Consider the following 112334-nt stretch of genomic DNA (forward strand, 5'->3'; position numbering starts at 1 on the left):
GATGGGATCGCACAACCCGCTGAACGGACATTTCGGAGGAAACCGCCATGCGGGCAGCATTCATCTACGGTGCCGGCGACGTCCGGGTCGAGGACGCACCGGACCCGATCCTGCGGGAGCCGACCGACGCGACCGTCCGGGTCGTGCGATCCTGCATCTGCGGCAGCGACCTGTGGCCGTACGGGTCCCGCGAGGCTACCCGGCAGAGGGACAGGATCGGCCACGAGTTCCTCGGTGTCGTCGAGGAGACCGGCCGGGACGTGTCCGGCCTCGCCCCCGGAGATCCCGTGGTGGCGCCGTTCGTGTGGGCGGACAACACCTGCGACCTCTGCCGCGAAGGGCTGCAGGCGTCCTGCCGGCACGGCGGCATGTGGGCCCGCGACGGCGCCGACGCCGTCCCGGTCACCGTCCGGCTCGTCCCGGCCTCCTGAAAGGACATTTGGCTGTGGCACCCAACGAGCAGGCTCGCCAGCATCACGACGAACTGTTCCCCGGGCACGTGTCGACCCTCGCGGTCACCGACCCGGAGCTGATCGAGTACTTCGACAACTTCGCCTTCGACGAGGTCCTGCGCTACGGCACCCTCGACACCCGCACCCGCCTCATGGTGCAGCTCGCCGCGCTCATCGCCGTGCAGGGTCTCAGCGAGTACCGGATCATGCTCGGCGCCGCCCTCACCGTCGGCGTCACGCCGGTCGAAGCGAAGGAGATCGTGTATCAGGCCGTGCCGTACGCCGGCATGGGCAGGGTCTTCGACTTCCTGCACGCCACCAACGACATCCTGACCGCCCACGGCGTCGAACTGCCACTCGAAGGCCAATCGACCACCACGCCCGAAACCCGCATGGAGGACGGTCTCGCGGTGCAAAAGGAAATCGTCGGTGCCGGCACTGTCGAGGCCATGTACGCCGCCGCGCCGGCCGACACCACGCACATCCAGCGGTACCTTTCCGGCAACTGCTTCGGGGACCACTACACCCGCGGCGGCCTCGACCTGCGCACCCGCGAACTGCTCACCTTCGCCATGCTCATCGCGATGGGCGGCTGCGAACCGCAGGCGAAAGGTCACGTGGCCGCGAATGGCAATGTCGGCAACGACCGCCGGGTCCTGCTCAGCGTCGCCACGCAACTGCTGCCGTTCATCGGCTACCCGCGCACGCTCAACGCGATCCGGCTCATCGACGAGGTCGTCCCGGCTGCAACCAACGACTCGGGCAACGACTCGGGCAAGGAGTAGATCATGCAGTACCGCCCGCTCGGGCGCACCGGCGTCCAGGTCAGCAACCTGTGCCTCGGCACCATGATGTTCGGCGCGTGGGGCACCAAGGACCACGACGAGAGCATCCGCATCATCCACCGTGCCCTCGACGCCGGGATCAACTTCGTCGACACCGCCGACGTGTACTCCCAGGGCGAGAGCGAGGCGATCGTCGGTAAGGCCCTCAAGGGCCGCCGCGACGACGTGGTCCTGGCGACGAAGTTCTTCATGCCGTTCGACGACGACCCCAATCACCGCGGCGGGTCCCGCCGGTGGATCATGACCGAGGTCGAGCACTCGCTGCGGCGGCTCGGCACCGACCACATCGACCTGTACCAGATGCACCGCTACGACCCGGCCGTGGACCTCGACGAGACCCTCGGCGCCCTCACCGATCTCGTCCGCGCGGGCAAGGTCCGCTACATCGGCCACTCCACCTTCCCCGCCTCCGCGCTCGTCGACGCGCAGTACATCGCCCGGGACCGGGGCCGGGAGCGGTTCGTCACCGAGCAGCCCACCTACTCGATCCTGACCCGGCAGATCGAGCACGAGATCCTGCCCCTGACGCAGCGGTACGGCATGGGCGTGCTCTCCTACAGCCCCCTCGCCGGCGGATGGCTGTCCGGCCGCTACCGCAAGGCCGAGCACTCCGGGCCGATGTCCGAGGCCCGCAAGCGGCTGGCCAACCGGTTCGACCTGTCCCGGCCGGAGAACCAGCGCAAGCTCGACGCCGCCGACGCCCTCGCCACGCTCGCCGAGCAGACCGGCGTCAGCCTGATCGACCTGGCGATCGCATTCGTGCTGCGCCACCCGGGCGTCACGTCGGCGATCATCGGCCCGCGCACCATGGAGCACCTCGAGTCCCAGCTCACCGCCGCCGACCTCGAACTCACCGACGACGTCCTCGACCGGATCGACGAGATCGTGCCGCCCGGCATCACCCTGAATCCGGCCGACAACGGCTGGGTCAGCCCCTACTTGAACCAGGAGGCCCGCCGCCGATGATCACCAGCAGCGGCTCGCAGCCGTCCACGCCCGGCCCGGCCGAGAACTTCACCGGCGACGTCCGTGTGCAGCCGCTCTCCGGCGCCGAGGACACCGCGGCGTACGAGGAGTACGACCCACAAGGAGCCCGGCAGTGACCGCACCTTCGCAACTGACCCTGAACAACGGCGTCGTAATGCCCGCCCTCGGGTTCGGTGTCTTCCAGACCCCGCCGGACGAGACCCGCACAACCGTCACCGCGGCGCTCGAGGCCGGCTACCGGCACATCGACACCGCCGCCGCCTACGGCAACGAACGCCAGGTCGGCGAGGCCATCGCCGCCTCCGGTATCGACCGGTCCGACATCGTCGTGGAGACGAAGATCTGGATCAGCGACTACGGCTACGACCAGACGCTGCACGGCTTCGACAAAAGCGCCCGGAAACTGGGGGTGGAGCAGATCGACCTGCTGATCCTGCACCAGGCGCTGCCGTCGGAGTTCGGCAAGACCCTTGACGCGTACCGGGCCCTGGAGACCCTGCTCGCCGACGGCAGGGTCCGCGCCATCGGCGTCAGTAACTTCATGGTCGAGCACCTCACCCGGCTCCTCGACACCGCGACGGTGGTGCCCGCGGTCAACCAGATCGAGGTCCACCCGTACTTCCAGCAACGCGACGTGCAGGCGTTCGGCGCCGGGCACGGCATCCTCACCCAGGCGTGGGCGCCGATCGGCGGGATCACCTTCTACCGTGACAGCGGTCACCGCAGCACACTCGAGGACCCGGTGATCGCGGAGATCGCGAAGGCGCACGGCAAGACGCCGGCACAGGTGATGCTGCGCTGGCACCTGCAGCAGGGCCGCTCGGCCATCCCCAAATCCGTGCGCCCGCAGCGCATCACGGAAAACATCGACGTCTTCGACTTCGACCTCACCGGCGAGCAGCTCGCCGCGATCGACGGCCTGGACACCGGCAAGCGCGGCGGCCCGGAACCCACCGACGTCACCCTGGCCGCGTTCGGCCGACCGATCCCGGAGAACTGAGGGGTCCCGGTGGCGGGTACGAACCGCCGCGCCGCGCCGTGCTGGGTGGCTCCCCCCTCGCCGCTGGAGGTGCCGGCGGCCGCCGCCGGTGACCCGCCGACGTCGCTTCCCCGGGCTCCGATGTTCTCCGTAGGATTCGCGGGTGGAGCAGGGTCGTGTGCAGGGTCGGGAGCGGTCGTACCGGAAGGCGTCGCAGCGGCGCGCGGAGATCCTGTCCCGGGCGATCGAGCTGTTCGCTGAGCGTGGGGTGGGGGCGTCGCTGCGGGCGATCGGTGACGCGATCGGTGTCACGCACGCGGCGCTGCGCTACTACTTTGCCTCTCGGGACGAGTTGCTGGTCGAGGTGTACCGGAGGCACGAGCGGCTGGAGCACGAAGCTCCCGAGCCCGATGCGGTCTCGGCGATCGCGGTGATCGAACGCAGCGCTGAGCGCAACCGGTCGATTCCTGGCCTGGTCGAGCTGTACGCCACACTCACCACCGACGCCCTGCACGGCACTGAGCATCCGCTGACCCGACAGTTCGTCCAGGACCGCTTCCGGCAGCTGCGCGCCCAGCTCGCCGAACGGATCAGGTCGGGTCAGCGATCCGGCACGATCGCGGCGGACATCGATCCCGACGATGCCGCCGCCCTGGTGATCGCCGCGTCCGACGGTCTGCAACTGCAGTGGCTGCTCGACCCCGACACGGTGGACGTTCGGCGCGCGCTGACCCTGCTGGAGCGGCTGCTGCCATCGGCGCCGCCGCCGGGAGCCGGGGAGCACTGAGACGGCCCTTGTCGCGGGATTCTTCCACTGGAAGAATCCCGCCGGGGTCGTTGCCCCGACCCGGATGGAAGCGAGCGGCGGATGACCCTTCCCGAGCACGTCGAACGCGTGGACGTGACCGTGGACGAGCCGCCGGCGCGCACGTCGGCGCTGCGGCTGACGCTCGCCTCGCCGCTCTATCGGGGGGCCACGATCGCGGTGTTCCTGTCGGCGCTCGGGTTCTCCGCCGCCGCCCCGCAGATCGCACTGTTCCTGGTCGACGACCTGCACGCGTCGCTCACCGCGGCCGGCCTGTTCTACCTGACCAACCTGACGGCGCCGCTGGCCGGGTATCTGGTCGGCCGGCGCTCCGACCGTACCGGCCGCCGCCTGGGACTGTTCCGCATCTGCGCAGTCGCCGGGTTCCTGGGCTGGCTGGCCATCGCGTACTCCACCCAACTGTGGATGCCCTACGTCGTCAGCGCGGTCATCGGCGGGTTCGGCGGCGCCGCCACGTCGCAGCTCTTCGCCGCCGTCCACGACGAGCAGCAGGCCCACCCGGACGCGGGCAACGACGGGGTGGTCGCCGTCGTGCGGATGGCCCTGACCGGCGGCTGGGTGATCGGCCCGGTCGCCGGATCGTTCCTGGCCGCCCAGACGTCACTGCGCACCATGCTCGTCGCGACGGCGATCTGCACCCTCGCCCAGGTGGTGCCGCTCGGCACGCTGCGGACCGGGGCCGGCGCACCCCCGGCCGGCGACGCTGCGGGCCCGGCCGGCCGCAGCCCGGGCCTGCGGGCGATGCTGCCGCTGCTGACCTTCACGACCATGTACGTGCTCGTGTACACCGGTGAGCCGATCAAGTACGCGTACCTGCCGATCTACATGCACGACCGGCTGCACCTCGCCGCCGGGCTGAGCGGGGCGGTCATCGGCATCCAGCCGCTCGTCGAGATCGTGCTCATGCCGCTCGCCGTCCTGATCGCCCGCCGGACCGGCATGATGCGGCTGATGGTCCTCGGCGCGGGCTTCGGGGTCGCGGCCAACATCTGCTTCGCCGTCACCGGTACCGCGGCCGGGCTCTTCGCCGGGCAGATCCTCATGGGCGCCGTGTGGGGCATCTTCGCCGCCCTCGGCGTCATCGTCGCCCAACGCCTCCTGCCGACCGCGGTCGCGACGGCCTCCGCCATCTTCCTCAGCTGTACCGCGCTCGCATCAGCCCTCGGCGGCGCCGCCGGAGGCATCGGCGCCGCCGTCATCGGCCTGCCGCACGTCTTCGCAATCCCGGCCGCCTTCGGCCTGCTCGCCGTCGTCGGCCTGACGCTCATGACCCGCTCGCCGGAAACCAATGATCGCGAGACCGCCTACCTACCCCGGACCGTTCCCAAGCAGTGATCGTCGAACTGGCCATGAATGCGGTCAGGAAAACATGAGGCCGGGGCGGTCATGACGGTCGGCGGGAGACCGTCAGCCACGCCCAGGCGTAGCGGTGGTCTCCTTTGGAGCCCGGGCCGCAGGAGGCGATCTGCCAGGCCCGCGCGGGGATCATGCTCACCGTGGCGTCGGCGCGGACAACGGTCTTCGATGGCAGCCGGATCCGAACCGAGCAGGGTACGCCCAGGCTGTAGCCGATACCTCGTTCCTCGCACTCCTCGCGCAGGCCACGGTCGCGGCCGTAGACCGCATCGGCGGTACACCAGTCCACCCGGACGCCGGCGTCGACGGCGTCGGTGAGCAGCTCGCAGCCCAACGCGGCCTGGACTTGCACTCGTGACCGGCGTCGATACCCATGGCCTGGCGTCTGGCCTGGTCGTGGAAGTGTTCGGCGGGAATGTACAACCTGGAGCCGATCAGGGCGTGGCCGCGCGGTGTGCTGTAGGTGGCGTTGACGAAGTTGACCGCGTTGGACACCTTGCCGGCACAGCCGACGTACTGCCTTTTGACCCCGGCGGTGGGGCCGTGCCCGACTTCTCCTGCCCGCCTTCATCCAGCACCAGTACCGCTGGTGCGTGCGGGTCGGCCAGGTGCTGCACGACGAAGTCCCGCACCGCGCGCATCACGGCGAAGGTGTTCCGCGACGCGCGTTCCAGCAGACGTTGCATCCGGTCTGGGGTGGCGTCTCCGGCGTATTCGGCCAGGGTCCAGCAGTTCTTGCGGGGCAGGTCGCTCATCAACCCGCGGATGTACTTGCCGACCTGCCGTACCGGCTCCACCCGGGAGAAATGCGCGCCGATCCGGCCGATCAGCGCGCCCAGCTTCTCCTCGACCTGGCCGGCCTCTACCCTGGCCGCAGCGGCCACCTCACGATCTTCGGTTGTCCACACAGCAGCTGATGATCACGCGGTGGCCGCGCCATGCCGGGCTGCGACACGCCGCCCGATCGCTTACCCGGCAACGGTTCCGTCGAAGAGCCCGTTTCCAACCTGGTGGCTGGGGTGGGTTCAGTCGCGAGCGCCGATCGTACGGCCGGCGGCGTGGAACAGGCCCATCGGCAGCGCACCGACGGCCAGGCCAAGCAGCGCCCCGCCGGGATGCCGCACTGGGTGCGCGCCCAACAGGCATAGCCCGGCAAGTGTCAGGCCTGACCAGCCCGCGAGCACGTTGACTACTGGGGAGGACCCGAACACGGTCGGGAACCGTTGCGCCGTGATGCCCTTGGTGAAATGCGGGTACGCGTTGGCGGCCAGCACGCCGGCCAGGAACGCGAGCAGTATCGCTTGCCACATGCCGGTCTCCATCCCGTTGCGGTAGAACCTGTTGACTCTAGAATCGGACTTGTGACTCCGCTTAGACCATACGGACTGATCACTCCGGATACAAGGGGTGGCCGATGACCATCGCCCGGCCCTTGCGTGCCGACGCCCAGCGGAACCGCGCACGGGTACTGGCCGCGGCAGAGCGGGTCTTCGCCGAGCGCGGTACCGCCGCCTCGACCGAGGAGATCGCCCGCGCAGCCGGCGTCGGTGTCGGTACCGTCTTCCGGCATTTCCCGAGCAAGGAGGCCCTACTTCAGGCACTTGTCCTGGAGCGCCTCGTCCGGGTCGCCGCCGACGCTCGCGAACACGCCAGATCCTCCGACGCCGGGGCGGCCTTCTTCGACTTCTTCACCACTGTCGTGCGTGGCTCGGCAACCAAACTCGAACTCGTGGATGCATTGGCCGAACTGGGCATCCACCCGAACGAGACGGGCGCGCCAATCGCCGAGGAGGTGACCGAAGCCGTGGCCACACTCCTGCGGCAGGCGCAGCAGGCAGGGGCGGTGCGCAGCGACATCGGAGTCAGCGACGTCATCGCACTGCTCGCCGGCGCCTCTCAAGCCCGCCGGTACGCTCCCGACGACCGGCCGCTACAGCCCGTCAGCCTCATGATGAAATTGCGGCAGGAACTGACGCTGCTGTACCGGGCTCGCGGCCCGCTCCTTGCAGTGGACATGCGGGAGTCATTGTCCGGCCGATTCGGATGCTGACTCATGCCGTGGATGCGTGGCGGCAGGCCAGATCTCATCACCGACGGTGGCCGTCCTCGCCGAGGGTGCGGCTGCCTGTCCTGCCGAGCTGAGTGTGCGGTGATGGAGGCAGGATCGAGTGGTCGGCGATCGCCGGCCGGGTCGTTCTGACATTTCGAGGCGATGCGCTCAGGTCAGAGGTCCCACGCGATCGAGGTACCATCTCAATGTGACCTCCGCGTCAGCGAAGACGAGTCGCGAACGTCCTTTTTACTCGCTGCACGCTGATGCTTATGACCTGCTGATCGATGATCCGGTGGATTCCTGGGTCGATGCGGTGCATGCTCGTTTGAGCAGCGCAGGCCGATGGCCGGCTTCAGTCCTCGATGCGGGATGTGGCACCGGCCGGCATGCCGCCGCTCTCATCGCCCGAGGCCATCGCGTCGACCTTGTCGATGCGTCGGCGGAACTGCTGTCGCTGGCCGCCCGGCGTTGTCCGTCAGCGCGAGCATTGCTGGCCGACCTGTGCACGTTGCAGATTCCGTCCGCGTACGACGCGGTGACCTGTCGTGGTGTCCTGAACGACATGATCACCGACCAGGATCGAATGTCCGCGGTGCAACACCTCGCCGAGAGCCTGAGGCCGGGCGGGCTGCTCTTCCTCGACGTTCGCGAAGTGCAGGCGTCCCGGAAGCGGGCTGACGGTGTGACTCGTACCCGGCGGGTCGACCTCGGTGACGGGGCGTCGCTCACCTTCCACGCCCGCAGCACCTGGAGACACGGAACGCTTCACGTGGAGGAGCGCTATGACCTGGCCCGGCCCGGCGCGGCGGGGCAGCGGTCCAGCTACGCTTTCGCCATGCGGCCGTGGACCGAGTCGGAACTGTGCGCGATGCTGCACGCCAGCGGGCTGAGCAGCATCGAGATCAGTGCGAGCGTGGGCCGCCGCACGACCGACCGGCTCTTCGTCGTCGCCTGCTGAGTCGCCGACTGGGGGAAGTACATGGCCGATTTCGACGCCGTCGTGACGGATCTCGACGGCACGGTGATCCGGCGGGACGGCACGATCAGTGATGCGACTCTGCGCGCCGCGCGTGCTCTGCAGCATGATGGCGTGCCGTTGATCGCAGCGACCGCCCGCACGCCCGCCGGAGTTGACGCGCTGCACACGCTGGCGCCTTTTCTGACACTCGCGGTGTGCTGCAGCGGAGCCGTCGGGTACATCCCAGCGACAGCGGCGCTCGCCTGGTACGAGCCCATACCCCGCGACGTCGTGACCGATCTGGCGGCTTTCCTCGAGCAGCGATGGCCCTCAGCCGGCCTTGCGGCATACGACGGGCGGCAATGGTGGATGACGTCGACGTATCAGATGCTGTATCCGTCCCGGCACAAGGGGCGCACGGCCGTCGTTCCGGCAGCGACGATCGTTGCCGTGGACCCCTGCGCCATGGCCGTCTGTCACCCGGAGCGGAACTCCCCGCAGCTCATCGCGGCTCTGCACGAGGCCGGATTCGGCGCCACCCGACTCGTCCTGCATCACGCCGGTCCGGCAGTCGTGGACGTGACCGCACCGGCGGTCGACAAGGCGAGCGGAGTGCTACGTGCGCTGGCAAGGCTCGGCGTCGCGCCGCAACGCGTCATCGGGTTCGGTGACATGCCGATCGACATCGCCATGTTCTCGGCCGTCGGGCACTCCGTCGCCATGAGCAACGCACCGGACGAAGTCCGGCGCGCAGCCACCTCGCAGACCGCGAGCGTCGAAGACGACGGCTTCGCTCGTACTCTCTGCGACGTCGGTCTCATCCCGTGCGGCGCCCGCCTGGGGTCCACCCGGTGATCGTGCGGCGAGCCGCAGCGACGGACGCGGCGGTTCTTGCCGAGCTGCAGGGCCTCGAACCGGGCAAACTTGCGGCGTACGCCGAGTGGATAGCGACCCACGCGGAGACGCACCTGCCGTTCGTCGGCGAAGTCGACGGGCACGTGGTCGCTGCCGCCTGGCTGCACATCGCCGAACGGGTGCCCCGCAACGACGCATTTGACCGGCGCTGCGGCGACGTCCAATCGGTCATGGTGCGCGAGGACTACCGTAACCAGGGCGTCGGTGCCGCGCTCATCACCGCGATCCTGGCCGAGGCTGAGACGAGAAATCTGACGCATGTGACAGTCCACTCCAGCCGTCGCGCCGTCGACTTCTATCTGCGTCACGGATTCAGTCACCACCGGCAGCTCCTGATCTGGCAGCAGAACGACCATTGATGCCGCGGCGGCTCGCAGGCACCCGAAAGGGGCGAGCGATGTACGCGCCTGGTCGTCAGCCGGCCAGCAGGACGGCCAGCACCTCGGCGACCAGGGCGGTGACCAGCAGGCTGACGGCGGTGTGCAGGTATCGCGCCCTGCGCTGGCCGACCTCGTGCGCGGCCGCCCACAGCGCCAGGCGGGTCGCGGTGGTCTTCGCGATGGGGTCGTCGCCGGGGTGGCCCCACCGCGCCCAGATCTCGTCCGGCAGCGTGGCCGGGTCGATGGTGCGGGTCCGCCACGCGGCGCCGGTCTGCGCGGCGACGGCGGCCGCGGCCAGCAGGAGGACGACGGCCAGAACGGCCAGGGCGACGGCGATGGCCGAGACGTCCGGCGAGTTCGACCCCCGCAGCAGCAGTGCCCAGCCGACCTGGCTCAGCAGCAGCACGGCGGAGACGGTGACGACGGCCAGGGCCCGGACCTCGAGACTGCGGTCGTACCGCTCCGCGGTCTCGAGGAGATCCCGGACCAGCAGGGCGTATTCGGCGCCGGCGGCCGGGGCGGCGGGCGGCGCCGGGGCCAGCACCGCCGGGTGGCCGAACGACGTGTGGTTGGTGCCGGCGATCGCGGCATCGGTCGGGGTCGACATGGCTGCATTGTGGGGCATCGAGGCGAGCGTGTGTGCGACCAATGATGTAGACGGACCCGCACTCCTGCGGCCGTCAGGGGCGCCGGTTGCGGGTGGCGCGGAGGCGGCGGTGCATGCCGCCCATGACGTCGACGCCGGGCAGCAGCGCCTTCGGGAACTTCGCCACGACCGTGTAGTTGGTGTCCACCACGTTGGCGACCGGGGTCAGGGCGGCCTGCGACACGAGCTGGTAGGCGTCCAATGTGGACAGCCCGATGAGCTCGGCGACCCAGCGGACCAGCTCGGTGTGGGCGATGCGGAACGCGTCCTCGAGCGGGCGGGCCGAGCCCGTCGTCATGATGAACGAGTCGTCCTCCAGGCGCGGCCACGGCGTCGGCACCGCCTTGAGCAGTTCGACGACCAGCACGGTGTCCATCGCGCACTCCACCGCGACGCCGCAGGTCTCCCCCTCGCCCTGGCGGGCGTGGCCGTCGCCGAGGCTCAGCAGCGCGCCCTCCACGTTGACGCCGAGGTAGCAGGTGGTGCCGGCGCGCATCTCCGGGGTGTCCATGTTGCCGCCCCAACTGCCGGGCGTGAGCGAGGAGCGCACCTCGCCCAGCGGCGGTGCGACGCCGACCGTGCCGTGCATCGGGTCCAGCGGCAGCTCGGCCTGGAAGGCGGAGTCCAGCGCGCTGTAGCGCACCAGCCGCTCGGTCAGGTCCAGCTCGTAGAACCAGGTGCGCTCGGCCAGCGGCTCGTGCAGCATCGCGGTCAGGCCCGTCGCGGTCAGCGAGCCGAAGAACGGCACGGTGGTGCTCACGCCCCAGTCGTGGCGTGGCTCGATGCTCAGGAAGTGCACGACAAGCGTGTCGCCCGGCTCCGCGCCCTCGACGTAGAACGGGCCGGTCTGCGGGTTGAGGTACCGCGGGTCGCACACCTGGCTGGCGAGGTCCGCGGTGGAGCGGACCCGCCCGCCGAAGCAGTCCCGGGTCCAGGTCGACAGCACGGTGCCCGGGGCCAGCGAGGCCACGGGCGCCGCGCCGCCGAACGTGTACACCAGCGTCGCCGGGTCCGCTTCGGCGTCGGGGTTCCAGTGCATGTGTGGTGCTACTCCCGTTCCTTGGCCTCGTCGAAGACGTGCCGGCCGATCGCGGCGTACGTGGCCGGGCTGCGCATCCTCAGCGCGAACACGACCACGAGGCCGACGGCGAAGGTGCCGAAGACAAGGTACGGGATGGCGTGGAAGAACGGCGATCCCGCCGCGCCGCCGCCGGCGAACTCGAGGTTGCTGAACAGCAGGTAGACGACGTAGAGCATGCCGATGCCGCCGAGGGCCGGGATGACCGCGGTCGTCAGCAGGTTGCCCGGATGGGTTTTCTTGACGTGGAAGTACCAGATGACGGCGACCGAGGTGATCGACTGCACGATCAGGATGGCCATCGTGCCGACGAGCGCCAGCAGGCCGTACTCGTAGATGTAGGCGCCGCGGGTCGGGTCGTCGCCGCCGACGGTCAGGAAGTAGAACCCGACGGTGATGACGAGCGTGATGATGCTCTGCGTGAAGGAGGCGATGTGCGGCGAGTGGTGCTTGGCGTGGGTCGCGCCGAGGCTGCGCTGCAGCAGCGGCAGATCGCGGGCGATGGCGAACATGTACCGCGCCGCGGCGTTGTGGAAGGCCAGCGCGCAGGCGAACGAGCCGGAGACGATGAGGAACAGGTAGACGTAGGTGATCCAGGACCCGCCGAGGTTGCGCTCCGCGAGCTTCGTGAACATGCCGATGGAGTCGTTGGCGGCGAGGTCGACGCTGTCCTTGCGGCCATTGCCGGCGATCACCATCCAGGACACGAACGTGTAGAACAGGCCGAGGCCGACGACCGCGATCAGGGTGGCCCGCGGCACGATCCGCTTCGGGTTGCGCGACTCCTCGCCGTAGACCGCGGTGGTCTCGTAGCCGACCCAGGACCAGAATGCGAAGAACAGACCCAGCGCGGCGGTACCGGCGGCGAGCGGCGCCCCGGCCGCCTGCAGGTCGAAGCCGCCACCGGCGGGCAGGTTCTCGAACGCCGACAGCGGGTTGACCGCGGTGCCGAGCCAGCCGTCGGGGCCGCCGCCGCGGAAGAGCACCGACCCGGCGAGGGCGGTCAGCAGGATCACCTCGGCGACGAGCATCACGCCGAGGAACAGCGCGGCGATGTTGATGTCGAAGTACCCGAGCAGGCCGATGACGACGATGCCGATGAAGCCGAGCAGCAGCCAGTTGACGTCCCAGCCGAACCACTTGTCGAGGGCGTCGTGGGCGAAGTACGAGAAGATGCCGATCAGTGAGCCCTCGAACACGACGTAGGCGACGGTGGCGAGCAGGCCGGTGGCCATGCCCCACACCTGGCCGAGGCCGTGGGTGACGAAGCCGTAGAACGCGCCGGCGGTGGTGATGTGCCGGGCCATCGCGACGAAGCCGACGGTGAACAGGGTCAGTACGACGGTGGCGACCAGGAAGCCGGCCGGGGCGCCGATGCCGTTGCCGTAGGCGACCGCGATCGGCACGTTGCCGGTCATGGCGGTGATCGGCGCGGCGTTCGCGACGGCCATGAAGAGCACGCCGGCCAGCCCGACCGCGCCCGCTTTGAGGGTGTTGCCCGCACGGGGCACCGGGGCGTCCTTGATCGCCTCGGTGCCGAGATTCTCCTGAGTGGTCACGGCAGTGCCCTTCGCCTTCACGAAAAGGTCTGGTGAAACGGTGGATGGAACCAGACCATTCCGCTGCGCACGGGCCCGCTACGGGCAGGTAAAAACCGTGTGACGCCGATTGACCCGCCGCGGCGGGCGCTGCTAAACCTCCGTACCAATACGCCGATTCGGTCCGGGGGAGGCGCACGATTTTCCACTTCGCCGACAAGTCCGAGGTACTGGAGAAGGCCCGCCGATACTGGAACCCGGGCAAGACGAGCTTCTGGTCGGATGCGGGCGTGCCCCTGGTGATCGACCGGCGGGAGGGCTACTTCCTGCACGACCTGGACGGCGGCCGCCTCATCGACGTGCACCTCAACGGCGGCACGTACAACCTCGGCCACCGCAACCCGGAGGTCGTCGCCGCCGTCCGGGACGGGCTGGATCACTTCGACATCGGCAACCATCACTTCCCGTCGATCGCCCGCACCGCGCTGGCCGAGGCGCTCGTCGCCTCGGCCCCGCCCGGGATCGGCAAGGTGGTCTACGGCAGCGGCGGCGGCGAGGCCGTCGACATCGCGCTGAAGACCGCGCGGCACGCGACCGGGCGGCGGCGCATCGTGTCGGTCGTCAAGGCGTACCACGGCCACACCGGGCTGGCCGTGGCCGCCGGCGACGACCGGTTCACCCGGATGTTCCTCGCCGACCGGCTCGACGAGTTCACCCAGGTCCCGTTCAACGACCTCGACGCGATGGCCAAGGTGCTGCGCGACGGCGACGTCGCCGCGGTCATCATGGAGACCATCCCGGCGACCTACGGCTTCCCGCTGCCGGCCCCCGGCTATCTGGAGGGCGTCAAGGAGCTGTGCGAGCGCCACGGCACCCTCTACATCGCCGACGAGGTGCAGACCGGGCTGATGCGCACAGGCGAGCTGTGGGGCATCACCAAGCACGGCATCGCCCCCGACCTGCTGGTCACCGGCAAGGGGCTGTCCGGCGGCATCTACCCGATCACCGCGGTGCTGGTCGCCGAGCACGCGGCCGGCTGGCTGCGCGAGGACGGGTTCGGGCACATCTCCTCGTTCGGCGGGGCGGAGCTGGGGTGCATCGCGGCGCTCAAGACGCTCGAGATCACCCTGCGACCCTCCACGAGGGAGCGGGTCGCCGCGCTGACCGAGCGCTTCGCGCACGGCCTGGCCGAGATCCGCGAGCGGTACCCCGACTGGCTGGTCGGCATCCGCCAGAACGGGCTCGTCATCGGCCTGGAGTTCGACCACCCGGAGGGCGCGAAGCTGGTCATGCGGCAGCTCTACGAGCACGGCATCTGGGCGATCTTCTCCACACTGGACCCGCGGGTGCTGCAGTTCAAGCCGGGCATCCTGCTCAGCGACGAGCTCGCCGACGAGATCCTGCAGCGCACCGCCACGGCGATCGGCAAGTCCCGGTGACACCGCTGGCGGTGGCCCAGGCCGCGCTGCGCCACTACCCGGTCGACCCGTCCGCCACCCTGACCCTGCTCAACATCAGCGAGAACGCCACCTACGCCGTCGACGACCCGGTCGCCCGGCGGCGCACGGTGCTGCGCGTGCACCGCACCGGCTACCACTCGCTGGAGTCGATCGAGTCGGAGCTGGCCTGGCTCGACGCGCTGCGCACCGACGCCGGCGTTCGCACGCCACAGGTCCTGCCCAGCGTGTACGGCAAACGCGTGGTCTCCATCGCCGACGGCGCCGCCGAGCCGCGCCGGGTCGTGCTGTTCGAGCACCTGCCCGGGACCGAGCCGCCCGACGACGACCTGGAGCGCGCGTTCGGCGTGCTCGGCGTGCTCACCGCCCGCATGCACGAGCACGCCCTGCGCTGGCGGCGACCGCCGCGGTTCACCCGGTTCGCCTGGGACTACGACGGCGCGTTCGGCGTCGAGGCCCGGTGGGGGTGCTGGCAGGACGGCATGGGGATCGGCCCGGCCGAGCGGCGGCTGCTGGGCCGGCTGGACGCGACGCTGCGCCACCGGCTGGAGGCCTTCGGCACCGGCCCCGACCGTTACGGCCTCATCCACGCCGACCTGCGGCTGGCCAACCTGCTCGTCGACGACTCCGGCACGTTCGTGATCGACTTCGACGACTGCGGCCTGGGCTGGTTCCTCTACGACCTCGGCGCCGCGCTGTCGTTCATCGAGGACGATCCGCGCGTGCCGGCCCTGATCGCCGCATGGGTCGACGGGTACCGGTCCGAGCGGCCGCTGTCCGCGGCGGAGGAGGCCGAGATCCCGACGTTCGTGCTCATGCGCCGGCTGCTGCTGGTCGCCTGGATCGGCTCGCACGCCGACACCGACCTCGCCCGCGGCATGGGCGAGCAGTTCACCGCCGGCACCTGCACCCTGGCCGAGCGGTACCTGTCCGACTGCCCGTTGTAGAGAAGGGGTTCCTCCGTGTTCACATCCGTCGCCGGGCGCTCGGTGGTCGTCACCGGCGGCAGCCGCGGCATCGGCCGGGGCATCGCCGCCGTCTTCGCCGCCGCCGGGGCCAACGTCACCATCGTCGGTCGGGACAAGGCCGCCCTGGACGAGGCCGCCGCCGGGTTCGGCGCGGCGGTCTGCGTCGCCGACGTGTCCAAGGTGGACGACTGCCACGCCATGGCGGCCGCCGCCGTCGAGCGCTTCGGCGGCATCGACGTGCTCTGCGCCAACGCCGGTGTCTTCCCCGAGTCCCGGCTGGACGCCATGACCGAGGCCGAGTTCGACGGGGTGTTCGGCGTCAACGTCAAGGGCACCGTGTTCGCCGTGCAGGCGTGCGCCCCCGCGCTGACCGCGAGCGGGCGTGGCCGGGTGATCGTCACATCGTCGATCACCGGCCCGATCACCGGCTTCCCGGGCTGGTCGCACTACGGCGCGAGCAAGGCCGCACAGCTGGGATTCGTGCGTACCGCTGCCATCGAGCTGGCCCCCGGGCGGGTCACCGTCAACGCCGTGCTGCCCGGCAACGTCCTGACCGAGGGCCTCGCCGCGCTCGGCGAGGAATACATCGCCGGCATGACCGCCTCCATCCCGCTCGGCCGGCTCGGCGACGTGGCCGACATCGGCCATGCCTGCCTGTTCCTGGCCAGCGACGAGGCCGGTTTCATCACCGGCCAGACGCTCGTCGTCGACGGCGGCCAGGTCCTGCCGGAGTCGCTGGCGGCCGTGCGTTGAGCGAGGCCGACACCACCGCCCAGGGCGCCGTCGCCGCCGAGGTGCAGCGGCGCATCCTCGACCAGATCCGCGACAGCGCGCTCGGCCCCGGCCAGCGCCTGGGAGGCGAGCGTGACCTGGCCACGGCGTTCGGGGTGAGCCGGTCATCGGTGCGCCTGGCGCTGGCCGCGCTCGAGCGCACGGGCGCCGTGCGCCGCGTCGCCGGCCGCGGCGGCGGCACGTTCGTCGGCAGTCCCAAGGTCGACCGTGACCTGTCCCGCATTGTCGGCGTGCCCCAGCTGCTGCGCCGTCAGGGCATGCAGGCGGGCACCCGGGTGCTCGGCACCGGGCTGGTCGTCGCCGACACCCCGACCGCCGCGGCGCTCGGCCTGCCCGACGGCGCGCACGTGCTCGACATCGTGCGCATCCGCCTCGCCGACGGCACGCCGATCTCCCTGGAACACGCCCGGCTGCCGGCCGCGCTCTTCCCGGGCCTGCTCGAGCTGCCGCTCGGCGGCTCCCTGTACGAACTGCTGGAGGAGCACTTCGACACCCGGCCACATGATGCGGTCGAGCACATCGAGGTCGTCACGGCCGACGAGCACGAGGCGGCCGTGCTCGCCGTGCCGAGGGACGCCCCGCTGCTGTCGATCACGCGCACGACCCGTAACCATGACGGGACCGCCTTCGAACACTCCCACGACCTGTTCCGCGCCGACCGCACCAGCATCACGGTGCGCAGCTTCGCCGAGGTCGCCATGGCGGCGGTCACCGCCGGATGAGCGCACCACCCGCCGGCGGCGCGGCGGGTGGCCTCAGATCGGCCAGCATCGCACCAGGCCGAAGGCGACACAATGGCGATGGCCGAGGCTTCCCGCGACGTTGCCGCGGGCGACGATCGTGCCCGCGGGCAGGACCTGGGACAGCGTTCCCAGAATCTCGTCGTCACCGGCCGGCCCGCCCACAACGATGACGGCCCGTCCGCCGGCGGGGTCCGGATCGGTGGCGTCCGGGTCCGGCGTGAGCAGGCCGGCCCGGGCCAGGTTGCCGCCGAGGATCGCGGCCTTCAGCCGCAGCCGCAGCGCCCGCCACTCAGCCGGGGCCAGCACCCGGTTGAACGGCAGCCAGCCCGCCGGACCGGCCACGACCAGCGCGCCGACGGCGTCGCCGCGCACGGGGCGGTCGGTGAATGTCCGCGAACCGTCCTCGGCCGCAAGGACCTGGGGTGCGTCTACCCGGAACGACGGTCCGCGCTTCGCCCACTCCGCGGCGGTACGCCCGGTGCCGAGCAACGCGGCCACCGCCTCGGTCAGCAGCTCACCGGCCCCGGCGAGGGTCACCGTGCGGTGCGCGGTGACCACGTCGAGCGTGCCCGCCCCCAGGTCGACGACCACGGCGTCGGCGGGCGCACCGGGCGTGGACAGCGCCCCGAGCCGGGCCGCGGACGCTTCGCCGGACGCGGTGCGCACCGGCACACCGAGCAGCTCGGCGAGGACCGCGGCCGGATCGGCGACGGGCGCCTGCGCGCGCAGCGCCGCCACCACGGTCGTGCGCGAGGCGAGCGCGGAGCGGCGGGCGAGCTGCGCATCGGCCACCGCGGCGAGGTCCACCTCGAACACGTCGTCGACGTCGATCGGCGCACCGCTCGGCGGCGCGGCCGCAAACGTCACCGACGAGGGTGCCGTGGGCGGCGGCATGAGCGCGACTACCGCGGCGAAACGGTCGAACAGCGCCAGCCCGGCCGCGTCGCCGCGCACCTCGGGCGAGCCGAACGCGTCCGCCAGGCGCAGCGGATCGGTCACGTCCCGCAGCGGCTGCCCGGGCGGGCGGACCTCGACCGCCAGCAGCAGGGACCCGGCAACGGAAGCGATCGGCACCTCGTCCGCGACGGGCACGTCATGGCCGGCCGCCCGCAGCCGGTTGCCGATCAGCACGCCCTCGTCAAGGGCCGTGACGACCGCGGCCAGGCGGCCCCCGGCGGCGAGTTCCAGCAACTGCGGCAGCGCCTCGCGGAACCCGCGGGCGACGACGGCCACCAACGGTCCGGGACCGAATGAGCCCGCGTCGCCCGGCACGGTGACCGGGGTGCCGACGGCGAAGCCACCGGACGAGCCGTGGGCGGTGCCGCCGACGGTAATCGCTTGCACGCGGCCGGTCGGCCGCGGCGGCTCCGGCCGCACCACGGTCGAGGTCGTCACCGGGCGCAGCGGGGCGATCACCACCGCGTCGAGGGCGTGCCCAGCACCGAGCCGGCGGACCAGCCGGGCCGCCGCCTCCAGGCTCGCCCGCCCACCCTTCGGCCCACGGGTCGGCACCCGGTCGGCGGCCAGCACCTGCGGGCCGCCCGGACCGAGGCGGGCCAGCACCGCCTCGGTCGTCGCGTTGCCGATGTCCAGCCCGACGACGTTCACGACCGGCCCCGGCTCACGGCTTGAGCAGGCCACGACGCGCGTAGACCGCGGCGGCCTCGCGCACGAGGGCAGCGCACCGCGGGGCGGCGCGGGACTCCAGGGACGTGGCCAGGCCGGACAGCTGCGCTGCCGTGGAGCGGTGCGGGCACAGCGCCTCGTACAGGGCCAGGATCTCGTCCTCGGCGAAGGCGGTCAGCTCCGCGGCGCGCAGCAGATTATCCGCCAGCTGGGGGTTGCCGTGCGCGGCCGCGACCGAGGCCTGGTGGCGCAGGGTGTCGGGGTGGATGCGTACATCGTCGGGCGTCAGCTCACCGCGGTGCAGCGACCCCACGGTCAGCTCGCCAAGGCTCCGGCCGCTGAAGGCTCTCATGTCAGGACCAGTTCCTCGGGGCCGGCGAGCGGGTCGACGCATTCGCGCTCCAGGGCCACCAGCGCGATGACACTGGTGTGGTAGCGGGCCTCGATCGCCTCGTCGGTGTACGGGTTGCGCGCCGGCACCGGCGTGGCGCCCTTCGCGTGCCGGCCGGCATTGACGCCCAGCAGGCGGTACAGCTCGGGGGTCAGGACCGGGGCGATGGAGTACAGCTCCAGGTTCGCCAGCGGCGGCAGGTCCCGGCGGTGAATGAGTGCGGTGCCCTTGCCCTGCAGGCCGATGCCGATGCCGGACCCGGCCAGGCGGGCCGCCGTCAGGCCGACCATCCCGACGTCGATGGTGCCGTTGACACGCACGATCCGGGGCACACAGCCCTCCTCCTCGAGACCGTCGAGCAGCTCCTGCAGCACGTCGGTGACGAGCAGACCGCTCAGCGTCCGCCACACGCGCCGCCCGACACCCGGCGAGACGCCGATGACCACCTCGCGCGGATCGGTGCCGAATGCAGCGGCGCCCCGGGCGGTGAGCCGGTCGTCGCCGGCACCCGCCTGGTCGCGACGCAGGTCGGCGACGCCGCGCTGCTGGCGGATCGCGTCGATCTCGGCCTGCCGGGCCGGATCGGGGGTGTAGCCGGTACCCGGGCCGGCGTAGTCGTTCGGGTCCGTCACCAGCGACAGCACGCGCATCCGCTCGTCGAAGATGGCCGCGGTCTGCAGGTGGTCGCCGCGGACCCGCTCGGCGAGCATGGCCAGGACGCGCTCGGCCTCCTCGTCGTAGCCGGTGTCGCGCAGCGCGGCGGCGACGTCGAGAGCGGTCAGACCGGCGGCTCGGATCGCGCGGGCGGCCTGCGGTACCACCAACGGATCCCCGGCGGCGAGATCCTTCGACCCGGCGGCGTCCACGGCCGCCTCGACCTGCTCATCGGTGAAGTCGGCCAGGCCGAGATGCCGGTAGACGTCCCGAACGGCCTCGGCCGCCCGGCGGCGCAGCGCCTCCAGGCCGGCCGGGTCGGCGGTGCGCAGACCACCGTCGACGCCCCAGTCCCGCTGCAGCGCGAGCCAGTCGTCGAGATCCTCGGCGTTCCAGTTCGACGGTCCGAACATGTTGTCGTATCGCTGGATCGACCCGAAGCCGCTGCAGATGTAGTCGCTGCCGGCGAGCAGGATCGGCAAAGTCCGCGCGGTGCGCCGGACGTGCGACTCGGACATGAGCGCATCGTTGCCGGAGCACGACTCCAGATTGCGGGCCATCACCATCACGTTCTCGGCCATCAGCTCACGCACCCCGTTCGGGACCGAGCCGGCCACGCTCGCCCCGTCGATGCCGCCGTTCTGCACCCCCTGGCTGCCGATCGCGCGGGCCAGCGCGACGCAGCGCGACTCGAGGTACAACATGGAACGGCCTTCGGCCCCGCCCATGAGCACCTCGGCCCCGGCGCCCGAGGAGACCCGCATCTTGATGCCGCGGCTCGCGTACGCCGAGGTCAGCAGGGCCTTGGACCAGGGCGTGTCGTCGCCGTCGACGAACACCCCCTCGGTGCCGTACAGGCTGACCGTCTCGGCGTAGGAGACCAGCCCACGCAGCCCGAGTTCAAGCTCCAGGGCCTCCTCGACGGCGCACTGCACGAGCACACCGGGCGAGGCCACGGCCGCGCCGACGGTCACCGCGACCGCGTTGGACGGCGCATCGGCCAGGACCGGCACGGTCGTCTCGAGCTCACGGAAGCCGTACGCGGCCGCGGTGGCGGCGTCGGCGGCCAGCAGCAGCGGATCGTCGAGCAGGTTCGTCACGTGGGCCTGGTTGCTCGGCGTGCGCCGCGCGCGCAGCTTCGTCATCGCCAGCATCAGCTCGGCCGGGCGCAGCAGCGCCACGACCCTGGCCAGCTTGGCCGGGGTCATCCCGGCGACCAGGCGGACCACCTCGACGCGCGGCACGGCCGGATCGACGAACAGCCGCGCGGCGGCCACGTCCGGCAACGCCATCGCCTCCTCGGCCACCGCCAGGTCCAGGCCGTGCGCGGCGATGTAGGCGTCGATGGCGTCGAAGTCGGCCTCAGCACGGCCGTCGAGCTCCACGACCCGGCCGTCGTCCACACGCAGCGACGGCTCCGGGTCATCGGGGCTGTGCAGCGCGACGAGGCCGAGCGCCGGGTCCTCGCGGGCGAACCCGTCGAGATTGACCCGCTGCTCGTTCATGAACCGGATCCGGCCGATCATCGCCATACGATAGGCCGCCTCCTGTTTCAGCAGTGTGAACGCCCGTGCCGCGTCCTGTGCGCCATGTCCCCATCGCGCAGCCGGCCGCGTCGGCAGCATGTTCCGCACGCCGTCGCCGTGGGGTCAGGCCGCTGTTCGAGCGGCCCGACCCCAGTACTACCGGGACGTTGCCGGCTATTGCGCGAGCAGCATCGGGGTCTGCGTCGACCGTGGCCGCAGGGCGTGTCCTGGTGGACGCCGGTGGGGCTCGGGGTGGTGGTTAGTTGCGGCCGGCCATGACGCCGCCGTCGACGTCCACGATGGTGCCGGTGATCCAGCTGGCCTCCTCGGACAGCAGGAAGGTGACGGCGTTGGAGATGTCCTCGGCGGTACCGACGCGGTTGAGGGGGTGGAAGGCGGCGAATCCGGCCAGAACGGTGTCGACCTCGGCCGGGGGGATGAAGCCCTCGTAAATCGGGGTGGCGACCACGGCCGGGGAGACCGCATTGACCCGGATCTTGTGTGCGGCCAGTTCCAGAGCGAGGTGCTGGGTCAGGGCGTGCAGGCCGGCCTTGGCCATGGAGTAGGCCGAGGACGGCGTGGCGCCGACGGCCTGCTTGGCCCACATGCTGCCGATGGTGACGATGGCGCCGCCGCGGCCGCCGTTCACGATGTTCTGCGCGACGGTCTGGGTGATCAGGAATGTGGCCTTGTTCAGGTCGGCGTAGCTGTCGTAGTCCGCGGCGGTGTGCTCGAGGAACGGCTTGGGCACGAACACGCCGGCTGCGTTCACCAACAACGTCGCGTCGGCGTGATCGCGGGTCAGTCCCTGCCGTACCCGTTCGGTGGCGGCCGGGTCACGCAGATCGGCGGTGATGCCCCACGCCTGTCCTCGTGCGGCGAGGTCGGTGACGGTCTTGTCGACCCGCTCGGCGCGCGAGCCGATGACGACCGCGCTGCCGCCACCGGCGACGACGTCCGCGGCGATCTGCCGGCCCATGCCGCTGCTACCGCCGACGACGACGAGCTTGCGTCCGGTGAAGTCCTGTGCCATGTTCGTGCTCCTCACGTGACTACCTACTAGTTGGAAGGTTGTTGGGTCATGCGGTAGTGCGCCGCGCGTATGCCACGCGCGGCAGCCTTGAGCGCTGCGTCTTTCAGGCCAGGGCGTCGACCAATGTGGCCGCCACCGAGCGGATCACATCCCGCTCGGGTCCTCCGGCGTCCCGCGGCTGCTGCCCGTGAGCGCGGGCCAGCAGCAGAGCCCCCTCCAGGGCGGCCAGATAGGCCTCCGCCGCCGCGCCGGTCCGAGCCGCCGGCACGCCGGCCTCGGCCAGCACGCCGGCCACCCAGCGCCGCTGATCGTCGAAGAAGCCGTCCGTTGCCTGCCGCACCTCGGCGGGCAGGCTCTCCGCATCCACGGCGAACACGCCACACAGGCAGATGCGGCCACCCTGGGCGAACGTCGCGGCGTACAACCCCGCGTAGTCCACCAGACGCTGCCGCGCACTGCCGGCGCTGTCGTCGACCTCCTGCAGTGCTGCGGCGAACTGCTGCCGATACCGCGCGATCAGCGCCTCGGCCAGCGCGGCCTTCGTCGGGAAGTGGTGGTGGATGCTCGGTTTGGTGATCGCCAGCTCGGCACTGATGTCGGCGTACGAGAAGCCGTTGTAGCCGCGAACCTGCACCAGCGCCTGAGCGCAGTCCAGGATTCGTTCCGCCGTCGTGGTCACGCCAATGTTTCTACCTTCTAGTTGGTAGGCGGTCAAGGTTTGTGGTCGCCATCACCGGCCGGCCGTGTCGTCGTGCGGTTCACCGCCTCGACGGCGATCTCGCGGAACCGCGGCAACGGCGCGACAGCCGGCCTCGGCTGGGCGTGCGGTGGCTGCACGGTCCCGGCGGACAGGGCAAGTCCCGGATCGCTGCGCGGCTCGCCGCCGGCACCGTGGCCGCCGGTTGGAGGGTGATCGCCGCGTTCCACGGCCCCGACGCCGGGACATCCCAGAATGCCACCGAGGCCATCCGCGGACACTGACGCCGCGCAGGTCACCAACGAGGGGAGCCGGGCAGTCACAGCACGCCACCGGCGTCTCATTTGGGGCTGACAGCGGATCAAGATTGATGTTCGACCCTCGACGTGTCCGATGTGGATCGTTGGTGTCCTGGTGGAGCGCGATACCGGACCGGCGAGAGCCGCACCGGCCGAACCGATGCTGTGGCCGGCCCAAGCGCGATCGGTGTCGCCGCCTACCCGGCGAGCTGGATGTGACCGCCAGCGTGTCCATCGTGGGAGGCTGGCAGGGCCACGTCGTGATCCGCACCCGCTACCGCGCGGCCTGTGACCCGACGGCGGCGATGATCGGCGTGAACGCGGCCGCCGTGAAACCCGACGATGTGCTGGACGGGATGGGCGAGATCGCCAACATCGTGACCGGCAACGTCAAGAGCCTGCTGGCGCAGCCGAGCTGGGTCGCACTTCCGCACGTGGTCATCTCACCGACCGGCATCGGCTGGCCGCAGGCGGTGCCGGTCATGATCCTGCCGGTGCTGTTCGGTGACCATCAGGTGCTCATTGAGGTGATCGAGTCGACCGCGACCGCGCAACCGTCATGACTGGCCGGGCTTCCTCCGGTGGCGGACCACCTATCACAGCTACGCGTCTCGACTCCCGACCGCCGTCCACAGTGGATGCTTGATGCGGCCGCCCGGCACGCCTCCCGCTTCGCAGCGCCGCGCCGGCGCACTCTGCCCGGCGTCGGGAACGGGTGGACCTTTCGGGTTTCCGGCCCTTTCCGCCCGGGCCGTGCCCGGGCGGAAAGGGCACCGTGGTGACCACGACACTGTCGGCCGAACGTTCGTGGCGCACCTCGGAGGCATGCTCACGCCAGCGAAGTCTCGAGGTCAGCCCGCGCGGGTCGCTGTGGAGGCGCAAGTGGTCGGCGAGGTCCACCGGTGTGTGATCGAGTCGCTCGCGCCGATACGATCCTCGATGAGGACCACGACGGAACGATTCCGGCCGCGTCCGACAGCACTCGTAGCATGCCACGGCTGCTGATGCGGGCCGACGGCGACGCGCTCGCCGTTGACGTCGAACACGAGATCGGACGCGTAGGGGTTCGGCAGCTGGACACTGCTGCTTGCGGCGCAGCCGTCACGGAACAGCGCCGCAACGATACTGTCCCCGTCCGCCACACCGTTGTCCTGGACGGAGAGCCTCGACTGGCCGGGCACCTTGGCGCCGTCGGAGCCGTCGCAGGAGCTTGGCGGCGACCACCGGTGAATCAAGCCATCCACGACCCGATCAGTCGCCGGGTCGAAGATCTGCAGCTCAACCGTACGGTCGCGTCCACCGGCGGTGGCGGTGTGCCACGGACGCTGCTGCGGATCGACCACGATCGGCTCGCCGTTCACCTCGACAACCATCGCCGCCTGGTACGGGTTGAACAGTTGCACCTCGCTGCCGCCGTCGCAGCGGTCACGGAACCTGGCGGCGACGACTCGATCGCCGCTCTGCATGCCGGCCGTTTCGCCATGTGCCGGCACCACACCGGTCGTCGCCCCAAGCACGGCCGACACGAGGAACGCGGACCCGGTTGCCGCGATGTGTAGCGGTCGCCGGCGAAGGAAGAATCGCATCGTTGCAGCCTGCGCGATCCGACGGCGCTGCACATCATCGCTCACGACAGGCAACCGAAGCGAACAGTCAGTCCGCCTGCTCAGAACCGCACATCGCGAGTTCAAACAGTATTACCCCGAACGTGTCTACAGGCGGTCGTCGAGCCCGGCGCTACGCAGTTCAGGCAGCCGAGCGGGATCAGCGAGCAGCGTCGATGCGGTGCGCGTACCGGATGGATCGATGCCATGGTCCGAGCCTTCCTCGCGTAATCCGTTCGCGGATTCACAACGGGGCGTCGGCCACCCGGATTCCGGCCGCTCGGAGCCTGTCAGTGATCGCGAACCACCGCGGGTTAGACCGGGCGCATGGCGTAGCGATGGATGACCACGCCGCAGTCGTACGCCCGGCTGTCGAGGTGGATCAGCGGACAGTGGCCGGCGAAGATGGCCTCACCCGCGCCGACGGCGGCGGGATTGATGTAGAGCTGCAGTTCGTCGACGAGATGCTCCGCGATCAGCGCTCCGGCGAAGCCGGCCCCACCGAAGCAGATCATGTCCCGGCCGTCCTCGTGCTTGAGCGCGTGGACCGTGTCGGGCAGAGCACCGGGCCGCACGGTGGTGCGGGGCCACCGTGGCTCGATCGGCCGGTTGGTCGCGACGACCTTGCGGACCTCGCCGATGCGGGCGGCGAACGCCCAGTCCGGGTCGTCGCGGTGCTGGTCGGCGGTGCGGGCCCAGTGCTCGAGGTAGCCTTCCTCGGCCATCTTGCGGCTGAGCAGGATGGTGTCGATCGCCTGGAACGTGGCGTTGAAGTCCTGCCGCAGTCGGGCGTCCCAGGTCCAGTCCGGGCCCCAGTTCCACACCTGCCACGGCGTGTCGGCCGCGTGCGCGGACACGAATCCGTCCACGGACATTTGCATCTGCAGGATCAGTCGGCGCATGTCACTCCTGGATGTATTCGGCACTGTGGCGATCGGTGGCGCCGGACGGGGCTGCCTCGGGCAGCGCGAAGCTGTGCAGGAACTTCTCGACGGCGGCGAGGTCGCCGGTGAGGTGCAGATCGCCGGCCAGCACGTTCCCCCGCACCGGCGAGCGGACCAGCCTGATCGCCACGCTCGAGAACGCTCTACGACAGCAACACCACCGGCCGGGGACCCTCGTCGACCTGGCCGACTATCTGCACCACCGTACCGCCGGCATGGCCGGCGGTCTGTCCCACCTAATCGCTGCGCCGCCTGGACGCCATCCTCACCGGCGCCGAGAAATCACCAAGAAGCTCCTCGACGCCGTCGACCTCGACCACGCCGCCCAACCCACACCCGCCGCCCCAACACCACACACCAGACATGGCCGATGACCGGCTCCCGCCTCTGCCCCGCCGGGTCCGGCCGTTAGCCGTCGAGACGGCAGAACGCTATGCCCACCGGCCCGTCGAGGCCAACCACCTGCGTCCCAGCTACCTTCGCCAGCTGCTCACCGCACCGTTGAACTCGCTCGGATCGATCCGACTGGACAAACTCGCCGCGATCAGCGGTCGCGCGACCCCGCCGCCCTCCCGGGAGCCCTTCCCGAACGGCGGCAGCTCCGCCTCGTCGCCGGTCGCGTCGTGACCGGCCGGGTCGTCACCGGTGGGGTTCGTGCTCGTCCGCGTCGTCGGTCGTGCCGGCCTGGCCGGCGGGCGCCGGCTCGGCGAGCTCGGCGCCGTTGTCCGGGCCGGTGACGTCGGGCGGGACCTGGATCGAGGACCAGCAACCGCAGCCGGCCGCCCGCCGCCGTTGGCGGCCACGTCACGCCGTTCGTGCTGCCGGGCGGTCGGGCCAGGTTCGGCTCCGCGCGTGGTGAGTGCGCCGCGATCTGAGAATCCTTCGGCAAAATGCAGCAACAGCGCAGTAAAGAAATCGCGCTACTCGAAGCACTTACCTGATGTACCGCGGAAATGCCGTGGCAGAAACAGGGAGTGGGCATGAGCGACGGTATCGCGATAGCGGTGATCACCCTAGTTGTGAAGTTAGTCGAAGTGTTGATCCGGGCCTGGCCCGAAGGGCATCGAGGCAAGTCGGTTAAGCGACAGTGGTCACGCGGACGAGTGCACTGCGGCTTCTCGCGCCGGGCGCGGTCGGCACAATTGCAGGTCTCGCGTCGAAGCCCCGGAGGCCGAAAGTGAATGAATTTAGCAGCGCCGAATTCGACGACTTCGTGCGGACCTATCGTGCGCGTGTTCTCGCGGATCTCCTCATGTTCTGCGGCAACCAGCAGAACGCCGAGGACGCGGCGCAGGAGGCATTTGTGGCGGCCTACCGCGACGAGGCATGGCGGAGCCTGACCCACCCGCGGGCATGGCTGCGGAAGGTCGCCGTGCGATCCCATCGGGCGGCCACGGAGAAGTGGTGGCACCGGTGGCACCAGCCGGCGTGGCAGCTCGCCGACCTGCCCGCGCCGGCCGGTGTCGACGACGAGGCGGCGGCGGTGCTGGTGCTGCGCACCGTCGGCGTGCTGCCACTGCGCCAGCGGCAGGTGCTGATCATGCACTGCCTGTGGGAGATGCCGTACACGGCCATCGCCGCCGAACTGGGCATCAGCGTCAACACGGTCGGAGTCAACCTCAACAAAGCGCGGGCGCGGCTACGTGACCTGCTCGGGCTCGGCATTACGACCGGGAACCGCGATGACGCGCTCGTCGCCGTGCGCGCGCTCGGCGCCGGGGCGCCGCCGGAGCCGGTACTGGCCGAGCTGGTCGTCGCGGACGCGTGGCTGGCGGCCGCAGTCGAGCAGGACACCGAGACGCTGGAACGGCTGCGAGCCGGCGTGCTGGCCATCGTGGAGCTCCGGTGATCATGGCCGCGCGAGCGCTGCTCGCGCTGGTGCTGCTCGCCGGTGTCTACCTGCTCGCGGCGGTGTCCGCGGTGCTGTGGGTGATCCTTGCGGTGCTGTCGGTGGAGTTGCTGGCGCACAACGAGCAGTTCAACACCCAGCCGGCATTCTTCGCGGCCGCGCTGCTGGTGCCGGTGGGCTTACTGCTCCTGGCAACGATCCGGGCGAGCCGGCCCGCCGGGCGCCGCAAGGACTCCGTTGCCGTGTCCCAGGCCGACGCGCCGCGCCTGTGGGCCGAGGTCGCGGCGCTGGCCGCGGCCGTCGACACCGCACCACCGGATGAGATCCTCCTCGTGCCCGAGGTGAACGCGCTGGTTTCCGACGACAGGTGGCTGCTCGGCCTGCGCCGCGGCCGGCGTCGGCTCTACATCGGCGCGCCGCTGCTGGTGGGACTGCGCCCAGATGAGCTGCAGGCGGTGGTCGCGCACGAACTGGGCCACTTCGCCGGTCGGCACGCCCGGTTCTCGGTGCCGGCGGCGCGCGGCGCCGACGCGTTGCTGGAGGCCCGGGAGGCAATCGCCCGGGCGCGGCGGGACAACGGCCTGATCCGCGGGTACGGCATCTACGTCCAGGGCCCGGTCGCCTGCTACTCCTGGATCGTCAACCGGCTGGTGCTGCCGATCCGCCGCCGGCAGGAGCGAGAGGCCGACCGGGTTGCGGCGTCGGTCGTCGGGCCGGACGCGCTGGCCGACGGGCTGTGCTCACTGTTCGCGCTGGCCGGGTTGTGGGCGTCGTTCCGCGCACGCTTCGTCGAGCCCTACTGCAAGGCGGCCGGCACCATTCCCGACGACCCGTTTCACGCGTTCGCCAGCATGCTTCACGATCCGGACTGCGGCCAGCTGCTCCAGGAGGCACGCGCGCTCGCGGTGGACCAGCCGGCGCTGCCCAACGACACGCATCCGCCGCTGGGTGAACGGGTCGCGGGGCTGCGGCGCCGTCGGCGGTCCGGCGCCGCCAGGGTGCTGTGGGATGCGTCGGTCCCGGCCCTCAGCGAGTCGCTCTTCAGGGCATTAGGTGACGCCATGCGCACGGTCACCGAGCCCCGCCCTGCACCGGGTTGGTTGGGAGCTGTGCCCAGTTTCGACGCTGCCGGGCTATTCGGCCCGGGCCGTGACACGTTCGGCAGCAGTACCGACGGCCCGGACATCGGCCTGTTGCAGTACCGGCGGGTCCCATGGCGGGACTGGCTCGGTGACCTCGCCGCCCACCGGGCCGAGCGGAGCCTCCGCGCGCTGGCCAGGGCCGTCCGCACGCTGGATCCGGGGCCGGTCCGGGCGGCCGGGCTGAACCAAGCGATCGGCTCGAACACGGCCACGACAAACGACGCAGCCGCGCCGTCGCTGCGGACGATCCTCGGCCTGTTCGACGCCGGCAAGGCCGACGACTTGGCCCGGGCCCTCGCCCGCGAGGAATCGGTCCGGGTGAGCACCGTGCAGGCCCGCGCCGGGCTCGCCGCGGCCGTGTCGACGCTCATCGGGCACGCGCTCGTCGCCCGCGGTACCGGCGCCTGTTGGGTGATGGGATGGACGGGGCCAAGCCGGTTCATCGCGGCCGACGTCACCGCCGAGGACATCGCGCACTGGGTGTCGACCGCCGTCGAGAACCCGATCGAGGTCGACCGGCTCCGGTTGCAGATACACAGCCTCGGCATCGACGAGACGACTGTGATGCTGTCCGAGCCACCACGCCGCAAGGGCCGGAAGGTCGACCTGAGCGCGGCGGTGCCGTCGGAAGCCCGCTCGCGCCGCCTTGGGGTGGCGTCGGTAAGTGCCGCGGTCGCTGTCGTCATCGTCGGTGTGGGTGCGTGGCTGCACTTCACCGCAGAGAAGCCGAGCCCGTTCCCGCCCGGCACCCGCTACACAGTGCCGGACCCGCTGAACCCGTGGCCGACCGACCCGCCGTACCGGTGGCCGGTCTCGCCCGCATACCCGGCGCCCGGCGCGCCAGTTCAGCTGTGGCCGACCGGCCTGACCGAGCCCTTGCCGACCGCGCCGTTCGTGCCCGCGCCAACCCGATGACCAGCTCAGCGCTGTGCGGACGTCGCCGTCATCGGCACAGCCGAGGAAGACCCTGCGTCTGTTTCGAACGATCGGTGTCGAGCCGGCGGCGGACAGCAATGAACGACCTGGTGCACGGTGGCGAGGCATGCAGGAATGGCCGCGCTGCCCGCCGGGTCGGCAGGCAGCGCGGCTGCGGTGACGGCTCCGGCCCGGCGGCGTGGCGGACGACGATGTGCTGCTGATCAGACGCGCGGCCACCGGCGACGACGGGCCCTGCGAGCAGCGGCCGCGGGCAAACGGTAGGCGTGGCCCGTGGGCCTGCCGCTCCGCATGTCGAGCCGCTAGTGCGGCGGCCCGAGCGGCAAGGCCCATGAACGCTCTTGTTTCGGATGTTCTTGACTCGGATGTTCTTGGGTCGTACGGTTTTGTCATGGTCATCGCACCCTCCTCGTACTGGACAGGCCGGCTGCCCGAGGCGACCCCACCGGCAGACATGGCGCTGTACCGGGTGCCCACCGGCACATATACGACGCGAGCGGTGTTCGCCGTGACCGGAGGGTCCGTACGGGACAAGCGAGAATTCGCGGCCACCGCGGTGCTCATCGCCCACCCGAAGGGCGACCTGCTCCTCGACGCCGGGTTCGGCGAGCACGTGGCGGAGCACATCAAGATGCTGGCGCGCGTGGAGCGTGCTCCCTACCGGCTCGGCCGGACCGCGGCGCAGCAACTCGATGCGGCCGGCTATGACCGATCTCGGCTTCTGGGCGTGCTCGTCACGCACGTCCATTGGGATCACGTCAGCGGTCTGGACTCCCTGCGGGTGCCGGTGTGGATTAACGAGGCTGAGATCCGCTATGGCGCCGACGACTCGCACGGCGCGGTGTTCCGCGCGGTGTCGCAAGGTTTGGAAATCCGGGAGTACGCCTTCGACGGCCCGGAGTATCTCGGCTTTCCCGCGAGCTTCGACTTCTACGGGGACGGCTCAGTGATCGTGGCCCTCGCCGCGGGACACACCCCGGGTTCCGTCGTCGTGTTCGTCACGCCACCCACCGGGAAGCGGTATGCGTTCATCGGCGACCTCACCTGGCAGATGGACGGCATCTCCCGTGGCGCGCAGCGCCCGTGGTTCATGCGCCGCGTCGCCGATGTCGACGCCAAGACCGTCCGGGCCGGCCTGCAGCAAAGCATCGCCCTCAGCCGCGTGTTGCAGGTCGTTCCGGCCCACGATGTCGCCGCCTACGACAGCATCCCGCTCCTGCCGTCCCGGTTCCCGGGTGTGACACCGTGACCATGCCGGCCTCACCCGCCTCGAGTCGTCCCGATCCGACGATCGACGACGAGGCACCGCAGCGCCCCACTCTGGGACCGGGGCCCGACTCTGAGCTGACGTGGCTGCTCCACCGGGCGGCCCAGCGGATGCATGCACTCGTCGGCGCGGAGGCAGAACGCCAGGGCCTGTCGCTGCGCGACCACATCGTCCTCAGCGCACTGCACAAGACCGCCGATCTCACGCAGGTCGAACTCGGCCAAGCCCTCGGCATGGACAAGACGACGCTTACCGCGGAGATCGACCGGCTCGAGCGCATGGAGCTAGTCACACGGCGCGTCGACCACCGAGACCGGCGGGCCCGCATCGTCGCCATCACCCCGAAGGGCGACGCGGTGCGGGCGGTGATCGCCGCCCGCACCGAAGCTCGTGAGGCCGAGGCGGTCCGGCCCATCCCGGCGGCCGAGGTCGCACAGCTGCGACGGGCTCTCTACCTCATCATCGGCTCGGCCGAAGACCCGGGATCGTGCATATGAGCGCTGCCGAAACGTGGCCGACCGCATCGCCGCCGGCCGCGATCCACACCGCGTTCCGGATGCTGCCCCGCTCCAGGCCGGCCGCGTCGAGGTCTGGCCGTTCGGACGGAGGTGATACGTCGGCTTGCCGACGTATCACCTCCGCGCCGCCGGCCGTCTTCCCCGGCGACGCTGTACCGCATGCCGAGGAGGACGCCATGGACCCGACCCCGCCGCTGACCCCGGAACTTGCGAAACGTATGGGCCGGGAGGCCGACGCCACGTTCGCCACCTGGCCGGAGTTCGAGCAGTTGGTCGCGCTGCTGGCAGCCACCGGCGACGACTACAAACTGCTCCGGATGCTGCACGTCCTGCGTCCGACCGGGCGTCCCGACGACGCCGAGGGGGTTGCCGCCGGCACCGTCAGCCACGGGCTGCGCACCATGCAGCGGCCCCAGGACGACCGCGCGCCGTTCGACGCACCCGCGCCGGCGGCGCCCGATCCGTCGGCCGCCGACGTGCTGCACCGTGCCGGCTTCCAGCCGCCCACCTGGACCGGCCTGCGCGCCGGGGTGCTCGCCGCCGGCCGGGACGAGCTGGAGCGCCTCCGGGCCGCCCTGCGCGGCGGGCTGCCGTCGGCGGCGGCGGACGAGGTGCTGGAGCTCATCGCGGCACGGCTGGACGAGCTCGACTCGCCCGAGGGCAGCCGCATGCTGCACGGCTGCGCCGCGCTGGGCGTGGAGATCCAGGACCTCGGCTCCCTGGCCGTGGAGCTGCTCCCGCCGGACCGGATGGAGCCGCTGCTGCCGGGCCCGATCCGGGCGGTGCCGACGCTGTGCTGCGGCGACAACGACTGGTGGAAGTGCGTCAGCGACAGCCGGAACCTCGAGCTCGTGCTGCGCCACACCGGCCTGCGCGTCGAGCTGCTCGGGGTGTTCGGCGAGATCCTGCCGGTGTACACCGCACTGTTGAAGGCCCCCGCCGGCCAGTACCGCATCGGCGACCGCATCGTGGTGCTGCGCGACGCGGACCGCCGGCAGGCCAAGCCCGCTCTGAGCGGCTGCGCTCAGCTGCAGCTCAACGTGGAGATGCCGCTCGACCTCATCTGCGGCTTCATCGGCGACCTGGACCTGGACGGCCCATGGTTCAAGCAGTACTTCGGCATCAACGAGGCCTTCTGGACGTTCGAGCGCACAAAGCACGAGATGCGCATGTGCCAGGAGGTCGTCGGCCGGATCGACACCCTCACGGCCGACAGCTTCACAAAGATCATCCGCCCCAAGTACCTCACCGACGCCGGCGTGCTGCGCACCGTCAAGGGCTACCTCGCCCTGCTGGCCATGTGCGGGGTGCACATCAGCCGGTTCCCGACCGAGCACCCGGTGAAGGACATGCCCCTGCTGTGCAAGGCCAACCTCGGCGCCCTGGCCGCACAGCTCTCGTCGGCCGAGCTCATCTGGAGCAGCCCCGGCGCGGCGACGGCGATGCTGGGCATCATCCGTGACGCGCTGCCGTCCGACAAAGCCACCTTCGACCGGGAGGCGGCGACGAAGGCCGTCAAGCTCTGCCTGGCCGACCGGGTGCACCCCCTCAGCGGCGTCGCCTACGCGCCGCCGTCGCTGTGCACCGCCGCGAGCCGGCGCTGGCCGGACCCCGCCTGTCCGCGCTTCCAGGTGGTGCTGGAGCTGCGCCGGATGCCGAACCTGCCGTACGACAAGTGGCTGCCGGCAACACTTGCCGCGTTCGACTACTTCGTCGTCGACACGGCCCGCCGCTTCATCTAAATCGGCAGCGACTCAATGACCGAGACCGCCGACGCCCTTGGCGATGACCAGTACCGAGATCACCAGCGCCGACGTGGACTCCACACCCATGAGGATCTTGGCGCGGGGTGAGAGCGGCATGGTGTCGGTCGGGCTGAAGGCCGACGAGTTGCTCAGCGACACGTACAGATAGTCGACGATCGCCGGGACCCAGTCACTGACCTTGCTGGACCCGGCCTGGACCTCATCGACCGTGTCGTGGTCCTCGTCCTGCGGGAACCGGAAGTCCGCGCGCGGGAGCTGCTTGCGGGGCAGCCGGGTGCGGGCGACAGGTCCGCCACGGTCGAGCTCCCAAAACGCGAGTCCGTAGACGATCACGTTGGTGAGCCACACTTGACCGGCGGCGAGGAGCAGCTCGACGGCCCGGTCGTCGCCGGTGGTGACCAGTTGCCGCAGCAGGAGCACCAGCGCGACCGCGTTGGTGGCGGCGATCAGCCCGACCAGGCCCAGCGCGGCGGCGCGTTCCCATCTGTTGTCGCGGGTCATCCGCCGCGGGTTGACCGCGATGAGCACGATCAGCAGGATCATCTCCAGAATTGGGATGATCAGCCGCGGCCCGAGGATCAGCTGTTCGGGCAACAGGGCGTACAGGGCGATCGCGACGCACACCACGATTGCCGATGGGAGCCGCGCTTCACCGCGACGAGCCGTGCCTTGTGCATCCACGGAAGCGGTGTGCCCGGCCGGCCGATCGAGCAAACGTCGGAGACGGTCACGCGGGCGGACGTCAGGACGGGTCACCCGGCGTGGCTCTCCCCGCCCGCATGTGTGCTGCGTTTGGCCGGCCCGCGGGGCGCGGCAGCGCGGGCCGGCCGCACAATCGGCCCGTCGAGCCGCTGGTGTGCGGCGTCGACGAGCCGGATGTGGTCCTGTTCGGAGCAACTGCGCGCCTGCCTCGAGGGGACGCGGTCAGGCCGGGGGTCGCCGCCGGGCCGGGCCGGAAACCTATCGTGGCAGTACCGCCAGGAGCAGGTTTGGGTCGTCGGCCGTGGTGTAGGCCGCGTCGGGAACATAGACGATGTCGCCGCGAACGGCGATGGAGGTGGGGTTGAGATCTGCTTGCGGTTTCATCAGTAACTCTCAGGACACACCCCCGGGTCCGCCATCGTGGACCTGCGTTCCCGCGGTGAGGCGGCGCTGTTCGCCGGCGACCTGCTGCACAGCCCGCTGCAGATCGCCCATCCCGACGTGACCAGCTGCTTCTGCGAAGACCCGGCCCGAGCGGCGGAAAGCCGGCTACGTCTGCTCGCTGACGCCGCGGACCGCGGGGCGCTCGTCCTACCCGCCCACTTCCACCACCGCGGCGCCGCACGCATCACGCGCACCGGCGGCGGCTTCACCGTCAGCGGCTGGGCAGCGCACAGCCCGCAACAGCCGATGCGGTGACCGCCGCGGGCGTCGCCGGCGGCCCACTCCCCGCCGCCGCGGCCGCCTCACGATGGTGCGACAGAGGAGTGGACCTTCGCGCCTCGCAGAGACACCCCAAATGAGGCACGGTCTGAGTGAAGTGCTCGCGTCAGGCCAGGTTCCGGCTGGAGGCGACGGCGTGGCCGAAGCAGATCCGCGGCATCATCTCGTGCGGCTTACCCGCCTCGATCGCGGGCTGCTCGGCTGCGCCGGGACTCAGGAACTCGGTCGTCATCGAGGCGCCGAACCAGCGGCCCTGAGGGTCGGCTGCCGCCCACGCGCGCGCCTTGCCGTTGGTCACGATCGGCGGCTTCGGCACCCCGCGGGTGAGCCCGGCGAAACGCCCGCCGTCGACCCACGGATCCCATCACCCGGTGAACGTGGACTTGTAAATGCACACCCGCCGGCCCGGTCCGCTCAGCGCGAAACCGGCCAGGGCGTCGTGCAACTCCGCCGAGCCCTTCGCGATGCCGTCGATCGCCCATACCTCCTTGAGCGCGGACTGCAGCAGGGTTGCCGAGCTGCTGCCCTGCCAGGGATCGCTGCTGTAGTACATGTCGCCTGCGCCGGCACCCAGCAGCGGGCCGAGATTCGGGACACTGCTGCTGAACCCGGCAGCGACAACGTTCCGCACGTCCGGCCGAACCCCGGTCCCAGAGAGCGTACGGGTACTTGTGGCCGAACGGGTACTCCTCCTGCGGATACAATGCTGGATTGCTGATCGCCATCGGGTGCAGCCAGAGGATCGCGTCGAGCTGCGGGGGCGGGCTGGCGAGCACGCTCTGCGGGATCCACAGACCGATCAGGAACCGTGGCCCGCCGGCGTTCTTGTCGCCTACCTCGCCGTACTGGACGAGCAGGAACTGGCCGCTCGCTTCGGGGTCCACTGTGGAGGTGCTGCTGACGAACCTGGCCCAGCCGGGCCTGCTGGTCTGCTGCGGCGCCAGCAGGGCGGGCTGCGCCAGGTGGAAGCCGGCGACGGCCCGCTGCAAGGAGTGCTGGTACCGGTACCAGCGGCCCGAGCCCTCAGTCAGCATCGCCCGGAAGTTCTCGTCGGCCGGCAGGAACTCGGGGTACTGCGGGCGCTTGTCGGCCGGCACCCCGCGGGCGCGGGCGGCGTCGATGGCCGCGTCGGTCCGGGTACCCGTCCGCGCCGCCTCTTTCACCGCGTACAGCTTGGCCAGGTCTGCGGGCGAGTAGCCGGACTGGCCCTCGGCGTAGAAGACGAGCAGCGCGGCGATCTGCGACTCGTACTGCATCCGGTCGAGCAGCTGAGCACGCATGGCGGCGATCGCGGACTGCAGCTTGTCGGGCGGAGACTGCGTCACGGCCGACCACAGCCGGGCCCGGACGATGTCGTTGGCGCGGCGCAGGATGCCCGGCTCGGGCTCCATCAGGTCGTCGACGTTGATCAGCTGGCGCCACTCCGCTCGGATCGGGAGCGCACCTTGATGATCGTCCGCCCATTGCTGCACCCGATCCCGGACCAGGCGCACGACCTCGCTGTTCAGCTCCTTCGCCAGGTACACGCGGTAGGGCGAGCGGCCGGCAGCACGGTGAACGACCCTCAAGAGATGTGGGGGAGCCGTTACGCTTCGCCGACGTCCGTGGTCGCTGCGAGGCGGCGCGCCAGATGGCGTCCGGTCGCGCTGTCCCCGGCCTCGGCGATCGCGGCGGGAGGGCCGGTCGCGACGACCCGGCCGCCCGCGTCTCCACCGCCCGGGCCGAGGTCGATGACCCAGTCGGCGCAGGCGATGGTGTCCAGGTCGTGCTCGACCAGCACGACGGTGTTGCCGGCGTCGACCAGCCGGTGCAGTTGCCGCAGCAGCAGTGCGATGTCGGCGGGGTGCAGTCCCGCAGTCGGCTCGTCGAGCAGGTAGAGGGCGTGGCCGCGGCGGGCCCGCTGCAACTCGGTGGCGAGTTTGATGCGCTGGGCCTCGCCGCCGCTGAGCTCGGTCGCCGGCTGGCCCAGCCGCAGGTAGCCCAACCCCACCTCCCGGAGCGTCTCGAGGCTCCGCGAGACGGCCGGGACGTCGGCGAGGAACTTGGCGGCGTCGTCGACGGACATCGCCAGCACATCCGCGATGTTCTTGCCGCGGTACGTCACCTCCAGCGTCTCCGCGCGGTACCGCGCCCCATGGCAGGTCGGGCACGGCGCATAGGTACCCGGCAGGAACAGCAGTTCGACCGTGACGAACCCCTCGCCCTGGCAGGTCTCGCACCGCCCCTCCGCGACGTTGAACGAGAACCGGCCGGCCGTGTACCCGCGGGCCCGGGCCTCGTCCGTCGCCGCGTACAGGTGGCGTACCGCGTCGAACATCCCGGTGTAGGTGGCCAGATTGGACCGGGGCGTGCGGCCGATGGGCCGCTGGTCGACCAGGACCAGCCGGTCGAACGCGTCGAGCCCCGCCGCGTCCCGCACGTCGACGTCGAGTGCCGCTTCGTCGGGCTCGTCGCCGGCCAGCCCGAGGTGGCGGCGCACGACCTCGGCGAGCACCTGCGTGACAAGCGTCGACTTACCGGAGCCGGACACCCCGGTCACCGCGGTCAGCACCCGCAGCGGTACATCGACGGACACGCCGTGCAGGTTGTGGCGGGACACGCCGCGCAGGTGCAGCCAGCCCTGGGGCGTACGCGGGCGGTGGTCGAGCGGCTCGGCGCGGCCGAACAGGTACCGGCTGGTGGCGGACGCCTCGACCGGTTCGAGGCCGGGGACCGGACCGCTGTACAGCACGTGTCCGCCGCTCTCACCCGCGCCGGGGCCGATGTCGACCACCCAGTCCGCCCGCCGGACCACGTCCATGTCGTGCTCCACGACGAACAGCGAGTTGCCTGCGGCCTTCAGCCGGTCCAGCACGTCCAGCAGCGGCTCCGCGTCGGCCGGGTGCAGGCCCGCGGAGGGCTCGTCGAGCACGTAGACGACCCCGAACAGCCCCGAACGCAACTGGGTGGCGATGCGCAGGCGCTGCGCCTCGCCGGCCGACAGCGTCGTCGAGCGGCGGCTGAGGCTGAGGTACCCCAGGCCGAGGTCGAGCAGCACCTCGATGCGCGCGACCAGGTCGGCGCAGAGCCGGACCGCGACCTCGGTCGTCTCCCCGGACTGGGCGGTCGGCGTGGCCGCCCCGGCCTCGGACAACCCCGCGACCGGCCGCAGGAGCGCCACGACGGCGGCGAGGGGCATCGCGTTGACCTCGGCGATGGTGCGGCCGGCGAAGGTCACGGCGAGCGCCTCCGCGCGCAGGCCGCTGCCGTGGCACACCGGGCAGGGCACGCTGCGGACGAACCGCATCGCCCGCTCGCGCATCCGGTCACTCTTGGAGTCGGCGAGCACGTGCATGATGTGCCGGCGGGCGCTCCAGAACTTCCCGTAGTAGCCGCTGTCGATGCGGTCAGGTTCGGGCGCGACAAGGACGGACGGCTGCTCGTCGGTATACAGCAGCCAGTTCCGGTCCTTCTTCCTAAGCTTGCGCCACGGTGTGTCGATGTCGATCCCCAGGCCGCTCACGACGCTGCGCAGGTTGGCGCCCTGCCAGGCGCCCGGCCAGGCCGCTATCGCGCCGTCGCGGATGCTCAGCGACGGGTCCGGGACGAGCAGGTCCTCGGCGACGTCGTGCACGACGCCCAGTCCGTGACACCGTGGGCAGGCGCCGGCCGCGGTGTTGGGGGAGAACGCCTCGGCCTCCAACCGAGGCGCATGCGGCGGGTAGGTCCCAGCGCGCGAGTAGAGCATCCGCAGCAGGTTGGACAGTGTGGTGATGGTGCCGACCGTCGACCGCGAACTGGGCGCTCCGCGCCGCTGCTGCAGGGCCACGGCCGGGGGCAGGCCGGTGATCTCCTGCACGTGCGGCGCACTGACCTGCTGCAGCAGCCGGCGGGCGTACGGCGCGACGGACTCGAAATAGCGCCGCTGCGCCTCGGCGTACAGCGTGCCGAAGGCCAGCGAAGACTTACCCGAGCCGGAAACGCCGGTGAAGGCGACCATGGCATCGCGGGGAATGTCGACGTCGACGTTGCGAAGGTTGTGCTCCGCGGCGCCCCGGACCCGCACGAACCGGTCGGTAACGTCGGTTATCACCAGTCTTGCTTACCCTGTTCGGCGGCGCCGAACCAAAGCCACGAACGCTTCACCACCGCGGTGTCGGTTCGGCGGTGGCCCTCGATCAGCGCAGGCCGTTGTCGATCCGCATGGTGATCGTGGTGTACTGCCCCGCGGTCACCGTGACCGGCAGGTTGGTCGGCCGGCGGGCCGGGCCGCCGCTGATGAGCACCGGGCGCAGCAGGTAGCTGCCGGCCGGTACGGCGACCGTGAAGTGGCCTTCGGCGTCGGTGTCGACGGTGGCGACAGCGGCCTGTGTGGTCGTGTTGAGCACGCTGAGCCGGGCCTGGACGGGTTTGGGCAGGCACGGCGGGTCGGCTCGGTCGACCGGGCACGCGACCATGACCGTCTGCCCGGCGATTCCGGTGCCGGTGGGCACGCTGCGCGACGGCTCCGGCGGGGCCGGCTTCGTTGTCGGCGCGGCGGCCGGAGACTGCGGGTTCGACGGGCCGGCCGATGGCGGCGGGCCGGGAGAGATCGTCCGGGTTGACGCCGGCGCCGCGGTGCCCGGCGCATCGGCCGCGCAGGCACTCGGCGCGGCGGCGAGCAGCGCCACGGTCAGCACGGTGAACAGTCGGCGAGGCATGACAATGAGACGCTACCGCCGATCGCACGGTTCCGCCCCTGGTTGCGGGGCGGCCGGCAGCGCTGCGGACGCCGCAAACGCTCAGTGGCACGTGACGCTGTTCAGTTTTGGTGCTGGACAACCCTTTCCTTCACCCTGCATCCGTCCCGGTGGGATCTGCACGCTTTGATGTCGGCGGGTCAAGGGATGAACGATCAGCGGTGCATGCGCCGGCGATCCCCTTGACCGGCGCCTCGGCTCTGGAGGGAGCGGGCCTTGCCGCCTGCACTGCCGCCGACACGGCATAAACGTGTCCTCATCGTCGCGGGGTTGTCCGCGATCGCGCTCACGGTGGCCGGCGCACCCGCCGGCGCCGCACCGGGCAAGCCGCGTCCGGCGCGCGCCGGCGACCTGACCGCCACGGCACACCGCAATGCAAAAGGCGCCTCGACGTTCTCGGCCAAGGCCGCCGGGGAAGACGACGACGAAGAAGGCTCCAGCGATATCATGGAGCAGGCCGACCAGTGGAACGAGGCCCGCAGCGCACCGGGCGTCGTCGCGCCCGGCGCCTACTCGGCCGCCTGGTCCCAGCTGCAGTCCCTGCCGCACACCGGCGGGCGCTGGGTCGACGAGACCAAGGTGCCGTACAACGCCGATGATCCGCGCTACCGCGACATCAACTCCAACTCCTCCGGCGGCGCGGGCAACGTGACGGGCCGGATCACCGGCCTGGCCGCCGACGACCACGGCTACGTCTACGCCGGTGCGGCCAACGGCGGCGTGTGGCGCTCCTCGACCGGTGGCGGCAACTGGCAGCCGATCTCCGACAAGCTGTCCTCTCCGGCCACCGGTGACCTGCGCCTCGACGGCAAGGGCCGGCTCTGGTACGCCACCGGCGAGGCCAACACCAGCGCGACCAGCTTCGTCGGCGCCGGTGTGTTCGTGCTCGGCGACCCGCGCCACGGCGAGTTCAGCGCGAGCGGCCGGGTGGGCGGCACCGAGTTGGAGAGCACCACGATCCGGGCGCTGCGCTTCGGCGGTGACAAGGTCTGGGCGGCGACGAGCCGCGGTGTGTGGACGCACTCGACCACCACCCTGTCCGGGCCCTGGAAGCTCGAGTTCGCGCCCAACCCGGACTACCTGCCGGGCGGGTCGCTCGCCGGTGACGCCAGCGCGCCGTACAAGAACATCGCCAATGACATCGCGATCGACCCGAAGGACCCGAACAAGGTCATTCTGGCCATCGGCTGGCGCAGCGGCGACGACTACAACGGCTTCTACACCAAGGTCGGCGGCTCCTGGCAGCGCACCGCGCCGGCCGGGCTGCCCAGCGAGCCCGACGACGTCGGCGCCGTGACCTTCGCGGCCTCGGCGGACGGGTCGAAGTACTACGCCATCGAGCAGTCCCCGGAGCAGCTCAACACCAACCCGGACAGCGCCCTGGGCGGCATCTACACCTCGGACTCCGGCTCGCCGGCCGGCCCGTGGAAGCTCGTGGCGGACTACCACAAGCTGGCCGCGTCGGGCTCGGCGCTCACCGACGACGGGTACATGCCGGGCATCCAGAGCTGGTACAACCAGTTCCTGCAGGTCGACCCGAAGGACCCCAAGCACGTGTACATGGGTCTTGAGGAGGTCTTCGAGACCAGGGACGCCGGCGCGACCTGGACCACGCCCGGCCCGTACTGGAACTTCCCGTTCCCGTGCTGGAGCATCGACCCGTCGAAGCAGACCGGCGACTGCCACCAGACCCCGCACTCCGACCAGCACGCCGTCACCATCGGCAGCAAAGACGGCAAGCCGTACGTGGTCGTGGGCAACGACGGCGGCGCGTACCGCCGGCCCGTCAACGGCAAGGCCGACGCGTCCGGCCACGGCACCGACTGGGCGTCGCTCAACGACGGCAGCATGGACGTGCTGCAGTACTACTCCGTCGGCGTCGGCCTGGACAGGCAGGGCCGCAACGTGGGTGTGGCGGTCAGCGGCGGCCTGCAGGACAACGGCCAGTCGATCCTGCGCCCCGGCGACCGGGTGATGGGCTCGAACTTCGGCGGCGACGGCGGTGACACCATCGTCGACCCGGCCAACGGGTGCAATATCGCGGCCGAGTACGTGTATCTGGCGCTGTCGGTGACGAACAACTGCGCGGTCAATGACGGCTCCTGGACCACGGACCCGTCGAAGGTCTCCAGCCGCAACGTCGCCCCGCCCGACAATGCCCTCGGCTCGGCCGGCGCCCGGTTCATCGCGCCGATCGCGGCCAGCGGCAACGATTGGGTCGCCGGCGGCACCCATGTGTGGATCCAGCACAAGGGTTTCAACATCCAGTCGGGCGCTGACTGGATCAACGTGTTCGACCTCGGGGCGGGGCATGTCGCCACCGGCGTGTCGATCTCCGGCGGCATGGTGTATGTCGGCTGGTGCGGCCCGTGCAACAACCAGGGCTTCACCCGGGGCATTGCGGTTGGCAAGGCCGACGGGACCGGCTGGCACCAGCTGGACCTGCCCGCCAACGGTGTGATCCCGAACCGGTACGTCTCCGGCTTCGACGTCGACCCGGCCAACCCCAACCACGTGTTCGTGGCCATGAACGGCTACTCCCGCAAGTGGACCGAGGGCCCGGGTGCCGGCGTCGGGCACGTCTTCGAGTCCCGCGACGCGGGCGCGCACTGGACCGACATCTCCGCGAACCTGCCGGACATCCCGGCCAACGCGGTGAAGGTCATCTGGGGCGGCGGCCTTGTGGTCGGCACCGACCTCGGCGTGCTGTACCGGGCGCCAGGCCAGACGGGCTGGAAGGTGCTCGGCCGCAACCTGCCGACGACGACGACGATGCAGCTGCGCACCGGCCTGTTCGGGCTGCGGCTGTACGCGGCCACCCACGGGCGGGGCATCCAGTCCTACGACCTGTGGCAACTGCTGCTCCTCGGCTAGTCCCGCGGCACATCCCACCGGTGGCCCGGAAGCTTCGGCTCCGGGCCACCGGCCTTTCTCGGAACGGATTCGGCCGCCTGGCCGGCGTCGCCGACGTCCGGTTCGCTCCGGTGTCGGAACACAGTCACCGTGATGCACAGTGACGACTCCGCGACCTGGACCGCATCCGTTTGCCCTGCGCCCATCAACCTCCACGTTACGAGGGGAACCACAGGTCGCCTCTGAGAGGCCAGAAGGTCTGTGACAGGGATGCCGGAGCGGAAGTGGTCGGTTTCTGGGCCGTGGTCGGGGCGGGCTGGTGTGCGGCTGCGGTGCGCCGGTGGGGTGCGTGCTCGGCGGGCGGGAGGAGGTGCGGATCTCGTCAGGCTGGCCGGGTCGGGCGCCTCGATCCGTTCGGTACGACCTTGCCGGATTTATTCGTTGTGTAGACATCGGTGTGGCTGGGTACCCCGCGACGCGTGACGCAGTTGCGCTCGGCGCCGCCATCTTCATCGGCGTCGGAGGTACGACGGTGGGTGCTGGACGATCTGGGGAGGATGCAGGGGCTGCGCGACGAGGTGCTCGCGGAGCTGCACCGGCATCAGCTCATTACGAGTGACGGTTTTGACGACCGTGCCGATCGGGTCTTGCTGGTCGTCACGGAATTGGCGTCCAACGCCTTGTTGCATGGGCTGCCGCCGAGCATCGTGCGGCTGCTCGTGGCTGACGACTGCTTCGTGCTCGACATCGCCGATCATGACCTGGCCGCGATTCCGCAGTTGCGTGACGTCGAGCCGCTCGGGTCCGGCGGGCGTGGTTTGTTCCTGGCCCGGCAGATGGCTCTTGATGTCGGCTGGTATGCGACAGCGACTGCCAAACATATCTGGGCCTCGTTCCCGCACACGCCGGTCGAAGCTCATCGGAGGACCGTGCCAGCCGACGAGTAGGCCGGTCGCGGCGGGTGTGCTATTGCGGATGGGCCCGCCGGGGCGTCCCGCAACTCTGCGCCGTGCCGTCGACGTCATGCAGCAGCACGCTGGCGACCCGATCACGATCATCGTGATCGCCGCGGCGGCGGAGTCACCCCGAGCGTTGCGGCGGGCATTAGCCGCCACCATAGGACGACCCCCAACGGCCTGCCTGCGTGGCGTCCGCCTGGAACACGCCCATCGCGAGCCGCAGGCCGCTGATCCAACCGCCGGCGCGACGGTCGCCACGGTCGCTGCCGTCGATAGTGGACTGGTGGCTGTGCCTCGTCAGCAGTTCAACGTGAACCTCGACCCGGCGCTGGTGCGCCGGATCAAGCATCACGCCGTGGACGTGCAGCTGTCGCTGTCCGACCTCGTCGCCCGCGTCCTGCAGCAGCATCTCGACAAGGAGTCCGCCATGACCGAAGACCAGCCGGCCCTGATCCTGCAGCCCATGGTGCACGTCGAGGACATGCCGGCGTCGGTGGCGTTCTACGAGGCACTCGGTGCGACAGTCGAGCACGGCAGCCGCGACGGCGACTTCGTCATGCTGCGCATCGGCGCCGGCCGTGTCGGGCTGCTGGCCCACCCGCCGAACCCCGAGCAGCACGAAGGTCAAGTCGAACTGAACTTCGAGACCACCGAGCCGCTCGAGACCGTCGAGGCCCGGCTGCGCGCCGCCGCCGCCGTCACCATCGCCCAGCCGACCACCGACGAGGGATTCGGCCGGCAACTGCAGGTCACCACCCCCGACGGTCTCCTCATCAAAATCAACGAGCTCGATCGGGAGCTGTACACGTGAACACGCCTGCCCGCCTCCGGCCCCTACCGCGACGGCGACCGGGGTCGCTGCCGGTGCGACCGGCCCGGCCCGGGTGTCGGGGTGGTCAGCTCTTCGGCAGCCGGACGACGATCTCGACACGGCGGTTGAAGGCTCGGCCCTTGACGCTGACGCTGCCGTCCGGGTTGGTCTCCTCGACCAGTGGGCGGGTGCTGCCGAGGCCGACGGCGCTGACGGCGGTCGCTTTGACGCCGTGTGTGGTCAGGTAGTGCTGCACCGTGGTGGCACGGCTCGCGGACAGCGTCTGGTTGCCCGACGCGGTGCCGGTGGAGTCGGTATGGCCACGGACCTGGATGACCCCGTCGGACAGCTTGGCGTTGATCACGCTGATCGTCTTGGCAATCTGGTCGGGGTCGGTCAGTGCGGCGCTTCCCGTGGCGAACAGGTTGTCGCTGTTGAAGATCATCACGAAGACCCGCTCGTCGGTTCCGGCGGCGCGCGCGAAGATCATCTCACCGGAGATGCCCTCCAGGTCGATGTTCACACCGGGCAGGCGGTAGAGGGAGTCCTTGACGAGCCGGGTGCCTTCTTCGGGCTCGTGCGCGGTCGTGATGGTGCACGGAATCCGCAGGGTCAGGCCGCCGCCGAAGTCCTGGGCGCCGCACAGTGGATCGGGTGTGCGGTCGTCGTTGTAGTCGTCCAGGCCGGGCTGCTGGCCCGGAGCGAGCGATCCGGCATCGTCCGGCGGGGCGGGGCTGGGAGCCGTTGTGGTGCCGCTGTCTGCGCTGGGTGAGGAGGCGGCTGCAGCGGCGTGGCCGTCAGCCTGCGGGCCACGGGTGCATGCGGTCAGTACGACGAGCAGGGCGACGGTGAGGGGCAGGAGTCGGCGCACGGTGGGCTCTCCGTTCGACGGGGTGCAGACATGTCGGTACAACACGGTGGTCGGTAAGGACGACCGGCAGACCGGGTCAAGCCGGTTGCGGGTGGGCGGCAAGGGCGGTGACGAGCATGATGGCCGCGATCGGGCCGCGAACCTCGGGGCCCTCGCCCATGACCCGTGCGGTGTCGGTAGCGGCCGGCCGGAACTGCCGCATCTTGCGATCGCCGGGAACGGCGGCGAGAACCGCGTGGTCCGCATCCGGGTCATCGCGACCGCCGCGGCGGCGGTCGCGACGGGCGGCGCGGCCGACTGGCGGGGCGATGTCCTGGCCCTGGATCAGCGCGTCGATGGGGGCCCCGCGCTCCGTGAAGCCGGCATTGTGCTGCCGAGGGCCGGCCAGTCATGTCGTATCCTCCGCCGGTGCCATGGCCGGCGCGGCTTGGACGACGGCGGAGACGACCGCCTCGATCTGCGGATAAGGATCGAAGGCGGGATCGGGCATGGCGAGCTGATGCAGGACGATGCCGGTCCAGTGGTTCATGATCGCTGGCGCGTGCCGCTCCGGGTCGGGTGAGCCGGCGATGCGGAACCAGGTGGTGGCCCACGTGTTGACCCAGGCGCCGGTAGCCGCAAGCTGGGCTCGCAAGGACGGCTGCACTCCGGCCTCGACGAGGATCGCGTATCGCGCCATGGTGAGCGCCCGGTGCGCTCCGGTGGCTCCGACGGCGAAGTCGGCGAGGACACGGGCGAGCTGCTGTGGCGTCCGCGGTGCGCTGCGCATGGCCAGTGCCTCCCAATTCTGCCGCTCGCGTTCGGCGAATCGCTCGACCACTGCGTCGAGCAGGGCCGCGCGGGTGCGGAAATGGTTGGACGCCGAGCCCGCCGGCAGGCCGGCCGCCGCATCGAGCGTCCGGTGCGTCAATCCATGCATGCCTTGGGTGCCGACCACCTCGATGGCGGCATCCAGCAGTTGTTCGCGTCGTCCCAACGTCACGAGCGTACACTACCATGGTAGTGCTTTTAACTACGATAGTTGTATCGAGACTGGGTTGAGCCGGAGGATGCGACGGTGGGCAGCCAGCGTGGGGGAATCAGGGCCGTCCCGGCACGGACATCGCCGCCCATCACCACGGTGAACCTGGCGACGACGTGATCGCCTGTGTGGCTATGGCGCAATTGACGTAAAGACGCCAGGCGGCCACCGTGGCCGCTTGCACTGGTAGTCCCGGCGCTGCCGTTCGCCGCGCTCGGACTCGCCGTGGCTACTGGTAGCGCCTGGGCATGGTGGCTCACGCCGTTCGTGGTCTTCGTGCTCATCCCCGCTGTGGACCTCATCTTCGGCGAGGATCGGCAGAACCCGCCGGAGGATGTCGTCCCGGCGCTACAACGTTCGCCGTACTACCGGTGGATCACGTATCTCTACCTGCCGGCGCAGTACGCGTCGTTGGTCACCGGGTGCTGGGTATGGCAGAGCTGGCTTTCTCACGGCGCCGTCGATCTGGTCGGTGCCACCGGGTTGACGCTGACGGTCGGCATCGTCAATGGCGTCGCGATCAATACTGCGCACGAGCTCGGGCACAAACGGGAGTCCGTGGAGCGCTGGCTGTCGAAGATCGCGCTCGCCCCGACTGGCTACGGCCACTTCTTCGTCGAGCACAACCGCGGCCATCATGTCCGGGTCGCCACGCCGGAGGACCCGGCCAGCTCCATGCTCGGCGAGAGCCTCTGGCGATTCTGGCCGCGCACGGTCGTCGGCAGCCTGCGCTCCGCATGGCGGCTGGAGACTGCCCGGCACCGCATCCGGGGCCGCAGCCCGTGGACCCTGCGCAACGACGTGCGCTCCGCGTGGGCGATGACGGGCGTGCTGTACTCGGTGCTCGTCGGCGTGTTCGGCTGGGCCGTGGTGCCGATGCTGCTGCTCCAGGCCGTGGTGGGCTTCACCTTGCTGGAGGCGGTGAACTACCTCGAGCATTACGGGTTGCGCCGGCAGCGCACCGAAGCCGGGCGGTACGAGAAGGTCGACCCGCGTCACAGCTGGAACAGCGACCGCCTCGTCACGAACGTGTTCCTGTTCCAGTTGCAGCGTCACAGCGATCACCACGCCAATCCGCTGCGCCGCTACCAGGTGCTACGCAGCTTCAATGAATCACCGCAGCTACCGGCTGGATACGCCACCATGGTCGTCCTTGCCCTCGTACCGCCGCTGTGGCGCCGGGTCATGCACGCCCGCGTCCTCGCGCACTACGCCGGCGACGCCGCCCAGGCCAACACCGGCTGAGACCAATTCACCGCCGGCGACGGAGTCAACATTGCGGTGAGCGTGTCGGCGAACGACCGGACCAAGTCGGTCGCGGCGCGCGGCGTCCTCGATGAGCAGTACGTCGCGCTCGTCGCACCAGCTGCGGATCCGCGCGAGCTTCGAGGTGAGGCCGCCGCCGGTGTGCACGACCACGACCGCGGCGATCTCGGGTGTCCAGCCAGCGCCGATCACTGCGAAGTCCAGGCAGAGGCCCGCTTCGTACAAACACCGACCGGCACCCACCCGCCGCGTGCTCCCCAAGGTCGATGCGTCGTGCCGCCCTGACCGGTAGGCGGGGCCGGGTTGGTGCCACTCCCGCCGCTGGCACTTCATCCGGCGTGCGCGGCGGCTGGTGTGCTTCAAAAGGATGGTGACCCAGGGCGATCCTGACAAGACCCTGGAGCGCCATGGTGGCGCGACCTCGTGAACATCGATGTGACCACATATGCTCAGCCGCACGTCAAGCTCGACCTCGTTGAAGAACAGGCCGCGTCGTGAGACCGGCGTGCTGCCTGTGGTCGCGGTCAGTTCGCAGCGTTGGCTTCGGCTCGTCGCTGGCGCAGGAGTTCGGCCCCGATCGAGTACGGCGGCGCTGCGGCTTCCGAGCGCGCGGCGTGATCGGCGATCGCGTCGCGTACTGAGCGGTCACCCACGGGTCGTGGATAGGCCACACGCACCTGCCGCAGCAACCCGTCGTCGAGGCCATCGGTGAAGCGGCCGGCGTCCATGAACACGCCCTTGTAGGTCAAGTAGGTCAGCAGCCCGCGCCGATCGGCGATGCCATGCGAGGAGTGCAAGGCGATCGCCTCCCAGACCTGATCGACATCGGCAGCGGGGACTGCATGCTCGGTCAGCAGCGCCGCAGCCAGATCGGCGCCCTCCACCTCGAACCGCGTCCGTCCCCGGGCGAGACTGCCCAGACCGAGGTCGTGCAGGACGCAGGCGGCGAAGAGCAGATCCTCCCGGTACTGCGCGTCCGCCACAGTGCCCTCGTGCACAGCCCGGATGCGGGCGTACAGGAAGCTTCGGATGCTGTGCTCGGCGATCGGGGGACTCTCGGAAGTCCGCGTGATCGAGAGAATCGCGTCGGGCAAGAGGCCGCTTGGCAAGGCCAGCACGTCGGTCATGAGGCGACCGTAAAAGCCTCTCGGCGCCGACGACAGTGGCCCGCGAGACGTCTACCGCAATGATCCGGCCATCATCGTCGGGTCGATCATGCGTGGCCGGAGTTTCCGGTCGCAGCGACGAGCGCGCACACGATCTCGAGGCGCCGCTGTCATTCACTGGCGTTCGAGGGGGACCCGGACGAACTGCAGGCCGGGCATCGGGTTGGGCGCCTCGACGTACTACGCGTGGCGGCGCCAGGCCGCCGGGCCAAGCGACCGCACCGTGGCCGGCTGTTGAACACCTAGGACATCTGGACCGCATCCGGCCGTAAACGGGTGGCTCTGCATCAGCGCCACGTGGTCGGCTCGATGGGCAGGGTCTGGCCGCCGGCGGCGTTGCGAGTTCCGGGTCAGTCGGGAGCGGCGGTGGACTCCCGCATGACGAGCGATGCATCCACTTCGGAGGGCCCCGCCGGCACGCCTCGGCCGTCGGCAAGATGGAGCGCCATGCCGGCGACGAAACGACCCAGGCCGATGGAGTCGATGCGGACGCTGGACAGCGCCGGCACGAACAGCGCGGCGATCGGGCTGTCGTCGTGGCCGACGACGGCGAGGTCCTGCGGCACGCGGTGGCCGGCGCGGATCGCGGCGCCGGCCACCGCGGCGGCGATGTCGTCGTTGTAGCCCACGACGGCGGTGACCTTGGCGCGACGCCAGGTGCTGACCGCGGCCCCGGCTGAGTCGTCGGCCGGATTGAGCAGGCGGGCGTCGAGTGGTGGCAGGCCGAGCGCGGCGGCCGTTTCCTCGGCGGCCTGCTGCCGGACCGCGACGAGCGAGGCGAGGCGGGGATCGGTGGCGCCGGCGAAGGCGAGCCTGCGGTGGCCGAGCTCGTACAGGTGGCGGACCTGCAGGCGGGTGCCGGCGGTCGCCGCGGGGGTATCGGGGATCGGCTGCTCGGGGTCGGGGAACAGCTTCGTGATGCCGCTGGCACGCAGGGCGGTCGCGACCGCAGGGTCGAACGGAGCGGTGCCGATCACGACCTCCGGCTCGAGGGCTTCCCACAGCGGTCGGGCGCGGTCGGTGGCGTGGCGGGTGTAGGTGACCATGGAGTAGCCGGCCTCGTCGAGCGTGTGGGCGGCCTCCTCGAGGTACTGCCGCATCGTGTGGTCGACCGGCCAGTCCGGCAGCACGAACAGCACGATTCGGCTTCCGCCGCGGGCGAGGGCCTGGGCCGCCTTGTGCGGGCGGTAACCGAGCCGGGATGCCTCCTGCAGCACCCGGCTCCGGGTGGCCAGGGAGATGGTCTGGCCGGGCGTGTTGTTCAGGACGAACCCCACAGTCGCCCGGGAGATCCCCAGTGACCGTGCGATGTCGGCCGCGGTCACGCGCCGTCCTGTCTGGTTCGCCACTCGGCTCCCTCCGTCGGTGGGATCCTAAAACTTGCGCGCGCTAGCGCGTGAACCCCTGCCTACTTGCGCGCGCTAGTCGCTCGTGCTTGACTTCGCCGAAACTAGTGCGCGCTAGTTCGTCGTGGCACCCCGACCGGCCCGCCGGACCACGCAGAACGGCGCCACTCCCGACGGAGGCAACCCATGACGCTCGCCGCCGGCGACCCGCAACCCGCCGCCACCCCCGCACCCTTACCTGTCCCGCCGGTGGAGCCGCCCCCCGGCAGCGCGGACAAGACGACACAGAAGGTCGACGCCACCTACATCTGGCTCATCGTCATCGCACAGTTCGGCGTGTTCGTCGCCTTCATCACGCCGATCGCCATCTCGCTCGCGATCCGGGTCCAACAGCTGGCCCCCGGCCACGAGGACTACCTCGGCTACATCACCGGCGCCGGCGCGATGGTGCCCCTGCTGCTCAGCCCGCTGCTCGGCGTACTCAGCGACCGAACCCGCAGCCGGCTGGGCCGCCGCCGGCCGTGGATGCTCGGCGGCACCGTCATCGGCGTCGTCTCCCTGGTTGTCATGGCGCTCGCGCCGAGCATCTTGGTCCTCGGCCTCGGCTGGCTACTCGCCCAGCTCGGCTGGGGCACCACCTTCGCCAACCTGCAGACCTCCACCGCCGACCGGCTGCCGGAGGAGCAACGCGGACGGGTGGCCGGCCTCAGCGGCTTCGCCCAGCAGATCGGCCCGGTGGTCGGCGTCGTGATCGCCGGCGGGCTCAGCGGCAGCAACCTGCTGCTGTTTCTGGTGCCCGGCGCGATCGGCGTCCTGCTCGTTGTTCTGTTCACCGGGGTTGTGCCCGAACGCGACAGCCGGGGTCTGGCGGTCGGTGAGCCGCTCAGCGTGGCGACGCTGGCGGCGAAGTACCTCTACCACCCGCGCCGCTACCCCGACTTCTCGTGGAACTGGCTGGGCCGGTTCCTGTTCTACCTCGGCCTCACGTTCAACACGACCTTCACCGCGTTCTTCTTCGCCGATCGCCTCGACGTCCCGGTCGAAGAGGTGGCGGGTCTCATCGCGGTGCTCGGCGGCGTCGGCGTCCTGGCGACCGCCGCCGGTGCGATCGGCGGCGGATTCCTGTCCGACCGCCTGCACCGACGGCGGCCGTTCGTGCTCGCCGCCGGATCGGTGTTCGGCCTCGGCGCCGTGCTGATGGCGGTCGCGCCCGGCCGGCCGGTGCTGTTCGCCGGATCGCTGATCTGCTCGCTCGGCATCGGTGCGTTCGCTGCCGTCGACCAGGCGCTGCTGCTGGACGTCCTGCCCGAGCGGCAGACCGCGGCCGGCCGGTTCATGGGCATCACCGGCTTCGCCACCTCGATCCCGCAGGCGTCCGGGCCGTTCATCGCGCCGCTGTTCCTCGCCGTCGGCGCGGCCGGCGGGGCGAAGAACTACACACTGCTCTACGCGGTCGCCGCCGCCTGCACGGTGCTGGGCGGACTGGTCGTGCTGCGCATCAAGTCGGTCAAGTGACCGCGTACGGAAGGGTTGACCCGATCGTGTCCAGCTCCTGGCAGGCGTCGTTCATCAGCGCCGAGACCCCGTCCGAGGCGGGTGATCCTGCCGTCTACTTCCGCCGCGAGCTCGGCGTGGGGGAGGGCGTGCGGCGGGCGACCCTGCACGTGACCGGCCTTGGCATCGTCGAGCCGTACGTCAACGGCGTCCGCGTCGGGGCGGACGTACTGCTGCCGGGGTGGACGTCCTACCGGCACCGCCTCGACGTGCGCAGCTACGACGTGACCGACGCGATCACCGCCGGCGCCAACGCGGTCGGTGCGGTCGTCGGGGAGGGTTGGGCGGTCGGCCGTCTCGGCTGGGAGCACCGGCGAGCGCACTACGCCGACCGGCCGGCCCTGTGGCTGCAGCTGGACCTCGAGTACGACGACCGCACCGAGACCGTCGGCACCGACAGCGGGTTCCGCGTCGCTACCGGCGCGGTCCGGGCGAACAGCCTCTACGACGGCGAGACCTACGACGCGCGCCTCGAACCGGACGGCTGGCCCCGGCCCGGATTCGACGACACCACCTGGCAGCCCGCTCGGCCGTTCGACTGGAACCTCGCGGCACTGACCAAGCCGATCGCCCCGCCGATCCGCCGGATCGAGGAACTCCCACCGGCCGCCATCACGGCCGGCCCGGCCGGCACCACAATCGTGGACTTCGGGCAGAACATCTCCGGCTGGGTCCGGATCACCGTCACCGGCGAGGCCGGGGACACCATCACCCTGCGCCACGCCGAGCACCTCACCCCCGCCGGCGAGCTGGACACCCAATCCAACCGCAGCGCCGAGGCCACCGACCGGTACACGCTGCGCGGCGGGGCGCCGGAGACCTGGGAGCCACGGTTCACCTTCCACGGCTTCCGCTATGTCGAGGTCGACGGCTGGCCGGGGGAGCTGACACCGGACGCCGTCCGGGCCGTGGTCGTGCACAGCGACATGATCCGGACCGGCTGGTTCGAGTGCTCCGACGAGCTCGTCAACCGGCTGCATGCCAACACCGTGTGGTCGATGCGGGACAACTTCGTCGGTGTCCCCACCGACTGCCCGCAGCGCGACGAGCGGCTCGGCTGGACCGGTGACCTCAACGCGTTCGCGCCGACCGCGGCCTACCTGTACGACGTGCGCGGGGTGTTGCGCTCTTGGCTGGCCGACCTCGCGGCGGAGCAGCGGGCGACCGGATTCGTGCCGTGGGTGGTGCCCGACGTGCTGTCGACCCCGTCCCCGCCGACCGCGCTGTGGAGCGACGCCGCGGTGAGCGTGCCGTGGCAGCTCTACCAGGAGTACGGCGACGTCGACATCCTGCGCGACTGCTACGACTCCATGGCGGCCTTCGTCCGGCAGGTCGAAGGGCTGCTGGACGAGCACGGCCTGTGGAGCGCCGGCTTCCAGTACGGCGACTGGCTCGACCCGGACGCCCCGGCCGACAACCCCGCCGGCGGCAAGACCGACCGTCACCTGCTGGCGTCCGCGTACCTGTGCCGGACCAGCCGCGAGACGGCGCGGGCCGCGACGCTGCTGGGCCGGGACGAGGACGCTGCGCACTTCACCGCCCTCGCCGAGCGGGTGCGGGCCGCGTTCCGCCGGGAGTACGTCACCGAGGCCGGCCGGATCGTCAACGAGTCCGCCACCGCGTACGCCCTCGCGATCACCTTCGGCATCCTCGACGAGCAGCAGCGGCACAAGGCCGGCGACCGGCTCGCCGAGCTCGTCGCCAAGGCCGGCTACCGCATCTCGACCGGGTTCGCCGGCACGCCGCTGATCACCGATGCGCTGTCCTCGACCGGGCACCTGACCGAGGCGTACCTCCTGCTCATGCAGCGGGAGTGCCCGTCGTTCCTGTACCCGGTGACGATGGGCGCCACCACGATCTGGGAGCGGTGGGACGCCGTGCGGCCCGACGGCACCCTGAACTCGACCGGGATGACGTCGCTGAACCACTACGCCCTGGGCGCGGTCGCCGACTGGCTGCACCGCGTCGTCGGAGGGTTGCAGCGCACCGAGCCCGGTTGGCGGCGGATCCGCATCGCACCACAGCCCGGCGGTGGCCTCACCGCCGCTCGGGCCGCCCACGACACCGTGCTCGGCCGGGTGGAGGTGCACTGGCGCGTCGACGGCGACGAGCTGGCCGTCGACGTCACGATCCCGCCCGGCGCCGAGGCCGAGGTGGTGCTGCCGCTGCACCCGGCCGACGCGGCCGAACAGGTCGGCCCCGGCCACCACACCTGGCGCTACCCGCTGCCGGCCGGCCACGGCGCGCGCCCCGAGTACACCATGGACACGCCACTGAAGACGATCGCCGACGACCCCACCGTCTGGCCCGGCGTCAGCGCCGTCTTCGCCAGGTACTTCCCCGGCATCCCGATCGACGGCTCCGCCCCCGAGGCCGCCGCGATGTCGCTGACCACCGTGCTGCAGTACATCCCCGGTGTGCCCGACGGCCTCGAGGCCGACCTGTGCGCCGCGCTCAACCCGGAAGGATCCGCATGAACGACGTCACCGACCTCACTCTCGAGCAGAAGGCCTCCCTGCTGTCCGGCCACAACATGTGGTCGACCAAGCGGCTGGACGAGGCGGGGCTGCCGTCGATCGTGCTGACCGACGGCCCGCACGGGGTGCGCCGCCAGACCGGAGCGGCCGACCACCTCGGGATCAGCGTCAGCGAGCCGGCCACCTGCTTCCCGCCGGCCGTCGCCGTCGGCTCGTCCTGGGATCCTGAGGTCGCCGCCCGCCTCGGACAGGCGGTCGGTCGCGAGGCCCGTGCGCTCGGCGTCAGCGTGCTGCTCGGACCCGGCGTCAACATCAAGCGGTCGCCGTTGTGCGGGCGCAACTTCGAGTACTACTCGGAGGACCCGTACCTGTCCGGTGTACTGGGTAGCGCGTACACCCGGGCGATGCAGGCAGAGGGTGTCGGCGCGTCGGTCAAGCACTTCGCGGCCAACAACCAGGAGACCGACCGGATGCGGGTGAGCGCCGACGTCGACGAGCGCACCCTGCGGGAGATCTACCTGCCGGCCTTCGAGCGTGTGGTGACCGAGGCGGTGCCGGCCACCGTCATGTGTTCGTACAACCGGATCAACGGTGTGTCAGCGGCGCAGAACCGCTGGCTGCTGACCGACCTGCTGCGCGACGAATGGGGGTTCACGGGAGCGGTCGTGTCCGACTGGGGTGCGGTCGGCGACCGGGTCGCCGCGCTCTCGGCCGGACTGGACCTGGAGATGCCGGGCAACGGCGGCGTGACGGACCGGGAGATCGTCGACGCGGTGCGCAGCGGGGCGTTGGACGAGTCGGTGGTGGACGAGGCCGTGCGGCGCGTCCTCGCGCTCGCCGAGGCGTGGCCCGCGGCGGGTTGGACGTTCGACGCCGACGCCCACCACGCGCTCGCGCGGGACCTGGCGGCGCAATGTGCCGTGCTGCTCAAGAACGACAGCCGGACGCTGCCACTGGACACCGCCGGCAGCGTCGCCGTCATCGGTGCCCTCGCCGCCGAGCCGCGGTACCAGGGCAGCGGCAGCTCCCGGGTCAACCCCACCCGTCTTGACACCGCGCTGGACAGCATCCGCGTGCACGCCGAGGCGTACGGGCAGACCGTAGCCTGGGCGCCGGGGTTCACCGCCGACGGCAGCGGTGACGCCGAGGCGCTGCGGGCCGAGGCGGTGCGCGTCGCCGCCGCAGCCGACGTCGCCGTCGTCTTCGCCGGCCTGGGCGACAAGGAGGAGTCTGAGGGCTTCGACCGCACCCACCTCGACCTGCCGGCCGCTCAGGTGGAAGTGATCCGCGCGGTTGCCGCCGCGGCCCGGCGCACCGTCGTCGTGCTCGCCAACGGCGGCGTGGTGTCGCTGGAGGGCTGGCACGACGACGTCGAGGCGATCCTCGAGGGCTTCCTGCTCGGGCAGGCGGGCGGCGGCGCGCTGGCGGATCTGCTCTACGGCATCGCGAACCCGTCCGGGCACCTTGCCGAGACGCTTCCCCTGCGGTTGCAGGACACGCCGAGCTACCTCACCTTCCCCGGCGAGCAGCAGCACGTCCGCTACGGCGAGGGCGTCATGGTCGGCTACCGGTACTACACCAGCGTCGAGGCGCCGGTGCGCTACCCGTTCGGGCACGGTCTGACCTACACCACGTTCCACACCCGCCACCTCGCGGTCACCGTCACCGGCGACGACACCGCCGAGGTCACCGTCACCGTCGCCAACACCGGTGCGCGGGCCGGTAGCCATGTCATCCAGGTGTACGTGGCGACCGACGCCGGACCGGTCCGTCACCCCGCCCGAGAGCTCCGCGCGTTCGCCAAGGTCGCCTTGGAGCCGGGGGAGGAGCGTACCGTCACCCTGACCCTCGACCGGCGGGCGTTCGCGTACTGGGACATCATGCACGAGCGGTGGGTCGTCGCCTCCGGTCAGTACCGGATCCAGGTCGGCACGGACGCGGCCACGGTCGTGGCTGAGGAGCCCGTCAAGCTCGGCGGCGACCCGCTGGTCACCCCGCTGTCGATGGACTCCACTGTCGGCGAATGGTTCGCCCATCCAGTCGCCGGTCCCGCGCTGATGCGGGGCATGACCGCCGCGATGACCCCCGAGCAGCGCGCCCAGGCCGAGCAGCAACAGGACCAGCTGCGCATGGTCGAGTCGATGCCGATGCGCGTGTTCATCGGCTTTCTCGGTCAGGCCGTCCCGCAGGCGGCCCTGGACCAGCTCATCGAGGCCAGCCGGGAGGCCCGGTGAGCCCGTCTCCCTGACCGGCATGCCCGACGTCCGCCGACCCACAGGCCGATTGCACGCGCGCAAGACGAACCGATGACAACCGCCAACCCAGCGGCCACCAGTCCTCGCGTCCTCTTCCGCTCGATGAGCGGACGCCGTTGAGCTGCGGCTACAGGTGACCCGTGTCGTTGAAGCTGACCAGGGCCGGAGGTCGACCGGACTCCCACTGCACGATGGTGATCGCGCAGTTGTCCTGGTTGAGTCCGATCCAACGCCACTGCGGGGCGTCAAGCACGTGGCGGACGAACCAGCCGATCACGAAGTTGTGCGTGATCAGCAGCTCGCGCCGGTCACTGTCGCCGCTGACACCGAAGTGGTCGACAGCAGCCTGCAAGGCGACGGCGTCCTCGTCGCGCTCGTCGTGGGGCACGCCGTCGAGCCAGGCATGCCACCGGCCCGGGTAGCGACTGCGCTGCGCGGCGGATGGCACCGGCGTTCGATCCGTGATGAAGTCACAGGCGTGTCTCGGCACCTGCGGAAGATGGTGCGCGACGACCTCGGCCGTCTGGACCGCCCGGGCCAGCGGGCTGTGATGGACGGCCGCGAAAGGCGTCGTACGCAGCCGGCGGCCCAGCCGATCTGCCTGCTCACTTCCGAGCCGCGAAAGACCGCCTTCGGGGCCGTGACCGGAGGCCGGATCCTGTTCGCCGTGGCGGACCAGGTACAGCTGCGTGCGACCCATCGACGTCATCCCTTCGAATGTCGACAAGCGACGACCCACAGTAGGCCACCGAGGCGCGGGCCGCTCTGGGTGACGCACCTGTCCGGGGCGCTCTGGACCCGCGCCGAAGGAGATGGTCGATCGGGCCAGCATCACGGATCATTTCGGCGCCGCGATGCAGGTGGCCGGGGTTGAAGCCGAACAGGGGCGGCCCTGGCACCGTCCTCCCGGCGGGGAGGACGGTGCCGCGAATCAGGCCCTAGTTTCGGTCAGCGTCAGCGGTATCCGGCAGTGACGATGCTCGCCTGTATGGCGTCCTCGGTCGCGTCGTTCGGGTAGCCGGCCGTCACCGCACCCTCGAAGAACTCGCCGACACCGTAGTGACTGTTGTCCCCGCCGGTACCCAGCAGAATGGAACTGTCCAGCTTCATCGGCGAGTACCCGTTCGGCAGAGGACCGGAGTATGGCCGGACCAGCCCGCCGCTGGTGGCATCGCCGTACTTGAGCGTGAAGTTCGAGGTGCCGTTGTTCTTCTCCCACGCGGACACGAACGGGAAGTGCACCCCCGAGTTGTTCGGGTCCTTGTTGGAGCCGGTGTTGGTATGGAACATGCCGTTCTCCAGATCGGCCTCCACCCACGGGCCGGCGCCGACGCACGGGTTGTTCCCCCAGGTCCCGAACCAGCACGCGGTACCCCACTCGATTGCGTTCATTGTCGCGTTGCCCGCGTCAGTGTGCGAGTTCACGCCGCTGCCGTAGTCGAAGCAGCACTGGTCGTTCACGTAGTTCGACGAGGTAACCATGTAGATACCCTCCGGCTGGGACCCGGTCGGCACCTTCTTCGCGTTGTCGATCCGGTACCCCACGCCGGGGGTGACCTTGACGCCGTACGCCTTGTGGCCGCCGACGGTCACCGGCAGCGCCTTGGCGTCCGCAGGCACGTCGGCGCCGTTCGGCCCCGGACCCTTCCACAGGCCACCCCAGGAGACGGGCAGATCGTTGCGGTTGGCCGTCTGGTCGTAGATCTTCGTGATCGTGCAGGCGCTGTTCGCGCAGAACGTGTCCTGCGCGGCGGCGTTGGCCACGCCACCGGCCGACAGCAGCCCGATGTCCAGGTACTGCTTGTCCGACGTGCGCTGCACCTGGTACAGCGGCCCGTTGTACGCGACGAACAGCGCCCGGATGGTGCTGTGCGCCGTGACGCACGGGGTTCCGCCGGCCGCGTAGAGGTCACACGGCAGGCTCCCGGGCGGCGGCGGGCTGGTCGAGGCGCTCGACGACGGTGTAGGCGACGGCGTCGATCCACCGGAGACGGTCCACTGCTGGTTGCTCTGACCGTTGCAGGACCACAGAATGATCTTCGTACCGTTCGCCGTGCCGGCACCGTTCGCGTCGACGCACAGCCCGGACTGCACCCCGGTGATCGTGCCGTTCGAGTTGAAATTCCACTGCTGGTTCGCTTGGCCGTTGCAGTCCCAGATGATCACCTGGGTCCCGTTGGCCGTGCCCCGCCCGTACGCGTCGAGGCACTTGCTCCCGTTGTACACGGTCAGCTGCTTGCTGGCGGTATACGTCCAGCGCTGTCCGGTCGCGCTGCCGCAGTCGAACAACTGGACCTGGGTGCCGTTGGTGGTGGTGGAGTTCGGTACGTCCAGGCAGCGCCCGGACTGGACGCCCACGATCGTGGAGTCCTGGGCGGTGACCGCCGCCGACGCGATCCGAACCGTGACGATCCCCATCACCATGGCGAGCACGACGGCGGCGGCCGTCGCGGCCAGTCGCAGCGGTCGTCTCGGTGGTTTGACTGCGGGTGGCTGTGCGCTCATCTGAACGATCTCCTGTCAGGTCGGAGCGGGTACGAGTCGCGGCGTCAACTTCCGGATGGCGGCGGAGTTCACGGGGCCGTACCGCTCTGGGGACTGGCGGGGAAGCGAACACGTGTGGGCTCCGCGCTAGCGAAGGCTCCAACGCTGGTTGGCCTGGCCGTTGCAGGACCAGAGGATGATCTTCGTACCGTTCGCCGTGCCGGCACCGTTCGCGTCCATGCACAGCCCGGACTGCACCCCGGTGATCGTGCCGCCGGAGTTCACGTTCCACTGCTGGTTGGCCTGCCCGTTGCACGACCACACGATCACCTGCGTGCCGTTGCCGGTACCTGCACCGTTGGCGTCCAGGCACAGGTTTCCCGCGCCCTGCAGTTGCTTACCGGCGGTGTAGGTCCAGGTCGCACCCGGCTGCCCCGCGCAGTCCTGCAGCTGCACCTGGGTACCCGCGCTCTGGCTCGTCGCGGTCACGCACCGACCCGACTGCGAACCCACGATCTGCTGAGCGCCGCTCGCCGGTGGAGTCCGCGACGGCTGCGCGGACACCGACGCCGAGGCCGAAGGATGCGAGGACGGCGAGGCGGAGCTCGGCGACGGCGTCGGGCCGCCCGGCGGTATCAGTGGACACTTGGCGCTGTACCGGGAGACGCCTGTCGGGTCCGGGATCGTCGGGCACATGAACTGGGTGTAGCGGGTGTCGTTGTCCACGAACAGCTTCAGCCACGGGACGAGCCGGCGGATCTCGACGTTGTTGGCCCGAGTGAAGAACAGGTGGTCGGCGCCGCTGAGCTGCACGTAGGCGCTCTGGGTCGTCGCCGGGAGGGTGGCGTACAGATTGTCGAGGTAAGCCGGCGTGACGGTGGGGTCGGTCTGGCCGCCGACGAACAGGGTCGGCACGCGGTCGGTGGACAGGCTCGACAGCCCGGTCGGCGACCCGGGGGCGAGCCCGACCACGGCCCGCAGTGACGGGCGTTGCATGGCCGCGAGGAGTGCGCCGGCCCCGCCGGCCGAGTGGCCCATGACGGAGAGCCGGTCGGGGTCGACCCGGTCGCGCACCGGACTGCGCTGGGTCAGGTAGTCAAGCGCGGCGAGCAGCTGCATGCCGCGGGCGTCGGCCCCGTCGGTGCGGCTGTTGGTCTCGATGCCGATGACGACGAACCCGAACGAGGCCAGGCGCGGGCCCATCCAGGCTTCCTCGTTGGCGAAGAGCGCCGAGTAGCCGGGCACGATCGCCACCGCGCCCCACGTGCCCAGGCTGGTGTCGGTCGGGTAGTAGATGGAGCCGCCGTTGAAACCGTTCCCGGCCGGCACGGTCAGCTGCGCGGTGGCGAACGGGCCGTTGGTCGCGGCGACGCCGGCGACGGTCGGGTCCGGGCCCCGCTGGTAGGGGTTGTCGGCCGCCGAGGCGGGGTGGGCCAGGACCCCGGCCGCCAGCCCGAACGCGCCGAGCACGACCGCTATCAGGGCGATGCCGAGCCGGGTCGGTCCCGCGCCTTCTATGACGCGTCGTCGCATCGCGCTACCTCCTTCGGGCGGGGCAGGCGGGAGCCTCGCAACCGGTTGTGAAAAACAGTGTCGTCAGTACTGCGGCGGCTTGTTAGCGCTCACAGAACCTTCGCGAAGACATTGACATCCGTGCGTGAAAAGTCACAAGCGACGCGGCCCGCGCGGCGCCCGTGTGGCGGGGTGAACGCGCACGTCAAGGGCGGCCCGGGCGCGGATCCGGCGGCCGTGAAAACAGGGCGCGACTTGCTTCCACGACGTCCATAACGGTTTCTCCGCGCATCCATGCCGACGGGCCGGCCAGCGTGGCCCGGCGGTGCGAGGGCCGACCGCGGCATCGGGGAGCACTCTCGGCGCCCAGCCGGGCCGGAGTCGCCGACGCACCGGTCTCGGCGACGATCTCGGCCAGTACCGGGGGCCTTGCCGCCGACGCGCGGGAGCGGCCGCAACCACAGCCCGGCGGATTTGCTATGTCCGGGACGCCCTGTGCCGCTGCCTCGTATGCTGGCAGGACCCATCAGACGCTCCAGGATGAAGCTGTGCCTGAGCAAGCAGGCGATGAAGCTCGTGAAGCCGACGAACAATTCCGCGGAAAGTGTGAAGACTGTTTCGGGCTCTGCTGCGTCGCTCCCAGCTTCCCCGCGTCTGCCGATTTTGCTATCACCAAAGAAGCCGGGAAACCGTGTCCGAATCTGGCGGCCGAGTTCCGGTGCACCATCCACAGCAGTCTGAACGCCCGGGGCTTTCGCGGCTGCGTTGCCTACGACTGCTTCGGTGCCGGTCAGAAGGTTTCCCAACTGGCCTTCGGCGGCCGCTCAGGGCGGGACGCACCGGAAACCGCCGAGCGAATGTTCGAGACGTTCCGATTTGTGCGGCACCTGCACGAAATGCTCATCCCCTTAACCGTCGGGGCGACTCTGGAGGCGGCCGAGCCACTGCGCCGACGTCTCAATGCGCTGCGAGAGGACATCGACCGGTTGACCCGGGCCGGCGCCGACGAGATCCTCGCCGCGGACCTTCTCGACTACCGACGCCGAACGAACAGCCTGCTGCTGCTCCTCGCGTGTGAGCTGACGCGCGCGGACGGCACACGCAAGATCAGTCGCCGCGGCGTCGACCTGAGCAACACCGACCTGAGCCACGCCGACCTGCGGCGCGTCGACTTCACCAACGCAAGCCTGCACGGCGCCCGGCTCACCTACGCCGACCTACGCGGGGCCAACCTCACCGGCGCCGACCTAACCCAAGCGGATCTGACCGGCGCGGATCTGACGGGAGCCATTTTCGACGCCACCACCGCAGACAGAGCAATCTGACCATCGCGTGCACGCTCTTCGGCAGGACAGGAAGTCCTCGCGTCACCATGGACATTACGACAGCGGCGGGGTCCAGGCACGGCGACCACTGAGGCATGTAGCGAACGCCGGAGCCGGGTAGCCGGCTCTGTCTACGCGAAGGCGGAGGAAGAGTGGCGCCCGCGGCCGGCGAGGCGAGGATCAGCGTCCGGCCGTCGGGCTGCCGAGGAGCATTATCGGCTGCGAACCTGTCCGCTTGAGCCGTTGCGCTGATGCAGCGCCGCGATTTGTCGGTGAGAGTCGTCGCGTCTGAGGTGTGCCGCTTTCGGTTCAGCGCTGCCCGGGCCTTCGGGCCGGTGCTGGTCCAGCACGGGGGGAGATGATGGCCATGATGGCATCGACCAGCGGGGCGAGGCGTTCAGCCGGTCTCGGGGTCCGCGGCAGAATTCTGGTGACGGCCGCGATCGGATTGCTTGTCGCGGTGGTCGTCGGCGTCGTGGGATTGCTGGCGCTGGCTGGCGCGAGCAATGCGGCGAACCAGATCTACACCAGCAACGTGGCAAGCGTGTCCGCAGTCGGCGACATCCGGGCCGCGGTCGCGCAGGCCATGGTAGATGCAGCCCAGCATGCGATCTCGCAGGATGTGGCGACGATAGCGAGGTACGAGCAGGCGTTCACCACCGACCTGCAGACGTTCCAGACCGCGATGGCCGCCTACCGCAACTCCCATCCGGCCGCCACCGCGAAGGCGATCGACGAGGTCCAGCAGCAGTGGGACGCCTACGTCAGTATCGTGCAGACGAAGCTCATCCCGGCCAGTCGGGTCAACGATCTGGCCGGCTGGCAGAAGGTCCGCGACAGTGAGGTAGTCCCGCTGGTGAACGCCATGAGCACCGACCTGGCGGCGCTACGGGCGACCGAGGCGGCTGATGCGGCGAAGTCCGCCGCGTCGGCGCGCAGCGGCTACCGCACCAGCCGAACGGTCTCCATCGTGCTGCTGGCACTGACCGCTGCTATCTATGTCGCACGTCAGGTGGTGCGCGCGCTGGCGCGCATCGAACGGGTCTGTGAAGCCCTTGCGGTCGGCGACCTGACCCAGACGGCCGGGCTGACGTCGCAGGACGAGCCGGGCCGCATGGGCCGGGCCCTGGACGAGGCGATCGGGAAGCTGCGCGCGACGATGGCCACGATCGGTGAGTCGGCGGTGTCCCTCGCCGGAGCGTCGCAGCAGATGTCGGCGGTCTCGGTGCAGATCGCCACATCCGCCGAGGAAGCCTCGGCGCAGGCGCAGGCGGTGTCGGCCGCCGCCGAGGAGGTGTCGCGCAGCGTCGACACGGTCTCGGCCGGCGCGGAACAGATGGGCGCCTCGATCCGCGAGATCTCCAGCAACGCCTCCGAGGCAGCGCAGGTCGCCGCGACCGCCGTGCACACCGCCGCGCAGACCACCGCCACGATGCAGCAGCTCGGCGAATCCTCCGCACAGATCGGCAATGTCGTCGCGGTGATCACCTCGATCGCGGAGCAGACGAACCTGCTCGCCCTCAACGCCACGATCGAGGCGGCCCGGGCCGGCGAGTCCGGCAAGGGATTCGCCGTGGTCGCCACCGAGGTCAAGGATCTGGCGCAGGAGACGGCGAAGGCGACCGAGGACATTTCCCGGCGTGTGCAGGCGATCCAGGCCGACACCGCCGGCGAGGTTGCCGCGATCGAGCAGGTGACTCAGGTGATCGCCCGGATCAGCGACTACCAGACCACTGTCGCCTCCGCCGTGGAGGAGCAGACCGCCACCACAGCGGAGATGTCCCGTAGCGTCACCGAGGCCGCCTTTGGTACCGGGCAGATCGCCGCGAACATCACCGGCGTCGCCGAGGCGGCGAACACCACCAGCCAGAGCGTCACCGAGTCCAGCAGTCCGCCACCGACCTGGCCCGCATGTCGAGTGACCTGTCCGCCTTGGTCGGCAACTTCCGGTACTGACCGCCGCCGAAGCCGTTGCCGTGGGGCGGGGCGCAGCACCGCTGCACCTGCCCCGCGGGAAGTTCCGTTCAGGCCCAGCGGTCGGCGGCCAGCCGGGGATGGACCAAGTGCGCCGCCGGGCATTGTGGCCATGTTCGACGGCGATATCGCCCACCTGCCGGTGATCAGCTGGGTCCGGGCCATGTCGAGTTGCATATCGGTGCTGGTGTCGGAGGTACTCCATGACCAGCTGTGATGGTGACCGGCTGCCGCCGTAGGCCAGGGCCCATGTTCGAGCGCAGGCTCTGCACCGCGGCCACAGTGGTGTTGGTGTACTGCCCGGACGCTGCCGATCTCGCCACCGGTGCAGCGCTGCGTGACCGGCGGAGTCAGAGCGGCTGCACGATGTCGGCGGACAGTAGCGACACCTGGGCTGCTGCGTCCGCCGGTTTCGCGGTGCCCGGGCCGCTGAAGGTGAAGTCGAGGAGCAGCCCCTCCGCGACGAGCACGCACGTCGCTGTCCCGGCGCAGGCGGCTCGCCCGCCGATGGCCGGCACGCGCACGCGTTCGATGTCGCCCGGCGCGAACCCGGCCAGGGCCGCGTCGACCTCGCCGTCTTGGTCCGGCCCGAACGTGGTGCTGGTCGCTCCGGAGACCACGACGACGTTGCGGGGATCGAGGTCGGACACGTACACCGCGCCGACCGGGTCTTTGGCGCCCGACGCGCGCAGCCGCTCGATCGCGGATGTCGCCGTCCCGCCGTCGGGCTGGCGCGTGTAGTGATCGGCGGTCGTCGGCAGGACGATCTTCCACACCACAACGACGGAACGCGCGGCCCGGGGCGCCGTGCGGCTGGAGGCTGGTGTGGCGGCGATCGGCCGATGAGCCACGGCGTTGAACCGCGCGACCCCCTTGGCGAGCACCAGCCCACCGACACCACACATCACGGCAACCGACAGCGCAACCGCGGCGCGCCCGCCGACGCCCGCCCGCACGTTCCGCACCGGCTCCATGTTGGTCATGGCCGCAGGGTACGGTCATCGCCCGCACATCATAGAGCCGGGCAGGTCCGGCCCGCGCGGTCCGCTGGGGTGGCGGGGCCGGTGCCGCCACCCGGGTCGTCGGCCGGCTCGCCGAACCGTCCGGTGCGAAGGTGCCCGGCTGTCCGCTTTACGGCTTAATGATGAGTTTGCCGCGGAGGTGGCCCCGCTCGCTGACCCGGTGGGCCTGCGCGGCTTCCTCGAGCGGGTACGTGCCGGCGATGGGTAGTCGTAGCCGGCCCTCCGCGGCGAGGGTGGCGACTGTCGCGATCCGCTCGGCCGCTCCGGCCGGTTCGCCGAAGATCATCCGGACGCCGTGCTGGTCGGCCGCGGGGTCGGCGATGGTGACGACCCGCTGTGGTCCGCCGGCCATTGTGACGAGCGCGGCGAGGCTGCCGCGGCCGGAGGCGTCCAACGCGGCGTCGATCCCGTGGGGTGCGAGTTGCCGCAGCCGATCGGCCAGGCCCTCGCCGTAGCTGACGGGGGTGGCTCCGAGCTCGCGCAGGTAGGCGTGGTTGGCCTCGCCGGCCGTGCCGATCACGGTTGCGCCGGCCTGGACGGCGAGTTGGACGGCCACCGTGCCGACCCCGCCGGCCGCGCCGTCGACGACCAGGGTCTCGCCGGCTTTCAGGCCGAGCTCGGCGAGTGCGTATGCGGCGGTGTTGGCCGCGATGGGCAGGCCGGCGGCGACATCCCAGGCCAGGCCGGATGGCTTGGCCGTGAGCCCGTCGGCGGGGGCGAGGACCTGCTCGGCGTAGCCGCCCAGCGTGGTGCCACCGAGGACCTCGTCACCGACGGTGAAGCGGGTGACGCCGGGCCCGAGCGCCGTGATCACCCCGGCGACCTCGCCGCCCGGCACGGCTGGAAACTCGACCGGGATGAACGTCACCGCGCCGGCGCGCAGTTTCCAGTCCAGTGGATTGACGCCGGCGGCCCGGACCGCGATACGCACCTGCCCCTCGCCGGGCGACTCGACCCGGCGTTCGATCACTTCGAGGACCTCGGGTCCGCCGAATGCTGAAAATGCCACTGCTCGGTACTGCTCCGTCACGGTGTTCCTTCCCGCTGCGAATTGTTCGACGCCATCGAGCATATGTCGATTGAGATTCGACGATGCATGCGGACTCGGCAATTCCGGTGCTATCAGCGGAATTGAGTGATCCTTGAGTGTCGGCGGAGGGCGGCGGCTGAGTGTCGCAGGAGCAGGGTTGATGTTGACGCCGAGAGGAATTCCCGCCGATGACCGATATGCAGACCCTCCGCCCAGCTGCGGCCGGACCGCACCGGGCGGCACCGCCGGTCGCTGTGCGGCCCGGCGACCCCCGTTACGAGGACCTGGCGCTGCGTCGCCGCAACGAGCGGTTCGCGCACCGGCCTGACCGGTTCTATCTGGCCTGGTCGACGGAGCAGGTGGTGGCCGCCGTCCAGGCGTCGGTGGACGCCGGGCGGCCGGTGACGGTGCGCAGCGGCGGGCATTCGCTGGAGAATTCCGTCGGCGAGCATGCTGGTGGTGTCATCATTGATCTCGCAGGTATGCGGAACATTTCTTTTGATGCCACGCGGCGTGCCTTCGAGGTCGAGTCCGGCGCGACGCTGGGCGAGGTATTCCGTATGCTGTACCTCAATTGGGGTGTCACCATTCCGGGTGGATGGTGTCATTCAGTTTGCGTGGGTGGTCACATACAGGGCGGTGGTTACGGTGCCCTGTCGCGCAGTCTGGGCTCGGTCGTTGACCATCTGTACGGTGTCGAGGTCGTCGTCGTGGACGCCGACGGGCGGGCCCGGACCGTCGAGGCGACCCGGGAAATCGACGACCCGAACCGCGATCTGTGGTGGGCTCATACCGGTGGCGGCGGCGGCAATTTCGGCGTCGTCACGCGCTACTGGCTGCGATCGCCGGTCGACGGCGACGATCCCGCGATGCTGCTGCCGAAGCCCCCGGCCCTACAGCTCACTGGCGGCATGATGTGGTCGTGGGCCGATCTGCCCGCCGACCGGTTCAGCGCACTGATGCACAACCACGCCAGATGGCACGAGTCGAACAGCGCGCCCGGCGACCGCGGCACTGCGCTGCACTCGACGCTCATGGTGACCGCGCGCGGCGAAACCGACAACCCGACCGACATCCTCTTGTTCGCCATGCTCGACGGCAGCGAGCCCGACGCGCGAGCGGTACTCGAGGGCTACTTCGATGCGGTCGGCGCCGGCATCGGGGGTAACCGGTTCGTCACCGAGCCCCAGCCGTGGCTGTTCGCGGTGGTACCCCCGGATGTCGACGCCGATGCGCAGCGAGGGGCCGAGTACGCACGGTACAAGGGTAAGGCGGGCTACCTGCGCCGCGGGTTCTCCGATGCCCAGATCGCCACGATCCACCGGTACCTCACCGGTGAGCCGAGGCCGGAGATGGAGCTGGCGCGGCTGTGGCTCGTGTCGTACGGCGGTCAGGTGAACGCCGTCGATGCGGCGGCCACCGCGTTGGCGCAGCGCGACTCGATCCTGAAAGCGGTGTACACCGCGACGTGGCGCGACGCCGCGGACGATGAGACGAGCCTGCTGTGGCTGCGCCGCTTCTATAGTGACGTCTACGCCGATACGGGTGGTGTTCCGGTGCCCGGCGACATCAGCGACGGCTCGTACATCAACTATCCGGACGTCGATCTGGCCGATCCGGCGTGGAACACCTCCGGCGTGCCGTGGCACGACCTGTACTACAAGCACAACTATCCGCGGTTGCAGCACATCAAGCGCCGCTTCGACCCCCACAACGTATTCCGGCACACGCTGTCGATCGTGCCGGAGCAATCCGAGGAGCACCGATGACCACCAGCACGACCCATGAGTCCGAGGAAGCCGTCAAGGGTGTATTGGACCGGTTGCAGGACACGTGGCAGGCCGGCGATGCCGACGCGGTCTCCCAGATCTACACGGACGATGCCACGCTCATCATGACCGGGGTGTTCCTGAACGGCCGGGAGGAGATCCGGCAGTTCATGGCCGCCGCCTTCGCCGGTGCGCTGGCCGGTAGCCGGCCGCACAACGTGCCGCGGCTGATTCGCCGTATCAACGACGACACCGTGGTCGTCATCAGCGACATCGGCATTCTGCTGGCCGGGCAGGATCAAGTCGCCGACGGCGAGCACCGCATCGCCACCTGGACCATCACTCGCCTTGCGGACGGCTGGCGGGTGGCCGCTTATCACAACTGCCCTGTTCCGTAGAGCAACCGCCGGCTGCGGCCGTGGCGTCGTTCCCCCGGCGGCGCCACGGCCGCTCTGTATGCCGCGGCCGTGCCCTGAGCCTGCCGATGGAGGCGAAATGCTGATCCGTGAGCTCCCTGTGCCCGACGCCTACGAGTGTGCGCCGCCGACGTTTCCCGATGCGCGCGGCCTGTATTACGTGCCGCTGCATCTGCCCTCACTCTCAGCTGTGCTCGGCTACCGGCCGGTCTTCGCGCAGGTCAACCATGCACTGTCGCGGCGCGGTGCGGTCCGCGGTCCCCACTTTGCCGACGTACCTCCCGGGCAGGCGAAGTTCGCGTATTGCTCCAGTGGCGCGCTGCTGGACCTGGTGGTCGACTTGCGGGTCGGCTCGCCGACATTCGGCAGGCATGCGGCGCTGCGCCTGGACGCGACGCAATGCCACGGCGTTTACCTCGCCGAAGGGCTGGCGCATGCGGTTGTCGCGCTGGAGGACGACACCGTCCTGACGTATCTGTCGTCGACACCGTACGATTCGGAGGCTGAGCACGGCGTCAATCCGCTCGACCCGGCTCTGGGCCTGCCGCTGCCGGCTGAGCTCGAGCTGATTGTCTCCGAGCGCGACCGTACCGCGCCGACCATCGGGCAGGCTCGTGCGGCGGGGTGTCTGCCGCGCTATGAGGACTGTCTGCGTCGGTATCGCGAACTGCGCCGACGGCCTGTTGCGGCCTTTGCGTGACGGCGGCGGCCACCGGCATCCGGTGGCCGCCGCCGATGGCAACGGCTGCTAACGTCGGGCGGCGATACGCTCCCGGCCAAACGGGGCTACTTCGATGGGCAAGTGGGCGAACAGGTCGTCGCCAAGCGCGGAGGACTCGAAGGCGGCGTCGAGCGCCGCAAGCCACGGCCGGGGCACCGGCAGGCCGGCCTCCCGCCAGCTGTCCAGTCCCAGGACGGAGTAGCCCGGTCGAGGCGCCGGGCGGCCGAACTCCGCAGTCGTGCACGGGCGCACCCGGTCCGGGTCGGCGCCGAGCCGGCGGAATATCTCGCAGGCGAGCCGGTGCCAGCTGGCGGCACCAGGATTGACGCAATGCAGCAGGCGCTCGGCCGGAGCGGCGTCGGCGGTGATCAGGTCGGCCAGCGCGAGCAGCCCGGCGGCGAGGTCACCGGCCCAGGTGGGCGAACCGATCTGGTCGGTCACGACCGAGACCCAGGGACGGTCGCGTTCCAGCCGGACCATAGTGGACAGGAAGTTGCGGTTGTGCGTGCCGTAGACCCAGGCGGTGCGCACCACCCAGGCGCGTGCACCGGAGCCTGTGACCGCCCACTCCCCGGCGAGCTTGGTCCGGCCGTAGACGCTCAGCGGATTGGGCGCGTCGAGCGGCTCGTAAGGCCGGCCGGTGCGGCCGTCGAACACATAGTCACTGGAGACGTGCACCATCGCGACATCGTGCCGGTGGCACGCGGCGGCCAGGTGCGCGGGGCCGAGGGCGTTGACGGCGAAGGCCCGTTCGGGCCTGGCCTCGGCTGCGTCCGCGTCGGTGAACGCGGCGGCATTGATGAGCACGGCTGGCAGCCCGCGGGCCCTGGCATCCGCGGCGAAGGCGCCGACCCTTGCCGCGGCGGCGGCCGGCCGGGTGATGTCCAGCTCGCCGGAGCGGCAGGAGCGGTACAGGTCACCGGCGGATCGGCGGCGGGCCAGTTCGGCGCCCAGCAGGCCGGCGCCGCCGGTGACAAGCAACGCCTTCATGCCGAGGCTCCGATCGGCGCCGCCGCCAGCACATACTGGCCGTAGGGCGAGTGGGCGTGCCGCTCGCCCAGTGCGCGGCAGGTGCGGGCGTCGATGTACCCCATCCGCAACGCGATCTCCTCCAGGCAGGCGATCGGGATGCCCTGCCGGTGCTGGATCGCCTGCACGAATTGCGACGCGCTGAGCAGCCCGTCGTAGGTGCCCGCATCGAGCCAGGCATACCCGCGCCCGAGCGAGTGCAGGGTCGCGCGACCCTCGTTGACGTACACCTGGTTGACGTCGGTGATCTCCAGCTCACCCCGGTGCGAGGGCAGGATGCCGCGGGCGATTTCGAGCACGTCGTTGGTGTACACGTACAACCCAGTGATCGCTTCGGAGCTGCGCGGGTCGGCCGGCTTTTCCACGATTCGGGTAAGCCGGCCGTCCGCGTCGGTTTCGGCGACGCCGTAGCGGTGCGGATCGGCGACGGTGTACCCGAACAGCGCGCAGCCGGTGACCTCCCGGACCGCCCGGCGCAGCAATAGCGCCAGACCCTGGCCGTAGAAGATGTTGTCGCCGAGGATCAACGTGACCGGGTCGCGCCCGACAAATGCCGCACCGACGCGGAATGCGTCGGCGATGCCCGCCGGGCGCGGCTGGACGGCGTACTGCAGCTGGAGCCCCAGGTCGCTGCCGTCACCGAGGACGCGCCGGAACGCGGGCAGATCGGTCGGGGTGGAGATGATGAGCACCTCGCGGATGCCGCCGAGCATGAGGGTCGACAGCGGGTAGTAGATCATTGGCTTGTCGTAGACCGGCAGCAGTTGCTTGGACAGCGCCCGGGTCAGCGGGTAGAGGCGGGTGCCGCTGCCGCCGGCAAGGATGATGCCTTTCATCGTGTTGCTCACTTTCCTGCGGGCCGGAGCGATCCGGGCGCTCAGCGGAAGTCGTCGGCGTGGTCGGCCGCCCAACGGGCGAAGGAGCGGCCGGTAACGCCCAACAGTTGCTGGCGCGCGTCCACAACGGGCACCGGGTGGTCGTCCCAGGTGCTGAGGTACCGCAGCAGCTGATCGACGACGTCGGCCTGACCCCACCGGCTCAGGGTCTCGCGGTACTGCTGTGGCTGCTGCTCCTCGAAGCGCACCGGCCGGTCGATGGCATCGCCGATGAGCTCGGCCTGGCGGATCTGCGGCATCGACTCCGGCCCGCTCATGACATAGATGACGCCCGCGTGCCCGGAACCGGTGAGCGTGAGGGCGGCAACGTCGGCGATGTCGTCCTCATGGACCGGGGCGGAGTGCGACTGCGGGTAGGGTGCGCGGACCACCGACTCCCGGCGGATCATATCGGCCCATTGCAGGGTGTTGGTGGCGAACGTGCCGGCGCGAAGGAACGTCCACGGGAGACGCGAGCGTCCGAGCGCGCGCTCGACCTGCACATGCAGCCGCGCGATCGGGTTGGTGTCGGCGTCGGGGAACGTCAACGAGCGGGTCGACAGCAGCGTCACGTGCTCGATCCCCGCCTCCTCCATCAGCCGTACCTGCTCTGCGGCGGTGGCCGGCCGGGCGTAGAGGAAGACGCGCGACACACCAACCAACGCCGGCGCCAGCGTTTCTGGGCGGCTCAGGTCGGCCTGCACGACCTCCAGGCCGTCGGTGAAGACGGCCTGGCCTGGCTCACTGCTGGCGACACGGACCTTCTCGCCGCGGGCGAGCAGTGTGTTGGCGAGGCTGCGGCCGACATGGCCGCGGCCGCCGGTGATGAGGATTGTCATGATTGCTCCTTCAGTGCGCGTGGCGAGCGTGCAGGGTGCGGGCGACGTCGGCGGGTGAGGGCATGGCGGCGATCTCGTCTCGGATCTCCGCGGTGGCGCGGCCGATGGCGGCCGAGTCGAGGGTGGTGGTGATGAGCTCCGCGGTGACGTGCCGCGAGGTCGTGCTCACCCCGGCCCCGCGGGCGGCCACGGCGTGGGCGGTGAAGTGTTGGTCCGACCCCTGCGGCAGGATGATCTGACGAACGCCGGCGGCCAGCGCGGTCAACGTCGTTCCGGAGCCTCCGTGGTGCACGATGGCGGTGCACGTGCTCAGCAGCGTGTTGAGCGGGACCCAGCCCTCGGCCCGGACGTTGGGTGGGAGCACCGGCAGCCGATCACGGTCGACGTCACCGAGGGCGAGCACGAATTCGGCGTCGACGGCGGCGAGCTCGGCCATGAGGTCGTCGAGCAGGGCCAGCCCGCCGTACTTGGGAACGAACGTACCGAGGGTGAGCGCCACCCGGGCCCGCCGCGGCGGACGGGTCAGCCAGTCCGGCAGTGCTCCCAGGGCCAGGTGGGATCCGTTGTACGGCACGTGGCGCAGCAGCCCGTGGCCGCCGTCGATGCGGTTGAGGCTCGGCGGGGTGGTTCGGAGCCGGTCGATCTCGGGCGGTTCGCCGACGACGCCGTGACGGTCATACGCCTCGGCCAGGGCGTGGCGAAGACGCTGAACCATGTCCGGGACGATGGCTAGGAGTGTCGTCAGGCTGACCAGCGGCGCGCCGACAGCGGTGGCGGCGAGGGCTCCGGCGCCCTGGATGTCAGTGCCTACGACGAGGTCGGGTCGCCACCGCCGGGCCAACTCGACCGCACCGTCGGCGACGAGGTCGGACAGCTCCGCGAACAGCTCCACGGCGGCTTTGATATCGGCCTCCTGGAGTTCACCGCCGCGGTACCAGACCAGCTGGCCCGAGCCGGCGTGCTGCGACCGGCGGGTGAAAGGGGCGGCGAGGTCGGCGTCTGGAGCAGCGAGGTCGGCATACGGCAGTCCGGCGCCGGCGCTGTCACGCATGCCGTTGCCGCCGCCGGCATAGAGGACGTCGTGCCCGGCGGCGCGCAGGGCCCAGGCGAGCGGCACGGTCGAGAAGATGTCGCTCGCCGTGGGATAGGTGCAGATGAGAACCCGCATATGGTGCCCTTCTCGTCGATTTCCGATCGCTTTCACGATCGAAAGAACGATATGGCTCCAGGCTCTTATCTCACTCAAGAAGTGCCTGCTTATTACAGGCTCATTGCGGCAGACTCAAGAATGTCACGATGCAGTTTCTGGGTGCGCAGGGACGGCTCCATGCCCAACTCTTGGACGAGTGAGGTGCGGAGCCGGTGGAAGACCTCAAGGGCCTGGACCCGGCGGCCCAGGCGGCTCAGGCAGAGCATCAGGTATTCGTGCAGCCGCTCGTCGTAGGGGCTGCGCAACGCCAGTCGGGACAGTTCGCCGACGAGTTCCCGGTCGCGGCCCAGGCGCAGCTCGCTCTCGATGCGCAGAGCCTGGGCGGCCAGCCGGCGCTGCTCGAGCTGGGCGACCTCCGCCTGCAGCGGCAGTCCGTGGTCGACGTCGGGCAGCACGGTGCCGGTCCACAGTCTTTCGGCCCGGCGCAACACCTCCGCCGCCTTGGCGTCGTCGTCCTCGTGCACCGCGCTTTCGCCAAGCGTCACCAGGCCCAGATAGTCGTGCAGGTCGAAGTAGCAGTCCCGCAGCTGGAATTGGTACCCCTCGCTGCGGGTCACGAGTACGTCGTCGCGGATGTCAGCGGTGCTACGGCCCAGGCTCTGAGCCAGGCGGCCGCGCAGGTTGAGGATGTAGGTCTGCAGGGCCGTCCGGGCCCGCTTTGGCGGATCGTCTCCCCACAGCTCGTCGACCAGGACGTGGACCGGGACGACGTGGCAGTAGTTGAACAGCAGGAGCGCCAGAACCTTGCGTTCTTTAGGTGCGCTCGGTGCGGCGTCGATGCCCTCGCCTCCGCGCACTGAGAAGTGCCCCAGAATCGTGATTGTCGAGATTTCCCCCATGAATTCCTCCACAGTCGGCGACGGGGGTGACCGTGCCGTCCTCGTGTTCGGTTTTGGTCAATGGGAATGGGTATTCGCAATAAATATTACATAACCATGTGAGTCAATATGATTACAAGTTGCTGCCCTGTGAGTCAGGTCACCGAATTTAGAATTCACGCATTATGCACATGGTGTGCGCGGGTTTCGGACCGGGCCTGCGCCCGGGCCAGCTCGGTCAGTCCGGCCCGCAGTCGGTGTTCGTCCATGCCTCGGCTGTTCATCAGGTATTCGATGACGTCCGCGCGCAGGGCGGTGAACAGCACGTGCCCCCGGTACTCGTGGTCCGTGCCGGGCGCGGTCGCAGCGAGGCGCCGGATCAGCTCGTCGATCCAGAACCGGCTTGCCGCATTGGCGTAGTACGCATCCGGGCCCTGCACCTCCAGCGCCCGCAGTAGCGGCCGGTTGTGCCAGGCGAAGTCGAACAGCGCCAGCACGAGCGCGACCAGGCTCTCCTCGGGTGGTCCGCCGGGTCCCAGTGGTGCCGGTCCTGACTCGATCGCCTCGCGCAGTGCGGTCACCCGGGGCTGCAGTACCGCCGCGATCAGGGTTTCCCGGTCGGCGAAGTGCCGAAAGACCGTGCCCTTGCCGACTCCGGCGACGGCGGCGACCTGACGCATCGAGATTGCGGCGGCGTCCGGGCGCGTGAACAGCGCGCTCGCCGCGGCAAGGATCGCCTGACGGTTGCGCGTTGCATCGATGCGTTCGTGGCGCGTGCTCGTTCGTGGATTGGTCAAGGTGCTTCCTCTGTTCCGGACCGCTGTCCCAGATACTAGCGCGGCTTCGTCACCCGCGGTAGCCGCCCGCGGGGTTGAGTGGGGCTTGAGCGATCGTGCGGCGCTCGCAGTACAACGAAAGGCATGGATTTCCGCATCACCGTCGAACCGCAGCAGGGTGCCGAGTACGCCGATGTCCTACGGGCGGCCCGGTCGGCCGGCGCCGCCGGGTACGAGGCCTTCTTCACGTCCGACCACCTGCTCGCGATGGCGGACCCGGACGTGCGGCACAGCCCGCTGGATGCCTGGACCACCATGGCCGGTCTCGCCCGCGAGACCTCGACCCTGCGGTTGGGCACCCTCGTCACGGCCTCGACACTGCGTCGCCCCGGACCGCTCGCGGTCACCGTGGCCCAGGTCGACCGGATGTCGGGAGGCCGGGTCGAACTCGGCATCGGCACCGGCTGGTATCAGGCCGAGCACGATGCGTACGGCGTGCCGTTCCCGGCCTTCACCGAGCGCTTCGACCGGCTGACGGAGCAGCTGGCCATCCTCACCGGCATGTGGGCGACGCCCCCGGGCGCCGAGTACTCCTTCACCGGCGAGCACTACGAACTCACCCGCGCGGCCGGCCGGCCCCGGCCCGCCCAGTCGCCGACGCTGCCGATCATCATCGGGGGCACCGGACCGCGGCGGACCCCTCAGCTCGCCGCCCGGTACGCGGCAGAGTACAACGCCAATTACACGAGCCTTGACGCTGCCGTGGCCGCCTACCGCCGGGCCGATGACGCCTGCCGCGCCACCGGCCGCGACCCGGCGACCCTGATCCACTCCGCGGCCCTGACGCTCGCGGTCGGACGTACCGACACCGAAGTGGCCCGGCGGACTCCGGCGCTCGGGCCGCACTTCGCCGCCATGGTGCGCCGCGGCGTCACCGGCAGCCCGGCCCGGGCGGTGGACGTCCTCGGGCGCTGGTCCGAGCGCACCGGATGCACGCGGTTCTACCTCCAGCTGTTCGACGTCACCGACATCGACCAGCTGGAGCTGGTCGCCTCCGACGTCATTCCTCAGCTGCGGCGGGGTGCAGCGGCTCGTGCGTGATGGGAACGATCTCCCAGTGCAGCCGCTGCCGCCAGCGGGCCAGCAGCTGCCGGACCGCCGGCGCGGCGGCATAGGCACGTAGGTGCTCGGCATCGCGGAACGTCAGCTGCGCGATGGCGACCTGCGCACCGTCACCCATCGGGCCCGGCAGGCCGGGCTGCGCCGCGAAGGACTCCGCGAGTCCGGTGCCCAGCGCCACCCGGCCGGCCTCGGCAAAGAACGCCTGCCGCTGCACCTCCGGGGCGGGTTCGGTGAAGCGGTAGACGAGCGTGTGCATGATCATGACAGACCTCCTGTGCCGACAACGGGTGTGCGAGCTTGGCGCCGCCGGCTCCCGAACGGCTCAAGGGCGCCGGTGACAGGTGGGCCTTTGAGCCGGGCTTGAGGCCGTGCGCCGATGGTCGCGCCATGAAGCACTTCGATGCCGACGTGATCGTGGCCGGGGCCGGCCCGGTCGGTCTCATGCTCGCGATCGAGCTGCGCACGGCCGGAATCGACGTCATGCTCCTGGAGCGGCGGGCCGAGGCGGACCCGGTGACCAAGGCCGGCTCCATCGGCCCTCTAGCCGTCGAGGCGCTCGAGCGCCGGGGGCTCATGCCGCAACTGCTGGCGGCGGAGGAGAGGACACTGCAGGGCTATGCGGACATGGCCGCCGCTGGTGGGTACTCCGGTGAAGCCCACGGACCGAAGGAGCACTTCGCCGGCCTGGACAAGATCGACTCAAGTCGGTACGGCGCCGGGCGGCGGCGGATGCGGGTCGAGCAGCCGGTCCTCGTCGGCATCCTGCAGGAAGCTCTGGGCCGCCTCGGCGGCAACCTGCGCCGCGACCACGAGGCGACCGGCGTCGAGCAGGACACCGACGGCGTCACGGTCACGGCTTGTACCCGTGGCGGCGAGCGGTCGTTGCGGGCACGCTTCCTCGTGGGCTGCGACGGCGGCGGCAGCGCTGTGCGGGCCCTGGCCGCGATTGCCTTCACCGGCACGCCGGCGACCCTCACCGGCCGGCGGGCCGTCGTCACGCTCGACGATCCGGCGGCGCTGCGGCCCGGCTTCGCGTACACACCCGGCGGGGTTCTCGTCTACGGCCTCGGTGTCAATCGGGTCGCCACGCTGGAGTTCGACGGCCCGCCACCCGCCGACAGCGGCCCGATGACCCTCGAGGACCTGCGGGCCAGCCTCGCGCGGGTGCGCGGCACTGACGTGCCGATCACGGCCATGGACGGCGGCGGGTACTTCGCGGACGGCGCCTATCAGGCGGCGACGTATCGGAGCGGGCGCGTACTGCTGGCCGGCGACGCCGCGCATGTACACGCTCCGTTCGGCGGCCAGGGCCTCAACGTCGGCCTGGTCGACGCCGTGAACCTCGGCTGGAAGCTCGCCGCTGCCATCCGCGGCTGGGCACCAGCCGGCCTGCTCGACACCTACTCCGCCGAGCGCCAACCGGTCGGTGCCCGACTGGTCGACAACACTCGCGCCCAGACGGCCCTGATGCGCCCCGACCCGCACAGCACCGCGCTGCGCAACCTGTTCGCGGAGCTGATGGACCTGCCCGAGGTCGAGCGTCACCTCGGACGCATGCTCGCCGGGTTCGACACTCGCTACAACGTAGGGGGAAATGATCCACTCGCGGGCACGATCCTGCCCAACCTCACGCTGCGGGCGGCGGGCGGCGGGCTTGTCGCCCAGGCGGCCTTTGCCGAGGCGGGCCACGGGCTGCTGCTGGACATGGTCCCGGCCTACGGCCTTGCCGAGGTGGCGCAGCCGTGGGCCGGCCGCATCGATGTGATCCGCGCGTCCGCGATCGTCGGCGGCCAGCTGCCCGGGCTGACCGCCGTGCTGCTGCGCCCGGACAACTGCGTGCTGTGGGCCGCCAGGCCCGGTGACGAACCCGACCGCGCCGGTCTCACCGAGGTGTTGCGGACCTGGTTCGGCGACTGAGAGGACTGCTGCAATGCCCTACACTCTGAGTACCGGCCTGGCTGCCACGTCAGCCGCGGCGGCCGAGGTCGCCCGCGACCACGCCGACCGCGCCGAACAGCAGCGCCGCCCGGCGGGCGAGACCATCGCCGAGCTGATCCGGGCCGGATACGCCCGGCACTTCGTCCCGCTGCGCCACGACGGGGCTGCAGGCGGCTTCGCTGAACTGCTCGACGGCTTGCTCACGCTGGCTGCGGCCGACATCAGCGCGGCCTGGTGCGCCATGATCCTGGCCACCTCCGGCCGGATGGGCGGCTACCTGCCACCCGCCGGGCAGGATGAGCTGTGGCGGGAGGGGCCCGACGCGGCGATCGCCGCGGCGTTCGTGCCGACCGGCGAGGTGATCGGCGGCAGCGGCGGCTGGCGGCTGTCCGGACAGTGGCAGATGCTGAGTGCGGTCGACCACGCCGACTGGGCACTGCTGTGCGGTGTGGCCGCCGGCGAGCGGCGTTTCTTCGCCGTGCCGCGCCGCGACTTCGACGTCCTCGACACCTGGCGCACTGTCGGCATGCGCGGCACCGGCAGCAACACGGTCCGCCTCGACGACGCGATGGTGCCGAGCCACCGCTCGTTCGCCGAAGAAGACCTGCTCGCCGGCCGCAATATCCATTCGGGCGCGCGCTGTCACCATGTGCCGCTGCTGGCAGTGGCCGGGACACTCTTCGCCGCTCCATCCGTCGGCGCCGTGCACGGCGCGCTGCGAGAGTGGTCGGACGGCATCGCCGGGCTCGGGGATCCGGGCGGGCGAGCGGCCCGGGCGGACCCGGTCGCGCAGGCCGTGCTCGCCCGCTGCGGCAGCGAGCTCGCCGCGGCGGAGCTGCTGCTCGGCCGGGCCGCCGGCACCGCCGACGACAGCGATCGGCCGGAAGGCTTCGCGGTGCGGGCGGCGCGCGACGCTGTCTTCGCCGCCGAGCTGGCCGCGCAGGCCGCGACCCGGCTCTTCCGGGCCGCCGGCAGCCGGGCCCAGACGGAGCACAGCCGCCTGCAGCGTGTATGGCGTGATGTGGCTGTGGCGACATCGCATGCGGCGCTTCGCTTCGAGCGCTCGGCCGCCCACGTGGCGCGTATGACCTGGCCCGAAAAGGCACTTTAGGGGGCGTCTCACTTGGTGAGTTTGGTGAGTCGTCGGTGGCAGATGAGGATGGCCGCGAGGTCGGCGAAGGCTTGGAAGTGCTCGGCTTTGCGTTCGTAGCGGCGGGTCAACCGGCGGTTGTTCATGAACCAGGACAGGCACGACTCAACGACCCACCGGTGCCGGCCCAGCCGCTCGGAGGACTCCACGCCCTTGCGGGCGATCCGGACGCGGATACCGCGACGGTGAACCTCGGCTCGGATCGCTTGCTGGTCGTAGGCCTTGTCCGCGTGGAGCTTCTCCGGGCGGCGGCGAGGCCGGCCGCACCGCCCGCGCACCGGCGTGAACGCGTCCAGCAACGGGAACAGCAGCTGCGCGTCCGGGGTGTTCGCCGCGGAGATCAGCACCTGCAGCGGGATCCCCCGCCGGTCGCACAGGACGTGGATCTTCGCGCCCGGTTTGCCGCGGTCGACCGGGTTTGGCCCGGTCAGGTCCCCCTTTTCACCGCCCGGACACTGATCGAGTCGATGATCGCCCGGGTCCAGTCGATCCCACCAGCGACCTGCAGCCGGTGCAGCAGTTCATGATGGATCTGTTCCCACAATCCGTACTTGGTCCACTCGGTGAACCGGCGATGCACCGTCGGGCGGGAGACCCCGAAGAACACCGCGGGCAGTTTCCGCCACAAGCAGCCTGCCTGCACCATGTACGCGATCGCGGCGAGTACCGCCCGGTCGTTTCGCAGCAACCGGAATCAACGGCTGCGCGACCTGCCGCAGGTCGTCCGGAGCCCACGTCTGGATCATGTCCTCGACAACATTTGCCACAAACAGCAGATCATGCCGGAGGCCACAGCCTCACCAAGTGAGACGCCCCCTTAGGGGGCGATCGTCGACCCGATGAGCGTCCGCGCTGCGAACAGGCGGACCTGAGCGGGCCAGATCCGCTCGACTGTGGCGAACCGGGCTCCAGGATTCACGTGTTGCCCGATCGGCGTGGGGTGGCGCTACAAGTCCTGACCGCGCACCTGCCATTTCCGCTGCTGGACTCGCTCACGCCGGTGCCGGGGCCGGCGTCAGCCATCGACCAGAGTCACGGTGACCCTGGCCACGAGGCCATCCGGGCCGTGGACCGCGACGTGGACCGCGGCGCCCTCGGCCGTGGCCATGACGGCGATCGGCACCGTGCCCGTCTCCGGGACCACGAGGGGCCGCAGGAACCGTGCCGAGCACGCCGCGATCCGGGCCGGGCCGCCGACGCGGCGCGCGACGGTCTCGACCGCCAGTCCCATTACCAGCATGCCGTGCGCCACCCGGCCCGGCAGCCCGGCCGCCCGGGCCGCCGCGCCGTCGAGGTGGATCGGGTTGTCATCGTGCGAGCAGGCGGCGTACCGGTGCAGATCGGCCGCGCTCACCGTGAGGTGCGTCGCCGCCGTCACGCCGGGGTCCCGGCCGGCTGCACGATCAGCGTCGTCGTCACCGTGCAAACCGGCGCACCGGACACGGTCTCGATCTCCGCCTGGGTTACCAAGATCTCGCGCCGCCCGGCCGAGCGGACGTCCGCGACGCGTACCCGTACCGTCAGCACATCACCGGCCCGGATCGGGCAGTGGTGGACGAACGACTGCTCACGGTGCAGGACCCGGCGGTAGTCCAGGCCGAGCTGCGGGTCTCGGACGACCTGGTCGTCCGCGGGCAGTGACAGCACGATTGCGAACGTGGCCGGCGCGAGCGGCGCGGCACCGCCGGTCGTTGGCGTGCCCAGCACCGCGGCGAAGGACCGGATCTCGTGCTCCTCGATGCGCCGTGGCGGCGTCGGCGGATACTCACGCCCGGCGAACGCATGATTGAGCCTCACCGCCGCGCTCCGCCGGCCGGCAGAAGTACTACCTGCCCGGCGTAGTTGAGGCCGGCCCCGAATCCGAACAGCAGCGCCGGTCCGCCAGGTGCGGCGGCGCTGTTGTCCAGCAGCCGCCGCAGCGCCATGGGGATCGACGCGGCCGAGGTGTTGCCGGCGGTCACCACGTCTCGGGCCACCACGACATGAGCCGGGAGCTCCAGCCGGTCGGCGAGCACGTCGATCATGCGCAGGTTCGCCTGGTGCGGCACGAATGCGGCGAGGTCGCTCACGCCCAGCCCGGCGTCGCGTAGCGCCTGCCGGCCGGCGGTGACGACCTCCTCGACGGCCCATCGGAAGACGCGTCGGCCGTCCATGCGCATCACCGGCCGCTCACGTTGCGGGTCGGCACCGAACTCGGCCCAGCTCGCGCTCATCCGCAACGCCTCACGGAAGGCGCCGTTGGCCCCGCGGACCACCGGCCCGATGGCGGGCGCCGACGTGGGGCCTACGAGGACCGCACCGGCGCCGTCGGCGAACATGAACGCCACGCCCCGGTCGGCCGGGTCGATGATGTCGGTCATCCGTTCCACGCCGATCACCAGCACGTAGCGCACTTCACCGGCGCGGACCGTGTCGCCGGCGACGGCCAGGGCATGGCAGAACCCGGCGCAGGCACCGGAGAGATCGAACGCGGCGGCCCGGCCGGCGCCGATTTCATCGGCGACCAGCACGGCCAGCGGCGGTGTCTGGACCAAATTCGACATGCTGGCCACGATGACGCAGCCGACCGCGTCGGGTGTGACGCCGGCGTGCTGCAACGCCGCGCCGGCCGCCGCCACCGCCATGGCGCACAGGGTTTCCTCCGGCCCGGCGAACCGGCGACTGACGATGCCGGAGCGCGACTCGATCCACTCGGGTGTCGAGTCGAGACGCCGGCACACCTCGTCGTTGGAAACCACCCGTCGCGGCCGGTATGCGCCTACGCCCAGGATGCCGCTGTGCGCAGCCGGTCTGACCTGGATCCGTTGTGCAGCCATGCCCCGACCCTCACGACGGCGACTCAAGCCCGGCTCAGGCGACCCGGTTAGGCGGTCCTTGAACCGGGCTTGAGGCTGCGGCGGAACAGTCGGACGGGCCAAGCCAACCGCCGGTCTTCATGGGGAGCCGTGATGCAGCAGCACTTCGACATCGCCGACCTGCAGCAGGTCGTGGCCAGCTGCGTCGGCGTCACCGACGTCGGCGTCATCAGTGTCGAGACACTCGACGAATCGTTCGCGGACCTCGGCGTCGACTCGCTCGCCCGCTACGAGGTGGCCACCCGGCTGCAGGACACCCTGACGGTGACAATCTCCGACGATGACATCGAGCGGGCCACCACACCGCGGCTGATGCTCGCCCTCGTCAACGAGCGCCTCAGCGGCCTTGCCCAGCAGGGCTCCGGGACATGACCACCGGGACGAGGTCCGCTCCGGCGCCGCTTGAGGCGAGCGACGCGGGCTGGATCCGGTGTCCACGCTGTCCCGCCGTCGTGTTCGGCAAACGATGGTTGCGGGCACTGCGGGTCTGCCCGGAGTGCGGGTTCCACGACGCCGTACCCGCTGCGGAGCGCCTCGAGCAGCTGCTCGATCCCGGCTCGGCCCGCCGGTTCGGCTCCGGCGTGGCGACCGAGGACGTACTGCGGTTCACAGATCTGCGGCCGTATCCGAGCCGCCTGGCCGCCGCGCGCGCGGCCACCGGGCTGGACGAGGCGGTTGTCGTTGCCCGTGGTCGCATCGAGGGCCACCCGGTCGTGGTGGCAGTGATGGACTTCCGGTTCCTCGGCGGCAGCCTCGGCGCGGCCGTCGGCGAGCTGGTCACGCTGGCCGCGGAGGCCGCCCTGGCCGACCGGGTGCCGCTGCTCCTGGTCACGGCCTCGGGTGGTGCCCGCATGCAGGAGGGCGCAGTTTCGCTCATGCAGATGGCGAAGACGAGCGCGGCGCTGGCGGCGCTCGATGAGGCCGGTGTGGCGACGCTCTCACTGATTACCGATCCGACCTATGGAGGGGTCGCGGCGTCGTTCGCCAGCCTCGGCGACCTGCTCCTCGCCGAACCGGGCGCCCGGATGGGGTTCGCGGGGCCACGAGTGATCCGGCAAACGGTGCGCGAGGAGCTGCCGCCCGGGTTTCAGACCGCCGAATTCCTAATGGAGCACGGCTTGCTGGACCTCATCGTGCCCCGGGCGCAGCTGCGCGAGCGGCTCGGGCGGTTGCTGGGGGCGCTCAGCCGTGCGGCCGTGGCCGGCCCGTCACTCGCACCCGGCATCGACGATCCACCGCAGGCCATCCGCGACCCCGCACTCCTGCCCGAGCCTGACCCGGCCGCGCAGGTCCGTGCGGCGCGATCCCTGGACCGGCCGACGTCGCTGGACTACTTCGGTCTCGTCTTCGACGACTTCGTGGAGCTTCACGGTGACCGGATCGGCGCAGACTGCCCGGCCGTCGTCGGCGGGCTCGCGCGCCTTGCCGGCACCCCGGTCGTGGTGATCGGGCATCAGAAAGGCCATGATGCGGCCGAGCTCGCCCGGCGCAACTTCGGCATGCCGACACCGCCGGGTTACCGCAAGGCCGCCCGGCTCATGGGCCTAGCCGCGAAGCTGACGCTGCCGGTCGTCACGCTTGTCGACACGCCCGGAGCCTATCCGGGAGCCCGGGCCGAGGAGCAGGGGCAGTCTCTGGCGATCGCGGGAAATCTTCGGCTCATGGCCATGCTGCCGGTGCCGGTGGTCGCCGTAGTGACCGGTGAGGGCGGTAGCGGAGGCGCGCTCGCCTTGGCCGTCGCCGACCGCCTGCTGATGCTCTCCGGCAGCACGTTTTCGGTTATCAGCCCGGAGGGCTGTGCCGCCATCCTATGGCATGACCGCGCCGAGGCCAGCCGGGCCGCGGCTGCGCTGAAGCTCACCCCACGTGACCTGCTCGCGCTCGGGATCGTCGATGCTGTGATCCCCGAGCCGGAGGGCGGCGCCGGGTGCGACTGGGTTGCCACCGCACTGGTCGTGCGCCAAGCGGTCGTGACCAACCTGTGCGAACTGTCCGATGTGGAACCGGAGCGGCTGGTCGCCGAGCGGCGGGCCCGCCTGCGCGGGCCCGGCCCTGGTGGGAAGGGCCCATGACCATGAGTGCAACGGAGCCGGGTGTCGACGGCGTCCTTGACGCTGTGCGCGCCTCGGTGCTGCAGGTTCTCGCGGCGGTGCCGGAGCGCCCGCATCGCCTGCGCGTGGACGCCAGCGGTGTCGCGATCGAGCTGGAGTGGCCGCCCGCGGCCGGGGCGGCACCCGCACCGGAGCCGGCGTCCGGACCGGTGACAAGCACCGTCGCCGAACCGGACGGCCCGGCGGGATATCAGGTATGCGCACCGAGCGTCGGGACGTTCTACCGGGCACCCGAGCCCGGCGCGGCGCCGTTCGTGCAGGTAGGTGATGCCGTCACGCCGGGACAGCAAGTGGGCATCATCGAGGCGATGAAGCTCATGCTGCCGATCAACGCTGACCGGGCCGGCCTGGTGACGCACGTACTCAAACAGGACAGCGAGTCCGTGCAGTATGGCGAGCCGCTGTTCATCCTCGACGCGGCATGACCGGGAGGCGGCATGTTCGACAAGGTGATGGTGGCGAACCGGGGCGAGATCGCACTGCGGGTCGTGCGCACCTGCCGTGAGATGAAAGTCCGATCGGTTGTCTGTTACTCCGAAGCCGATCAGGACTCGGCCGCCGTCCGGGCGGCTGACGAGGCGGTACGGATCGGACCCGCCCGCGCGAAGCGCAGCTACCTCAATGCGGCAGCGGTGCTGCAGGCGGCGCTGCAGTCGGGTGCGAAGGCCATTCATCCCGGCTACGGCTTCCTGTCGGAGGATGCGGACTTCGCCGAGGCGTGTGAGGACACCGGCATCGTGCTCATCGGCCCGCCCGCTCACGTCATGGCCCGGCTGGGCGACAAGAGCTCGGCCCGCCGGATCATGGCCTCGGCCGGGCTGCCCGTGCTGCCCGGTGGCACGGACCTGCGCAGCCCCGATGCGGCGGCCGAGCTCGCAGCCGAGATCGGGTATCCGGTCATCATCAAGGCCGCGGCCGGCGGTGGCGGGCGAGGCATGACGGTTGTGCGGGATCCGGCGGACTTCGTCGCGGCGTACCGCACCACGCAGGCCACGGCCCACATGCTGTTCCAGGACCGCCGGGTCTATGTCGAGCGGTACCTTACCCGGGCGCGCCACGTCGAGGTGCAGGTGCTGTGCGACAGCCACGGCAACGCGATCCACCTCGGCGAGCGGGACTGCTCCGTGCAGCGTCGCCAGCAGAAACTGATCGAGGAGACCCCTGCCGCTCGGCTGTCGTCCGGGCTCGCCGAGCGGATCTGCGCGGCCGCGGTGCAGGGCGCCCTCGCCGCGCAGTACGTTGGCGCCGGGACGTTCGAGTTTCTGGTCGGCCCGGATGACGACTTCTATTTCATGGAGGTCAACTGCCGCATCCAGGTCGAGCACCCGGTGACCGAAATGGTGACGGGCGTGGACCTGGTACGCGAGCAGCTGCATGTGGCCGCGGGACGGTCGTTGCTGCTGCGGCAGGAGGACATCCAGCGGCGCGGCACCTCCATCGAATGCCGTATCAACGCCGAGGACCCGGACCGCGGGTTCGCTCCGACACCGGGCCGGCTGACCGACTTCCAGCCGCCCGGCGGACCGTTCGTTCGCGTCGACACGCACGCATCCACCGGCTACACCGTCCCACCGGACTACGACTCGCTGCTGGCGAAAGTCGTAGTGTGGGGCCCGGACCGCGACCAGGCCGTTGAGCGGATGCTGCGCGCCCTGGCGGAGCTGCGCGCCGACGGTCCCGGGATGGCCACCACGGCGGCGTTCGTGGCCGCGGTGCTCGACGACCCGACGTTCCGGGCGGCGGAGCACGGCACCCGATTCGTCGACGAACTGCTGACGGCCCGGGGCGGGCTGAGGTGATGACGCCAGGACCGCCGGTAGTGCTGCTCCTGCCCGGCCAGGGCGCTCAGCAGCCGGCCATGGCGGCGGCGCTCTACGACGCGGATCCGACCTTCACGGCCGCCATGGACGCGTTTTTCGGGCCGCTCGGCGCGTGGGGGACACAGCTGCGCGCGGACTGGCTCGGCGGGTGCAGCGGGGCTGCGCTCGACGATGCGTCCCGGGCTCAGCCGCTGCTCTACGCAGTCGGCTACGCTCTCGGCGCGGCGCTGTCGGCTCACGGCGTGCCGATCAGCGGCGTGCTCGGCCACAGCGTAGGCGAGTTGGCCGCGGCGGCCCTGGCGGGTGTCTTCACACCCGCCGACGGCGCGAGGCTGCTCCGGGCCCGCGTCGCGGCCCTGGCCGGGATCGCCGCGGGCGGGATGCTCGCGGTGGCCGCCTCCCCGGCCGACCTCACACCGTTCCTCGACTCGCCCGACCGTCCCGACGGCGTGGTGGTCGGGGCCGAGAACGCGCCGAAACAGACCGTGCTGGCCGGGACCGAGCCGCGACTGTCGGCAGTGGAGTTTGCGCTGCGACGCCATGGCATGACGTGCCGGCGGATTGCCGCGCGGCAGCCGTTTCACAGCCCCGCGGCGAGGCCGGCCGCACGCCGGTTCCAGCGAGCATTCGGCCGGGTCGAGCTGCGCCCGCCGCGACTGCCGATGTGGTCGGCCGGCTCCGGGGCGCGACTGGAAGCCGGTCAGGCGACCGACCCGGGCTTCTGGGCGGCGCAGCTTGCCGGCCGGATGCGGCTCTGGTCCGCGCTCGACGCGCTGCTGTGCTCCGGTGCCGTGACGCTCGTCGAGGCCGGCCCCGGCCAGGGACTCACCGGGATCGCGCGCCGGCATCCGGGAGTGCGCACCGGCGCGAGCCGGGTGGTGCCGCTGCTGCCGGCCGCCGCGGCTGGGACACCCGGCGCGGTGCGGGACGCGGTGGAACGCCTGCGGGCGGACGCCGTCGCCCGACCGGCCGGTGGTGTTTCTTGAGCAGCCGTTGAGACGCCGGACAAAAGATCGAAACAAGACGATGAAGGAGATGCGCATGACACTCGACGACGTACGGCGAATCCTGACCGAGGCCGCCGGTGCGGACGAATCGATCCTGCCCGGGCGCGACATCGCCGACGTGCCGTTCACGGAGCTCGGCTACGACTCGCTCGCCCTCCTCGAGACCGCCGCGCGGATCAACCAGGAGTTCGGCGTCGCGCTGCCGGACGACACCGTCGTTGCCCTCAGCACGCCCCGCGAGCTCGTCGAGGCCGTCGAGCTGGCATCGGTCCCCGCTCAGCGCTGAACCAGGAGGACATCGCCATGATCGTGCACACCCTCATCTATCGGTTCCCGGACGATGTGTCGCCGCAGAGCCGCGCTGAGTTCTTCCAGGACATGGGCTCGCTCACGCTGGGCACCGGACTGGTTCGCGGCTACGACCACAAGCCGCACCTCTGGCTGCCGGCCGACAACCGGGCCCGCGGCCTGACGGCCGCCGCGATCGCCCAGTTCACCTGCGACGATTTGAAGGCACTGGAAACGTTCTCCGAGCTCCCGGAGGTCTACGACTTCGTGACCACATGGAAGGAGAAGCTGCGCTTCGAGGCCGCCTACGCCAACCACGAAGTGCTCACGCCCTACGGCGAGCAAGGCGCTCAGCCGTCCAATGCGCGCCGCGACTAGACGAGGAGCCACCATGACGCACGCCGAACACGCCGTCACCGTCGAGGCCCCGGTCGAGCTCGTCTGGCAGATCCTGCTCGACGTCCGCGGCTACGCCGGCATCTTCCCGCCCACTCGGGCGGTCGATCTGCTCGAAGAGTCCGAGCGCCATCAACTGGCGCGACTGCACGTCGATGTCGGCGAGGAGGCTCAGTCTTGGGTATCGCGCCGCGACATCGACGCAGAGCTGCGGGTCATCACCTATCAGCAGGTCGAGACCGCCCCGATCGTCGGGCGGATGGGCGGAGAGTGGCGCGCTTTCGCACTTGGAGCCGAGCGGACCCAGCTCGTGCTCACCCATGACTTCGCCACCCGGGAGCCGATCGACGGCCAGGTGGCCGGGCGGTACACCTTCGAAGAGGCCGACCGGATGCTGCACGCCGCCGTGGAGCGCAACAGTGTCGCCGATCTGGAGGCGGTAAAGGCGGAGTCGGAACGCCGGGTCCGGCAGCCGGTGGACGCGCCATGAGCCGCGTAATCGATTTGAGCGTTACTACAAGGAACACGCCCAGCGAAGCTACTCCCGTCGTGGTGGAACCGCTCGATCACCGCACCGGTGCGGTAGTCCTCGGACTGCGCCCCGAGGACTTCCCCGACGGGATGGCGATCTCCAACGAGAGCGTGACGCTCACCACCCACACCGGCACTCACATGGACGCACCGCTGCACTACGGCCCGTTCAGCGGCGGTGAGCCGGCCAAGAGCATCGACCAGGTGCCCATCGAGTGGTGTATCGGGCCCGGTGTCCGGCTGGACGTCCGGCACGTACCCCCCGGTGACGAAATCACTGTCGAGCACCTCGCCGATGCGCTCGACGCCGCCGGGCGGGCGCTGCAGCCGGGCGACATCGTCCTGCTGTGGACCGGCGCCGACGGCCTCTGGGGAACTGAGGATTACCTCACCACCTTCCCCGGACTGGGCGGCAAGGGCACGGCCTACCTCGTCGAACAAGGCGTCCGGGTCATCGGCATCGACGCCTGGGGTATGGATCGGCCCATGGCGGCGATGGTCGAGGAGTATCGGCGTACCGGCGACAACTCCTGCCTGTGGCCCGCCCACGTATATGGCCGCACCCGCGAGTATCTGCAGCTGGAAAAGTTGGCCAACCTCGGCTCCCTGCCCGGCGCGACCGGCTTCACCGTCTGCTGCTTCCCCGTGGCGGTAGCCGGCGCCGGCGCCGGCTGGAGCCGGGTGGTCGCGCTGACCGAGGAGGTGCGGTGAGCGCTCCGGCCACGCACCACCTGTTGCTGGACCGCGCGGCGCAGGACCTGCTGTTCCGGGCCGCCCGCTCCTCATCGGCGTTCACCGCTGACCCGATCACCGACGAGCAGATCGAGGCCGTCTACGACCTGATCAAATACGCGCCGACATCAATGAACCAGCAGCCGCTGCGTATCGTGCTGGTGCGTACCGTGGCGGCCCGGACTCGGCTGATCCGGCACATGCTCGGAACCAACGCGGCGAAGGTCGCCGAGGCACCGCTCGTCGCCATACTCGCGGTCGACCTGAACTTCCATCAAAAATTGCCACGGCTGTATCCGCACCGGCCGGAAGTCGCCGAACTCTTCGCCGACCCGGTGGTCCGCGAGGAGTCGGGCCGGTTCAACGCCACCCTGCAGCTGGCGTATTTCATCCTCGGCGTCCGTGCTGCGGGTCTGGCCGTCCGGCCGCTGGCGGGCTTCGACGCCAAGGCGGTCGACCGCGACTTCTTCGGCCCGCCGCAGCAGCGTTCCACCGCGGTGCTCACCGTGGTCACGCTGGGCCGGCCGGCGGGTCCACCACGGTTCGACCGTCTGCCGCGCCTGGAGTTCGACGAGGTCGTCACGACCGTCTGACGTCCGGCGCCGTGCAAAGCCCAGCAGAGAGACGAGGAAATGATGACGCAACGTCGTGCCGTGATCACCGGAATTGGAGTGCTGGCGCCGGGCGGGGAAGGCACCAAGGAATTCGTTGACCTGCTGTGCTCCGGCCGCACCGCGACCCGCCGCATATCGTTCTTTGACCCGTCGCTGTTCCGGTCGCAGGTGGCCGCCGAGTGCCGCTTCGATCCGCTGGCGTCCGGCCTGACCCACCGCGAGACTCGCCGCCTCGATCGAGCCGCACAACTTGCGCTGATCGCCACCCGCCACTGCCTGTCCGACAGCGGGCTGGACGTAGCGGCAATGTCACCGGAGCGGGTCGGCGTCAGCGTCGGTACTGCGGTCGGCGCCACGACGAGTCTCGAACGCGAATATCTGGTGCTGTCCGACACCGGTCGCGAGTGGCTCGTCAACGACGGCTACCGCTCCCCGCACCTGTACGACTACTTCGTACCCAGCTCGCTCGCGGCCGAGGTGGCCCGCGAGGCCGGCGCGGAGGGCCCGGCCGCAATCGTCTCCTCCGGCTGCACGTCCGGCCTCGACTCGGTCGGCCACGCGTTCGCGCTCATCACCGAGGGCACTGCCGACATCGTGGTGACCGGGGCGGCGGACGCGCCCATCTCACCCATCGCCGTATCCTGCTTCGACGCCATCAAGGCGACCACGCCGCGCAACGACGACCCCGAGCACGCCTCCCGCCCCTTCGACCGCACGCGGGACGGGTTCGTGCTCGCCGAGGGCGCGGCGATGCTCGTGCTCGAGGAGCGCGAACATGCGCGCAGGCGCGGCGCGCACATCTACGCGGAGATCACCGGATATGCGACGCGCTGCAACGCGTACCACATGACCGGGCTCAAGCCCGACGGGCGGGAGATGGCCGAGGCTATCGCGGCGGCCCTCGCCGAAGGGCGTACACCCGCGACCGACATCGGCTACATCAACGCGCACGGCTCGGGCACCAGGCAGAATGACCGCCACGAGACGGCCGCCTTCAAACGCTCGCTCGGCGATCACGCGTACCGCATTCCGGTCAGCTCCATCAAGTCCATGGTCGGGCATTCGCTCGGCGCGATCGGCTCCATCGAGATCGCGGCGTGCGCGCTCGCCATCGAGCACGGCTTCGTACCGCCGACGGCGAACCTGCACGAGGCCGATCCCGAATGCGATCTGGACTACGTCCCGCTGACCGCGCGGGAGATGCACATCGACACGGCGTTGAGCGTCGGTAGCGGATTCGGCGGCTTCCAGAGCGCGATGGTACTGCGCCGAGACGGAGCGGCACGATGAAGGCCCTGGTGACCGGGCTCGGCGTCGTCGCGCCTAATGGCATCGGCGGTGAGGCTTTCTGGCGCTCGACGCTGGAGGGCCGCAGCGGTGTCCGACCGCTGGCCCACCTCGCCGCGGGGGAGTACCCGGCGCGGCTCGCCGGGCAGATCAGCGACTTCGACGTCGAGGCGCACCTGCCCGGCCGGCTGCTGCCGCAGACCGATCGAAGCACCCGCCTGGCCCTCGTCGCTGCCGACCAGGCGCTTGCCGACGCCGGCGTCGACCCGACACAGCGGCTCGACTACGACATGGGCGTAGTGACGTCCAACGCGACTGGTGGCTTCGAGTTCACCCACACCGAGATCAACAAACTGTGGAACCTCGGCCCCCGGCACGTGAGCGTGTACGAATCGTTCGCCTGGTTCTACGCTGTCAACACCGGCCAGATCTCCATCCGGCACGGCCTGCGCGGGCCGGGCGCTGTACTCGTCACCGAACAGGCCGGCGGCCTCGACGCGGTCGGACATGCGCGGCGCACGTTACGGAAGGGCGCGACGCTGAGTGTCACCGGCGGCGTCGAGTCGTCCTTCGACCCGTGGGGCTGGGTATGCCATATCGCGGCCGGGCGGCTCAGCACCGAGACAGATCCGGCCCGCGCCTACCGGCCGTTCACCGCAGACCATCGCGGGCACGTCCCGGGAGAGGGCGGCGCGATCCTCGTACTCGAAGAGGCCACCGCGGCCCGTGCGCGCGGCGCTCGGTTGTACGGCGAGATCGCCGGGTACGCGGCCACCTTCGACCCTCGCCCCGGCTCCGGCCGCCCACCCGGACTGCGCCGCGCCGCTGAGCTCGCCCTCGCCGACGCCGGCCTGAACCCGCCGGACATCGACGTGGTGTTCGCTGACGCTGCCGGTGACGCCGCGCTCGACCAGCAGGAAGCCGAGGCCCTCGCCGGGCTTTTCGGGCCCGGGGGCGTGCCGGTGACCGCCCCCAAGACGCTGACCGGCCGCCTGCACGCCGGCGGCGGCCCGCTCGACATCGTCGCCGCCCTCTACACCATCCGCGACGGTCTCATCCCGCCGACGTTTCACGTCACCGAAGTGGCGCCGCAGTACCGGCTTGATCTGGTCCGCGGTCCGCACCCCCGCGCCCGCACTGTGCGGGCCGCCCTCGTGCTGGCCCGCGGCCAGGGCGGCTTCAACGCCGCCATCGTGGTCCGGGCCGTCTGACGACCGGAGGCCGACATGCTCCCCGAAACGCTGAGCGACCCGTACAGTGTGCTCGAGGCCCAGGCCCGGGCCAAGCTTCCCAACGCCGTCTTCGACTATGCCACCGGCGCCGCGGGGGACGAGACCACGATGCGGCGCAACGTCGAGGCCCTGGACGCCGTAACGTTCGTACCGCGAGTCCTGCACGACGTGTCAACGGTGGACACGACCACCGACGTCATCGGCGGCCCGCTGGCCGCGCCGTTGCTCGTCGCGCCGATGGGTATGCAGGGCCTGTACGACGACGGCGCCGAGCGAGCGATGGCCGACGCCGCCGCGGACCTCGGGGTCGGCTTCTGCCTGTCGATGTTCGGCACCCGCTCGGCCGGAGAGATCACCGCCAACGCCACGGCCGCGGTGCGGTGGCGCCAGGTGTACCTTACGCGCGACCCGGGCCTCACCGCCGCCCTCGCCAACGCCGCCCATGCCGCACACTTCCAGGCTCTTGTCGTCACAGTGGACCTTCCGGCCACCGCGACGCGCCGCCGCGACAGCACGGGCGCCTTCGAAACCTTCGATAATCCCGTTGCCGCAGCCGCCGCTCCGGCGCTGGTACGCGAACCGTACTTCCTGCAGCAGCTCGACCGGCGACGCCAGGACCGTCCAGGGACAACTGCGCAGCAGCTCATCGACGCGCTGTTCCCAAATCCCTCGGCCACCTGGACCGACCTCGCCGACCTCGTTCGGCGCAGCCCGCTGCCCGTCATCGTGAAGGGTGTCCTGCACCCTGCCGATGCGCGCCGGGCGGTCGATTGCGGTGCGGCCGCGGTCATCGTGTCCAATCACGGCGGCTCACAGCTGGACCGATGCGTCGCGACAGCCGAAGCGCTTCCGGCGGTCGTGGCGGGCGTCGGCGAGGCGGTACCCGTGTACGTCGATTCCGGCGTCCGGCGCGGCAATCACGTGGCCGTGGCCCTCGCGCTCGGTGCCTCCGCGGTACTGGTTGCCCGGCCGGCACTGTGGGGTCTGGCGACCGGCGGCCGCGAGGGTGCGCGAGCAGTCCTGGCCGGCCTGCTGGAAGAGCTGCGTCGAACCATGGTGATGCTCGGTGTTCCGACGTCCGCGCGACTTCGCGACGTGCCGCTACGGTCCCTGCCCAGGCTCGACCAGGAGCGTCCGGCCACGGGCAGACACCTGGAGAGACCAGCCCGGAAGCCGCCCGGCAAGTGGCGCTGAAGGAGAAGACGCGCCGCGTCGAGCGGGCCCGCCGCGCATTGAGGCCGCCGAGCAGCAGATTGGACGGTTCCCGGCCAGGGTTGACCAGGCGCAGGCTGCCCTCGCCCGGGCGCGCCGACGACTGGCCGAGGCCCGCGCCGAGCTGGCCCAAGCGACGGCGGAGGCCGAGGCGACCGCCCTCGACGAGGAGCGCCGGCGACCGGCCGCCGCAGCCGCGGTCCAGGTGGCCGACGACCGGACCCGGCAGATCGCGGCGGCCATCGCGGCGAGCCCCACCGGCCGCGGTACGATCGCGGCCCGCGGGGCAGAAGCCGGAAGGCCGGCCAGGACGACCTCCGCCAGCGCCGTTGTGTCGGTCTCGTCCTCAATGTCCCACAGATCAGACCAGTCGTCCGCGTCCAGCATCGACACGTAACACCAGTCGTCGATCAGCCCGACAATGACCACCTCATCCGGGGTGTAGGGGAACGTCGGACCGTTGTCGGCGGCGGTAGCGCCGTACACGGCCGGCAAGTCCTCCACCGAAACCACGCGGTCGTTCGTGCGGGCCGGAGAGTGTGCGCGGCCACGCCGGCATGGAGTATGACAGGGCGGCGGCACGCCCGGCGGCTGGAAGCCGGAGTCAGCCGGGGACGGCGGCCGAGCAATCCCCCTCGTGGTTCAGGAGGTGGTGTCGGCGGTGCCGCGTTCGGCGTGCGCAGCCGGGTAGTCGGCCTTCTCAGCCGACGTCAAGGAGCGTGCTATGCCGATCCAAAGCCCCAAGGAAGCGTTTCTGTTCGACCTTGCCACGACCCGCGGCGGCAAGCGGGCCGCCCTCGAGATCATCCAGCAGGGGCAGAACGAGGTGCCCGACAACCGGGCCCGGACCCTGCTCAGCCGCAACGCCGAGGAGACCCGCGCGCAGATCCGCACACTGGACCAGGTGTTCTCGCTGGTCGGGTCCCAACCGAAGGACGCCCCCTGCCCGGGGGTCGAAGGCGTCCGCCAGGAGCTCGAGATGTTCCGGCAGCAGGAACCCGCGCCGTAGTTCACGACCGCGACGGTGCTGGCCGGCAACCTGAAAATGAAGAAGAACGACATCGCCACCTACGAGCTGCTCACCGACAAAGCCTTCCTCCTCGGCCAGTCGGAGGCGGCGCAGATCTCAGCACGATGAAGAAGCAGGAGGAGGACAACGCGGGTACGACCGCACGACTGATCCACGAAATCATGATCGAGTCGGTCGGCGGGAACGACGTGGCCACCGAGGTTGCCACCGCCGGCGGCGGCGCGGTACCCCAGGCCATGAGCACCGGGGCCAGGTAGCCGTACCCGCGGGGCGGAGCGACGGCGCCCCGGTCCCGCCCCTCGACGGGCACGACCGGGGCGCCGCGTTCGGTGTATACCGATCCGCGCCACCAGCGTGCTCGCCCGGGCCGCCGTCGAGTTGCTCGAGCGGCACGGGGCCACCCAGGACGGGACGTGTCCGTCGTGTGGCCGATCCGCTCGCTGCCCGTCTGCCGAGTCGTGCAGCGGGCCCGGCTTTCCGCAAGGCTTCAGGCGCCGACGAGCCTCGACCTCACCGAGCTGGCGGCGCTGCGCGAGCGCGATCACCGGCCCGCGTGCCGAGCAGGGGTTATCAACGGTACGACCCGCTCCAGATGAAGCAACGGGCCGTGACCGTGCGCACGAGTACCCAGGCAGGCGGTGGATCGATGATCAGATCGTGAAGCCCCCGTCGACGTTGACCGTCGCCCCGGTGATGTAGCGCCCGTCCGGGCTGGCGAGGAACGCCACCGCAGCAGCCACGTCCGCTGGCTTCGCGTAGTGGCCGAGGGCGGTGAACCCGTTGATCGTGTCGGCGTTGGGGCCGTCAGCCGGGTTCAGCTCGGTGTCCGTGGCTCCTGGATTTACCAGATTCACGGTGATCGCCCGACCGCCGAGTTCGCGCCCGAGTGCCTTGGTCAGGCCGATCAGGGCGGTCTTGCTCATCGCGTACAGCGAGAAGCCCGGGAAGACGGCCCGCTCGGCCACATTGCTGCCGATGTTGATGATCCGGCCACCGGCCGACATATGCCGCAGCGCGGCCTGCGAGGCGACGAACGGTGCCCGGACGTTGACCGCGACGGTCTGTTCGAACTCGTCGAGGCTCAACTGCTCCAGCGGTCCCAGCAGGAAGGCGCCGGCATTGTTGACCAGGATGTCCAACCGGCCCAGCTCACCGGCGGCACGGTCCACTGCCGCGACTACCGCGGCCGGGTCAGCGCTGTCGGCCTGCACGGTGATTGCTCTGCGGCCCACCGCTTTGATCTGGTCCACCACGTCGTCGGCGCGTCGCTGGTTGTGCTGGAACGTCAGTGCCACATCGGCACCGTCCTTGGCCAGGCGCAGAGCCACGGCGGCGCCAATGCCACGACCACCACCAGTAACGAGAGCTACCTTGCCGTCAAGTGCGTTGTTCATGACGAAAGCCTGGCCGATCAACGTTCAGCCGTCTGGCGGTGATCGGACGACGCATTCGCGTTACCCAGCACCCACGACCCCAAGCCAAGCGGCAACCGACGGCATGAGCACCAACGGGCCATCTTCCGGCCACGCGCCCCGGTCGGATACGGGTACCGGGCCGCGGTGTTACCGTTGCCCGCCGTCGAGTTCGGCGGCATGGTCCGCAGCATTCCGCGGACCATGCCGCCGATGGGATTATGCGTCTACCCGGTCATCGTCGGGCACACGCGGCCTGACCACGCGCCCTTGGAGCGGTCGTGCCTGCCCGGTCGTGGGGAGGAAGGCGTGCACGGCGATCGCCACCCAGACGATTCCGTTCGCCACGCCGAAGAGCACGTCCGACGGGTGGTGCATCCCGCGGTACAGGCGCGACGCGCCGACGAGGAACGGCAGGCACAGCAGCACGGTGAGCAGCGCCGTCTTGAGCACCCCATTGCGCATCCGCCAGCCGACGATCACCGCCAGCGTGCCGTACAGCGCGACGGCCGCGCCGGCGTGCCCGGACGGGAAGCTCGACGTCGGCGGCGCGGGGTCCAGGTGCGGCACGTCCGGCCGCTGCCTGTGAATCACGAACACGACAAGCAGGAACACCGTCTCCTGCAGGGCCACGGCCGATATCAACGTCACCGCCTCCGCCCACCGGCGGAAGATCCACCGCAGCAGCAGCGCGAGCACCACCAGCAGCGGAACGACCGTCGTGGTGTCGGACGCCATGCTCATCAGGTGGGTGGCGATGTTCCAGTCGTGGGTGCGGTGCTCGGCGAAGCTGCGGTTGATGTCGTCCTCGCCGGCGATGATCCCCCGAAGCGGACGGGTGATCAGCAGCCCGCACCCGACGAGGACCAGGTACACGATCAGGCCCGGCGCCACCACCCGGCGCAGCACGTGCAAGGCTTCCGCCCGGTACTTCATGAGACCACCCTTTCAGCATCGTCAGGGTCGACACCCTCCAGCGGATCGTGCGGTGGCCTCCCGGCATCGCGTCGCCAGGTCTCGAACGCGGCGGCGGTCGCTGCGACAAGCGCCCCGGCCACCAGCCAGCCCGCGACCACATCGCTGAGGTAGTGGACGCCCAGGGCGATGCGGTCGAACCCGGTCAACACGATCACGAACGCCCCGGCCAGCCACAACATCAGCCGCGCCCGGGCGCCGCGCACCACAGGCACCAGCGCGAGCACCAGCACGAGGACGCCGACGGCGCTGTTCAACGCGTGCCCCGATGGGAAGCTGTAGCCGGGCGCGGTGTCCAGCGGCAGGTCGAACGTCGGACGGGCGCGGGCCACGACCAGCTTGAGGGCGAAGCCGAGAAAGCTGCCGGCGGCCATGGTGATCGCCGCCCACCAGGCAAGCCGGCGCGCGCCGCGCACGAACAGCACGACGACGAGCACGGCGACCGCGGCCCGGAAGACCTGCGGGTGCATCACGTCCTGCACGACGAGCAGCACCCTGAGCAGCGCCGGCCGCGACCCGACGACTCCGTGCAGGTAATCGGCGACCCACAGGTCGATCCGGTGCACCGGCCCCCAGCCACTGCGCACGGCGAGGGTCAGCAGCGTCACCGGAACCGCGATCACGAATCCGGCCAGCGCCGCCAGGGCAAGGCGCGGGCGCAATCGCAGGCGGTGCCAGCGCCCCGTCAACGTCGAATCGGCAGTGCGAACCACGCCGCAATGGTGCCCAGAAGGCGGCCAGATCAATCAGAGCGCCTCCGCGATCACGGAAATACCGGCTCGCGACCTGCATCATCACGTACCGGCACGTCGCCCGACGTTGTTGGAACCTCTAGGGCGCCGCCGCCGCATCGCCCGGCGTCGCGCCGAGGCTTTCGCCGAACAGCTCGAGCACCGCCGCCCATGCCCGCGCGGCATGAGCGGCGTGGTAGCCGACGCCGGGCACGGTTGGGAGGTGGTGCTCGGTGCCGCCGGCGGGTGACCCGTCGGGCCGGGTCGGCGCGGCCCAGAAGGCGTGCTTGGCCCCGCCGTAGATGTGGGCCTGCCAGTCGACGCCGGCGTCCTGGAGCGCACCGCCGAACGCGAGCACCTGGGCGGGCGTACAGATCGGGTCAGCGGAGCCCGTGCAGAGCAGGAAGGTCCCGCCGGTGCCGGCCCAGTCCCCGGCCCGCGGGTCCGGCAGTCCGGGGTGGACGGCGGCGAGCGCCCGGAAGGACACACCGGTCCGGGCGAGCTCCAGCACGATCCGGCCACCGGCCCCATAGCCGAGCGCGCCCAGCCGCTCGGTGTCGGCGCCGGGCTCGGCGCGCAGCACGTCGAGCGCGGCCCGGCCGATGGTCAGCATGCGGGCCGGATCGCCGAGCAGCGGCAGGACCCGGTCCAGCATCGCCTGCGGCTCACCGAAGAACGTCCGGCCGCCGTGGTAGTCGAGCGCGAAGGCCAGGTAGCCGTGCCGGGCCAGGTCGTCGGCCCGGCCGCGCTGGTAGTCGTCGAGGCCGACGCCGTCGTGCCCGAGCAGCACGGCCGGCCACGGCCCCGCACCCGCGGGCCGGGCCAGGTGACCGGCCATCGTCAACCCGTCGACGTCGTACGTCACTTCCCGCGATGCGATCACGACATCGACACTAGCCACGGCGAGCGCTCGGCCGGACCCCGTTCGCTCTGGGCAGACGGCCGGCCGCCGCCGGGAACAAGAACTCCTCACAGCATGATGACGCGGCCCCGGTGCGGGCGTCGCTACGGGATGTCGATGCCGTCACCGGCGACGGGCAGCCGTACCCTTCCCCGGCAACTGCCCGCCGGTCACTCCATAGACTTCACCCATGACGTCCGCGAGCGCTTTTTGGATAGCGGCGGTTCGCGCCCGCGAGACCGGACGCGGTGCTCCGCTGTTCATCGATCCCTTTGCGCACGACCTGGCCGGTGACTCTGGCTACGCCACGATGGCCGCGTCGGAACAAGCGGCCGGCGGGGAGAATGCGTTCATCCCGGTTCGGGTCCGGTGGTTCGACGACCTCACCATGACCAGCGCGGCCGCGGGTGTCCGGCAGATCGTCCTGCTCGGCGCCGGCCTGGACACCCGGGCCTACCGGCTCGACCTGCCGGCCGATGCCGACTGGTACGAGGTCGACCGTCGGGAGATCTTCCAGCACAAGGAACCGGTCCTCGCTGAGCATTCCCCGCGATGCCAGCGCCACATCGTCGTTGCCGACCTCGGCGGCGACTGGGCAGAGCCACTGCTGCACGCCGGTCTCGACCCGGCGGCACGCACTCTGTGGCTCGCCGAGGGCCTGTTCTTCTATCTGACCGAACCGATGATCGTCGACCTCCTGCACACCGCCGCGGCACTGTGCGGCCCGGCCAGCATCGTCGCGGCCGACATCATCGGCACGGCCGGCCTCGACGCCCCGGCAATGCAGGGCTACCGAGACTGGTGCGACCGCAACGGCGTACCGCCGCCGTTCGGCGCCGACGACCCGGTCGCGCTGCTGCACGCCGGCGGCTGGCGAACCGAGCACATCACAACGCCCGGCGCCGCGGACGCGAATTACGGCCGGCTCCCCATCCAACCGGGCGGCCGGCAACCTGGGCGCACTCACCTCGTGACCGCGAGTCTCGCAACGAGCTGACCCGCGCATGCTGCATGCTTGCGTCGTGGACCGGGCCAGGTGCTGCCCGCACGCGGGCAGTCGTCATGTGGTCGGTCGTCACCGTTGCTCCCGGCCGTTCGGGTCTGCGTCAGGGTGGGGCAGTGACGCGCCGGGGAAGCCGCGGCCGGTGTGCAGCTCGTAGGTGAAGATGCCGGCGCGGACGCCGGGATCGTCGTCCATGACGGCCCGCACGGTATCGGGGTCGGCGGCGAAGATGCCGATGCCGCTCAGCGGCGAGTCGTCGGTGACGGGGATGACGACCGCGAGCAAGCCGGCGTCGACGAGGGCCATGTTACGGCGGCCGTGTTCCCAGATGATGGGGTCGACGTCCGGGCGGACGCACCTGTCGGTGGCGTGGAGCAGGATCGGCGTGTATGCGGCGGACTGTTGCAGCCGGTCGCGCATGGTGTCGTCGGTGGGGAAGACGAGTTTCCGGCCGGCGGCAGTGTTCGCCGTCTGGATGCGGTCGGCGAAGCCGTCGAGCGACCAGCCGCCGGCGACGGCGTCGCGCATGCCTTCCCAGCCGTCGCCGTGCCGGTCGAGGTGGCGGTGAGTCAATACGACCCGGGTCCGGTCCGGGGTCAAGGCGGTGAAGGCGATCTCGATCTCGCTGGTCTTGGCCGGGTCCGTCTCGATCTGCCACTGCGGGTTGATGTCCCAGCTGAAGCAGACCCGGTCAGGCGGCTGGTACGCCAGCACGCGGGCCCATCGGCATTCGCTGCCGTCGGTACCGCGGTCGATGATGTGCCCGCCGACGAACGGCTCGAACTCCATCTGCGCCAGCGGCGCCGCCAGGATGTGCTTGTCCGGGTCCCACCAGGTCCCGATCTCGGCGGTGAAGACATGGAACGCACGCGCGATCGGTACGCCCACCTCGGTGGCGACCCGCACGGTCGTGTCGTCGATGCGGCTGTCCATGGTCATCGGCTGCTCTCCGTCATTGGCTGCGCTCCGGGTGCTCGGCGGCATCCTTGAAGGCGGCCAGAGACCGCTTCCAGAATGCATCGAAGTAGGCACGTATCTCGGCCAGCGCATCGGGGTCCACGCGGTAGATCCGCCTGGTCCCCTCGGCCCGGTCGACGACCAGGCCGACGCCCTTGAGGAGCTGCAGGTGCTGCGACACCGCCGACCGGGAGATCGGCAGCTCCGCGGAGATCTCGGTAACCGAGGCGGGCCCGAGGGCCAGCCGTTCCAGGATCGTGCGGCGCGTGGGCTCGGTCAGAATGTCCAGCATTGCTGATACGTTAGCCATCACTAACGATAGTAGCCACTAACGGAAGGAGGGCGCAATGGTGGATCGATGAATCCCCACGCTGCACGTTCGAAGACCGGAGAAGACGACGGCCGTACCCGGCGGGCAGTGACTGGCCCTCTTGTGCTTCTCCGCCCAGGCCGGTCGTGACCGACTCTGCCGGGGCACGGCCGCACCGGACCAGGCTTCACAGCCAGGTGAACCTGGCGACAATGAGCGCTACGACGAGTACGGCCAGCACTATCGGGCCGGTGTAGGTGGCCCAGCGCTTGTGCAGCGGACGGCCCGGGTCGAGCGTGCGGGCAGGAATTCGGCTCTGCGGTTCGCGAACTTTGGCCACGCCGCCACGGTCCACGGCAATCACGGAGCGGCCGGTGCCCGCGGACGGGTCTGGCACAGTCGGGTGGTCGAGGTTGCGTGACTGCTGGGCGTTGCTGTGATTGAGCAGGACAACGAACGGGACGGCGAATCCCTGCACGCCCCACCAGCCCAGTTTCAGGGTCAGCTCGCTGAACTGCCGGTGCCGGGCCAGCGCGCACAAACGGCAGAAGTACTGCTCCTCCCAGGCCAGCCGCATCCCGACGAGGATGACGATCATCCACCGGAATTTCGCCTTGACGGCCGGCGAGCCGCCGCAGACCTGGCACGCGGCGGTCGCTGTCTTCGTATCCGTCACGCTGCTCTACCCCTCCGTCACGGCACACCCCGACACCCCGTGCGGCAGCGTAACGGCGTGCCCGGCGGCACGGCTCACACCATGTGCGACCCGTGCCCGGTGCTGCGGTTCGCGGGTGGGGCCGCGCCTCAGCGGCGGCTCCGTCGGGGCGCAGGAGCGGTCGCTGTGGCCGGGTGCGGCGATGCCCGCGGACATCGCCGCACCCGCCTGTATACGCACCCGGACCGTGCCGGGATCGTGCTGCTCGGCGTCGGGGTCGCCCGCTACGCTGCGGGCGGGCGCGCGGACGGCGGCCGGCTGCGGTGTGCCGGGCCGAGGCTCAACCGGCGGCGCAGGTGAGCACCGGGATGGTGGTGGGGCCGTTGGCGCTGAAGCCGAATGACGTGGCGGCGCCGGCGGCGAGAGCCGAGTTGTAGCTGACAGGCTTCGCGGTGACCGTGGCGCCGGCCGTGGTGAGCGTGGTGTTCCACGTGTTGGTGATGGTCTGACCGTTGGGGAGCGTCCAGGTGACGGTCCATGCGCTGATCGCCGTCGAGCCGGTGTTGCGCACGGCGACGTCGGCGTTGAACCCGCCGGCCCAGGAGTCGGTCACCCGGTAGCCTGCGCTGCATTGGCCCTGGCCGGCCGGCGGGGCCGTGGTCGGCGGAGGAGTGGTCGGCGGGGGCGTGGTCGGCGGGGGAGTGGTGCCGCCGCCGATCGAGACCTCACCGAGGTTGAGCGTCCAGGGGTCGTTCATGAGCGCGCCGGAGTTCTGGTTCTGCGGCGGACCCCACTTGTCGTTCCAGGCGAGGAAGTAGGAGGTCTTCGGGTAGTACTGCTTGATCGCGTTGATCCATTTGCTGTAATCGAACGGCGTGTTGTCCGGGCCGATCTCGGTGAACGCGAACGGCTTGCCGAGGCCGGTCAGCTGGCTGTAGGTGTTCTGGATGCCGGACGCGGCGGGGTTGTCGTCGTAGGCGTCCATGCCGACGATGTCCACGGCGTTGCCGCCGGCGAAGTACCCGGTGGCGTTGCCGCGGCTGAAGTCGGGGGCGTAGACCCAGATGAGGTTGTCGAGGCCGCGGGTGTTGACCAGGTAGTCGTACATAAAGTTCCAGACGTTCTTGAACGTGCCGGTGTCCTGGTTGCCCCACCAGAACCAGTCGCCGTTCATCTCGTGGAACGGCCGCCAGAGCACGACGACACCGGCGCTCTTGAGGTCCGCGAGGCCGTCGCCGACCTGCTTGAGGGAGTTGAGCCAGGTGCTGCCGACGGCGGTGCCGGGGTTGGTGATGTCGGCGAAGTTCGGCAGCTTGGTACCGAAGCCGCCGCTGCCCGGGTTGGGCCAGTGGATGCCGACGCTGACCAGGCCGCCGCGCTGCGCCCAGCTTTTCAGCGTGCTGTTGCAGGAGCTGTTGACCTGTGTGTTGCTGCTGGTGACCCAGTTGCCGTAGTCACAGGCCAGCAGCGCCGGGTACTGCCCGGTCTGGTTGTGCAGCTGCTCGGTCTGGTCGAGGTTGAACGTGCCGCCGCTGTAGCCGCCGAAGAAGCCGGACGCGACCCGGTTGCTGCCGCCGGCGGGCAGGCCGGCCAGCCAGCTGAGCTCGCTGGCGCGGGTGACCTGGCCGGGCGTGGGCGGCGGTGTGGTCGGGCCGTCGCTGTAGACCTCGAACTCGTACAGCGAGTAGCCCCAGCTGGTGTTGGCCCGTGCTGTGCCGTAGACGCGTACGTAGCGGCCGGTGCCGTTGACCGTGAGGTCGTTGACGCCGCCGGGCCCGGTGGTCGTGCTGTACATCGTGGTCCAGGTGCTGCCGTCGGGGGAGGCCTGGACCTGGTAGCTCTTGGCGTAGGCGGCTTCCCACCGCAGCACCACACGCCTGATCGGCTGGCTGGTGCCGAGGTCGACCTGTATCCACTGCGGGTCGCTGTACGCGCTGCCCCACCGGGTCGAGGGGTTGCCGTCGACCGCTTGGGCGGCGGCAAGGCTGCCGCTCTCGTCGGACGAGGACGTGACCGGGCGGTTCAGGGCCAGGTTTGCCGGTGTCCCGCCGGCAGCGTTGCCGGCGGTGAGGCTGAAGCCGTCGACCGCACCAGTGGCGGTGATGAGCACGCTGGTGGCCAGGATGGCACCGGCGAGCAGTGCTGTGCGGAACCTGTTCATGAGCTCCTCTAACGCTGTCTCGAACGGATGGGGTGCTGTCGCAGGTGGCGGCTGCGGAGCCGGTCGATGGTGGGCGCCTCGCGGCGAACAGGATCGATACTGATGCTTAATCGGTTAAGTTTCAAGCGGTCGTCACGGCATCGGTCTCATTGCCGTGGTGGTGTGCATGGCGGGCTCGCCGGTTCCCGGCGTTGCTGGATGCGACATGACTCGAGAGTGAAGCGCTTCGATGGTAATTCGCCAAAGACGCTGATCAGATGCACGGCACGCCGCGTGATATGTAGGCGGTAATGGCGGCGGAGTCTGCGGCGGAGTGGAAGTTTCACGCGCTGTACCACGCACGCGACCGTTCGGATTGACAACTTACCCGGTTAATCACGACGATCGCCTCTCGCAGCCGGTGAGCGCAGCGCACGCACGTCCGGGCCCGGGCGCTCCGGCTGCCGGTCATGCCCGTGCCGTCCATCCGCGGCCCACCGATCTGCCTCAGGAGACCACCATGAGATGTCGCGCACCCGTCCGGGGCGTGCTGGCCGGGGCGGCCGCCGCCGCCGTCCTCGCCGCCGCGCTTGTCACGATCCCGTCCGCGCACGCCGCCACGGGCGGCTGCCAGGTGCAGTACCAGGTCACCAACGACTGGGGAGCCGGGGCCACGGCGAACGTCGTCGTCACCAACACCGGCCCGACCGCCGTCAGCGGCTGGACGCTCGCCTGGACCTTCCCCGGCAGCCAGACGATCACCGATATGTGGAGCGCCACCAAGACCCAGTCCGGCGCCGCCGCCACGGCGACCAATGTCAGCTACAACCCGGTTATCGCCGCCAACGGCGGCTCGGTCACCTTCGGGTTCAACGTCACCTACACGGGGTCCGATCCGGCCCCGACCGGCTTCGAGCTCAACGGCACGGCCTGCGGCGGACCCGACCCAACCCCGCCGTCCAGCCCGTCCCCCCCGTCCAGCCCCGGCCCGACGTCCGGCCCCAGCCAGCCGGGCAGCCCGAGCCCGAGCGGCCCGGGCGCACCGCTGGGGAATTTGGCGCTTCGGCGGCCGGTGACCGCCTCGTCGGCGGAGGGCACCGGCCTGTCCGCCGCCAACGCAGTCGACGGCGACCGTGGCACCCGCTGGTCCAGTGCGTACACGGACCCGCAGTGGATTCAGGTCGACCTGGGCGCTGTGCGCCCGGTGCGCCAGGTGATCCTGCGATGGGAGGCCGCCTACGCCCGCTCGTACCAGGTGCAGACCTCCGTGGACGGCACGACCTGGACGACGCTCGCGGGTACCGTCGCCGGTGACGGCGGCGACGACGTGCTCGCCGTGGACGGCAGCGGCCGCTACGTGCGGATGTCCGGTACCACCCGCGGGACGGCCTGGGGGTATTCCCTCTACGAACTCGAGGTCTACGCCGTGCCGGTCGCGGTGCCACCGGGCCCCGACTGCGGCCAGGCGCCGGCCGATCCCAGTGCGAATAGCAAAGCCCGCAACCTCATCTGCTACCTCCGGACGCACGCCTACGTCAGCGGGCAGACCGATGTCGCCGACGCCGACAAGGTGCAGCAGCTGACCGGCCGCTACCCGGCGATCGTCGCGTTCGACTTCATGGAGTACACCCGCGGCAGCATCCAGACCCAGCAGGTCATCGACTGGGCGAGGCAGCGCAAGGGCATCGTCGCGTTCCAGTGGCACTGGTACTGCCCCCACGGCGGCAACTACTCCGCGCCGTGCGACTTCACGCCCGACCTGAGCAACCCGTCGTCCAAGCTGTACCAGGACATCGACCTGGTCGTCGGCGAGCTGAAAAAGATCGGCGACGCCGGCGTGCCGGTGCTGTTCCGCCCGCTGCACGAGTCCAACAACAACTACATGTGGTGGACCAAGCGGGGCCAGGCCGCCTACCAGCAGCTCTGGCGGCTCATCTATCAGCGCGCCCAGCTCGCCGGTGCGCACAACATCGTGTGGGTGTTCAACGGCATGGCCAGCGGCCAGGGCACTGCCCTGTCGTCGTGGTACCCGGGCGACGGCTACGTCGACCTGGTCACCTCCGACTACTTCCAGAGCGGCGGCGACTTCAGCACCTGCAAAGCGATCGGCAGCGCGAAGACCGTCGGCGTCGCCGAGACGTTCAGCCCGCTCAACCCGTCAACCGACCCGGCCTGGCCGTACTACGTCGTGTGGGCCTCGCGCGACTGGGCCGGCAGCGGCAAGGACGTCGCCGGACTCTGGAAGAGCGCCATGGCCGATCCCCGCACCATCGCCGTCAACCAGCTCCCGGACATGAGCGCCTGGTAGCCCGGCGTCTCCGGGGCGCCTGCGGGCCGGGTCGCGCAACGCGAGCCGGCCCGCGCGGGGCTGCCCGGCTCATCCCTCCGGGGCCGGGAAGCCCACCCCCGAAGTCATGCTCAGACCGGCCCGCCGTGGGTTTTCGCGCTCGTAACATCGGCTCGTTCCACAAAACCTCGCCGCCACGCACGCCGTCGCGCTGCCTGGCCCGGGCTTCGTGCGCCCTTCTCGTGGTCGCGCACGCTGCCAGTCCAAACCGGAGTCGCCACATGGGCCTGCTCAAGTTGTTCACCGCCGCCGTCGTCAGTTCCGCCATCGTCCTGAGCACCGCGCAGGGTGCCGCCGCCGCGCCGCCCCGGCCGCCGAAGCCCGATCGAGGTCACGACCACGCCGTGATCCTGGGCCGGCCCGGCACCACCCGGGCCGCGAAGCCCGGCGCCCCGCTGCCCAAGGTCACGGGGTCGGTGCCGCTGCAGCGCGACCTGTCCGTGCGCCCCAACGCGAAGACGCTCGCAACTCCCGCCGCAGGCCCGGCCAAGGTCGGGCTGCGCGCGCTCGTCGTCGGCGTCGACGCCGGCGACTGGGGCGTCGACACCTGGCGCTCGACCCTCGACCGCGTCGGCGCCGCCTACGACGTGCTGCTCACCCGCGACCAACCCCTGACCGCGGCGTCGCTGACCCGGCCCGACGGCGCCGGGAGGTACAACGCGATACTGCTCACCAGCAGCATGCTGCTGTACAACAGCGACGGAACCTACGTCAGCGGCCTCGACGGCACCGAGTGGAACATCCTGTGGGCCTACGAGCGCGACTTCGCGGTGCGCCAGGCGACCCTCTACACCAGCTACGGCACCTACCCCGAGGACTACTGCCTGTCCGCGTCGAGCGAGGCCGCCGTCGGCGACGCGATCCTGCCCGCGTCGCTGACCACGGCCGGGGCCGGCGTGTTCGACACCCTCAAGTCCACCGCCAAGGTCCCGATTCTGCAGTCGTACGTCTACCGCACCCGCGTCACCGCCGGCTGCGCCGCCGACCCGGTGCTCGTCAACGGGTCCGACGTGCTCGGGGTGCGCACCACGTCCGCGGACGGGCGGGAGCGCCTCGCCCTGACCTTCACCTCCAACCAGTACCTCACCCAGTCCTACCTGCTCGCCTACGGCATGTTCCGCTGGGCCAGCCGCGGGCTCTTCCTCGGCGAGCAGCGCCACTTCCTCGACGTGGACGTCGACGACTGGTTCAACACCGCCGACCACTACTACCCGGACGGGCGCGTCGAATCCGACCCGGGCTGGGCGATGACCGGCCACGAGGCCTACAACGCCGGCCAGCGGCAGGTCGCGCTGCGCGCCGCCTACCCGCTGGCCTCGGGCCTCACCCTGAACCTCGCCTACAACGGCGGCGACGCGGATCTCGGCGCCGGCACGGCGTGCAGCCCCAACGGCGGCGTCAGCACCCTCACCGCGACGAGCCGCTGCCTGGCCACGAAGTTCCGCTGGATCAACCACACACTGACCCACCCGGAGCTCAACCACACCGACTACGCCACCAGCAGCGCCGAGATCTCCGGCAACCGGACCGTCGCGACACGCCTCGGCCTGCCGCAGCCGGACGCGATCCTCAAGACGGGGGAGTACTCCGGCCTCGGCGTCTACAACGACAACCCGGACGACGACGTCGACCCGCCGACCGACCACGGCCTCGCCGCCTCCAACGCGCAGTTCCTGGCCGCCGCGCGCGACCTCGGCGTGCGCTACGTGCACGGCAACATGTCGTTCCCGAGCCAGGTGCCGAGCTGCTTCAACTGCGGCATCGTGCACCCGATGGAGCCGAGCATCACCGTGGTGCCGGACTGGCCGACGAACATCGCCTACCACACGACCACCCCGGCCGAGCAGACCGCGTTCTACAACTCCTTCTACGGGCCGAGCGGCAAGTTCCCGTTCTGGCCGGCGAACCTGACGTACGCGCAGATGCTCGACGCCGAGGCCGAGGTCGGGCTGACCCACCTGGCCACCGGGTCGCTCTACACGCACACCTTCCACATCGCCAACCTGCACGACTACGGCGCCGGCAAGACGCTGCTCACCGACTGGCTGGACCGGGTGCTGGCCAAGTACAGCGCCTTCTACGCCGTGCCCGTGCTCAGCCCCGACTGGACGGCCCTGGCCGCGTACGCCACCCAGCGCAACGCCCACTTCGCGGCCCTGCACGGTGGCGTGGACGCCGTCTACGACCCGGCGGCACGCACGATCACGGTCACGGCCCCGGCGGCCGGCTCAGTGACGGTCAGCGGCGCGGCGGGTACCGGCGCGGTCACCTACGGGCCCGAGGTCTCGGCCCGGCTGACGATCGGCGCCGCCGCCGTGACCGCCCCCGCGAGCCCGCGCTCATGAGGGTGGCGCTGGTGTCGGAGGGCACCTACCCGCAGGCGCTCGGCGGGGTGAGCGTCTGGTGCGATCAGCTCGTGCACGGCCTGCCCGAGCACCAGTGGGAGGCGGTGGCGCTGACCGTCGACGGCACCGAGCCGGTGCGCTGGGAACTGCCACCGAACCTCGAGCGGGTATTGACCATTCCACTGTGGAGCACCGAGCGCCGCCGCACCCGGCTGCGCCGCCCGGGCCGGGCCACACGCACGATGTTCCACGCCGCGCTCGACGCGTTCCTGGCCGCGCTCGTCACGGCGCCCGAGCCCGACCCGCAGCGGGGGGCCGTGCAGCGCAGCCGGTTCCTGCTGGCGCTGCGGGGGCTGTACGAGTACGCCGCCGACGGCGGGGACCTGGCCGGCGCGCTGCACGCCGACGCGGCCCTCGCCCGGCTCCAGCGGCGCTGGCAGGAGGCCGACCGGGGGCGGCTCACGCTCGCCGACGCGGCCCAGGCGACCGGGCTGATCGGCAACATGCTGCGGCCGCTGACCGTCGCACCGCCGCGCGCCGACGTGGTGCACTGCGCGATGAACGGGCTGTCGACGCTCGTCGCGATGGCGGCGAAGTGGGCCTACGACACCCCGATGATCATGTCGGAGCACGGGGTCTATCTGCGGGAACGCTACCTGGAGCAGGTCAGCGGCGACCTGCCCCACACGGTCGCCGTGCTGCTGCTGGGCTTCCAGCGGGGGCTGGCCGGCGCCGCGTACCACCTCGCCGACGCGCTGGCGCCGCACTCGGCGTACAACCGGCGCTGGCAGCTGCGCAACGGCGCCGACCCGGATCGCATGTGGACGATGTACAACGGCATCGCACCCGAGCGGTTCCCCAGCGCGCACACCGAGCCGGACGAGCCGACGATCGTCTACGTCGGGCGGATCGACCAGCTCAAGGACCTGCACACGCTGATCCGCGCGTTCGCGCTGGTCCGCCGCCAGGTGCCCGACGCCCGGCTGCGCATCTACGGCGCGGCGATCGACCTGCCCTACCGCGACAGCTGCCACGCGCTGATCGACACCCTGGGGCTGGCCGGCTCGGCCCGGCTCGAGGGCAGCGCACCCGACGCGGTCGCGGCCTACCACAGCGGCAGCGTCGTCGCGCTCACGAGCATCTCCGAGGGGTTCCCGTACTCGGTCATCGAGGCGATGGCGTGCGGCCGGACGATGGTGTGCACGAACGTCGGCGGCGTGGCCGAGGCGGTCGGCGACACCGGGTTCGTGGTGCCGCCCCGCGACCCGGCCGCCGTCGCCGAGGCGTGCGTGACGCTGCTGCTCGACCCGGACCGGCGCCGGGAGCTCGCGGCCCGGGCCCGGCAGCGGGTCCTCGACCGGTTCACGCTGGCGCGGTCGCTCGACGCGTACCGCAGCCTGTACCGGCGGATCGCCGCGCCGGCCGGGCTGGGCGGACGGGTACCGGCCGGGGCGCTGCAATGATGGCGCTGGCCGCCCGTGGCTGGGCGACGGCGGACACGGTCGCGCTGCCGCTCCTGGTGCCCGGGCCACAGCCCGGGTCCGGGCCCGGTGACCCCGTCGAGGCGCTCGCGGCCGAGCTGTCCGGGCGGGTGCGGGGGGCGTTCGTGGACGGGCTGCAGGTCGCCGCGCTGCTGGAGGCCCAGGGCGTCACGGACCGCGACGCCCGTGTCCGCTACGGGCACCCGGACGTGTTCGCGCTCGCGGCCGCGGTCCACCTCCTGCTCGGGGATCGCCAGGACCCCGCGCCGCCCCGCCCGGCCCCGCGGCGCGGGTGGCGGGAGCTGCTGCACGGCGGCCTCTACCTGCTGCCGAGCGTGCTGTTCCCGGCCGTGATCACCGCCGCGCACCGCCCACCCGTGACCGCCGTCGTCACCGCCGGCCTGCTCGGCTGGGTGTGGGCGGGCGCCCTGACCTGGCTGGCCCAGCAGCACCTGAACGCCGGCGACGAGCCGGCCGCCGGCCGGCTGCTGGCCCGCGGCTCGGTGCTCGGGGTCGCGGTGGCCGGTGCGGCCGGGGCCGCGGTCACCGCGGCGGGCGGCGACCGGGTGGCCGTGCTGCTCGTACCGGTCGTGACGGCCTACCAGCTCGCCGCGACCGTGCTGCTGTTCTTCCGCGCCGAGGCGTGGCTGGTGACCCTGATGGCGCCCGCGGCCGTGGCCGGCGGCGGGTTCGTGCTGGCCGGCGACTGGCCGCCGGCCGCCGCGATCGTGCCGGCGGTGCTCGGCACGGCGGTGAGCTTCGGGGTCGCGCTGCACCGGGCGGCGCCCGGGACCGGCGCGGCCCGGGCCGGGCGGCTGCGCGCGGTGATGCGCGGCCGCTGGAGCACCTTCGCACTCGTCGTGCTCTCCACCGCACTGCTGGCCGCGCTCGTGCTGCTGCCCCAGGTGCCGCTGCTCACCGACCGCTTCGACGCGCTGCTGGCCACGCTGCCCCTCGTGGTGTCGATGGGGTTCGTGGAGTGGCGCGCCCGCCGCTTCGGTGAGCGGGCCCGGGAGCTGCTGCACGGCGACCTCGGGCCGGCGCGCTACCGGCGGCGGCTGTGGCGCTGGCTCGCCCTGGACGTCGGGGCGTGCGCGCTCGTCGCCGGGGCCGGCGCAGCGCTCGTGCTCGCCGCCCTGCACCGGTCGGGCCGCCTCACCCCGGCCGCGGAGGCGATGGCCACCGCGAGCGTGCTGCTCGCCGGGGCCGTGCTGCTCGCCTTCGTCCTGGCCGCGCACGGCGGCTACGGACGGCTCTGCGTGGCCATGGCCGCCGCGCTCGCCGCCTACGCCACCACACCGTTCCCCGGCAGCGTCGCGCTGCTGCTCGGGCTGCTCGCCGCGGCCCTCACCCCGTCGCTGGGCCGCGTGCGGCACCACCGGTGACCTCCCCTTCGATCCACACGAGAGCAGGCAATCACATATGCACGCGGTCATCATGGCCGGTGGCAAGGGCGTCAGGCTGCGCCCCTTCACCACCGCGCTGCCCAAGCCGTTGATGCCGATCGGCGAGCGGCACGCGATCCTCGGCATCGTCCTGGAGCAGCTGGCGGCGCGGGGCTTCGGCTCCGTCACGCTCTGCATCAACCACCACGGCCCGCTCATCCACGCGTTCGTCGGCGACGGGTCCCGCTGGGGTCTCGAGGTCGGCTACGCCGAGGAGACGGTACCGCTGTCCACCGCCGGCCCGCTGTTCCTGGTCAAGGACCTGCTGCCCGAGCACTTCCTGGTCATGAACGGCGACCTGCTCACCGACCTCGACTACGCCGACCTGCTGGCCCGGCACCGCCGCGGCGGGGCGCCGCTGACGATCGCGACGGCGGCGCAGACGACCCGGATGGAGTTCGGCGTCCTCGACGTCGTGGAGGGCCGGGTGATCGGGTTCACCGAGAAGCCGGCGTACCGCCACCGCGTCTCGATGGGCATCTACGGCATGGCCCGCAAGACCCTGGAGCCCTACCCGCCCGGCCTGACCCTCGGCTTCGACCGGCTCATCCAGGACCTGCTGCGCCAGGGCGAGTTCCCCGACAGCTACGACTTCGAGGGGGTCTGGCTCGACATCGGCCGGCCGGAGGAGTACGACGAGGCCAACCGCCGCTTCGGCGAGCTCGAGACCGCGCTGCTGCCCGTGCGGAGCGGGGCGGCCGCATGAACCGCCTCCGTGTGCTGCTCTTCGGCGGGTCCGGCTTCGTCGGCTCCAGCGTCACCGCCGCACTCGCCGCCGACCCGCGGGTCACGCGCCTCACCTGCCCACCCCGCGCCCAGCACGACCTCGTCACCGGCGGCATCGCGGCACTCACCGCGCTCGTGCGCCAGGCCGGCCCCGACGTCGTCGTCAACTGCACCGGCCGGCTCAGCGGCACGGCGCTGGACCTGCTGGAAGCGAACACGGTGGCGACCACCCGGCTCATCGACGCCGTCGCGGCGGCCGCGCCGGGCGCCCGGCTCGTCCGGCTCGGGTCGGCGTCGGAGTACGGACCGGTGGCGCACGGCGTCAGCGTCGCCGAGGACCACCCGTGCGCCCCCGTCGGCGAGTACGGCACGACCCACCTCGCCGGCACCCGCCTGCTGCAGCTGGCCACCGCGGCCGGCCAGGTCGACGGGGTCACGCTGCGGGTGTTCAACCCGATCGGGCCGAACCTCAACAGCGACAACCTGCTCGGCCGGGCCGCGGTGCTCATCGGCCACGCCCTCGCCGGTGTCACCGGGCCGGTGCAGCTCGGCCCGCTCGGCGCGTACCGCGACTTCGTCGACGTGCGTGACGTGGCCGCGGCGGTCGTCGCGGCCGCCACCTCGCCGGAGCCCGGCGCCGACGTGGTGAACATCGGCAGCGGCCACGCGGTGACCGCCCGCGAGGCCGTGCGCCGGCTCGCGGAGACGGCCGGCTACGGCGGCCCGATCCTCGAGCGGGGCAGCGGCCCGGCCCGGTCCGCCGGGGTCGACTGGGTCTGCGCCGACATCACCCGGGCCGAGGCGGTGCTGGGCTGGGTGCCGACGCACACGCTCGCCGAGTCGGTCAAGCAGATCTGGTCGGCGCTGGACGGCGGCCGCCGGTGAAGCGCCGGGCGGCCGCCGTCGCGGTGACCGCGGCGCTCGCCGTGCCCGGCTGCTCCGCACCGTCCGGCCCGGCGGGGTCGGCCGAGGGTTGGGTGTACCAGCTGCAGGGCTACGACCACGCCGGGCTCACGGCACTCGCGAAGGCCCCGCAGCGCACCGCCGTCATCGACCTGGCCCGTGACGCCGGCTCCGGCTGGTTCCGGCCCGACGAGATCACCGCGCTGCGGCGGTCGGGCAAGCGTGTCCTGGCGTACTTCGAGATCGGCAGCATCGAGCGGTTCCGGCCCGAGTACCCGGGCCTGGTCCGCGACGCCGGCGACCTCGTGCTCAACCGCTGGGGCGAGTGGCCCGACGAGTACTTCGTGCGGTACTGGGACGAACGCTGGTGGGACCGGGTCGTGCGGCCCCGCCTCGACCGGGCCCTCGCCGCCGGGTTCGACGGCGTCTACCTCGACACCCTGCTCGCCTACGAGGAGGTACACGCCGGAGGGGAGCGCGAGCGGCTCGCGGCCGCGATGGTCGGGCTGCTCGCCCGGGTCGCCCGCTACGCCCGCGATCGACGCCCCGGCTTCTGGGTGGTGCCGCAGAACTCGCCGGAGCTGCGCCGCTACCCCGGCTACACCGACGCGATCGACGGTATCGGCATCGAAGAACTGTTCTACCGCGCCACCGACCGGCCCTGCACGGAGGAGTACTGCACCGAGAACCTCGCCGACGTCCGGGCGCTGCGCGGGGCCGGCAAGGTCGTCCTCGCCGTCGACTACGCCCGGACCGCCGCCGCCGTCAAGGCCGCCTGCACGCACTACCGCACCGAAGGCTTCATCGGCACCGTCACCACGCGAGAACTCGACCGGGTCGCCGCGCCCTGCGGCTGACCGTCCGACACTGAGAGGAACGCACATGGTCCGCACCATCGGCGTGATCGGGATGGGCTACGTCGGCCTGACCC

General features: G+C 70.8%; 110 protein-coding genes and 1 pseudogene (1 of these 111 only partly in view). 64 read left to right on the forward strand and 47 right to left on the reverse strand.

From position 1 onward, the window contains the following. The first annotated feature begins 47 nt into the window (after window positions 1-47). The 7 genes from Dvina_RS17390 to Dvina_RS17420 all read left to right on the forward strand — a co-directional run bounded on the left by Dvina_RS17390 (window position 48) and on the right by Dvina_RS17420 (window position 5424). The gene (locus Dvina_RS17390) at window positions 48-431 is read left to right on the forward strand and encodes an alcohol dehydrogenase catalytic domain-containing protein (protein ID WP_223103513.1); all 384 of its coding nucleotides are present in this window, start codon (window positions 48-50) and stop codon (window positions 429-431) included. 14 nt (window positions 432-445) lie between these two features. Beyond that, window positions 446-1237 (forward strand): carboxymuconolactone decarboxylase family protein, encoded by a 792-nt coding sequence (locus tag Dvina_RS17395; protein WP_223103514.1) that lies wholly within the window; start codon window positions 446-448, stop codon window positions 1235-1237. Window positions 1238-1240: 3 nt separating this feature from the next. Further along, window positions 1241-2263 (forward strand): aldo/keto reductase, encoded by a 1023-nt coding sequence (locus Dvina_RS17400; RefSeq protein WP_223103515.1) that lies wholly within the window; start codon window positions 1241-1243, stop codon window positions 2261-2263. Continuing rightward, window positions 2260-2400, forward strand: a complete 141-nt coding sequence (locus Dvina_RS17405; protein WP_223103516.1) for a hypothetical protein — start codon at window positions 2260-2262, stop codon at window positions 2398-2400. Before Dvina_RS17400 ends, Dvina_RS17405 begins: the two co-directional genes overlap by 4 nt. Continuing rightward, window positions 2397-3284 carry an aldo/keto reductase gene (locus Dvina_RS17410; protein ID WP_246656276.1) on the forward strand — a complete coding sequence of 296 codons (888 nt, stop codon included), beginning with the start codon at window positions 2397-2399 and terminating at the stop codon, window positions 3282-3284. Before Dvina_RS17405 ends, Dvina_RS17410 begins: the two co-directional genes overlap by 4 nt. Window positions 3285-3426: 142 nt before the next feature. Further along, window positions 3427-4050, forward strand: coding sequence for a TetR/AcrR family transcriptional regulator (locus Dvina_RS17415; protein ID WP_223103517.1), 624 nt, complete (start codon window positions 3427-3429; stop codon window positions 4048-4050). An 81-nt stretch (window positions 4051-4131) separates the two neighbouring features. Beyond that, the gene (locus Dvina_RS17420) at window positions 4132-5424 is read left to right on the forward strand and encodes an MFS transporter (protein ID WP_223103518.1); all 1293 of its coding nucleotides are present in this window, start codon (window positions 4132-4134) and stop codon (window positions 5422-5424) included. Window positions 5425-5580: 156 nt separating this feature from the next. Here the strand turns inward: Dvina_RS17420 and Dvina_RS55740 are convergent, their stop codons facing one another. The 3 genes from Dvina_RS55740 to Dvina_RS17435 all read right to left on the reverse strand — a co-directional run bounded on the left by Dvina_RS55740 (window position 5581) and on the right by Dvina_RS17435 (window position 6767). After that, window positions 5581-5940, reverse strand: a complete 360-nt coding sequence (locus Dvina_RS55740; protein ID WP_223105576.1) for a hypothetical protein — start codon at window positions 5938-5940, stop codon at window positions 5581-5583. Beyond that, window positions 5880-6353 (reverse strand): hypothetical protein, encoded by a 474-nt coding sequence (locus Dvina_RS17430; protein ID WP_223103519.1) that lies wholly within the window; start codon window positions 6351-6353, stop codon window positions 5880-5882. The genes Dvina_RS55740 and Dvina_RS17430 overlap by 61 nt, the downstream gene beginning before the upstream one ends. A gap of 117 nt (window positions 6354-6470) precedes the next feature. After that, window positions 6471-6767: a hypothetical protein gene (locus tag Dvina_RS17435; protein WP_223103520.1), complete on the reverse strand. Its 297-nt coding sequence runs from the start codon at window positions 6765-6767 to the stop codon at window positions 6471-6473. A gap of 92 nt (window positions 6768-6859) precedes the next feature. Between Dvina_RS17435 and Dvina_RS17440 the strand changes: the two genes are divergently transcribed. The 4 genes from Dvina_RS17440 (at window position 6860) to Dvina_RS17455 (ending at window position 9730) form a co-directional block, all read left to right on the forward strand. Then, window positions 6860-7495 (forward strand): TetR/AcrR family transcriptional regulator, encoded by a 636-nt coding sequence (locus Dvina_RS17440; protein WP_223103521.1) that lies wholly within the window; start codon window positions 6860-6862, stop codon window positions 7493-7495. Between the two features lie 208 nt (window positions 7496-7703). Beyond that, a complete protein-coding gene (locus Dvina_RS55745; protein WP_223103522.1) occupies window positions 7704-8456 on the forward strand; it encodes a class I SAM-dependent methyltransferase in 753 nt (250 codons plus the stop codon). A gap of 21 nt (window positions 8457-8477) precedes the next feature. Further along, complete coding sequence (locus Dvina_RS17450) at window positions 8478-9311, forward strand: HAD family hydrolase (RefSeq protein WP_223103523.1); 834 nt, start codon at window positions 8478-8480, stop codon at window positions 9309-9311. Continuing rightward, on the forward strand, window positions 9308-9730 hold the full coding sequence (locus Dvina_RS17455) for a GNAT family N-acetyltransferase (RefSeq protein ID WP_246656278.1): 423 nt from the start codon (window positions 9308-9310) through the stop codon (window positions 9728-9730). The genes Dvina_RS17450 and Dvina_RS17455 overlap by 4 nt, the downstream gene beginning before the upstream one ends. Window positions 9731-9785: 55 nt before the next feature. On the opposite strand, the gene Dvina_RS17460 is transcribed toward Dvina_RS17455, so the two are convergent. The 3 genes from Dvina_RS17460 to Dvina_RS17470 all read right to left on the reverse strand — a co-directional run bounded on the left by Dvina_RS17460 (window position 9786) and on the right by Dvina_RS17470 (window position 13034). Next, on the reverse strand, window positions 9786-10358 hold the full coding sequence (locus Dvina_RS17460) for a hypothetical protein (protein WP_223103524.1): 573 nt from the start codon (window positions 10356-10358) through the stop codon (window positions 9786-9788). A 73-nt stretch (window positions 10359-10431) separates the two neighbouring features. Next, window positions 10432-11436, reverse strand: a complete 1005-nt coding sequence (locus Dvina_RS17465) for an acetamidase/formamidase family protein (RefSeq protein ID WP_223103525.1) — start codon at window positions 11434-11436, stop codon at window positions 10432-10434. A gap of 8 nt (window positions 11437-11444) precedes the next feature. Further along, a complete protein-coding gene (locus Dvina_RS17470) occupies window positions 11445-13034 on the reverse strand; it encodes an APC family permease (RefSeq protein WP_223103526.1) in 1590 nt (529 codons plus the stop codon). Between the two features lie 269 nt (window positions 13035-13303). On the opposite strand from Dvina_RS17470, the gene Dvina_RS17475 reads away from it, so the two are divergent. The 4 genes from Dvina_RS17475 to Dvina_RS17490 are packed head-to-tail and all read left to right on the forward strand — an operon-like array spanning window position 13304 to window position 16952. Next, window positions 13304-14452: a class-III pyridoxal-phosphate-dependent aminotransferase gene (locus tag Dvina_RS17475; protein ID WP_223103527.1), complete on the forward strand. Its 1149-nt coding sequence runs from the start codon at window positions 13304-13306 to the stop codon at window positions 14450-14452. Next, window positions 14449-15417 (forward strand): phosphotransferase enzyme family protein, encoded by a 969-nt coding sequence (locus Dvina_RS17480; protein ID WP_223103528.1) that lies wholly within the window; start codon window positions 14449-14451, stop codon window positions 15415-15417. The genes Dvina_RS17475 and Dvina_RS17480 overlap by 4 nt, the downstream gene beginning before the upstream one ends. A gap of 15 nt (window positions 15418-15432) precedes the next feature. Beyond that, window positions 15433-16191 (forward strand): 3-oxoacyl-ACP reductase FabG, encoded by a 759-nt coding sequence (gene fabG / locus Dvina_RS17485; RefSeq protein WP_223103529.1) that lies wholly within the window; start codon window positions 15433-15435, stop codon window positions 16189-16191. Beyond that, entirely contained in the window at window positions 16188-16952 is a 765-nt protein-coding gene (locus tag Dvina_RS17490) for a GntR family transcriptional regulator (RefSeq protein WP_223103530.1), read from the forward strand. Before fabG ends, Dvina_RS17490 begins: the two co-directional genes overlap by 4 nt. Window positions 16953-16985: 33 nt before the next feature. On the opposite strand, the gene Dvina_RS17495 is transcribed toward Dvina_RS17490, so the two are convergent. From Dvina_RS17495 to Dvina_RS17515, 5 genes are all read right to left on the reverse strand, one after another. Beyond that, window positions 16986-18581, reverse strand: coding sequence for a diol dehydratase reactivase ATPase-like domain-containing protein (locus tag Dvina_RS17495; RefSeq protein ID WP_223103531.1), 1596 nt, complete (start codon window positions 18579-18581; stop codon window positions 16986-16988). 13 nt (window positions 18582-18594) lie between these two features. Next, entirely contained in the window at window positions 18595-18951 is a 357-nt protein-coding gene (locus tag Dvina_RS17500) for a diol dehydratase small subunit (RefSeq protein ID WP_223103532.1), read from the reverse strand. Further along, window positions 18948-21170, reverse strand: coding sequence for a propanediol/glycerol family dehydratase large subunit (locus tag Dvina_RS17505; RefSeq protein ID WP_223103533.1), 2223 nt, complete (start codon window positions 21168-21170; stop codon window positions 18948-18950). The genes Dvina_RS17500 and Dvina_RS17505 overlap by 4 nt, the downstream gene beginning before the upstream one ends. Before the next feature lie 259 nt (window positions 21171-21429). After that, complete coding sequence (locus Dvina_RS17510) at window positions 21430-22203, reverse strand: SDR family NAD(P)-dependent oxidoreductase (RefSeq protein ID WP_223103534.1); 774 nt, start codon at window positions 22201-22203, stop codon at window positions 21430-21432. 103 nt (window positions 22204-22306) lie between these two features. After that, window positions 22307-22882 carry a TetR/AcrR family transcriptional regulator gene (locus tag Dvina_RS17515; RefSeq protein WP_223103535.1) on the reverse strand — a complete coding sequence of 192 codons (576 nt, stop codon included), beginning with the start codon at window positions 22880-22882 and terminating at the stop codon, window positions 22307-22309. A 41-nt stretch (window positions 22883-22923) separates the two neighbouring features. On the opposite strand from Dvina_RS17515, the gene Dvina_RS17520 reads away from it, so the two are divergent. Together Dvina_RS17520 and Dvina_RS17525 are read left to right on the forward strand one after the other, a co-directional pair. After that, window positions 22924-23184, forward strand: coding sequence for a hypothetical protein (locus Dvina_RS17520; protein ID WP_223103536.1), 261 nt, complete (start codon window positions 22924-22926; stop codon window positions 23182-23184). Window positions 23185-23306: 122 nt separating this feature from the next. Continuing rightward, complete coding sequence (locus Dvina_RS17525) at window positions 23307-23762, forward strand: chemotaxis protein CheX (RefSeq protein WP_246656547.1); 456 nt, start codon at window positions 23307-23309, stop codon at window positions 23760-23762. A 288-nt stretch (window positions 23763-24050) separates the two neighbouring features. On the opposite strand, the gene Dvina_RS17530 is transcribed toward Dvina_RS17525, so the two are convergent. From Dvina_RS17530 to Dvina_RS17540, 3 genes are all read right to left on the reverse strand, one after another. Continuing rightward, window positions 24051-24830, reverse strand: a complete 780-nt coding sequence (locus tag Dvina_RS17530; RefSeq protein WP_223103538.1) for a hypothetical protein — start codon at window positions 24828-24830, stop codon at window positions 24051-24053. A gap of 287 nt (window positions 24831-25117) precedes the next feature. Next, a complete protein-coding gene (locus Dvina_RS17535; RefSeq protein ID WP_223103539.1) occupies window positions 25118-25705 on the reverse strand; it encodes a dihydrofolate reductase family protein in 588 nt (195 codons plus the stop codon). Between the two features lies 1 nt (window position 25706). After that, window positions 25707-25877 (reverse strand): hypothetical protein, encoded by a 171-nt coding sequence (locus Dvina_RS17540; RefSeq protein WP_223103540.1) that lies wholly within the window; start codon window positions 25875-25877, stop codon window positions 25707-25709. A gap of 233 nt (window positions 25878-26110) precedes the next feature. Between Dvina_RS17540 and Dvina_RS17545 the strand changes: the two genes are divergently transcribed. The 6 genes from Dvina_RS17545 (at window position 26111) to Dvina_RS17570 (ending at window position 33201) form a co-directional block, all read left to right on the forward strand. Further along, window positions 26111-26374: a hypothetical protein gene (locus tag Dvina_RS17545; RefSeq protein WP_223103541.1), complete on the forward strand. Its 264-nt coding sequence runs from the start codon at window positions 26111-26113 to the stop codon at window positions 26372-26374. A 460-nt stretch (window positions 26375-26834) separates the two neighbouring features. Beyond that, on the forward strand, window positions 26835-27596 hold the full coding sequence (locus Dvina_RS17550) for a sigma-70 family RNA polymerase sigma factor (RefSeq protein WP_223103542.1): 762 nt from the start codon (window positions 26835-26837) through the stop codon (window positions 27594-27596). A 2-nt stretch (window positions 27597-27598) separates the two neighbouring features. Next, a complete protein-coding gene (locus Dvina_RS17555) occupies window positions 27599-29653 on the forward strand; it encodes a M48 family metalloprotease (RefSeq protein WP_223103543.1) in 2055 nt (684 codons plus the stop codon). Window positions 29654-30065: 412 nt separating this feature from the next. Continuing rightward, the gene (locus tag Dvina_RS17560; protein ID WP_223103544.1) at window positions 30066-30923 is read left to right on the forward strand and encodes an MBL fold metallo-hydrolase; all 858 of its coding nucleotides are present in this window, start codon (window positions 30066-30068) and stop codon (window positions 30921-30923) included. A 2-nt stretch (window positions 30924-30925) separates the two neighbouring features. Continuing rightward, window positions 30926-31438, forward strand: a complete 513-nt coding sequence (locus Dvina_RS17565; protein ID WP_246656548.1) for a MarR family winged helix-turn-helix transcriptional regulator — start codon at window positions 30926-30928, stop codon at window positions 31436-31438. Between the two features lie 197 nt (window positions 31439-31635). Then, window positions 31636-33201, forward strand: coding sequence for a hypothetical protein (locus tag Dvina_RS17570; protein ID WP_223103545.1), 1566 nt, complete (start codon window positions 31636-31638; stop codon window positions 33199-33201). Between the two features lie 12 nt (window positions 33202-33213). Here the strand turns inward: Dvina_RS17570 and Dvina_RS17575 are convergent, their stop codons facing one another. Both Dvina_RS17575 and Dvina_RS55200 read right to left on the reverse strand, forming a co-directional pair. After that, window positions 33214-33852: a hypothetical protein gene (locus tag Dvina_RS17575; protein WP_223103546.1), complete on the reverse strand. Its 639-nt coding sequence runs from the start codon at window positions 33850-33852 to the stop codon at window positions 33214-33216. 333 nt (window positions 33853-34185) lie between these two features. Next, window positions 34186-34311, reverse strand: a complete 126-nt coding sequence (locus Dvina_RS55200) for a hypothetical protein (RefSeq protein ID WP_281428388.1) — start codon at window positions 34309-34311, stop codon at window positions 34186-34188. A 36-nt stretch (window positions 34312-34347) separates the two neighbouring features. On the opposite strand from Dvina_RS55200, the gene Dvina_RS17580 reads away from it, so the two are divergent. Continuing rightward, a complete protein-coding gene (locus Dvina_RS17580; protein WP_223103547.1) occupies window positions 34348-34626 on the forward strand; it encodes an MBL fold metallo-hydrolase in 279 nt (92 codons plus the stop codon). Between the two features lie 197 nt (window positions 34627-34823). Here the strand turns inward: Dvina_RS17580 and Dvina_RS54295 are convergent, their stop codons facing one another. The 3 genes from Dvina_RS54295 to Dvina_RS17600 all read right to left on the reverse strand — a co-directional run bounded on the left by Dvina_RS54295 (window position 34824) and on the right by Dvina_RS17600 (window position 39329). Beyond that, window positions 34824-36176, reverse strand: a complete 1353-nt coding sequence (locus Dvina_RS54295; RefSeq protein WP_246656279.1) for a hypothetical protein — start codon at window positions 36174-36176, stop codon at window positions 34824-34826. A gap of 59 nt (window positions 36177-36235) precedes the next feature. After that, window positions 36236-38722, reverse strand: coding sequence for an excinuclease ABC subunit UvrA (gene uvrA, locus Dvina_RS17595; protein WP_246656280.1), 2487 nt, complete (start codon window positions 38720-38722; stop codon window positions 36236-36238). 85 nt (window positions 38723-38807) lie between these two features. Continuing rightward, complete coding sequence (locus Dvina_RS17600) at window positions 38808-39329, reverse strand: peptidase associated/transthyretin-like domain-containing protein (protein WP_223103550.1); 522 nt, start codon at window positions 39327-39329, stop codon at window positions 38808-38810. A gap of 309 nt (window positions 39330-39638) precedes the next feature. On the opposite strand from Dvina_RS17600, the gene Dvina_RS17605 reads away from it, so the two are divergent. The 3 genes from Dvina_RS17605 (at window position 39639) to Dvina_RS17615 (ending at window position 43991) form a co-directional block, all read left to right on the forward strand. Next, window positions 39639-42242, forward strand: coding sequence for a beta propeller repeat protein (locus Dvina_RS17605; RefSeq protein ID WP_246656281.1), 2604 nt, complete (start codon window positions 39639-39641; stop codon window positions 42240-42242). A gap of 515 nt (window positions 42243-42757) precedes the next feature. Further along, the gene (locus Dvina_RS17610) at window positions 42758-43168 is read left to right on the forward strand and encodes an ATP-binding protein (protein ID WP_246656282.1); all 411 of its coding nucleotides are present in this window, start codon (window positions 42758-42760) and stop codon (window positions 43166-43168) included. 28 nt (window positions 43169-43196) lie between these two features. Next, window positions 43197-43991, forward strand: coding sequence for a VOC family protein (locus Dvina_RS17615; RefSeq protein WP_223103552.1), 795 nt, complete (start codon window positions 43197-43199; stop codon window positions 43989-43991). An 85-nt stretch (window positions 43992-44076) separates the two neighbouring features. Here the strand turns inward: Dvina_RS17615 and Dvina_RS17620 are convergent, their stop codons facing one another. Next, entirely contained in the window at window positions 44077-44964 is an 888-nt protein-coding gene (locus Dvina_RS17620) for an OmpA family protein (RefSeq protein WP_223103553.1), read from the reverse strand. A gap of 286 nt (window positions 44965-45250) precedes the next feature. After that, complete coding sequence (locus Dvina_RS17625) at window positions 45251-45844, reverse strand: TetR/AcrR family transcriptional regulator (RefSeq protein ID WP_246656283.1); 594 nt, start codon at window positions 45842-45844, stop codon at window positions 45251-45253. A gap of 222 nt (window positions 45845-46066) precedes the next feature. On the opposite strand from Dvina_RS17625, the gene Dvina_RS17630 reads away from it, so the two are divergent. Further along, window positions 46067-47128 (forward strand): alkane 1-monooxygenase, encoded by a 1062-nt coding sequence (locus Dvina_RS17630; protein WP_223105581.1) that lies wholly within the window; start codon window positions 46067-46069, stop codon window positions 47126-47128. Between the two features lie 36 nt (window positions 47129-47164). Then, on the forward strand, window positions 47165-47434 hold the full coding sequence (locus Dvina_RS17635) for a hypothetical protein (protein WP_223103554.1): 270 nt from the start codon (window positions 47165-47167) through the stop codon (window positions 47432-47434). A 239-nt stretch (window positions 47435-47673) separates the two neighbouring features. Here Dvina_RS17635 and Dvina_RS17640 read toward each other — a convergent pair whose 3' ends face one another. Both Dvina_RS17640 and Dvina_RS17645 read right to left on the reverse strand, forming a co-directional pair. After that, window positions 47674-48276, reverse strand: a complete 603-nt coding sequence (locus Dvina_RS17640; protein WP_223103555.1) for an HD domain-containing protein — start codon at window positions 48274-48276, stop codon at window positions 47674-47676. 389 nt (window positions 48277-48665) lie between these two features. Further along, window positions 48666-49640, reverse strand: coding sequence for a LacI family DNA-binding transcriptional regulator (locus Dvina_RS17645; protein ID WP_246656284.1), 975 nt, complete (start codon window positions 49638-49640; stop codon window positions 48666-48668). A gap of 207 nt (window positions 49641-49847) precedes the next feature. On the opposite strand from Dvina_RS17645, the gene Dvina_RS17650 reads away from it, so the two are divergent. From Dvina_RS17650 to Dvina_RS17660, 3 genes are read left to right on the forward strand one after another with little or no spacing between them, the layout of a single operon-like run. Further along, entirely contained in the window at window positions 49848-51176 is a 1329-nt protein-coding gene (locus tag Dvina_RS17650; RefSeq protein WP_223103557.1) for an MFS transporter, read from the forward strand. A 26-nt stretch (window positions 51177-51202) separates the two neighbouring features. After that, entirely contained in the window at window positions 51203-53692 is a 2490-nt protein-coding gene (locus tag Dvina_RS17655; protein ID WP_223103558.1) for a glycoside hydrolase family 78 protein, read from the forward strand. Continuing rightward, the gene (locus Dvina_RS17660) at window positions 53689-55926 is read left to right on the forward strand and encodes a glycoside hydrolase family 3 C-terminal domain-containing protein (protein ID WP_223103559.1); all 2238 of its coding nucleotides are present in this window, start codon (window positions 53689-53691) and stop codon (window positions 55924-55926) included. The genes Dvina_RS17655 and Dvina_RS17660 overlap by 4 nt, the downstream gene beginning before the upstream one ends. Before the next feature lie 148 nt (window positions 55927-56074). On the opposite strand, the gene Dvina_RS17665 is transcribed toward Dvina_RS17660, so the two are convergent. The 3 genes from Dvina_RS17665 to Dvina_RS17675 all read right to left on the reverse strand — a co-directional run bounded on the left by Dvina_RS17665 (window position 56075) and on the right by Dvina_RS17675 (window position 59964). Continuing rightward, complete coding sequence (locus Dvina_RS17665; protein ID WP_246656285.1) at window positions 56075-56779, reverse strand: histidine phosphatase family protein; 705 nt, start codon at window positions 56777-56779, stop codon at window positions 56075-56077. Between the two features lie 122 nt (window positions 56780-56901). Beyond that, entirely contained in the window at window positions 56902-58452 is a 1551-nt protein-coding gene (locus Dvina_RS17670; RefSeq protein WP_223103560.1) for an arabinofuranosidase catalytic domain-containing protein, read from the reverse strand. A 126-nt stretch (window positions 58453-58578) separates the two neighbouring features. Then, window positions 58579-59964, reverse strand: a complete 1386-nt coding sequence (locus Dvina_RS17675; RefSeq protein ID WP_223103561.1) for a poly(ethylene terephthalate) hydrolase family protein — start codon at window positions 59962-59964, stop codon at window positions 58579-58581. A 527-nt stretch (window positions 59965-60491) separates the two neighbouring features. On the opposite strand from Dvina_RS17675, the gene Dvina_RS17680 reads away from it, so the two are divergent. Both Dvina_RS17680 and Dvina_RS17685 read left to right on the forward strand, forming a co-directional pair. Then, window positions 60492-61268 (forward strand): pentapeptide repeat-containing protein, encoded by a 777-nt coding sequence (locus Dvina_RS17680; RefSeq protein ID WP_246656286.1) that lies wholly within the window; start codon window positions 60492-60494, stop codon window positions 61266-61268. A gap of 367 nt (window positions 61269-61635) precedes the next feature. Next, the gene (locus tag Dvina_RS17685) at window positions 61636-63459 is read left to right on the forward strand and encodes a methyl-accepting chemotaxis protein (RefSeq protein WP_343217166.1); all 1824 of its coding nucleotides are present in this window, start codon (window positions 61636-61638) and stop codon (window positions 63457-63459) included. A 133-nt stretch (window positions 63460-63592) separates the two neighbouring features. On the opposite strand, the gene Dvina_RS17690 is transcribed toward Dvina_RS17685, so the two are convergent. Together Dvina_RS17690 and Dvina_RS17695 are read right to left on the reverse strand one after the other, a co-directional pair. Further along, the gene (locus Dvina_RS17690) at window positions 63593-64225 is read right to left on the reverse strand and encodes a hypothetical protein (protein ID WP_223103563.1); all 633 of its coding nucleotides are present in this window, start codon (window positions 64223-64225) and stop codon (window positions 63593-63595) included. 148 nt (window positions 64226-64373) lie between these two features. After that, entirely contained in the window at window positions 64374-65336 is a 963-nt protein-coding gene (locus Dvina_RS17695) for an NADP-dependent oxidoreductase (protein WP_223103564.1), read from the reverse strand. 146 nt (window positions 65337-65482) lie between these two features. Here Dvina_RS17695 and Dvina_RS17700 point away from each other — a divergent pair, with 146 nt between their 5' ends. The 3 genes from Dvina_RS17700 (at window position 65483) to Dvina_RS17710 (ending at window position 68179) form a co-directional block, all read left to right on the forward strand. After that, window positions 65483-67063 (forward strand): FAD-binding oxidoreductase, encoded by a 1581-nt coding sequence (locus Dvina_RS17700; RefSeq protein WP_246656288.1) that lies wholly within the window; start codon window positions 65483-65485, stop codon window positions 67061-67063. Then, complete coding sequence (locus Dvina_RS17705; RefSeq protein WP_223103565.1) at window positions 67060-67461, forward strand: SgcJ/EcaC family oxidoreductase; 402 nt, start codon at window positions 67060-67062, stop codon at window positions 67459-67461. The genes Dvina_RS17700 and Dvina_RS17705 overlap by 4 nt, the downstream gene beginning before the upstream one ends. Window positions 67462-67558: 97 nt before the next feature. Further along, window positions 67559-68179, forward strand: coding sequence for a dTDP-4-dehydrorhamnose 3,5-epimerase family protein (locus tag Dvina_RS17710; protein WP_223103566.1), 621 nt, complete (start codon window positions 67559-67561; stop codon window positions 68177-68179). Window positions 68180-68227: 48 nt separating this feature from the next. Here Dvina_RS17710 and rfbD read toward each other — a convergent pair whose 3' ends face one another. The 6 genes from rfbD to Dvina_RS17740 form a co-directional block, all read right to left on the reverse strand. Beyond that, complete coding sequence (gene rfbD / locus Dvina_RS17715) at window positions 68228-69190, reverse strand: dTDP-4-dehydrorhamnose reductase (RefSeq protein WP_223103567.1); 963 nt, start codon at window positions 69188-69190, stop codon at window positions 68228-68230. Next, window positions 69187-70065, reverse strand: coding sequence for a glucose-1-phosphate thymidylyltransferase RfbA (gene rfbA, locus Dvina_RS17720; RefSeq protein ID WP_223103568.1), 879 nt, complete (start codon window positions 70063-70065; stop codon window positions 69187-69189). Before rfbA ends, rfbD begins: the two co-directional genes overlap by 4 nt. 41 nt (window positions 70066-70106) lie before the next feature. Continuing rightward, complete coding sequence (locus Dvina_RS17725) at window positions 70107-70943, reverse strand: SDR family oxidoreductase (protein WP_223103569.1); 837 nt, start codon at window positions 70941-70943, stop codon at window positions 70107-70109. A 10-nt stretch (window positions 70944-70953) separates the two neighbouring features. Next, window positions 70954-72111, reverse strand: a complete 1158-nt coding sequence (locus Dvina_RS17730; protein WP_223103570.1) for a nucleotide disphospho-sugar-binding domain-containing protein — start codon at window positions 72109-72111, stop codon at window positions 70954-70956. Between the two features lie 92 nt (window positions 72112-72203). Beyond that, window positions 72204-72992 (reverse strand): AfsR/SARP family transcriptional regulator, encoded by a 789-nt coding sequence (locus tag Dvina_RS17735; protein ID WP_223103571.1) that lies wholly within the window; start codon window positions 72990-72992, stop codon window positions 72204-72206. Between the two features lie 155 nt (window positions 72993-73147). Beyond that, on the reverse strand, window positions 73148-73768 hold the full coding sequence (locus tag Dvina_RS17740) for a TetR/AcrR family transcriptional regulator (RefSeq protein ID WP_223103572.1): 621 nt from the start codon (window positions 73766-73768) through the stop codon (window positions 73148-73150). Between the two features lie 123 nt (window positions 73769-73891). Between Dvina_RS17740 and Dvina_RS17745 the strand changes: the two genes are divergently transcribed. Further along, window positions 73892-74848 carry a TIGR03560 family F420-dependent LLM class oxidoreductase gene (locus Dvina_RS17745; protein ID WP_223103573.1) on the forward strand — a complete coding sequence of 319 codons (957 nt, stop codon included), beginning with the start codon at window positions 73892-73894 and terminating at the stop codon, window positions 74846-74848. Here Dvina_RS17745 and Dvina_RS17750 read toward each other — a convergent pair. Then, window positions 74808-75131, reverse strand: coding sequence for a hypothetical protein (locus tag Dvina_RS17750; protein ID WP_223103574.1), 324 nt, complete (start codon window positions 75129-75131; stop codon window positions 74808-74810). The two genes, Dvina_RS17745 and Dvina_RS17750, sit on opposite strands and share 41 nt — an antisense overlap. Before the next feature lie 125 nt (window positions 75132-75256). Between Dvina_RS17750 and Dvina_RS17755 the strand changes: the two genes are divergently transcribed. Then, the gene (locus Dvina_RS17755) at window positions 75257-76786 is read left to right on the forward strand and encodes an FAD-dependent monooxygenase (RefSeq protein WP_223103575.1); all 1530 of its coding nucleotides are present in this window, start codon (window positions 75257-75259) and stop codon (window positions 76784-76786) included. A 13-nt stretch (window positions 76787-76799) separates the two neighbouring features. Then, window positions 76800-77918, forward strand: coding sequence for an acyl-CoA dehydrogenase family protein (locus Dvina_RS17760; RefSeq protein ID WP_223103576.1), 1119 nt, complete (start codon window positions 76800-76802; stop codon window positions 77916-77918). An 8-nt stretch (window positions 77919-77926) separates the two neighbouring features. Here Dvina_RS17760 and Dvina_RS17765 read toward each other — a convergent pair. From Dvina_RS17765 to Dvina_RS17780, 4 genes and pseudogenes are all read right to left on the reverse strand, one after another. Then, a pseudogene (locus Dvina_RS17765) lies at window positions 77927-78703 on the reverse strand (IS5 family transposase). Between the two features lie 269 nt (window positions 78704-78972). Further along, on the reverse strand, window positions 78973-79335 hold the full coding sequence (locus Dvina_RS17770) for a MaoC/PaaZ C-terminal domain-containing protein (protein ID WP_223103577.1): 363 nt from the start codon (window positions 79333-79335) through the stop codon (window positions 78973-78975). Continuing rightward, the gene (locus Dvina_RS17775) at window positions 79332-79754 is read right to left on the reverse strand and encodes an FAS1-like dehydratase domain-containing protein (protein WP_223103578.1); all 423 of its coding nucleotides are present in this window, start codon (window positions 79752-79754) and stop codon (window positions 79332-79334) included. Before Dvina_RS17775 ends, Dvina_RS17770 begins: the two co-directional genes overlap by 4 nt. Continuing rightward, window positions 79751-80773 carry a beta-ketoacyl-ACP synthase 3 gene (locus tag Dvina_RS17780; protein ID WP_223103579.1) on the reverse strand — a complete coding sequence of 341 codons (1023 nt, stop codon included), beginning with the start codon at window positions 80771-80773 and terminating at the stop codon, window positions 79751-79753. Before Dvina_RS17780 ends, Dvina_RS17775 begins: the two co-directional genes overlap by 4 nt. Window positions 80774-80905: 132 nt before the next feature. Here Dvina_RS17780 and Dvina_RS17785 point away from each other — a divergent pair, with 132 nt between their 5' ends. From Dvina_RS17785 to Dvina_RS17855, 15 genes are all read left to right on the forward strand, one after another. After that, entirely contained in the window at window positions 80906-81184 is a 279-nt protein-coding gene (locus tag Dvina_RS17785) for an acyl carrier protein (protein ID WP_223103580.1), read from the forward strand. Beyond that, on the forward strand, window positions 81181-82884 hold the full coding sequence (gene accD / locus Dvina_RS17790) for an acetyl-CoA carboxylase, carboxyltransferase subunit beta (protein WP_223103581.1): 1704 nt from the start codon (window positions 81181-81183) through the stop codon (window positions 82882-82884). Before Dvina_RS17785 ends, accD begins: the two co-directional genes overlap by 4 nt. A 44-nt stretch (window positions 82885-82928) precedes the next feature. Then, on the forward strand, window positions 82929-83348 hold the full coding sequence (locus Dvina_RS17795; RefSeq protein WP_223103582.1) for an acetyl-CoA carboxylase biotin carboxyl carrier protein: 420 nt from the start codon (window positions 82929-82931) through the stop codon (window positions 83346-83348). A gap of 12 nt (window positions 83349-83360) precedes the next feature. Beyond that, window positions 83361-84722 carry an acetyl-CoA carboxylase biotin carboxylase subunit gene (locus Dvina_RS17800; RefSeq protein ID WP_223103583.1) on the forward strand — a complete coding sequence of 454 codons (1362 nt, stop codon included), beginning with the start codon at window positions 83361-83363 and terminating at the stop codon, window positions 84720-84722. After that, window positions 84722-85729, forward strand: coding sequence for an acyltransferase domain-containing protein (locus Dvina_RS17805; protein ID WP_223103584.1), 1008 nt, complete (start codon window positions 84722-84724; stop codon window positions 85727-85729). Before Dvina_RS17800 ends, Dvina_RS17805 begins: the two co-directional genes overlap by 1 nt. 55 nt (window positions 85730-85784) lie before the next feature. Further along, entirely contained in the window at window positions 85785-86036 is a 252-nt protein-coding gene (locus Dvina_RS17810; protein WP_223103585.1) for an acyl carrier protein, read from the forward strand. A 17-nt stretch (window positions 86037-86053) separates the two neighbouring features. Next, the gene (locus Dvina_RS17815) at window positions 86054-86416 is read left to right on the forward strand and encodes a hypothetical protein (protein ID WP_223103586.1); all 363 of its coding nucleotides are present in this window, start codon (window positions 86054-86056) and stop codon (window positions 86414-86416) included. Window positions 86417-86429: 13 nt separating this feature from the next. Continuing rightward, a complete protein-coding gene (locus Dvina_RS17820; RefSeq protein ID WP_223103587.1) occupies window positions 86430-86924 on the forward strand; it encodes an aromatase/cyclase in 495 nt (164 codons plus the stop codon). A 62-nt stretch (window positions 86925-86986) separates the two neighbouring features. Continuing rightward, entirely contained in the window at window positions 86987-87676 is a 690-nt protein-coding gene (locus Dvina_RS17825) for a cyclase family protein (RefSeq protein WP_246656289.1), read from the forward strand. Beyond that, window positions 87673-88290, forward strand: coding sequence for a malonic semialdehyde reductase (locus Dvina_RS17830; RefSeq protein ID WP_223103589.1), 618 nt, complete (start codon window positions 87673-87675; stop codon window positions 88288-88290). Before Dvina_RS17825 ends, Dvina_RS17830 begins: the two co-directional genes overlap by 4 nt. A 42-nt stretch (window positions 88291-88332) precedes the next feature. Beyond that, window positions 88333-89601: a beta-ketoacyl-[acyl-carrier-protein] synthase family protein gene (locus Dvina_RS17835; protein ID WP_223105584.1), complete on the forward strand. Its 1269-nt coding sequence runs from the start codon at window positions 88333-88335 to the stop codon at window positions 89599-89601. Beyond that, the gene (locus Dvina_RS17840; RefSeq protein WP_223103590.1) at window positions 89598-90809 is read left to right on the forward strand and encodes a ketosynthase chain-length factor; all 1212 of its coding nucleotides are present in this window, start codon (window positions 89598-89600) and stop codon (window positions 90807-90809) included. Before Dvina_RS17835 ends, Dvina_RS17840 begins: the two co-directional genes overlap by 4 nt. Before the next feature lie 15 nt (window positions 90810-90824). Further along, window positions 90825-92024, forward strand: coding sequence for an alpha-hydroxy acid oxidase (locus Dvina_RS17845; RefSeq protein WP_223103591.1), 1200 nt, complete (start codon window positions 90825-90827; stop codon window positions 92022-92024). A gap of 742 nt (window positions 92025-92766) precedes the next feature. Beyond that, entirely contained in the window at window positions 92767-93051 is a 285-nt protein-coding gene (locus tag Dvina_RS17850) for a DUF892 family protein (RefSeq protein ID WP_223103592.1), read from the forward strand. Window positions 93052-93176: 125 nt separating this feature from the next. Beyond that, window positions 93177-93329 carry a hypothetical protein gene (locus Dvina_RS17855; protein ID WP_223103593.1) on the forward strand — a complete coding sequence of 51 codons (153 nt, stop codon included), beginning with the start codon at window positions 93177-93179 and terminating at the stop codon, window positions 93327-93329. Window positions 93330-93722: 393 nt separating this feature from the next. Here the strand turns inward: Dvina_RS17855 and Dvina_RS17860 are convergent, their stop codons facing one another. The 4 genes from Dvina_RS17860 to Dvina_RS17875 all read right to left on the reverse strand — a co-directional run bounded on the left by Dvina_RS17860 (window position 93723) and on the right by Dvina_RS17875 (window position 97028). Beyond that, entirely contained in the window at window positions 93723-94466 is a 744-nt protein-coding gene (locus Dvina_RS17860) for an SDR family NAD(P)-dependent oxidoreductase (protein ID WP_223103594.1), read from the reverse strand. 237 nt (window positions 94467-94703) lie between these two features. Beyond that, window positions 94704-95420 carry a phosphatase PAP2 family protein gene (locus tag Dvina_RS17865; RefSeq protein ID WP_223103595.1) on the reverse strand — a complete coding sequence of 239 codons (717 nt, stop codon included), beginning with the start codon at window positions 95418-95420 and terminating at the stop codon, window positions 94704-94706. Beyond that, on the reverse strand, window positions 95417-96205 hold the full coding sequence (locus tag Dvina_RS17870; RefSeq protein WP_223103596.1) for a phosphatase PAP2 family protein: 789 nt from the start codon (window positions 96203-96205) through the stop codon (window positions 95417-95419). Before Dvina_RS17870 ends, Dvina_RS17865 begins: the two co-directional genes overlap by 4 nt. Before the next feature lie 85 nt (window positions 96206-96290). Beyond that, on the reverse strand, window positions 96291-97028 hold the full coding sequence (locus Dvina_RS17875) for a dienelactone hydrolase family protein (protein WP_223105585.1): 738 nt from the start codon (window positions 97026-97028) through the stop codon (window positions 96291-96293). 253 nt (window positions 97029-97281) lie between these two features. On the opposite strand from Dvina_RS17875, the gene Dvina_RS17880 reads away from it, so the two are divergent. Further along, window positions 97282-98088, forward strand: a complete 807-nt coding sequence (locus Dvina_RS17880) for a class I SAM-dependent methyltransferase (RefSeq protein WP_223103597.1) — start codon at window positions 97282-97284, stop codon at window positions 98086-98088. Window positions 98089-98166: 78 nt separating this feature from the next. Here the strand turns inward: Dvina_RS17880 and Dvina_RS17885 are convergent, their stop codons facing one another. From Dvina_RS17885 to Dvina_RS54300, 4 genes are all read right to left on the reverse strand, one after another. After that, window positions 98167-99033 (reverse strand): SRPBCC family protein, encoded by an 867-nt coding sequence (locus Dvina_RS17885; protein WP_223103598.1) that lies wholly within the window; start codon window positions 99031-99033, stop codon window positions 98167-98169. A gap of 13 nt (window positions 99034-99046) precedes the next feature. Continuing rightward, the gene (locus Dvina_RS17890) at window positions 99047-99343 is read right to left on the reverse strand and encodes an ArsR/SmtB family transcription factor (protein ID WP_223103599.1); all 297 of its coding nucleotides are present in this window, start codon (window positions 99341-99343) and stop codon (window positions 99047-99049) included. Between the two features lie 205 nt (window positions 99344-99548). Continuing rightward, a complete protein-coding gene (locus tag Dvina_RS17895) occupies window positions 99549-100037 on the reverse strand; it encodes a hypothetical protein (RefSeq protein ID WP_223103600.1) in 489 nt (162 codons plus the stop codon). Window positions 100038-100356: 319 nt separating this feature from the next. Next, entirely contained in the window at window positions 100357-102177 is a 1821-nt protein-coding gene (locus tag Dvina_RS54300; RefSeq protein ID WP_246656290.1) for a glycosyl hydrolase, read from the reverse strand. A gap of 499 nt (window positions 102178-102676) precedes the next feature. On the opposite strand from Dvina_RS54300, the gene Dvina_RS17910 reads away from it, so the two are divergent. From Dvina_RS17910 to Dvina_RS17945, 8 genes are all read left to right on the forward strand, one after another. Continuing rightward, window positions 102677-104464: a cellulose binding domain-containing protein gene (locus Dvina_RS17910; protein ID WP_223103601.1), complete on the forward strand. Its 1788-nt coding sequence runs from the start codon at window positions 102677-102679 to the stop codon at window positions 104462-104464. Between the two features lie 260 nt (window positions 104465-104724). Next, on the forward strand, window positions 104725-106848 hold the full coding sequence (locus Dvina_RS17915) for an Agd3-related carbohydrate-binding protein (RefSeq protein WP_223103602.1): 2124 nt from the start codon (window positions 104725-104727) through the stop codon (window positions 106846-106848). Window positions 106849-106859: 11 nt separating this feature from the next. Next, entirely contained in the window at window positions 106860-108311 is a 1452-nt protein-coding gene (gene pelF, locus Dvina_RS17920) for a GT4 family glycosyltransferase PelF (RefSeq protein ID WP_246656291.1), read from the forward strand. Beyond that, complete coding sequence (locus Dvina_RS17925) at window positions 108308-109714, forward strand: hypothetical protein (RefSeq protein WP_223103604.1); 1407 nt, start codon at window positions 108308-108310, stop codon at window positions 109712-109714. The genes pelF and Dvina_RS17925 overlap by 4 nt, the downstream gene beginning before the upstream one ends. 37 nt (window positions 109715-109751) lie before the next feature. Continuing rightward, on the forward strand, window positions 109752-110480 hold the full coding sequence (locus Dvina_RS17930) for a nucleotidyltransferase family protein (protein WP_223103605.1): 729 nt from the start codon (window positions 109752-109754) through the stop codon (window positions 110478-110480). After that, window positions 110477-111385, forward strand: coding sequence for an NAD-dependent epimerase/dehydratase family protein (locus Dvina_RS17935; protein WP_223103606.1), 909 nt, complete (start codon window positions 110477-110479; stop codon window positions 111383-111385). The genes Dvina_RS17930 and Dvina_RS17935 overlap by 4 nt, the downstream gene beginning before the upstream one ends. Then, window positions 111382-112260, forward strand: a complete 879-nt coding sequence (locus Dvina_RS17940) for a glycoside hydrolase family 191 protein (protein WP_246656292.1) — start codon at window positions 111382-111384, stop codon at window positions 112258-112260. The genes Dvina_RS17935 and Dvina_RS17940 overlap by 4 nt, the downstream gene beginning before the upstream one ends. 25 nt (window positions 112261-112285) lie before the next feature. After that, window positions 112286-112334, forward strand: the 5' portion of a protein-coding gene (locus Dvina_RS17945; protein ID WP_223103607.1) for a nucleotide sugar dehydrogenase. 1256 nt of this gene lie beyond the right edge of the window; 49 of the gene's 1305 nt are visible here — the first part of the coding sequence; its start codon is at window positions 112286-112288; its stop codon lies beyond the right edge, outside the window.

It is taken from the genome of Dactylosporangium vinaceum (assembly GCF_019904175.1).
Taxonomy (GTDB): domain Bacteria; phylum Actinomycetota; class Actinomycetes; order Mycobacteriales; family Micromonosporaceae; genus Dactylosporangium; species Dactylosporangium vinaceum.

What these genes read in the sequence shown, in the direction of transcription:
- Dvina_RS17865 (WP_223103595.1), bottom strand. Translation starts at nt 95,420, where the DNA reads ATGAAGTACCGGGCGGAAGCCTTGCACGTGCTGCGCCGGGTGGTGGCG.
- Dvina_RS17460 (WP_223103524.1), bottom strand. Translation starts at nt 10,358, where the DNA reads ATGTCGACCCCGACCGATGCCGCGATCGCCGGCACCAACCACACGTCG.
- rfbA (WP_223103568.1), bottom strand. Translation starts at nt 70,065, where the DNA reads ATGAAAGGCATCATCCTTGCCGGCGGCAGCGGCACCCGCCTCTACCCG.
- Dvina_RS17660 (WP_223103559.1), top strand. Translation starts at nt 53,689, where the DNA reads ATGAACGACGTCACCGACCTCACTCTCGAGCAGAAGGCCTCCCTGCTG.
- Dvina_RS17735 (WP_223103571.1), bottom strand. Translation starts at nt 72,992, where the DNA reads ATGGGGGAAATCTCGACAATCACGATTCTGGGGCACTTCTCAGTGCGC.
- Dvina_RS17695 (WP_223103564.1), bottom strand. Translation starts at nt 65,336, where the DNA reads ATGCTCGATGGCGTCGAACAATTCGCAGCGGGAAGGAACACCGTGACG.
- Dvina_RS17730 (WP_223103570.1), bottom strand. Translation starts at nt 72,111, where the DNA reads ATGCGGGTTCTCATCTGCACCTATCCCACGGCGAGCGACATCTTCTCG.
- Dvina_RS17465 (WP_223103525.1), bottom strand. Translation starts at nt 11,436, where the DNA reads ATGCACTGGAACCCCGACGCCGAAGCGGACCCGGCGACGCTGGTGTAC.
- Dvina_RS17700 (WP_246656288.1), top strand. Translation starts at nt 65,483, where the DNA reads ATGACCGATATGCAGACCCTCCGCCCAGCTGCGGCCGGACCGCACCGG.
- Dvina_RS17420 (WP_223103518.1), top strand. Translation starts at nt 4,132, where the DNA reads ATGACCCTTCCCGAGCACGTCGAACGCGTGGACGTGACCGTGGACGAG.
- Dvina_RS17760 (WP_223103576.1), top strand. Translation starts at nt 76,800, where the DNA reads ATGCCCTACACTCTGAGTACCGGCCTGGCTGCCACGTCAGCCGCGGCG.
- Dvina_RS17755 (WP_223103575.1), top strand. Translation starts at nt 75,257, where the DNA reads ATGAAGCACTTCGATGCCGACGTGATCGTGGCCGGGGCCGGCCCGGTC.
- Dvina_RS17860 (WP_223103594.1), bottom strand. Translation starts at nt 94,466, where the DNA reads ATGAACAACGCACTTGACGGCAAGGTAGCTCTCGTTACTGGTGGTGGT.
- Dvina_RS17710 (WP_223103566.1), top strand. Translation starts at nt 67,559, where the DNA reads ATGCTGATCCGTGAGCTCCCTGTGCCCGACGCCTACGAGTGTGCGCCG.
- Dvina_RS17835 (WP_223105584.1), top strand. Translation starts at nt 88,333, where the DNA reads ATGACGCAACGTCGTGCCGTGATCACCGGAATTGGAGTGCTGGCGCCG.
- Dvina_RS17725 (WP_223103569.1), bottom strand. Translation starts at nt 70,943, where the DNA reads ATGACAATCCTCATCACCGGCGGCCGCGGCCATGTCGGCCGCAGCCTC.
- Dvina_RS17810 (WP_223103585.1), top strand. Translation starts at nt 85,785, where the DNA reads ATGACACTCGACGACGTACGGCGAATCCTGACCGAGGCCGCCGGTGCG.
- rfbD (WP_223103567.1), bottom strand. Translation starts at nt 69,190, where the DNA reads ATGAAGGCGTTGCTTGTCACCGGCGGCGCCGGCCTGCTGGGCGCCGAA.
- Dvina_RS17885 (WP_223103598.1), bottom strand. Translation starts at nt 99,033, where the DNA reads ATGACCATGGACAGCCGCATCGACGACACGACCGTGCGGGTCGCCACC.
- Dvina_RS17640 (WP_223103555.1), bottom strand. Translation starts at nt 48,276, where the DNA reads ATGACCGACGTGCTGGCCTTGCCAAGCGGCCTCTTGCCCGACGCGATT.
- Dvina_RS17685 (WP_343217166.1), top strand. Translation starts at nt 61,636, where the DNA reads ATGATGGCATCGACCAGCGGGGCGAGGCGTTCAGCCGGTCTCGGGGTC.
- Dvina_RS17935 (WP_223103606.1), top strand. Translation starts at nt 110,477, where the DNA reads ATGAACCGCCTCCGTGTGCTGCTCTTCGGCGGGTCCGGCTTCGTCGGC.
- Dvina_RS17690 (WP_223103563.1), bottom strand. Translation starts at nt 64,225, where the DNA reads ATGACCAACATGGAGCCGGTGCGGAACGTGCGGGCGGGCGTCGGCGGG.
- Dvina_RS17505 (WP_223103533.1), bottom strand. Translation starts at nt 21,170, where the DNA reads ATGATCGGCCGGATCCGGTTCATGAACGAGCAGCGGGTCAATCTCGAC.
- Dvina_RS17535 (WP_223103539.1), bottom strand. Translation starts at nt 25,705, where the DNA reads ATGCGCCGACTGATCCTGCAGATGCAAATGTCCGTGGACGGATTCGTG.
- Dvina_RS17405 (WP_223103516.1), top strand. Translation starts at nt 2,260, where the DNA reads ATGATCACCAGCAGCGGCTCGCAGCCGTCCACGCCCGGCCCGGCCGAG.
- Dvina_RS17910 (WP_223103601.1), top strand. Translation starts at nt 102,677, where the DNA reads ATGAGATGTCGCGCACCCGTCCGGGGCGTGCTGGCCGGGGCGGCCGCC.
- Dvina_RS17800 (WP_223103583.1), top strand. Translation starts at nt 83,361, where the DNA reads ATGTTCGACAAGGTGATGGTGGCGAACCGGGGCGAGATCGCACTGCGG.
- Dvina_RS17750 (WP_223103574.1), bottom strand. Translation starts at nt 75,131, where the DNA reads ATGATCATGCACACGCTCGTCTACCGCTTCACCGAACCCGCCCCGGAG.
- Dvina_RS17915 (WP_223103602.1), top strand. Translation starts at nt 104,725, where the DNA reads ATGGGCCTGCTCAAGTTGTTCACCGCCGCCGTCGTCAGTTCCGCCATC.
- Dvina_RS17805 (WP_223103584.1), top strand. Translation starts at nt 84,722, where the DNA reads ATGACGCCAGGACCGCCGGTAGTGCTGCTCCTGCCCGGCCAGGGCGCT.
- Dvina_RS17670 (WP_223103560.1), bottom strand. Translation starts at nt 58,452, where the DNA reads ATGAGCGCACAGCCACCCGCAGTCAAACCACCGAGACGACCGCTGCGA.
- Dvina_RS17435 (WP_223103520.1), bottom strand. Translation starts at nt 6,767, where the DNA reads ATGGAGACCGGCATGTGGCAAGCGATACTGCTCGCGTTCCTGGCCGGC.
- Dvina_RS17570 (WP_223103545.1), top strand. Translation starts at nt 31,636, where the DNA reads ATGGACCCGACCCCGCCGCTGACCCCGGAACTTGCGAAACGTATGGGC.
- Dvina_RS17390 (WP_223103513.1), top strand. Translation starts at nt 48, where the DNA reads ATGCGGGCAGCATTCATCTACGGTGCCGGCGACGTCCGGGTCGAGGAC.
- Dvina_RS17500 (WP_223103532.1), bottom strand. Translation starts at nt 18,951, where the DNA reads ATGAGAGCCTTCAGCGGCCGGAGCCTTGGCGAGCTGACCGTGGGGTCG.
- Dvina_RS17665 (WP_246656285.1), bottom strand. Translation starts at nt 56,779, where the DNA reads ATGCTGGCCCGATCGACCATCTCCTTCGGCGCGGGTCCAGAGCGCCCC.
- Dvina_RS17855 (WP_223103593.1), top strand. Translation starts at nt 93,177, where the DNA reads ATGAAGAAGCAGGAGGAGGACAACGCGGGTACGACCGCACGACTGATC.
- Dvina_RS17785 (WP_223103580.1), top strand. Translation starts at nt 80,906, where the DNA reads ATGCAGCAGCACTTCGACATCGCCGACCTGCAGCAGGTCGTGGCCAGC.
- Dvina_RS17840 (WP_223103590.1), top strand. Translation starts at nt 89,598, where the DNA reads ATGAAGGCCCTGGTGACCGGGCTCGGCGTCGTCGCGCCTAATGGCATC.
- Dvina_RS17600 (WP_223103550.1), bottom strand. Translation starts at nt 39,329, where the DNA reads ATGCCTCGCCGACTGTTCACCGTGCTGACCGTGGCGCTGCTCGCCGCC.
- Dvina_RS17745 (WP_223103573.1), top strand. Translation starts at nt 73,892, where the DNA reads ATGGATTTCCGCATCACCGTCGAACCGCAGCAGGGTGCCGAGTACGCC.
- Dvina_RS17450 (WP_223103523.1), top strand. Translation starts at nt 8,478, where the DNA reads ATGGCCGATTTCGACGCCGTCGTGACGGATCTCGACGGCACGGTGATC.
- accD (WP_223103581.1), top strand. Translation starts at nt 81,181, where the DNA reads ATGACCACCGGGACGAGGTCCGCTCCGGCGCCGCTTGAGGCGAGCGAC.
- Dvina_RS17510 (WP_223103534.1), bottom strand. Translation starts at nt 22,203, where the DNA reads ATGGCACAGGACTTCACCGGACGCAAGCTCGTCGTCGTCGGCGGTAGC.
- Dvina_RS17890 (WP_223103599.1), bottom strand. Translation starts at nt 99,343, where the DNA reads ATGCTGGACATTCTGACCGAGCCCACGCGCCGCACGATCCTGGAACGG.
- Dvina_RS17650 (WP_223103557.1), top strand. Translation starts at nt 49,848, where the DNA reads ATGACGCTCGCCGCCGGCGACCCGCAACCCGCCGCCACCCCCGCACCC.
- Dvina_RS17880 (WP_223103597.1), top strand. Translation starts at nt 97,282, where the DNA reads ATGACGTCCGCGAGCGCTTTTTGGATAGCGGCGGTTCGCGCCCGCGAG.
- Dvina_RS17560 (WP_223103544.1), top strand. Translation starts at nt 30,066, where the DNA reads ATGGTCATCGCACCCTCCTCGTACTGGACAGGCCGGCTGCCCGAGGCG.
- Dvina_RS17850 (WP_223103592.1), top strand. Translation starts at nt 92,767, where the DNA reads ATGCCGATCCAAAGCCCCAAGGAAGCGTTTCTGTTCGACCTTGCCACG.
- Dvina_RS17555 (WP_223103543.1), top strand. Translation starts at nt 27,599, where the DNA reads ATGGCCGCGCGAGCGCTGCTCGCGCTGGTGCTGCTCGCCGGTGTCTAC.
- Dvina_RS17615 (WP_223103552.1), top strand. Translation starts at nt 43,197, where the DNA reads ATGGGCCCGCCGGGGCGTCCCGCAACTCTGCGCCGTGCCGTCGACGTC.
- Dvina_RS17565 (WP_246656548.1), top strand. Translation starts at nt 30,926, where the DNA reads ATGCCGGCCTCACCCGCCTCGAGTCGTCCCGATCCGACGATCGACGAC.
- Dvina_RS17925 (WP_223103604.1), top strand. Translation starts at nt 108,308, where the DNA reads ATGATGGCGCTGGCCGCCCGTGGCTGGGCGACGGCGGACACGGTCGCG.
- Dvina_RS17780 (WP_223103579.1), bottom strand. Translation starts at nt 80,773, where the DNA reads ATGGCTGCACAACGGATCCAGGTCAGACCGGCTGCGCACAGCGGCATC.
- Dvina_RS17705 (WP_223103565.1), top strand. Translation starts at nt 67,060, where the DNA reads ATGACCACCAGCACGACCCATGAGTCCGAGGAAGCCGTCAAGGGTGTA.
- Dvina_RS17845 (WP_223103591.1), top strand. Translation starts at nt 90,825, where the DNA reads ATGCTCCCCGAAACGCTGAGCGACCCGTACAGTGTGCTCGAGGCCCAG.
- Dvina_RS17815 (WP_223103586.1), top strand. Translation starts at nt 86,054, where the DNA reads ATGATCGTGCACACCCTCATCTATCGGTTCCCGGACGATGTGTCGCCG.
- Dvina_RS17875 (WP_223105585.1), bottom strand. Translation starts at nt 97,028, where the DNA reads ATGGCCGGTCACCTGGCCCGGCCCGCGGGTGCGGGGCCGTGGCCGGCC.
- Dvina_RS54300 (WP_246656290.1), bottom strand. Translation starts at nt 102,177, where the DNA reads ATGAACAGGTTCCGCACAGCACTGCTCGCCGGTGCCATCCTGGCCACC.
- Dvina_RS17440 (WP_223103521.1), top strand. Translation starts at nt 6,860, where the DNA reads ATGACCATCGCCCGGCCCTTGCGTGCCGACGCCCAGCGGAACCGCGCA.
- Dvina_RS17545 (WP_223103541.1), top strand. Translation starts at nt 26,111, where the DNA reads ATGGCCGATGACCGGCTCCCGCCTCTGCCCCGCCGGGTCCGGCCGTTA.
- Dvina_RS17400 (WP_223103515.1), top strand. Translation starts at nt 1,241, where the DNA reads ATGCAGTACCGCCCGCTCGGGCGCACCGGCGTCCAGGTCAGCAACCTG.
- Dvina_RS17930 (WP_223103605.1), top strand. Translation starts at nt 109,752, where the DNA reads ATGCACGCGGTCATCATGGCCGGTGGCAAGGGCGTCAGGCTGCGCCCC.
- Dvina_RS17820 (WP_223103587.1), top strand. Translation starts at nt 86,430, where the DNA reads ATGACGCACGCCGAACACGCCGTCACCGTCGAGGCCCCGGTCGAGCTC.
- Dvina_RS17675 (WP_223103561.1), bottom strand. Translation starts at nt 59,964, where the DNA reads ATGCGACGACGCGTCATAGAAGGCGCGGGACCGACCCGGCTCGGCATC.
- Dvina_RS55200 (WP_281428388.1), bottom strand. Translation starts at nt 34,311, where the DNA reads ATGAAACCGCAAGCAGATCTCAACCCCACCTCCATCGCCGTTCGCGGC.